General features: G+C 71.4%; 118 protein-coding genes and 1 pseudogene (1 of these 119 cut by a window edge). 28 read left to right on the top strand and 91 right to left on the bottom strand.

All coding sequences use genetic code 11. The features are described 5' to 3' along the window. Positions 1–205: 205 nt before the first annotated feature. From EWH70_RS32735 to EWH70_RS32695, 9 genes are all read right to left on the bottom strand, one after another. The gene (locus EWH70_RS32735; protein WP_130479443.1) at positions 206–1,246 is read right to left on the bottom strand and encodes an LLM class F420-dependent oxidoreductase; all 1,041 of its coding nucleotides are present in this window, start codon (positions 1,244–1,246) and stop codon (positions 206–208) included. Between the two features lie 26 nt (positions 1,247–1,272). Further along, positions 1,273–3,195 (bottom strand): peptidoglycan D,D-transpeptidase FtsI family protein, encoded by a 1,923-nt coding sequence (locus tag EWH70_RS32730; protein ID WP_130479442.1) that lies wholly within the window; start codon positions 3,193–3,195, stop codon positions 1,273–1,275. Further along, positions 3,195–3,866 (bottom strand): cell division protein FtsL, encoded by a 672-nt coding sequence (gene ftsL, locus EWH70_RS32725; RefSeq protein WP_130479441.1) that lies wholly within the window; start codon positions 3,864–3,866, stop codon positions 3,195–3,197. Before ftsL ends, EWH70_RS32730 begins: the two co-directional genes overlap by 1 nt. Beyond that, positions 3,863–4,816, bottom strand: a complete 954-nt coding sequence (gene rsmH, locus EWH70_RS32720; protein ID WP_240687346.1) for a 16S rRNA (cytosine(1402)-N(4))-methyltransferase RsmH — start codon at positions 4,814–4,816, stop codon at positions 3,863–3,865. The genes ftsL and rsmH overlap by 4 nt, the downstream gene beginning before the upstream one ends. Before the next feature lie 157 nt (positions 4,817–4,973). Next, complete coding sequence (gene mraZ / locus EWH70_RS32715) at positions 4,974–5,405, bottom strand: division/cell wall cluster transcriptional repressor MraZ (protein ID WP_130479463.1); 432 nt, start codon at positions 5,403–5,405, stop codon at positions 4,974–4,976. Between the two features lie 305 nt (positions 5,406–5,710). Beyond that, positions 5,711–6,430, bottom strand: coding sequence for an ESX secretion-associated protein EspG (locus EWH70_RS32710; RefSeq protein WP_130479439.1), 720 nt, complete (start codon positions 6,428–6,430; stop codon positions 5,711–5,713). Then, positions 6,427–7,032, bottom strand: a complete 606-nt coding sequence (locus EWH70_RS32705; protein ID WP_130479438.1) for a WXG100 family type VII secretion target — start codon at positions 7,030–7,032, stop codon at positions 6,427–6,429. The genes EWH70_RS32710 and EWH70_RS32705 overlap by 4 nt, the downstream gene beginning before the upstream one ends. An 11-nt stretch (positions 7,033–7,043) precedes the next feature. Further along, complete coding sequence (locus EWH70_RS32700; protein ID WP_130479437.1) at positions 7,044–7,577, bottom strand: DUF3558 domain-containing protein; 534 nt, start codon at positions 7,575–7,577, stop codon at positions 7,044–7,046. Further along, complete coding sequence (locus EWH70_RS32695) at positions 7,570–7,947, bottom strand: hypothetical protein (RefSeq protein WP_130479436.1); 378 nt, start codon at positions 7,945–7,947, stop codon at positions 7,570–7,572. Before EWH70_RS32695 ends, EWH70_RS32700 begins: the two co-directional genes overlap by 8 nt. Positions 7,948–8,180: 233 nt before the next feature. On the opposite strand from EWH70_RS32695, the gene EWH70_RS32690 reads away from it, so the two are divergent. Genes EWH70_RS32690 through EWH70_RS32680 form a run of 3 tightly spaced genes read left to right on the top strand, consistent with a single transcriptional unit; the run spans position 8,181 to position 13,074 of the window. Beyond that, a complete protein-coding gene (locus EWH70_RS32690; protein WP_165436519.1) occupies positions 8,181–9,242 on the top strand; it encodes an AAA family ATPase in 1,062 nt (353 codons plus the stop codon). Between the two features lie 8 nt (positions 9,243–9,250). Then, positions 9,251–10,516 carry a DUF58 domain-containing protein gene (locus EWH70_RS32685; protein ID WP_130479435.1) on the top strand — a complete coding sequence of 422 codons (1,266 nt, stop codon included), beginning with the start codon at positions 9,251–9,253 and terminating at the stop codon, positions 10,514–10,516. Then, positions 10,513–13,074, top strand: a complete 2,562-nt coding sequence (locus EWH70_RS32680; protein ID WP_240687345.1) for a transglutaminase TgpA family protein — start codon at positions 10,513–10,515, stop codon at positions 13,072–13,074. Before EWH70_RS32685 ends, EWH70_RS32680 begins: the two co-directional genes overlap by 4 nt. A 162-nt stretch (positions 13,075–13,236) precedes the next feature. Here the strand turns inward: EWH70_RS32680 and EWH70_RS32675 are convergent, their stop codons facing one another. From EWH70_RS32675 to EWH70_RS32665, 3 genes are all read right to left on the bottom strand, one after another. After that, a complete protein-coding gene (locus EWH70_RS32675; RefSeq protein ID WP_130479434.1) occupies positions 13,237–13,638 on the bottom strand; it encodes a DUF3040 domain-containing protein in 402 nt (133 codons plus the stop codon). Positions 13,639–13,834: 196 nt separating this feature from the next. Next, positions 13,835–15,082, bottom strand: coding sequence for a DNA polymerase IV (locus EWH70_RS32670; RefSeq protein ID WP_165436518.1), 1,248 nt, complete (start codon positions 15,080–15,082; stop codon positions 13,835–13,837). A gap of 9 nt (positions 15,083–15,091) precedes the next feature. Continuing rightward, entirely contained in the window at positions 15,092–15,847 is a 756-nt protein-coding gene (locus EWH70_RS32665; protein ID WP_130479433.1) for a methyltransferase domain-containing protein, read from the bottom strand. Positions 15,848–15,895: 48 nt separating this feature from the next. Between EWH70_RS32665 and EWH70_RS32660 the strand changes: the two genes are divergently transcribed. From EWH70_RS32660 to EWH70_RS32645, 4 genes are all read left to right on the top strand, one after another. Next, complete coding sequence (locus EWH70_RS32660) at positions 15,896–16,810, top strand: ParA family protein (RefSeq protein WP_130479432.1); 915 nt, start codon at positions 15,896–15,898, stop codon at positions 16,808–16,810. Beyond that, on the top strand, positions 16,810–17,607 hold the full coding sequence (locus EWH70_RS32655) for a DNA-formamidopyrimidine glycosylase family protein (protein WP_130479431.1): 798 nt from the start codon (positions 16,810–16,812) through the stop codon (positions 17,605–17,607). The genes EWH70_RS32660 and EWH70_RS32655 overlap by 1 nt, the downstream gene beginning before the upstream one ends. A 126-nt stretch (positions 17,608–17,733) precedes the next feature. Next, the gene (gene add / locus EWH70_RS32650; protein ID WP_130479430.1) at positions 17,734–18,771 is read left to right on the top strand and encodes an adenosine deaminase; all 1,038 of its coding nucleotides are present in this window, start codon (positions 17,734–17,736) and stop codon (positions 18,769–18,771) included. Positions 18,772–19,057: 286 nt separating this feature from the next. After that, complete coding sequence (locus tag EWH70_RS32645; protein WP_130479429.1) at positions 19,058–20,104, top strand: quinone-dependent dihydroorotate dehydrogenase; 1,047 nt, start codon at positions 19,058–19,060, stop codon at positions 20,102–20,104. 7 nt (positions 20,105–20,111) lie between these two features. Here EWH70_RS32645 and pspM read toward each other — a convergent pair whose 3' ends face one another. The 6 genes from pspM to rimO all read right to left on the bottom strand — a co-directional run bounded on the left by pspM (position 20,112) and on the right by rimO (position 25,396). Beyond that, on the bottom strand, positions 20,112–21,122 hold the full coding sequence (gene pspM, locus EWH70_RS32640) for a phage shock envelope stress response protein PspM (RefSeq protein ID WP_130479428.1): 1,011 nt from the start codon (positions 21,120–21,122) through the stop codon (positions 20,112–20,114). A gap of 46 nt (positions 21,123–21,168) precedes the next feature. Beyond that, on the bottom strand, positions 21,169–22,029 hold the full coding sequence (locus tag EWH70_RS32635) for a PspA/IM30 family protein (RefSeq protein ID WP_130479427.1): 861 nt from the start codon (positions 22,027–22,029) through the stop codon (positions 21,169–21,171). A 286-nt stretch (positions 22,030–22,315) separates the two neighbouring features. After that, the gene (locus EWH70_RS32630; protein WP_130479426.1) at positions 22,316–22,762 is read right to left on the bottom strand and encodes a helix-turn-helix domain-containing protein; all 447 of its coding nucleotides are present in this window, start codon (positions 22,760–22,762) and stop codon (positions 22,316–22,318) included. A 119-nt stretch (positions 22,763–22,881) separates the two neighbouring features. Beyond that, positions 22,882–23,349 (bottom strand): CinA family protein, encoded by a 468-nt coding sequence (locus EWH70_RS32625; protein ID WP_130479425.1) that lies wholly within the window; start codon positions 23,347–23,349, stop codon positions 22,882–22,884. Further along, positions 23,346–23,963, bottom strand: coding sequence for a CDP-diacylglycerol--glycerol-3-phosphate 3-phosphatidyltransferase (gene pgsA / locus EWH70_RS32620; RefSeq protein WP_130479424.1), 618 nt, complete (start codon positions 23,961–23,963; stop codon positions 23,346–23,348). The genes EWH70_RS32625 and pgsA overlap by 4 nt, the downstream gene beginning before the upstream one ends. After that, complete coding sequence (gene rimO / locus EWH70_RS32615; protein ID WP_130479423.1) at positions 23,960–25,396, bottom strand: 30S ribosomal protein S12 methylthiotransferase RimO; 1,437 nt, start codon at positions 25,394–25,396, stop codon at positions 23,960–23,962. Before rimO ends, pgsA begins: the two co-directional genes overlap by 4 nt. Before the next feature lie 74 nt (positions 25,397–25,470). Between rimO and EWH70_RS32610 the strand changes: the two genes are divergently transcribed. The 4 genes from EWH70_RS32610 to EWH70_RS32600 all read left to right on the top strand — a co-directional run bounded on the left by EWH70_RS32610 (position 25,471) and on the right by EWH70_RS32600 (position 27,352). Continuing rightward, entirely contained in the window at positions 25,471–25,965 is a 495-nt protein-coding gene (locus EWH70_RS32610) for an amino-acid N-acetyltransferase (RefSeq protein WP_240687344.1), read from the top strand. Between the two features lie 134 nt (positions 25,966–26,099). Continuing rightward, positions 26,100–26,555 (top strand): phospholipase, encoded by a 456-nt coding sequence (locus tag EWH70_RS32605; protein WP_130479421.1) that lies wholly within the window; start codon positions 26,100–26,102, stop codon positions 26,553–26,555. Between the two features lie 125 nt (positions 26,556–26,680). Further along, entirely contained in the window at positions 26,681–26,845 is a 165-nt protein-coding gene (locus EWH70_RS35710) for a hypothetical protein (protein ID WP_165436517.1), read from the top strand. A gap of 81 nt (positions 26,846–26,926) precedes the next feature. Continuing rightward, a complete protein-coding gene (locus EWH70_RS32600) occupies positions 26,927–27,352 on the top strand; it encodes a hypothetical protein (RefSeq protein ID WP_130479420.1) in 426 nt (141 codons plus the stop codon). A gap of 16 nt (positions 27,353–27,368) precedes the next feature. Here the strand turns inward: EWH70_RS32600 and EWH70_RS32595 are convergent, their stop codons facing one another. The 3 genes from EWH70_RS32595 to EWH70_RS32585 are packed head-to-tail and all read right to left on the bottom strand — an operon-like array spanning position 27,369 to position 28,947. After that, entirely contained in the window at positions 27,369–28,205 is an 837-nt protein-coding gene (locus tag EWH70_RS32595) for a helix-turn-helix domain-containing protein (RefSeq protein WP_130479419.1), read from the bottom strand. After that, positions 28,202–28,744 carry a DUF6879 family protein gene (locus tag EWH70_RS32590; protein ID WP_130479418.1) on the bottom strand — a complete coding sequence of 181 codons (543 nt, stop codon included), beginning with the start codon at positions 28,742–28,744 and terminating at the stop codon, positions 28,202–28,204. Before EWH70_RS32590 ends, EWH70_RS32595 begins: the two co-directional genes overlap by 4 nt. Further along, positions 28,741–28,947, bottom strand: a complete 207-nt coding sequence (locus EWH70_RS32585; protein WP_130479417.1) for a hypothetical protein — start codon at positions 28,945–28,947, stop codon at positions 28,741–28,743. Before EWH70_RS32585 ends, EWH70_RS32590 begins: the two co-directional genes overlap by 4 nt. A gap of 217 nt (positions 28,948–29,164) precedes the next feature. On the opposite strand from EWH70_RS32585, the gene EWH70_RS32580 reads away from it, so the two are divergent. The 6 genes from EWH70_RS32580 (at position 29,165) to EWH70_RS32555 (ending at position 31,207) form a co-directional block, all read left to right on the top strand. Then, a complete protein-coding gene (locus EWH70_RS32580) occupies positions 29,165–29,422 on the top strand; it encodes a hypothetical protein (RefSeq protein ID WP_130479416.1) in 258 nt (85 codons plus the stop codon). A 60-nt stretch (positions 29,423–29,482) separates the two neighbouring features. Further along, entirely contained in the window at positions 29,483–29,797 is a 315-nt protein-coding gene (locus tag EWH70_RS32575; protein WP_130479415.1) for a hypothetical protein, read from the top strand. Then, complete coding sequence (locus EWH70_RS32570; RefSeq protein WP_130479414.1) at positions 29,794–30,021, top strand: hypothetical protein; 228 nt, start codon at positions 29,794–29,796, stop codon at positions 30,019–30,021. The genes EWH70_RS32575 and EWH70_RS32570 overlap by 4 nt, the downstream gene beginning before the upstream one ends. Next, positions 30,018–30,413 (top strand): hypothetical protein, encoded by a 396-nt coding sequence (locus tag EWH70_RS32565; RefSeq protein WP_130479413.1) that lies wholly within the window; start codon positions 30,018–30,020, stop codon positions 30,411–30,413. The genes EWH70_RS32570 and EWH70_RS32565 overlap by 4 nt, the downstream gene beginning before the upstream one ends. A gap of 227 nt (positions 30,414–30,640) precedes the next feature. After that, positions 30,641–30,928 carry a toxin-antitoxin system HicB family antitoxin gene (locus EWH70_RS32560; RefSeq protein ID WP_240687350.1) on the top strand — a complete coding sequence of 96 codons (288 nt, stop codon included), beginning with the start codon at positions 30,641–30,643 and terminating at the stop codon, positions 30,926–30,928. Between the two features lie 84 nt (positions 30,929–31,012). Next, entirely contained in the window at positions 31,013–31,207 is a 195-nt protein-coding gene (locus EWH70_RS32555) for a hypothetical protein (RefSeq protein WP_130479411.1), read from the top strand. 180 nt (positions 31,208–31,387) lie between these two features. Here the strand turns inward: EWH70_RS32555 and EWH70_RS32550 are convergent, their stop codons facing one another. The 53 genes and pseudogenes from EWH70_RS32550 to EWH70_RS32330 all read right to left on the bottom strand — a co-directional run bounded on the left by EWH70_RS32550 (position 31,388) and on the right by EWH70_RS32330 (position 63,665). After that, positions 31,388–32,119: a phage antirepressor gene (locus EWH70_RS32550; RefSeq protein WP_165436516.1), complete on the bottom strand. Its 732-nt coding sequence runs from the start codon at positions 32,117–32,119 to the stop codon at positions 31,388–31,390. Between the two features lie 570 nt (positions 32,120–32,689). Continuing rightward, positions 32,690–32,974, bottom strand: coding sequence for a hypothetical protein (locus EWH70_RS32545; RefSeq protein WP_130479409.1), 285 nt, complete (start codon positions 32,972–32,974; stop codon positions 32,690–32,692). Between the two features lie 5 nt (positions 32,975–32,979). Further along, positions 32,980–33,156, bottom strand: a complete 177-nt coding sequence (locus EWH70_RS35705) for a hypothetical protein (RefSeq protein WP_165436515.1) — start codon at positions 33,154–33,156, stop codon at positions 32,980–32,982. Next, positions 33,153–34,157 carry a glycoside hydrolase family 25 protein gene (locus EWH70_RS36020; RefSeq protein ID WP_205669350.1) on the bottom strand — a complete coding sequence of 335 codons (1,005 nt, stop codon included), beginning with the start codon at positions 34,155–34,157 and terminating at the stop codon, positions 33,153–33,155. The genes EWH70_RS35705 and EWH70_RS36020 overlap by 4 nt, the downstream gene beginning before the upstream one ends. Before the next feature lie 4 nt (positions 34,158–34,161). Next, positions 34,162–34,479, bottom strand: coding sequence for a hypothetical protein (locus tag EWH70_RS32535; protein WP_130479408.1), 318 nt, complete (start codon positions 34,477–34,479; stop codon positions 34,162–34,164). Continuing rightward, on the bottom strand, positions 34,476–34,922 hold the full coding sequence (locus EWH70_RS32530; protein ID WP_130479407.1) for a hypothetical protein: 447 nt from the start codon (positions 34,920–34,922) through the stop codon (positions 34,476–34,478). The genes EWH70_RS32535 and EWH70_RS32530 overlap by 4 nt, the downstream gene beginning before the upstream one ends. Before the next feature lie 9 nt (positions 34,923–34,931). Then, entirely contained in the window at positions 34,932–38,330 is a 3,399-nt protein-coding gene (locus tag EWH70_RS32525) for a hypothetical protein (protein WP_130479406.1), read from the bottom strand. A 2-nt stretch (positions 38,331–38,332) separates the two neighbouring features. Next, positions 38,333–40,897 (bottom strand): hypothetical protein, encoded by a 2,565-nt coding sequence (locus EWH70_RS32520; RefSeq protein WP_130479405.1) that lies wholly within the window; start codon positions 40,895–40,897, stop codon positions 38,333–38,335. A 6-nt stretch (positions 40,898–40,903) separates the two neighbouring features. Next, positions 40,904–41,032, bottom strand: coding sequence for a hypothetical protein (locus EWH70_RS36550; RefSeq protein ID WP_276320594.1), 129 nt, complete (start codon positions 41,030–41,032; stop codon positions 40,904–40,906). A gap of 35 nt (positions 41,033–41,067) precedes the next feature. Further along, positions 41,068–41,439 (bottom strand): hypothetical protein, encoded by a 372-nt coding sequence (locus EWH70_RS32515; protein ID WP_130479404.1) that lies wholly within the window; start codon positions 41,437–41,439, stop codon positions 41,068–41,070. A gap of 12 nt (positions 41,440–41,451) precedes the next feature. Continuing rightward, positions 41,452–42,015, bottom strand: coding sequence for a hypothetical protein (locus EWH70_RS32510; RefSeq protein ID WP_130479403.1), 564 nt, complete (start codon positions 42,013–42,015; stop codon positions 41,452–41,454). Positions 42,016–42,018: 3 nt separating this feature from the next. Next, complete coding sequence (locus EWH70_RS32505; RefSeq protein WP_130479402.1) at positions 42,019–42,423, bottom strand: hypothetical protein; 405 nt, start codon at positions 42,421–42,423, stop codon at positions 42,019–42,021. A gap of 66 nt (positions 42,424–42,489) precedes the next feature. After that, the gene (locus EWH70_RS32500; RefSeq protein ID WP_130479401.1) at positions 42,490–43,221 is read right to left on the bottom strand and encodes a hypothetical protein; all 732 of its coding nucleotides are present in this window, start codon (positions 43,219–43,221) and stop codon (positions 42,490–42,492) included. Between the two features lies 1 nt (position 43,222). After that, positions 43,223–43,402, bottom strand: a complete 180-nt coding sequence (locus tag EWH70_RS32495; protein WP_130479400.1) for a hypothetical protein — start codon at positions 43,400–43,402, stop codon at positions 43,223–43,225. Between the two features lie 11 nt (positions 43,403–43,413). Continuing rightward, on the bottom strand, positions 43,414–43,833 hold the full coding sequence (locus EWH70_RS32490; RefSeq protein WP_130479399.1) for a hypothetical protein: 420 nt from the start codon (positions 43,831–43,833) through the stop codon (positions 43,414–43,416). Position 43,834: 1 nt separating this feature from the next. Next, positions 43,835–44,443 carry a head-tail connector protein gene (locus EWH70_RS32485; protein WP_130479398.1) on the bottom strand — a complete coding sequence of 203 codons (609 nt, stop codon included), beginning with the start codon at positions 44,441–44,443 and terminating at the stop codon, positions 43,835–43,837. Positions 44,444–44,460: 17 nt separating this feature from the next. Next, positions 44,461–44,727 (bottom strand): hypothetical protein, encoded by a 267-nt coding sequence (locus EWH70_RS32480; protein WP_130479397.1) that lies wholly within the window; start codon positions 44,725–44,727, stop codon positions 44,461–44,463. Positions 44,728–44,806: 79 nt separating this feature from the next. Then, complete coding sequence (locus EWH70_RS32475; protein WP_130479396.1) at positions 44,807–46,045, bottom strand: phage major capsid protein; 1,239 nt, start codon at positions 46,043–46,045, stop codon at positions 44,807–44,809. Beyond that, positions 46,042–46,842, bottom strand: coding sequence for an HK97 family phage prohead protease (locus EWH70_RS32470; protein ID WP_240687343.1), 801 nt, complete (start codon positions 46,840–46,842; stop codon positions 46,042–46,044). Before EWH70_RS32470 ends, EWH70_RS32475 begins: the two co-directional genes overlap by 4 nt. Then, the gene (locus EWH70_RS32465) at positions 46,817–48,085 is read right to left on the bottom strand and encodes a phage portal protein (protein WP_165436514.1); all 1,269 of its coding nucleotides are present in this window, start codon (positions 48,083–48,085) and stop codon (positions 46,817–46,819) included. The genes EWH70_RS32470 and EWH70_RS32465 overlap by 26 nt, the downstream gene beginning before the upstream one ends. Continuing rightward, positions 48,082–48,267 (bottom strand): hypothetical protein, encoded by a 186-nt coding sequence (locus EWH70_RS32460; protein WP_130479395.1) that lies wholly within the window; start codon positions 48,265–48,267, stop codon positions 48,082–48,084. Before EWH70_RS32460 ends, EWH70_RS32465 begins: the two co-directional genes overlap by 4 nt. Positions 48,268–48,278: 11 nt before the next feature. Continuing rightward, entirely contained in the window at positions 48,279–49,817 is a 1,539-nt protein-coding gene (locus EWH70_RS32455; protein WP_130479394.1) for a terminase, read from the bottom strand. Further along, positions 49,747–50,142: a hypothetical protein gene (locus tag EWH70_RS32450; RefSeq protein WP_130479393.1), complete on the bottom strand. Its 396-nt coding sequence runs from the start codon at positions 50,140–50,142 to the stop codon at positions 49,747–49,749. Before EWH70_RS32450 ends, EWH70_RS32455 begins: the two co-directional genes overlap by 71 nt. 281 nt (positions 50,143–50,423) lie before the next feature. After that, positions 50,424–50,717 carry an HNH endonuclease gene (locus EWH70_RS32445; RefSeq protein WP_130479392.1) on the bottom strand — a complete coding sequence of 98 codons (294 nt, stop codon included), beginning with the start codon at positions 50,715–50,717 and terminating at the stop codon, positions 50,424–50,426. A 249-nt stretch (positions 50,718–50,966) separates the two neighbouring features. Next, positions 50,967–51,143: a hypothetical protein gene (locus EWH70_RS35700; protein WP_165436513.1), complete on the bottom strand. Its 177-nt coding sequence runs from the start codon at positions 51,141–51,143 to the stop codon at positions 50,967–50,969. Between the two features lie 150 nt (positions 51,144–51,293). Further along, positions 51,294–52,169: a hypothetical protein gene (locus EWH70_RS32440; RefSeq protein WP_130479391.1), complete on the bottom strand. Its 876-nt coding sequence runs from the start codon at positions 52,167–52,169 to the stop codon at positions 51,294–51,296. Continuing rightward, on the bottom strand, positions 52,166–52,357 hold the full coding sequence (locus EWH70_RS32435) for a hypothetical protein (protein ID WP_130479390.1): 192 nt from the start codon (positions 52,355–52,357) through the stop codon (positions 52,166–52,168). The genes EWH70_RS32440 and EWH70_RS32435 overlap by 4 nt, the downstream gene beginning before the upstream one ends. Then, entirely contained in the window at positions 52,354–52,482 is a 129-nt protein-coding gene (locus EWH70_RS36545; protein ID WP_276320593.1) for a hypothetical protein, read from the bottom strand. The genes EWH70_RS32435 and EWH70_RS36545 overlap by 4 nt, the downstream gene beginning before the upstream one ends. Next, positions 52,479–52,874: a hypothetical protein gene (locus tag EWH70_RS32430; protein WP_130479389.1), complete on the bottom strand. Its 396-nt coding sequence runs from the start codon at positions 52,872–52,874 to the stop codon at positions 52,479–52,481. The genes EWH70_RS36545 and EWH70_RS32430 overlap by 4 nt, the downstream gene beginning before the upstream one ends. Next, positions 52,867–53,088 (bottom strand): zinc finger domain-containing protein, encoded by a 222-nt coding sequence (locus EWH70_RS32425; RefSeq protein WP_130479388.1) that lies wholly within the window; start codon positions 53,086–53,088, stop codon positions 52,867–52,869. Before EWH70_RS32425 ends, EWH70_RS32430 begins: the two co-directional genes overlap by 8 nt. Further along, positions 53,085–53,393: a hypothetical protein gene (locus EWH70_RS32420; protein WP_130479387.1), complete on the bottom strand. Its 309-nt coding sequence runs from the start codon at positions 53,391–53,393 to the stop codon at positions 53,085–53,087. Before EWH70_RS32420 ends, EWH70_RS32425 begins: the two co-directional genes overlap by 4 nt. Next, positions 53,390–53,698 (bottom strand): hypothetical protein, encoded by a 309-nt coding sequence (locus EWH70_RS32415; RefSeq protein WP_130479386.1) that lies wholly within the window; start codon positions 53,696–53,698, stop codon positions 53,390–53,392. The genes EWH70_RS32420 and EWH70_RS32415 overlap by 4 nt, the downstream gene beginning before the upstream one ends. 485 nt (positions 53,699–54,183) lie before the next feature. Next, positions 54,184–54,447, bottom strand: coding sequence for a type 2 periplasmic-binding domain-containing protein (locus EWH70_RS32410; RefSeq protein WP_130479385.1), 264 nt, complete (start codon positions 54,445–54,447; stop codon positions 54,184–54,186). A gap of 161 nt (positions 54,448–54,608) precedes the next feature. Continuing rightward, positions 54,609–54,818: pseudogene (locus EWH70_RS36765) on the bottom strand (response regulator transcription factor); the annotation flags it as partial. 197 nt (positions 54,819–55,015) lie between these two features. Beyond that, positions 55,016–55,186, bottom strand: a complete 171-nt coding sequence (locus EWH70_RS35695; protein WP_165436512.1) for a hypothetical protein — start codon at positions 55,184–55,186, stop codon at positions 55,016–55,018. Further along, positions 55,183–55,848 (bottom strand): molecular chaperone DnaJ, encoded by a 666-nt coding sequence (locus tag EWH70_RS32400; RefSeq protein WP_130479383.1) that lies wholly within the window; start codon positions 55,846–55,848, stop codon positions 55,183–55,185. The genes EWH70_RS35695 and EWH70_RS32400 overlap by 4 nt, the downstream gene beginning before the upstream one ends. Continuing rightward, on the bottom strand, positions 55,841–56,248 hold the full coding sequence (locus tag EWH70_RS32395; RefSeq protein ID WP_130479382.1) for a hypothetical protein: 408 nt from the start codon (positions 56,246–56,248) through the stop codon (positions 55,841–55,843). The genes EWH70_RS32400 and EWH70_RS32395 overlap by 8 nt, the downstream gene beginning before the upstream one ends. Further along, complete coding sequence (locus tag EWH70_RS32390; protein WP_130479381.1) at positions 56,245–56,874, bottom strand: hypothetical protein; 630 nt, start codon at positions 56,872–56,874, stop codon at positions 56,245–56,247. Before EWH70_RS32390 ends, EWH70_RS32395 begins: the two co-directional genes overlap by 4 nt. Next, positions 56,871–57,194, bottom strand: a complete 324-nt coding sequence (locus tag EWH70_RS32385; RefSeq protein WP_130479380.1) for a hypothetical protein — start codon at positions 57,192–57,194, stop codon at positions 56,871–56,873. The genes EWH70_RS32390 and EWH70_RS32385 overlap by 4 nt, the downstream gene beginning before the upstream one ends. Then, positions 57,191–57,352: a hypothetical protein gene (locus EWH70_RS35690; protein WP_165436511.1), complete on the bottom strand. Its 162-nt coding sequence runs from the start codon at positions 57,350–57,352 to the stop codon at positions 57,191–57,193. The genes EWH70_RS32385 and EWH70_RS35690 overlap by 4 nt, the downstream gene beginning before the upstream one ends. Positions 57,353–57,398: 46 nt before the next feature. After that, positions 57,399–58,079, bottom strand: a complete 681-nt coding sequence (locus EWH70_RS32380) for a hypothetical protein (RefSeq protein ID WP_130479379.1) — start codon at positions 58,077–58,079, stop codon at positions 57,399–57,401. A 2-nt stretch (positions 58,080–58,081) separates the two neighbouring features. Continuing rightward, complete coding sequence (locus EWH70_RS32375) at positions 58,082–58,402, bottom strand: hypothetical protein (protein ID WP_130479378.1); 321 nt, start codon at positions 58,400–58,402, stop codon at positions 58,082–58,084. Positions 58,403–58,406: 4 nt separating this feature from the next. Then, positions 58,407–58,823, bottom strand: coding sequence for a hypothetical protein (locus tag EWH70_RS32370; protein ID WP_130479377.1), 417 nt, complete (start codon positions 58,821–58,823; stop codon positions 58,407–58,409). A gap of 97 nt (positions 58,824–58,920) precedes the next feature. Next, positions 58,921–59,871, bottom strand: a complete 951-nt coding sequence (locus EWH70_RS32365) for a recombinase RecT (RefSeq protein WP_130479376.1) — start codon at positions 59,869–59,871, stop codon at positions 58,921–58,923. A gap of 13 nt (positions 59,872–59,884) precedes the next feature. Then, positions 59,885–60,892: a YqaJ viral recombinase family nuclease gene (locus tag EWH70_RS32360; RefSeq protein WP_165436510.1), complete on the bottom strand. Its 1,008-nt coding sequence runs from the start codon at positions 60,890–60,892 to the stop codon at positions 59,885–59,887. After that, on the bottom strand, positions 60,889–61,359 hold the full coding sequence (locus tag EWH70_RS32355; protein ID WP_130479374.1) for a DUF7432 family protein: 471 nt from the start codon (positions 61,357–61,359) through the stop codon (positions 60,889–60,891). The genes EWH70_RS32360 and EWH70_RS32355 overlap by 4 nt, the downstream gene beginning before the upstream one ends. Continuing rightward, positions 61,356–61,508, bottom strand: coding sequence for a hypothetical protein (locus EWH70_RS35685; protein WP_165436509.1), 153 nt, complete (start codon positions 61,506–61,508; stop codon positions 61,356–61,358). Before EWH70_RS35685 ends, EWH70_RS32355 begins: the two co-directional genes overlap by 4 nt. Continuing rightward, complete coding sequence (locus EWH70_RS35680; RefSeq protein ID WP_165436508.1) at positions 61,505–61,660, bottom strand: hypothetical protein; 156 nt, start codon at positions 61,658–61,660, stop codon at positions 61,505–61,507. The genes EWH70_RS35685 and EWH70_RS35680 overlap by 4 nt, the downstream gene beginning before the upstream one ends. Beyond that, on the bottom strand, positions 61,657–62,142 hold the full coding sequence (locus EWH70_RS32350; protein WP_130479373.1) for a hypothetical protein: 486 nt from the start codon (positions 62,140–62,142) through the stop codon (positions 61,657–61,659). The genes EWH70_RS35680 and EWH70_RS32350 overlap by 4 nt, the downstream gene beginning before the upstream one ends. After that, positions 62,139–62,510: a hypothetical protein gene (locus EWH70_RS32345; protein WP_130479372.1), complete on the bottom strand. Its 372-nt coding sequence runs from the start codon at positions 62,508–62,510 to the stop codon at positions 62,139–62,141. Before EWH70_RS32345 ends, EWH70_RS32350 begins: the two co-directional genes overlap by 4 nt. After that, entirely contained in the window at positions 62,507–62,914 is a 408-nt protein-coding gene (locus tag EWH70_RS35675; protein WP_165436507.1) for a hypothetical protein, read from the bottom strand. Before EWH70_RS35675 ends, EWH70_RS32345 begins: the two co-directional genes overlap by 4 nt. Before the next feature lie 155 nt (positions 62,915–63,069). Next, positions 63,070–63,342 carry an excisionase family DNA-binding protein gene (locus EWH70_RS32335; protein WP_130479371.1) on the bottom strand — a complete coding sequence of 91 codons (273 nt, stop codon included), beginning with the start codon at positions 63,340–63,342 and terminating at the stop codon, positions 63,070–63,072. After that, positions 63,339–63,665, bottom strand: a complete 327-nt coding sequence (locus EWH70_RS32330; RefSeq protein ID WP_130479370.1) for a hypothetical protein — start codon at positions 63,663–63,665, stop codon at positions 63,339–63,341. Before EWH70_RS32330 ends, EWH70_RS32335 begins: the two co-directional genes overlap by 4 nt. A 221-nt stretch (positions 63,666–63,886) precedes the next feature. On the opposite strand from EWH70_RS32330, the gene EWH70_RS32325 reads away from it, so the two are divergent. The 3 genes from EWH70_RS32325 to EWH70_RS32315 are packed head-to-tail and all read left to right on the top strand — an operon-like array spanning position 63,887 to position 66,400. After that, entirely contained in the window at positions 63,887–64,417 is a 531-nt protein-coding gene (locus EWH70_RS32325) for a hypothetical protein (RefSeq protein ID WP_130479369.1), read from the top strand. A gap of 60 nt (positions 64,418–64,477) precedes the next feature. Next, positions 64,478–65,143, top strand: a complete 666-nt coding sequence (locus EWH70_RS32320; RefSeq protein WP_165436506.1) for a hypothetical protein — start codon at positions 64,478–64,480, stop codon at positions 65,141–65,143. 45 nt (positions 65,144–65,188) lie between these two features. Then, positions 65,189–66,400: a tyrosine-type recombinase/integrase gene (locus EWH70_RS32315; protein ID WP_130479367.1), complete on the top strand. Its 1,212-nt coding sequence runs from the start codon at positions 65,189–65,191 to the stop codon at positions 66,398–66,400. Between the two features lie 205 nt (positions 66,401–66,605). Here EWH70_RS32315 and EWH70_RS36015 read toward each other — a convergent pair whose 3' ends face one another. The 4 genes from EWH70_RS36015 to EWH70_RS32295 form a co-directional block, all read right to left on the bottom strand. After that, positions 66,606–67,262, bottom strand: coding sequence for a DUF5684 domain-containing protein (locus EWH70_RS36015; RefSeq protein ID WP_205669349.1), 657 nt, complete (start codon positions 67,260–67,262; stop codon positions 66,606–66,608). Between the two features lie 402 nt (positions 67,263–67,664). Beyond that, on the bottom strand, positions 67,665–68,225 hold the full coding sequence (locus EWH70_RS32305; protein WP_130479366.1) for an RloB family protein: 561 nt from the start codon (positions 68,223–68,225) through the stop codon (positions 67,665–67,667). Continuing rightward, positions 68,222–69,439: an AAA family ATPase gene (locus tag EWH70_RS32300; protein WP_240687342.1), complete on the bottom strand. Its 1,218-nt coding sequence runs from the start codon at positions 69,437–69,439 to the stop codon at positions 68,222–68,224. The genes EWH70_RS32305 and EWH70_RS32300 overlap by 4 nt, the downstream gene beginning before the upstream one ends. 66 nt (positions 69,440–69,505) lie before the next feature. Next, positions 69,506–71,962, bottom strand: coding sequence for a DNA translocase FtsK (locus EWH70_RS32295; protein WP_130479365.1), 2,457 nt, complete (start codon positions 71,960–71,962; stop codon positions 69,506–69,508). Between the two features lie 135 nt (positions 71,963–72,097). On the opposite strand from EWH70_RS32295, the gene EWH70_RS32290 reads away from it, so the two are divergent. Together EWH70_RS32290 and EWH70_RS32285 are read left to right on the top strand one after the other, a co-directional pair. Further along, positions 72,098–72,931 carry a lysophospholipid acyltransferase family protein gene (locus EWH70_RS32290; RefSeq protein ID WP_130479364.1) on the top strand — a complete coding sequence of 278 codons (834 nt, stop codon included), beginning with the start codon at positions 72,098–72,100 and terminating at the stop codon, positions 72,929–72,931. Then, complete coding sequence (locus tag EWH70_RS32285) at positions 72,928–73,923, top strand: EamA family transporter (protein ID WP_130479363.1); 996 nt, start codon at positions 72,928–72,930, stop codon at positions 73,921–73,923. Before EWH70_RS32290 ends, EWH70_RS32285 begins: the two co-directional genes overlap by 4 nt. Here the strand turns inward: EWH70_RS32285 and EWH70_RS32280 are convergent. The 8 genes from EWH70_RS32280 to thyX all read right to left on the bottom strand — a co-directional run bounded on the left by EWH70_RS32280 (position 73,889) and on the right by thyX (position 83,225). Then, the gene (locus EWH70_RS32280) at positions 73,889–74,494 is read right to left on the bottom strand and encodes a DUF305 domain-containing protein (protein WP_130479362.1); all 606 of its coding nucleotides are present in this window, start codon (positions 74,492–74,494) and stop codon (positions 73,889–73,891) included. The genes EWH70_RS32285 and EWH70_RS32280 overlap by 35 nt on opposite strands. 85 nt (positions 74,495–74,579) lie before the next feature. Further along, complete coding sequence (locus EWH70_RS32275) at positions 74,580–76,211, bottom strand: substrate-binding domain-containing protein (protein ID WP_205669348.1); 1,632 nt, start codon at positions 76,209–76,211, stop codon at positions 74,580–74,582. A 279-nt stretch (positions 76,212–76,490) separates the two neighbouring features. Further along, complete coding sequence (locus EWH70_RS32270; protein ID WP_130479455.1) at positions 76,491–78,125, bottom strand: ribonuclease J; 1,635 nt, start codon at positions 78,123–78,125, stop codon at positions 76,491–76,493. An 81-nt stretch (positions 78,126–78,206) separates the two neighbouring features. Then, a complete protein-coding gene (dapA, locus tag EWH70_RS32265; RefSeq protein WP_130479454.1) occupies positions 78,207–79,220 on the bottom strand; it encodes a 4-hydroxy-tetrahydrodipicolinate synthase in 1,014 nt (337 codons plus the stop codon). A 122-nt stretch (positions 79,221–79,342) separates the two neighbouring features. After that, on the bottom strand, positions 79,343–80,812 hold the full coding sequence (locus tag EWH70_RS32260; protein ID WP_130479453.1) for a serine/threonine-protein kinase: 1,470 nt from the start codon (positions 80,810–80,812) through the stop codon (positions 79,343–79,345). A 95-nt stretch (positions 80,813–80,907) separates the two neighbouring features. After that, complete coding sequence (locus EWH70_RS32255) at positions 80,908–81,531, bottom strand: LysE family translocator (protein ID WP_130479361.1); 624 nt, start codon at positions 81,529–81,531, stop codon at positions 80,908–80,910. Positions 81,532–82,075: 544 nt separating this feature from the next. Continuing rightward, positions 82,076–82,468 carry an ACT domain-containing protein gene (locus EWH70_RS32250; protein WP_130479360.1) on the bottom strand — a complete coding sequence of 131 codons (393 nt, stop codon included), beginning with the start codon at positions 82,466–82,468 and terminating at the stop codon, positions 82,076–82,078. A 4-nt stretch (positions 82,469–82,472) separates the two neighbouring features. After that, positions 82,473–83,225, bottom strand: coding sequence for an FAD-dependent thymidylate synthase (gene thyX / locus EWH70_RS32245; RefSeq protein WP_130479359.1), 753 nt, complete (start codon positions 83,223–83,225; stop codon positions 82,473–82,475). Positions 83,226–83,360: 135 nt separating this feature from the next. Between thyX and EWH70_RS32240 the strand changes: the two genes are divergently transcribed. From EWH70_RS32240 to EWH70_RS32225, 4 genes are all read left to right on the top strand, one after another. Further along, on the top strand, positions 83,361–83,888 hold the full coding sequence (locus EWH70_RS32240) for a toxin-antitoxin system HicB family antitoxin (protein WP_130479358.1): 528 nt from the start codon (positions 83,361–83,363) through the stop codon (positions 83,886–83,888). After that, the gene (locus tag EWH70_RS32235) at positions 83,888–84,790 is read left to right on the top strand and encodes a DUF4097 family beta strand repeat-containing protein (protein WP_130479357.1); all 903 of its coding nucleotides are present in this window, start codon (positions 83,888–83,890) and stop codon (positions 84,788–84,790) included. Before EWH70_RS32240 ends, EWH70_RS32235 begins: the two co-directional genes overlap by 1 nt. 19 nt (positions 84,791–84,809) lie before the next feature. Then, a complete protein-coding gene (locus EWH70_RS36540; protein ID WP_130479356.1) occupies positions 84,810–87,662 on the top strand; it encodes a helix-turn-helix transcriptional regulator in 2,853 nt (950 codons plus the stop codon). A gap of 77 nt (positions 87,663–87,739) precedes the next feature. Next, positions 87,740–88,297 (top strand): NADPH-dependent FMN reductase, encoded by a 558-nt coding sequence (locus EWH70_RS32225; RefSeq protein WP_130479355.1) that lies wholly within the window; start codon positions 87,740–87,742, stop codon positions 88,295–88,297. A gap of 4 nt (positions 88,298–88,301) precedes the next feature. Here EWH70_RS32225 and EWH70_RS32220 read toward each other — a convergent pair whose 3' ends face one another. Continuing rightward, the gene (locus tag EWH70_RS32220; protein WP_130479354.1) at positions 88,302–89,510 is read right to left on the bottom strand and encodes a winged helix-turn-helix domain-containing protein; all 1,209 of its coding nucleotides are present in this window, start codon (positions 89,508–89,510) and stop codon (positions 88,302–88,304) included. Positions 89,511–89,570: 60 nt separating this feature from the next. Between EWH70_RS32220 and EWH70_RS32215 the strand changes: the two genes are divergently transcribed. Further along, the gene (locus tag EWH70_RS32215; protein ID WP_130479353.1) at positions 89,571–90,131 is read left to right on the top strand and encodes a GNAT family N-acetyltransferase; all 561 of its coding nucleotides are present in this window, start codon (positions 89,571–89,573) and stop codon (positions 90,129–90,131) included. On the opposite strand, the gene EWH70_RS32210 is transcribed toward EWH70_RS32215, so the two are convergent. Further along, positions 90,097–90,588, bottom strand: coding sequence for a GtrA family protein (locus EWH70_RS32210; RefSeq protein WP_240687341.1), 492 nt, complete (start codon positions 90,586–90,588; stop codon positions 90,097–90,099). The genes EWH70_RS32215 and EWH70_RS32210 overlap by 35 nt on opposite strands. 136 nt (positions 90,589–90,724) lie before the next feature. Here EWH70_RS32210 and EWH70_RS32205 point away from each other — a divergent pair, with 136 nt between their 5' ends. Beyond that, positions 90,725–91,246 carry a YqaA family protein gene (locus EWH70_RS32205; protein ID WP_130479352.1) on the top strand — a complete coding sequence of 174 codons (522 nt, stop codon included), beginning with the start codon at positions 90,725–90,727 and terminating at the stop codon, positions 91,244–91,246. Positions 91,247–91,379: 133 nt separating this feature from the next. Here the strand turns inward: EWH70_RS32205 and katG are convergent, their stop codons facing one another. The 3 genes in view from katG to EWH70_RS32190 are tightly spaced (at most 31 nt apart) and all read right to left on the bottom strand, a layout consistent with a single transcriptional unit that may run on beyond the window. Next, entirely contained in the window at positions 91,380–93,629 is a 2,250-nt protein-coding gene (gene katG / locus EWH70_RS32200; RefSeq protein WP_130479351.1) for a catalase/peroxidase HPI, read from the bottom strand. 17 nt (positions 93,630–93,646) lie between these two features. Further along, the gene (locus EWH70_RS32195) at positions 93,647–94,075 is read right to left on the bottom strand and encodes a Fur family transcriptional regulator (protein ID WP_130479350.1); all 429 of its coding nucleotides are present in this window, start codon (positions 94,073–94,075) and stop codon (positions 93,647–93,649) included. Positions 94,076–94,106: 31 nt separating this feature from the next. After that, positions 94,107–94,287 carry the 3' portion of a hypothetical protein gene (locus tag EWH70_RS32190; RefSeq protein WP_130479349.1) on the bottom strand. The gene runs 272 nt beyond the window's last position, so only the last 181 of its 453 coding nucleotides appear in the window; its start codon lies beyond the right edge, outside the window; its stop codon occupies positions 94,107–94,109.

Below are 94,287 nucleotides of genomic sequence, written 5' to 3'. Positions count from 1 at the left end.
CAACAACGGGCGTCAGTGGCTTTACGAGCCAAGCCCTCCACGATCTCCGTCCACACACATCATCACTGTGGCCTTCAGGACCTTCCCACCCCGGCGTCGCAGCCTCACCAGTCACATCCGGCCCACCAGGCCCAGCCGCCACCACGAAAGAGACCCACCAACCGCCCCGGACACAGCACCCGGACTTTGCCGGAGCCCGCGAGCCTCAGCCTGCCAGTTCGCGCAGGGACCGGATGGCGGCCAGGCGGCCTTCCCGGTCCGCGGCCAGCGGCGTCACGTGCAGCGTCGTGGCACCGGCCTCGGCGAACGCCGCCAGGCGTTCCTTGACGTAACCGGCCGGGCCGACCAGCGAGATCGACCGCAGCAGGTCGTCCGGGACCGCGGCGGCCGCCTCCTCCTTCCTGCCGTCCAGGTACAGGTCCTGGATCAGGTCGGCCTCCCGCTCGTAGCCGTAGCGGCAGGCCAGCTGGTGGTAGAAGTTCTTACCGCGCGCGCCCATCCCGCCGACGTAGAGCGCGACGTAGGGCCGGACGTACTCCAGCAGCGGCCCGGCGTCCTCGCCGATGGCCAGCGGGACGCCGACCACCACGTCCAGCTCCCCCAGCGCCGGATCGCGCTTGGCCCTGCCCCGCGCCAGCGCGTCGCCCCAGACCTCGCCGGCCCGCTCGGGGTGGAAGAACACCGGTTCCCACGCCTCGGCGATCTCCGCCGCCAGCGCGACGTTCTTCGGCCCGATCGCGGCCAGCATCACCGGGATGCGCTCGCGCACCGGCTGGTTGACCAGCTTGAGCGGCTTGCCCAGCCCGGTGCCGCGGTCGGCGGGCAGCGGGATCCGGTAGTGGCGGCCGTCGTGTTCCAGCCGTTCCCGGCGCCACACCTTCCGGCAGATCTCGACGACCTCACGGGTGCGGCCCAGCGGGGCGTCGTAGGGCACGCCGTGGAAGCCCTCGACGACCTGCGGCCCCGACGCGCCCAGGCCCAGGGTGAACCGGCCGCCGGAGACGTAGTCCAGGCCCGCGGCGGTCATCGCGATCAGCGCGGGCGTCCGGCTGTAGAACGGGATGATGCCCGAGGCGATCTCCACCCGTTCGGTCCGCGCCGCGAGGAATCCCAGCTGGCTCACCGCGTCGAAGGTGTACACCTCGGGCACGTAGACGATGTCCAGCCCGTTGCGCTCCAGCTCGACGATCTCGTCCACGCTCTCGGCGAAACCACCGGCGTAGCTGATCTGCATCCCGATCCGCATGACCGGGATACTACCCGTCGGTAACTTCAGGACAAGACCAGCGGCACGACCGGCGCCGGCTGGTCGGACAGCGGGATCTGGAACCGCTGCGCCAGGTAGGACGCCACGTCGTGGAACAGCGGCCCGGCCGAGTGCCCGTTGGGCAGCGTCGCCTCCGGTGCGTCCAGCCGGATGCCCACGACGAACCGCGGGTTGTCGGCGGGCAGCATGCCGGCGAACGTGATGTTGTACAGGCTGTCGCTGTAGCCACCGGTACGTGGGTCCACCTGCTGGCCGGTGCCGGTCTTGCCGGAGATCTGGTAGCCCTCGACCGCCGCCATCGGCGCCGTGCCGCTGTTCTGGCCCTTCCCCTTCTGCGTGACCGCCCGCAGCATGTCCTTGACGGTGTTGGCCGTCTGTGGGCTGACCACCTGCACCGCCTCCGGCGCGGGCTCGGGCACCCGGGTGCCGTCCGGGTTGACCTTGGCCTCCACGATCCGCGGCGGCACCCGCAGGCCGTTGTTGGCGATGGCCTGGTACATCCCGGCCATCTGCACGACGGTCATCGACAGACCCTGCCCGATGGGCAGGTTGCCGAACGTCGTGCCCGACCACTGGTTGCGCGGCGGCACCGAGCCGGGGCTCTCACCGGGCAGGCCGATGCCGGTGCGCTTGCCCAGGCCGAACCGGGTGAGCATCTCGGCGAAGCGTTCCTCGCCGACCTTCTGCGCCAGCAGCAGCGTCCCGACGTTGGACGACTTGGCGAAGATGCCGGTGGTGGTGAAGTTCTGCGTGCCGTGTTCCCACGCGTCGCGCACGGTATGGTCGGCGACCTTCAGCGAGCCCGGCACCGACTGCACCGCCTCCGGCGTGGTGAGACCGAACTCGACGGCCGCCGCCGCGGTGACGATCTTGTTCACCGAACCCGGCTCGAACGGCGTGGTCACCGCCCGGTTGTTCATCAGCTCGTTGGTGCGGGTGTTGATGTCGTTGGGGTCGAACGTCTTGTCGTTGGCCAGCGCGTACACCTCACCGGTGCGCGCGTCCATGATCACCGCACTGCCGCCCTTGGCCCGGGTCTTGCGCACGTAGTCGGTCAGCCGGCGCTGCAGTTCGTACTGCACGTCGGCGTCCAGCGTCAGCTCCAGGTCGGAGCCGGGGGTGGCCGGCTGCAGCTCGCGCTGCGAGCCGGGGATGACCAGCGCGTCGTTGCCCGCCGCGGTGTCCACCAGCCTGCGGCCGGGGGTACCGGCGAGGTCGTTGTCCCGCAACGACTCCAGCCCGACCCGGCCGTTCAGGTTGTGCTTGGAGACGTCCGGGTTCTCCATGTTCCAGCTGGCGAAGCCGACGACGTTGGCCGCCAGCGGGCCACCCGGGTACTCCCGCTTGGACCGGACCTCCTTGGAGATCTCCGGGAAGTTCTCCTTGCTGGTGATCTCCTCGGCGATCGACGGCTCGATGTCGTTGACCAGGAACGTGAAGTCCTGCGGCTTGTGGAACAGGTCGAGCAGCTCACGCTCGGAGGTCTTGCCGGGCAGCTTGGCCGCGATGAACCGGGCGGCCGCGGCCGCCCTGGTCTCGAAGTTCTGCCCCTTCTCCGGGTTCTTCTGGGCGAACTCCGCCCAGTCCTGGCGCATCCGCTTGAGGTTGACCGACAGCGTCCGCGTCTCCACGCTGAACGCCAGCTTGGTCCCGTTGCGGTCCACAATGGACCCGCGCTGCGCCGGGATGTCGATGGGCGTGACGCGCTGGCGTTCCGCGCTCTGCGACAGCGCCTCGGCCTCGAACGCCTGCACCACCACCAGTTTCCCGCCGGCCAGGCAGAGCAGGACGACCAGCAGGACGCGCACCACCGTGAACCGGCTGTGCGCGCCGCCGCGGCCGACCTGCCCCGCCCCCGCGCTGCGGGTGCCGGCGGAGTAGGTGCGGCGGGCGTTGTTGTGTGCCCGGCGTGGGCGAGGCGGAGCCATCAGCGCCCTCCGGCTGCCGGGGTCGTGCCGTCCGGCACCGTCGGCTGGGCGGGCGGCGCCACGTCCTCCGGCGGCGTCGGCTCCTCCTGTGCCTTCGGGTCGGTCTTCTTCGGCTCGCCGACCACCCGGACGGTGCCGTCCGGGTTGACCACGATGTGCGCGAGGTCGCCGACCGGCACCATGCCGAGCTTCTTCGCGTCCTCGGCCAGCGAGGACGAGGACTCCTTGCGGGTGACGTCACGCTCCAGCTGCTCGGCCCGCTCGGCCAGCGTCGCGTTGTCCCTGCGCAGTTCCTCCAGCCGGTAGGAGTCGGCGATGGCCTGGGTGGACAGCCACAGCGTGGTCGCCACGCCCGCGGCCAGCAGGCCCATCATGACCAGCACGAACGACGCCCGCGAGGTGGGCAGGCGCAGCAGCTTCAGCGCGCGCTTGCGCCCGGACGCCGCGGCGCCCTGCTCCTCCTCGCGCTCCGCCGCGCCCGCCCGCTGGGCGCGGCGGGCGTAGGCGCGCTCGGCCGCCGTGGTACGGCCGCCGCGCTCGGTGCGCGGCCGCCTGCCGCGGACCGGCCGGGCGGGCTCGGTGACGGTGGCGCCTGCCCTGGCCCGCCGGGGCTCCTGCTCGTCCCGTCGCGCCGACCGGGCACGGGTACGGCTTCGCGCTGGTGCCGTCATGTCGCCTCTCCGATCCGCTCCGCCGCCCGCAGCCGCACCGAGCTCGCTCGTGGGTTGTGTTCGATCTCGTCCGCCCCGGCCAGTTCCGCGCCGCGGGTGAGCAGCCGCAGCTGGGGCCCGTGGCCGGGCAGTTCCACCGGAAGTCCTTCCGGCGTACGGGACTTCGCCAGCTCGGCGAACGCCCGCTTCACCATCCGGTCCTCCAGCGAGTGATAGGCCTCGACGACGATCCGGCCGCCGACGGCCAGTGCGTCCAGCGCGGCGGGCAGCGCCCTGCGCAGGACCTCCAGCTCGCCGTTGACCTCGATCCGCAGTGCCTGGAACGTCCGCTTGGCCGGGTGTCCGCCGGTGCGCCTGCTCGCCGCGGGAACGGCGTCGTAGAGCAGCTTCACCAGCCGTTCGCTGCGTTCGAACGGCGCGCGCTCGCGCTCGGCGACCACGGCCCGGGTGATCCGCTGGGCGAACCGCTCCTCGCCGTACTCGCGCAGGACGCGGATCAGCTCCGCGGGCGGATAGGTGTTGAGCACCTCGGCGGCGGTGATGCCGGTGGTCGGGTCCATCCGCATGTCCAGCGGTGCGTCGCGGGCGTAGGCGAATCCGCGCTCGGGACGGTCCAGCTGCATCGACGACACCCCCAGGTCGAACAGCAGGGCGTCCACTGTGGACAGACCGCGCTCGGCGAGCACCTCGGGAATCCGGTCGTACACGGCGTGCGCGAACTCGACCCGGTCGCCGTGCCCGGCCAGCCGCTCCCGGGAGCGGGCCAGGGCGTCGGGGTCGCGGTCGACGGCGATCAGCCGCAGCCGGGGGAACGCGGTGAGCAGCGCGTCGGCGTGCCCGCCGAGGCCCACCGTGGCGTCGACGAGCACCGCGTCGCGGTCGGCGCAGACGGGGGTGAACAACTCGACGATGCGCCGCGCCAGCACCGGCAGGTGCGTGCTGTCGTTCACGGTCGAGTCCCCCTTCCACCTCTCCGCGATGCCCGGTGACACGGATGCCGCCAGGTCTCCGCCCGCCCGCTGCGGACCTGATGCCGGGGAAGGTGCATCAGGGCCACTGAGCGGACAGAGGCCTGGCGGCATCCGTGCCGGACATTGCGCAATGTGCTCAGAAGACGCCCGGCAGAACCTCCTCCTGAGCCTTCGCGTAGCTGTCCTCGTGTTCGTCCAGGTAGCCCTGCCACGCCTGGGCGTCCCAGATCTCCAGCCTGGTGATCGCACCGATCACCACGCACTCCTTGGTGAGCCCGGCGTAGCGCCGCAGCTCGGACGCGATGGCGATGCGTCCCTGCCCGTCAGGGCGTTGCTCGTCGGTTCCGGCGAACAGGTAGCGCTGGTAGGCGCGGACTGCCTCGTTGGTGAACGGGGCCTCGGCCACCTTGCGTGCCATCTGCTCGAACTCGGCGCGCGGGAAGACGTAGAGGCAGTGGTCCTGTCCTTTCGTGACCATCAGCCCGCCGGCCAGCGCGTCGCGGAACTTCGCGGGCAACGTGAGCCGCCCCTTGTCGTCCAGTTTCGGGGTGTGGGTGCCGAGGAACACGGCGTCCACCTCCCTCACCGAGCCCGGTCAACCACCCCGGGCCGGCCACGGGGCTCCCTTCCGCCCCACTGGCCACCACCGTACCCCACTTTTCACCACAGTCAACGCGGAAGAACCCGGCGTCCACCCCCTGGGTGACGCGTTTGCGCAGGTGAGCGTGGTGGGGCGCGAGTGGGGGGCCGTGGGGGACGCCACGCAACATCCCCCGGCCCGGGGGTGCGCGACGGTCCCCCAATGCCACATTGGGGGACTTCACGTTCCCCAATGCCACATTGGGGGAGCGTGGGTGGGGAGCTGTGGGGAACTCAGGGGGCGACGAGGTCGGCGAGCTGCTGGGTCAGGCGCGGGGCGTCGACCGGGCCTGCGGTGAGCCAGTCCTGGCCGCCCCGGCCGGCGGCGACGGTGCCGAAGTAGGCGCCGACGTCGGTGAGGAACCAGGTCAACCCGCCCCGCCGGGCGACCGTCCCGTTCTCCCGCACGCGGACGGTCAGCTGCCCGGCGCTGTACACCGGCCGCGCCTGGATGGCCAGCACCTCGCGCAGCTGACGCTGCCGGGCGGCCGAGGCGCCGTCCGGCGACGGCAGCTCCGTGGCGGGCAGGTTCACGCCGTACCCCGGGCCGGGCGGCAGCTCGGGAAGCAGGTCCACGATCGCCGGGCACAGCTCCCCCGGCCGGATGGCGGACAGGCCGACGGTCTGACTCGGCTGCACCGCCAGCACCGCGCGGGAACCGTCGCCCGCGGCGACGGCACGCAGCGGTTCGTCGGAGTCCATGTCGGCCAGCGCCTCGCACTCGACGAACACCGAGGCCGACGCCAGCGTGGTCAGCCGCGCGACCACGGCCTCGTCCAGCTCGCCGCCGGGCAGCAGGCCGCGCTCGGCGAGGTTGGCGTAGACGGCCGCGCGGATGTCGGCGCGCTCGGCGTCGGTGTGGCCGACGCTGCGTACCCGCAGCGGTTCCGGCACCCGGCCCAGTCCCAGGTCGGCCCACACCACGTCGAAGGCCGACGCGGACAGCCGGATCACACGGGCCTCGACGACCCTGGTTGCGGCGGCACCTCGGGAGCCACGGAGGTGAGCGGTGGCGGGGGCGTGAACTCGCCCTCCGGCACGGCGGCCCGCAGCCCGTCGTCGCGGGCGTTCATGACGTCGACCGCCTTCTGCCGGGCCGCCTCCGCCTCGGCCTTGCGGGCGTGCATGGCCGCCGACAGGCCGGCCAGGTTGAGCAGGTTCCCGCTGGCCGCGGCCTCGCGGATCATCCCGGCCGGGTCGTAGCGCACCGGCGGCGGCATCTCGGCGCGGGCCCGCGCGGCGATGTCGGCCTGCGCGGACACCGACCTGCCCAGTGCGTCGGACAGCTCGGCGGCGTCGGCCGACCAGCCCGCCGCCTGCCCGAGCACCCCGCGCATGGCCTCGGCCGCGGGCCCGGTCCAGGCCTCGCCGCTGCGTTCCAGCAACGCGCCCAGCGCGTCGGTGGACTCGCGCAGCCTGCCGGCCAGCTCGGCCCACTGCCCGCCGACCTCCCCGGCCGCGGCCGGGTCGTTGTCCGTGTCGACCTCCTCGCGCATGGCCTCGTGGCTGTAGGCCTCGTAGCGCCGGGCGGCGGCGGGAAGTTCCTGGTCCGGCATCGGCGACCTCCTCAGGGCAGCTTCGGTTCGACCAGCTCGGCCACCGTCCCGGCGCGGGTGCAGGCCAGGTCGGTGCCGGTGAAGTCGGTGTTGCTCACGTCGACGTGCACGCTGCCGCCGCCGGCGACCGGCACCAGCACCGCGCACATCCCGTTGTCGGCCTTGGGGTCGGCCACCCGCAGGGCGGGCCTGCCGTTGATCTCCACCTCGGTGCTGTGCTTGCGCTTGACTTTCAGCTCCTCCAGCCCGGACCGCTCGTCCAGGGTCAGCGTCACGCCGAACGCGCCCGGCTCGGTCCAGTCGCAGGCCCGGGAGGCACCGATCTTCTTCTCCTCGCCCAGCGAGGTGAGCCCGGCCGAGGACCGGTCGGTGGACGACAGCAGCTCACACGGCTTGAGCACGGCCAGTCCGCTGCCCTGCGACGAGGCCGACGTCGACGGCGGCGCGGGCGGGGGAACCGAATCCGCGGGCGCGGCCCTGGGCGCACCGCAGGCGGCGGTCACGGCGGCCACCACCAGCAGTCCCGCCGCCGCGCGGCTACCCACCGGAGCAGTCGACGCCGTCCAGCTCGGCCGCGGCGTCGTCGTCGGTCCTGCGGTAACGCCGCACGGCGGTGTCGATCTGCTCCTTGAGCTCGCCCAGCTCGCGGCCGAACCGGGTCAGCGAGTCGACGGCGGAACCGCGTCCGCCGACGCCGTACCGCGCCATGAACTCGCCGATCTCCTTGGCGTATCCGCCGCCGAGCGGCACCTGCCGCCCCAGCACGGCGGCGTGCCTGGCCATCTCTCCGACGGCGTCCTGGAGGTCACTGATCCGGCGGTAGGCCTCGGCGGCCAGCTCCGGTTCGATGGCGAACGCCCTGGCGTCGCGGACGTCGATATCCGGCGGGCGCACCGTCGTCGTCTTGTCGGCCATCAGCAGCGTACTCTCTCCGTAGCGGATCGAATCCGGACAGCAGCATACGTCAGAACCGCCCGTGACGGGACCCCGCGCACCCACCCACCGTTAGGCCGAACGGCCCAATCTCGGGCGTCGCTCTGGGTGATCACGGGGTTCTCTCACCGAACTTGCTCACGTTTGACACACTGCGTGGGAGGCTCGTCCGGTGCACGGGCGAGGAGAACCCGCGTCAGCACCCAGGAGGTCGAGTGACGTCGAGAACGCAGTCTGCGGTGCCCGGCGAGCACCACGGTGAGCAGGCGACCGCGCAGGCCGCGTACTACGGGATGTCCGGCAACGGCAGGCCCGCCTCCCTGGCAGAGCTGCACGACACGGTGAGCCGCATCGCCGGCAACGTCGAGCGCGTCCTGGTCGGCAAGCCGGACGTGGTCCGCATCGCACTGGTGACGCTACTCGCCGAGGGCCACCTCCTGGTGGAGGACGTGCCAGGGGTCGGCAAGACGTCGCTGGCCAAGGCGCTGGCCCGGTCGATCGACTGCACGGTCAGCCGCGTGCAGTTCACCCCCGACCTGCTGCCCAGCGACGTGACCGGGGTGTCGATCTACAACCGGCAGACCGGCGGGTTCGAGTTCCGCCCCGGCCCGGTGTTCGCCAACATCGTGGTGGGCGACGAGATCAACCGCGCCTCGCCGAAGACCCAGTCGGCACTGCTGGAGTGCATGGAGGAACACCAGGTCACGGTCGACACCAGCACCTACCAGCTGGACTCGCCGTTCATGGTGATCGCCACCCAGAACCCCATCGAGATGGAGGGCACCTACGCCCTGCCCGAGGCCCAGCGCGACCGGTTCACCGCGCGGGTGTCCATCGGCTACCCGGACCCGCAGGCCGAGCTGGCCATGGTCGACGAGCACTCGGGGCACAACCCGCTGGCCGACCTGCGCCCGGTGTCCGACGCCGACACGGTGCGCAGGCTGATCCACACCACCCGCATGGTGCACATGGCCCCGGAGGTGCGGCAGTACGCCGTCGAGATCGCGTCGGCGACCCGTCAGGTGCCGGAGATCCGGCTGGGCGCCTCGCCCCGGGCGACGCTGCAGCTCGTCCGGGCCGCGCGGGCACAGGCCGCGTTGTCCGGGCGCGAGTACGTGGTGCCCGACGACCTGCACTCGGTCGCCGTGCCGGTGCTGGCCCACCGGCTGGTGCTCACCACCGAGGCACACGCCGCGCGCCGCTCGGCCACCGACCTGGTGCACGCCGTGCTGCACCGCGTCCCGGTCCCGCAGGCCAACGGCCAGGCACGCCGGTAGCCACGACCATGCTGCGCTCGCTGTCCGGCCTCACCACCCGGGGCCGCTGCCTACTCGCCGCGGGCGTCGCCGCCGCGGTCTGTGCCGCGGTCCTCAACGAGCGGGACCTGCTGCGGGTGGCGATCTTCGTCGTCGCTCTCCCGCTGCTGGTGACGGTGTTCATCTCGGCGACCAAGGTCCGCATCGGCGCCTCCCGCACCCTGCTGCCCGACCGCGTCCAGGTGGGCGGCAGCGGCGAGGTGCAGCTGGACCTGTGGCGCACCGGCAGGCTGCCCGCCGGTGAGGTGCTGCTGGAGGACGGCGTTCCCTACACCCTGGGCAACCGGCCGCGGTTCGTGGTGGAACGGCTGCCGGTGCGCAGGGCCGTGGCACTGCGGTACCCGCTGCTGCCCGCGCTGCGTGGCGTGCACCAGGTGGGCCCGCTACGGGCGACCATCACCGATCCGTTCGGGCTGTGCGAGTTCGAGCGTGAGCTGATCGCGCACTCACGGCTGGTCGTGGTGCCGCGTTACGTCGCGTTGTGGGGGCACCCGCCGGGCGCCGGGATCGGCGTCGGCGACGACGGCAGCGTCCGGCTGCACGCCGGACAGGGCGAGACCGACGTGATCGTCCGCCACTACCGGCAGGGCGACGACCTGCGCAAGGTGCACTGGCGCTCCACCGCGCGCCGCGACGAGATCATGGTGCGGGTCGAGGAGCGGCCGTGGAAGGGCGGCACCACCGTGCTGCTGGACCGCAGGGCCGCCGCACACGCGGGCACCGGCGCGGGCGCCAGCCTGGAGTGGGCGGTGTCCTTCGCCGCCAGCGTCTGCCTGCACCTGCGCCGGGCCGGGCACCGCGTGCGGCTGGTCACCGAGCACGGGCAGCCGCTGGCCGACGCGCCCGGCGACGGCGGGGACTCCTACGACAACGTCATCCTGGACAGCCTGGCCGCGCTGCAGCCCGCGCACCAGCGGGACGTCACGCCGCCCGGTGACCCCGCGGAGGGACAGGAGCTGATCGCGGTGCTCGGCACCGTGAGCACAGAGTCCGTCCACGAGCTCAACCGCTTCCGCCCCCGTGGCGTGCGCAGCCTCGCGGTGCTGCTGGACACCCCGGCGTGGGCCGGGGAGTCGCAGGCGCCGTCGAAGCCGACCACCGACGCGGCCGACCTGCTGCGGGCCGCGGGCTGGGGCGTGGTCGTCGCCCTGCCCGACAGCCCCATGCCGCAGGTGTGGAGCGAGCTGTGCCGCTCGGGTAGCCGGCACGAGAGCATGCTGGGCGGTGTGCGGTGACCACTGCGCCTCCCCGGCCCGCCCCGCAGACGGCCCCGCCGCCGCCTGCCCGGCCTCCCGCGCCGTGGACCAGCTCGATCGTCGCGCCGGCCGCCGCGGGCATCGCGACGGTCTGCGCGTCGACGTCGCTGACCGGCGTCGTCGCCGGGGTCGCCTGGTTCGGCTACGTGCTGGTGGCGGTGTTGCTGATCGCGTGCACCGGCCTGGCGCTGCGCTCGCTGCGGGCGCCGACGCTGGTGGTCGGGCTGAGCCAGCTGGTGGTGCTGACGTTCCTGATCACCGGCGTGTTCACCAGCGAGGGCATCCTCGGCATCATTCCCGGGCCCGCCGCGATCGGGCAGCTGCAGGACGTCCTGATCTCCTCGGCCGAGCAGATCCGCACCGGGCTGGCCCCGGTGGAACCGACTCCGGCCATCCTGTGCCTGTCCACGATCGCCATCGGCCTGGTGGCCGTCCTCATCGACACGCTGACCGTGGCCGCCGCGGCGCCCGCCGCGACCGGCCTGGTGCTGCTGTGCGTCTACGCCGTGCCCGCGTCGCTGTCCAACGACCTGCTGCCATGGTGGACGTTCGTCGTCGGCGCCGCCGCGTTCGCCGGGCTGCTGGCGGTGGACGGCAGCCACCGGCACCGCCGCTGGCGCAACCGCACCGCGCCCGGTCTCGGGGTGTCGGCCGAGTCGACGGCCGCGCCGGTCACCGTCGTGTCGCTGGCGCTGGTGTGCGGCCTGCTGGGCGGCACGATCACCGCCGTCGGCACCGTCGGCAGCATCCCCGGCGACGGGCCGGGGTCGAACATGGCGGGCGGCACCGGCGGGCTGGGCGTCAACCCGTTCACCAACCTGCGTGGCCTGCTCAACCAGGGCGCCAACGTCGAGCTGTTCCGGGTGCGCGGGCTGCAGCCCAACGACCCGCGGCTGCTGCGGGCGTTCACCCTGGACTTCTACCAGCCCAACCAGGGCTGGAAGCTCGCCGACGCCCCGCGCATGCCCGCGGGCGACCCGGCCAACATGCCCGCGCTGCCGCTGGCGCCGGGCGACAGCGGCGAGGGCCAGAGCGTCGAACTGCAGATCGAGCCGATCAACTGGGTCGACGTCTGGCTGCCGGTGTACGGCGCGCCGAGGGCGCTGCGCGGCATTTCCGAGGGCTGGTTCTACGACCGCAAGAGCGGCGCGGTGTTCAGCGAGCGCAAGCAGCGCTCCCCCGCCTACACCGAGGTCGCCTCGCTGCGGGTGCCGACCAAGGAGGAGCTGCGGGCCGAGGGCACCGAGATCGACCGTGATCTCGACCCGGTGTACACGCGGCTGGACCAGGTCGACCCCCGGGTGCGCGGGCTGGCGCAGCAGCTGACGGCAGGGCAGGCCAGCAACTTCGACAAGTCCGTGGCGATCTGGCAGTACTTCTCGTCGCAGAACGGCTTCACCTACGACACCCAGACCGCGGCCGCGGCCGACAACGACGCGCTGGCCGACTTCCTGTTCAACGGCAAGCGCGGCTTCTGCGAACAGTACGCCTCGGCGATGGCCGTGCTGCTGCGCTCGGCGGGCATCCCGGCGCGGGTGGCCGTCGGGTTCACCCCGGGCGTCACGACGGCGGGCTACCGCACGATCACCTCGCAGGACGCCCACGCCTGGGTCGAGGTCTACTTCAACGACCAGGGCTGGGTCAGCTTCGACCCGACGCCGCTGGCCGACGGCCGCGGCTACATCCCGCCGTACCTGCGCCCGGACGACCAGCCGACCGACGGGCCTGCCACGTCCGGCAACGACACCCAGGAGATGCCGAGCACGTCGGCGCAGGCGCCCAACGACGTCCCGAGGGAGGAGACCGGTCCGCAGGAGCAGCAGCAGGCGCAGGAGACGTCGCTGACCCAGGCGCCGGACGGGTTCGGCTGGGGTGTGCTGGCGTTGCTGCTGCTGGCCGCGGCCGTCACCGCGGCGGTCGTGATGGCGATGAGCAGGCGGCTCGGCGGGCGTGGTTCCGGTGCCGCCGCGGTGCCGGGCGGCGTGCCGCCCCCCGGCGGTGGTTCGGCGACGCTGGCGCTGGCCCCGTGGTTGCCGCCGGTGATCACCGGGCTGTGGGTGCTGGTCGTCGCCGCGGCGGCGTGGCTGTGGTCGATCTGGCTGGCGCTGCCGGTGGCCGTCGTCGTGGCCGTGGTGGCCGGGCCGTGGACGATCCGGGAGGTCGTCCGGCGCAGACGGCTGCGGACCATCGCGGCCGACGGCGCGGGCGCCGCCGACGCGGCGTGGAGCGAGCTGCTCGACGAGTGCGCCGACCGGGGCGTGCCCGCCCAGACCGCCGACACGGCGCGGATGACGGCGTTCCGGGTGGCGCAGAAGCACCGGCTGGACGACGACGGTCAGGCCGGCCTGCGCACGGTGGTCGGCGTGCTGGAGCGGTCCTGGTACGCCCCGCCGGAGACGAAGGTGCCGGAGCCGGACTTCGCCCCGGCGTTCGACCGGGTGCGCGGCAGCCTGGCCCGCAACGCCCCGATGTCCTGGCGCGGCCGCCTGTTCCCCAAGTCCCTGCTGCGCCGCCGCCGCAACCGCCGCGAGTCGTAAGTTCTCGCGCGCGAGTCGTAGCTTCCCACGCGCGAGTCGTACGTTCGGAAGTGCGAACTCGCACGTGAGAACGTACGACTCGCGCGGCAGAACGTACGACTCGCGCGCACGGCGAAGCCCCCGGACCTGGCGGGCCGGGGGCTTCGGTGAGACTGGGCGGAGCTAGTGGTCCTCGAAGCGCTGGCGGAAGCGTTCCTCCATCCGCTGCGTGAACGAGCTCTTGCGGGCCTGGGCCTTGCCGGTTCCACCGGACTTGCCCTCGCCCTCGGGCTCGGCAGCGGGTTGCCGCATGGCCGTGACGGCCAGCAGGACACCGAAGAACATCACCAGGAAGCCGAGAACGCTGACCAGCGGGATCTCCGCGAGCCGCACCGGCACCACGGTGACACCGAGCACCAGTAACGCGACACCGACCACGAACAGGGCGAGGCCCTGGATGCGGCGACGCCGCGGTGGACGGTTCAACCTCTTACCCCGCACCGCTGATGCGAACTTGGGGTCCTCGGCATAGAGCTCGCGCTCGATCTGGTCGAGCAGCCTCTGCTCATGCTCGGAGAGTGGCATCTTTCCTCCTCCGGCACAGCTGTCGTTCGCGGGCGCCGGGCCGCGCACCTCGTGGACCCAACAGGCACTCCGACTCGTGTGCCCTCCCTCCAGGATACGAGTCCGGACCGCGCACGACTACCCGATCCCGCATCAAGCGGTCATCGTTTTGTCCGTCTCACATCGATCTCACCCGGATCGCCCGGTGATCGGCCGGTCACGGTTCGCGATCGGCCAGCAGGGAGGCCGGCCGGATGGCCGCCGACCCGAACTTCGATCGCGCCACGTCAGCGGCCACCTCGGCCTCCCGCCACCGTGGCTCGCCGGACTCGAACGCCAGCTGCTCACCGGCCTCGTCGTCGCTGAGCCCCTCGACCCGGACGCCGAGCAGCCGCACCGGCCCGGTATCCCCCTGCTCGGTGAGCAACGCGACGGCCGTGGCGTGGATCTGCCGCGCGACGTCGGTCGGCGAGAGCAGGGTCCGGGCCCTGGTGATCGTGCGGAAGTCGGCGAACCGCACCTTGATCGACACCGTCCGGCCGCGCCTGCCCCGCGACCGCAGCGTGGCGCCGACGCGCTCGGCCAGCCGCAGCAGTTCCCGGTCCAGCCGGGCGCGGTCGGTGACGTCGGTGTCGAACGTGTGCTCCGCGCCGATCGACTTGTCCGGGGTGTCCGGCACCACCTGCCGGTCGTCGCGGCCGTTGGCCAGCGCGTGCAGGTGCTCCCCCACCGCCGTGCCCAGCGACCGGCGCAGCGAGGCCACCGGCGTCCGGGCGACGTCGGCGATGGTGGCCAGGCCCAGCCGCCGCAGGTGCTCCTCGGTGCGCTTGCCCACACCCCACAGCGCCGACACCGGCAGCGGGTGCAGGAAGTCCAGCACCTCGGCACGCGGCACCACGACCATGCCGTCCGGCTTGGCCATCCCGGACGCCAGCTTGGCGACGAACGTCACCGGCGCCACCCCGACCGAGCAGGTGATGCCGTGCTCGGCCTGGACCCGCCCGCGCAGTTCGGCGCCCAGCCGGGCCGGTGTGGTGCCCAGCCGCCGCAGCGCGCCGCTGACGTCGAGGAACGCCTCGTCCAGGCTCAGCGGCTCCACCAGCGGGGTGAACTCGGCGAAGATCGCCATCACGCCGCGCGACACCTCGCCGTACAGGCCGCGGGTGGGCGGCAGGTACACCGCGTGCGGGCAGAGCCGTTTCGCCGCGCCGACCGGCATCGCCGAGCGCACCCCGAACACCCGGGCCGGGTAGTTGGCCGACAGCACCACCGACCGGGGCCCGGCGCCGGCGACGACCACCGGCTTGTCGGCCAGTTCCGGCCGGGTGCGCAGCTCGACGGCGGCGAAGAACGCGTCCATGTCGACGTGCAGGAAGCCGCAGCCGGTGTCGTCGGGCCAGCCCTGCTCCGGCCCGGCTACCCGAAACCGGGAGTGCCGCCCGGGCAGCCCCGAGTTTCGTCCCACGCCGTCAGGCTAACCGGCACCACCGACAGGCCGCCGGGCCAGCACGTGCAGCCTGCTGGCGACGTCACGCAACGTCGGTATCCCAGCGGCGGCCAGCTCGAAGTCGGCCAGGTCCGCCTCGGCGGCCGGGCCGCCCTCGACCGGCACCGCGTCGGCTACGACGCCGTCGCCCTGCAGCACCTCGACCTCCAGGCCGGCTGCCGCGAGCAGTGCCCGCAGGCCGCCGGTGTCGAACCGGCGCAGCAGCGTCTCCCCGTCGGTCTCCAGTACCCCGTCCGGGTCAGTCAGCAGGCGGTGGGCCTCGGCGAGCCTGCCGGACAGCGCCCGGTGCAGGACGGCGGCGTGCCGGTTGGCCGCCAGCACCGACACGGCGCCGCCGGGCGCCACGGCGGTGGCCAGCCCGGCGACCGCGGCCGCCGGGTCGTCGACGACCTCCAGCAGCCCGTGGGCCAGCACCAGGTCGGCGGACCCGGCCGGGACGTGGCGGTCCAGCGCGTCGGAGTCGTCGGCGATGACCGTGATCAGGTCCGCGACGCCTTCCTCGCCCGCCCGGCGGCGCAGCGTCGCCAGCGCGTTCGGGTTGGGTTCCACGACGGTCACCGGGCACCCGGCGGCCGCCAGCGGCACGGCCCAGCCGCCGCTGCCGCCACCGACGTCGACGACGCGGGGCTGGTCAACGCCACGTTCCCGCGCCCGGCGCAGTTCCGCCTCCAGCACCCGCCGTACCGCCGCCGATCCGCGGGCCGCCGCGGTGTCCGTTCGCATGGGGCGACAGCGTAGTGGGCGGCGCTGGGTGCCCGTAGGCTGCGGGGCGTGCACACCGTCGCGGTTCTGAGCCTCAAGGGCGGGGTCGGCAAGACCACCGTCGCTCTCGGTATTGCGTCGGCCGCGCTGCGTAGGGGAGCTCGCACGCTGGTGGCCGACCTCGACCCGCAGGGCAATGCCACCGCCTCCCTCGACCCGCCCCTGACCGACAAGACCCTGGCCGACGTGCTGGAGACGCCGCACCGGGCGGTTCTCGCCGAGGCGATCGCGCCCAGCGCATGGGACGACCAGCTGGACGTGCTGGTCGGCTCGGAGGATTTGGAGCTGCTCAACGAGCCGGGCCCGGAGGGCCGTCGCCTGGAGAACCTGTCCAGGGCACTGGACGAGCTGCACCGCGAGCCGGTCCGCGGCTCCCGCTACGAGCTGGCCATCCTGGACTGCCCGCCGTCGCTGGGCAGGCTGACCCGCTCGGCGCTGGTCGCCGCCGACAGCGCGCTGCTGGTGACCGAGCCCACCACCTACGCCGTCTCCGGCGCCGAGCGCGCGCTGGCCGCGATCGAGGACATCCGCGCCCGGCTCAACCCCGGGCTGCGGGCGGCCGGGGTTCTGGTGAACCGGCTGCGGGCGCGGTCCCACGAGCACGGGCACCGGGTGGCCGACCTGCGCGAGTCGTTCGGGCCGCTGGTGATGCCGACCGCGATCCCGGACCGGCTGGCCATCCAGCAGGCGCAAAGCGCGTGCACCCCCATCCACGCCTGGAACTCGCCGGGCGCGCAGGAGATCGCGCTGACGTTCAACATGGTGCTGGCCAAGATCCTGCGGTCGGGCCGGGCCGGGCGGCATCGCGGCGACTGGGAGCCCGAGGAGCCCGAGGAAGCCGGCCACACCGGGGATCTCGGGGCGGCGATCGAGACCACCGGGCCGATCCCGCGGATCACCTCGGGCGCGCCCGGCCCCGACTGATGCCCGAGGGCGACACCGTCTTCCTCGCCGGCAAGCGGCTGGAGCGGGCGCTGGCCGGGCGGCCGCTGCTGCGGGCCCAGCTGCGTCATCCCCGGCTGGCCACCGCGGAGCTGACCGGCCGCACCGTGGAGTCGGTCCGCACCGTGGGCAAGCACCTGTTCCTGCGGTTCTCCGGCGAGGTGAGCCTGCACAACCACCTGCGTATGGACGGCACCTGGCGGATCCTGCGGCCAGGCCAGCGCTGGCCGATGCCCGCCCACCACGCACGGGCGGTGCTGGAGAACGCCGCCGCGCACGCGATCGGGTTCCGCCTGCACGACATGGAACTGCTGCCCACGGCGCAGGAAAACCGGCGGGTCGCCCATCTCGGACCCGACCTGCTCGATCCACAGTGGACGGATGAGCACGCGCGGCGGGCCGCTGCCGCGCTCGCCGCCGAGCCGGACCGCGAACTCGGCCTGGCGTTGCTGGACCAGCGGATCATGGCCGGCGTCGGCAACCTGTACAAGGTCGAGATCTGCCACCTGCTCCGCGTCTCGCCGTGGACCCCGGTGTCCGAAGTGGACCCGGCCGAGGTGGTGACGCTGGCCCGCGAGCTGTTGCTGGCCAACGCATGGCGGCACGAGCAGAGCACCACCGGCGAGCTGGCCCGGGGCCGCCGGAACTGGGTCTACGAGCGCACCCGGCAGGGCTGCTTCCGCTGCGGCGGCCGGGTCCGGGTGGCCGACCAGGGCCACGACGTGCACCGCCGCCCGACCTGGTTCTGCCCCCATTGCCAACCGGGGCCGGTTCCGTAGACACTGGCACCATGCCGACGTTCAAGCTGCCGCTTTACGGCGCTGACACCCAGCGCGGCGATCTCGCTCCCTGAGTGCATCCGCGGATGCCGTTTTTCGTTTCCTGAAAACAAGGGAGAACCCGTCATGCCCGTTTCCGCGTCCCTGCGCGCCTTCGTCGAGGCCCTGCCCAAGGTCGAGTTGCACGTACACCTGGTCGGATCAGCCAGCGTCGACACCGTCCTGGCGCTGGCGAAACGTCACCCGGAGGCCGGTGTGCCTGCCGACCGCCAGGCGCTCGCCGAGTTCTACGAGTTCCGCGACTTCAACCACTTCCTCAAGGTCTACTGGGCCGTCCAGTCGATGCTGCGTGACCGGCACGACATCGAGACGCTCGTCGTCGGCCTGGCAGCAGACCTTGCCGCCCAGAACGCCCGCTACGCCGAGGTGACCGTCACCCCGTACAACCACCGGCTCGACGGCATGCCCGGCGACGAGCTGCTGACCGGCCTGGCCACCGGGCGGGCCCGTGCCGCCGCCGAGCACGGCGTCGAACTGGCCTGGTGCTTCGACATCCCCGGCGAGAAGGGCGTCGAGGCCGGCCGCGAGACGCTGGTGTTCGCGCTGCGCGAACGCCCCGACGGCCTGGTCAGCTTCGGCCTGGGCGGGCCGGAGGTCGGCGTCGGCCGGGCCCAGTTCGAACCGTTCTTCACCGCCGCGCGCGAGGCCGGGCTGCACAGCGTCCCGCACGCCGGTGAGACGACCGGGCCGGCGACCGTGTGGTCGGCACTGCACGACCTGGGCGCCGAGCGCATCGGCCACGGCACCAGTTCGGCGGCCGACCCGGCCCTGCTGGCTTATCTGGCCGAGCACCGTGTCCCGCTGGAGGTCTGCCCCACCTCCAACGTGCGGACCCAGCAGGTCGAGTCGCTGGCGGCGCACCCGCTGCGGCGCCTGCTCGACCACGGGGTGGCGGTGACGCTGAACACCGACGATCCGCCGATGTTCGGCGCCACCCTCAACGGCGAGTACCTGGCGGCGGCCGAGATCCTGGGGCTGCGCGGCGTGGAACTGGCCAACCTGGCCCGCACCGCGGTGGACGTGTCGTTCCTGCCCGGGCAGCGCAAGGCCGAGCTGACCGGGGAGATCGAAAACCTCGTTGCCGAGTACGGATTTCTTGCCTAACGTGGCGGTTACACGAGAAGGGAGGTGGTCCGAAGTTGGATAGCAACAGGACTCGTGAGGTGACTGTCCGCTAACGGACTTCATGGACTGCACACAGGAACTCCTTCCGACCACCTGTCGGCTCGTTTCCTGTGCAACCGTGTTTGCCTGTTAGCGAATACCAGGCAGTCACCGGCCCCCTGGCGTTCCCGAGACCCGGTCCGACTCGGGCCCGAACGGCTGACGACGTTCGGGAGTCGCGCTGGGGGTTCCCCATTTTTCCGCCCCGGTAAGGCACGATGGTGACGTGTTGTTCGAGTCCGTCGTCCGTCCCGCCCTCTACCGGCTCAGCCGCAACGACGCCGAGGTCGTGCACGAGCGCACCCTCGCCGTACTGGCCCGGGTGTCCCGCAGGCCGCTGCTGTTGCGTGCGCTGACCCGCCACTACGGCACGCCCGCGCCGTGCACGGTGTTCGGCGTGCGCTTCCCCAACCCGGTCGGGCTCGCCGCCGGCATGGACAAGGACGGGCGTGCGCTGGCCGCGTGGCCCGCGCTCGGTTTCGGCTTCGTCGAGGTGGGCACCGTCACCGGGCGGGCGCAGCCGGGCAACCCGCGGCCGCGGCTGTTCCACCTGCCCGGCAGCGACGCGGTGATCAACCGGATGGGCTTCAACAACGCCGGCGCCGCGGCACTGGCCGACCGGCTCGCCGCCGCCGGCAAGCCGCCGGTGCCGCTGGGCATCAGCATCGGCAAGTCCAAGGTCACCCCGCTGGACGAGGCGGTCGCCGACTACCAGGGCTCGCTGCGGCTGCTCTACCCCTACGCCGACTACTTCGCGGTCAACGTCAGCTCGCCGAACACCCCGGGCCTGCGCGCCCTGCAGGACCGCGAGGCGCTGGCCGAGCTGCTCGGCGCGCTGACCGCCACGGTGGCCGACCTGGCCGGAACCGACCGGCCGACGCCGCTGCTGGTGAAGGTGGCGCCGGACCTGTCCGACGACGCCCTGGGCGAGCTGCTGGAGGTCTGCCAGGACCACGGGGTGTCCGGGATCATCGCCACCAACACGACGCTGTCCAGGGACGGCCTCGCCGCGTCCGACGCCGCGCGCGCGGCCGAGTCCGGTGGCCTGTCCGGCGCTCCGCTGGCCGCGCGGGCGCTGGAGGTGGTGCGGTTCGTGCACAAGCACACCGGCGGCGCGCTGCCGGTGATCGGCGTGGGCGGCATCTCCGGTCCGGACGACGCGTGGCGGATGCGCGAGGCGGGTGCCGACCTCGTGCAGCTCTACACCGGGTTCGCCCTGTCCGGGCCCGGCCTGGTGCGCCGGGTGGCCCGCCGCCTGGCCGCGCCCGTGTGAGGGTGATTCAGGACAGTTCGCGCAGCGCCATGGCCAGGCCGGCCAGGCGGTCGGTGGCGTCGGTGAGCGCCTCCCTGGACGGGTCGAGACCGCTGCCCGCGGCCGCGACGGCCTGCCCTGCCGCCACGATCAGCCCGCCGTAGCCGTCCACGCCGTCGTCGAGCTGCTGGCGCAGCGTGGTGACCGCCGCCTCCAGCGCGGGCCGCTCCCCCGCCGGAGCGCTGTTGCGGGCCCGCTCGATGGCCTGGATCCGCCCGGACAGTCCCCGCAGCGCGGCCGAGGCCTCCTCGGCCGTGGCCCGCGCGTCGGCGACCGACACCTCGGGCACCGCACCGGCCCCGGACGCACCGGCCGCGGACAGCTGCGTCAGCAGCTCCGCCAGCGTGGCCTCCGACTCGGCGAGCCGCTGCATCGGCTCGCGGGCCGCCGACGACATCGGCGGCAACGGTGGCGGCGCCGCCGAGGCCGGGATCTCCGTGCGGTTCAGCCGGTGTAGCTTCATCCCCGACCGGATGGCGAACGTCCCCGACACCACTCCTGCGGCGACGGCCGCCATGCCGGCGAACATGGCCTCACCGGCGGCGGCGAGCCCGGTGAGGAACGCCGCGGCGGCCAGGCCGCACAGCAGCGTCACCACGATCCACAGCGTCATGAACCGGGACGTCCACCGCTTGCGCCGCTCCAGCTTGGCCGCCGGGTGGTTCCACCGGTCCCAGCGGCCCTTCACGTCGGACAGCGCCGGTGCGGCCATCGACGTCAGGTCCTGCATCGACGGCCGCGCCGGACGGGCGGGCGGAACCGGTGGCGTGGGCGGCTGCGGGACGCTCAGCTCCGGCTGCTTCGGGTTGGCCAGCCGGTAGGTCTTGGGCTCCCGCCCCTCCCCCTGCTGGCCCTCCTTCGGCGGCACGTAGCGCTGCAGCGTCTCCTGGGCCTTCTGCGCGTACTGCGGCAGGCGGTCGATGTGCTTCTCCAGCCTGGCGCTCAGGTCACTGAAGTCCCGCCGCTTACGCGAACCCACGACGCACCCACTCCTCCCCGATCACCCGAGAACGCCGCGAGCGTTCTCAGGCCTGGTTCTTCTGCCGCTCCGCCTGGACGCGGGCCTGGATCTCCTGCTGCACGCTGGCGCTGGTCTGGGCGGCCTTGGCCTGGTCGGCAGCCGCGGCGGCGGCCTTCGAGCCGTCGGTCACCTGCGCGACCGAGTCGCCCTTCATCGACGCCCGGATCTGCTCCAGCCGCGAGTGCCCGGCCAGCTGGGTGGTCGAGTGCTGGACCTCCAGCATGCGCCCCTGCACCGAGTTCTGGGCCAGCTCGGCCGAGCCCAGCGCGGTGGTGTAGCGCTTCTCGATCTTCTCCCGGATCTCCTCCAGCGACGGGGTGTTGCCCGGCGCGGCGAGCTCGGTCATGCGGTTGAGCGAGGCCGACACCTGCTCCTGCATCTTGGCCTGCTCCAGCTGCGAGAGCAGCTTGGTGCGCTCGGCCAGCTTCTGCTGCAGCATGCTGGCGTTGCGCTCGACGGCCTGCTTGGCCTGCGCGGCCGCCTGCAGCGACTGGTCGTGCAGCGTCTTGAGGTCCTCGATGCTCTGCTCGGCGGTCACCAGCTGGGCGGCGAAACCCTCGGCGGCGGTCTCGAACTCCTGCGCCTTCGCCTCGTCGCCCTTGGCCCGCGCCTCGTCGGCCAGGACCAGCGCCTGGCGGGTGGAAGCCTGCAGCTTCTCCACCTCGCTGAGCTGACGGTTGAGCTTCATCTCCAGCTGCCGCTGGTTACCGATGACCGCGGCGGCCTGCTGGGAGAGCGCCTGGTGGTTGCGCTGCGCCTCCTCGATGGCCTGCTGGATCTGTACCTTCGGGTCGGCGTGCTCGTCGATCTTCGACGAGAACGCAGCCATCAGGTACTTCCAGAACTTCACGAACGGACTGGCCATCTCCTCCGCCTGCCTTCTTGCGTCCCACTGTCCCTGGTACCGGGCTATCCGCGGCCCCCTGACCGCGTCCCGCTGGAGCGGTCGGTCTAGTCAAGCAACGTTCCGTACCCGGCGTTGGGTTCCATCGTGTCAGGTCGGCGCCTGTCCTTCCAGGCGACCCCGGGGTTTTTCAGGGTTGATCCCTACTGAGAGCAACCACCTCGCCCTGGGCGTGAACACGGCGAACGGCCCGTCGCCCGCGTTCGGTGCGGGCGACGGGCCGTTCGCGGCGTCTGTCAGGCAGCCCTCACGCCGCCACGGTCGCCGACACCGGCGGCGTGGAGATCGTGGTGCGCAGCGTCGTCGACATCCGCGGCGGACCGGAAAGCCGCAGGTCGGCGAGGTCGTTGCCGATCACGTCCGGGACCGGACGGCCTCCCTCGAACCCGCTGCCGGACGCCGTGGCGCCCTCGCTCTTCTTGCCGGCGGGCTCGTCGACCCGGCCGATGTCGACCTGGTCCAGCGCGGACACGTCGGCCGCCACCTTGTGCAGCAGCTCGCTCAGCGGCAGCTCGAGCGCGTCGCAGATCGAGGCCAGCAGCTCGCTGGATGCCTCCTTCTGGCCACGCTCCACCTCCGACAGGTAGCCCAGGCTGACCTTGGCGGCGCGGGAGATCTCGCGCAGCGTGCGACGCTGGTTGGTGCGGGCATGACGAAGCCGATCACCGATCGCTTCGCGCAACAGCACGGTCATCGCGCGCCTCCCTTCAGGGCCCGTCACTGCCATCACTGGCAGTTGGTGTACACGTTACCCAGACAGCACCGGGCAACGCAGGAGTTCACACCGTCGTACGCCAAGGGCGAACGCGTGGATCACGCGAGATGTTCCCGGAGCAGGCTCAGCGCGGCGTCGGCCGCCGCCGCGCGCACGGCCGCCCGGTCGCCGGGTAACCGCAGGTCACGAACGATTCGCAGGCCGGGACCGGCCAGTCCCAGGTACACCGTTCCCGGCGCCACGCCGTCCTGCGGGTCCGGGCCGGCCACGCCGGTCAGTCCCAGTCCCCAGTCGGCGCCGCACCGCGCAACGGCCCCTTCGGCGAGCCCGGCGGCCACCTCGGGGTCCACCGCACCCCGCGCCGCGAGCAGGTCCGGGTCGACCCCGGCCAGCTCCGCCTTGAGGTCCGTGGCGTACACCACGAGCCCGCCCCGCAGCACCGCGCTCGCCCCGGGCACCTCGGCCACCGTGGCGCAGACCAGGCCCGCGGTGAGCGACTCGGCCGCGGCCAGCGTCTGCCCCCGCCGGGTGAGCACGGTGACGACGCCGGCGGCGAGCGGGTTCACCGGCGCGGCCCCGGTGGGCGCCCCGCCGTCGCCCGCAGGCGCAGTGCCCGCACGACGTAGTCGAGGCCGGTGACGACGGTCAGCGCGACCGCCAGGCCCATCAGGCCCCAGCGCACCGCGTCGGCGGCCACCGAGTCGGGCAGCGGCAGCAGGTAGGCGGTGATCGCGGCGATCTGGGTGAGCGTCTTGGCCTTGCCGCCGCGAGTGGCCGGGATCACGCCGTAGCGGATCACCCAGAACCGCAGCAGGGTGACGCCGATCTCGCGCACCGCGATCACGATGGTGACCCACCAGCCCAGCTCGCCGAGCACGCTCAGGCCGATCAGCGCGGCGCCGGTCAGCGCCTTGTCCGCGATCGGGTCGGCGATCTTGCCGAAGTCGGTGATCAGGCCGTACCGCCGCGCCACCCAGCCGTCGACCTGGTCGGTGAACGACGCGATGGCGAACAGCGCGGTCGCCACCAGCCGCCAGAACGTCGTGTCGCCGGCGAACAACGCCACCACGAACAGCGGAACCAGAGCCAGCCGGGACAGCGTCAGCAGGTTGGCCACGTTCAGCGTGGGGACCTCGCCCCCGTCTCGAGCCTGGTGCGGGTCGCTCGGGGCCGCACTCACCGGCCCGGGTCCCCGGTCCGCCGCACGATCAGGTCCACGCCCTCGCTGTCGACCACCTCGGCCCGCACCAGCTCGCCCACGGCGGCGTCGAACGGCTCGGCGAACACGCACTCACCGTCGACCTCCGGCCCCTGGTGGGCGGCACGCCCGGTGACCTCGTCGCCGGTCTGCTCGACGATCACCTCGACGACCTCGCCGACGCGTTCCTCGGCGCGCTGCGTGGTCAGCTCCTCCACCAGCGCGGAGATGTGGCTGACCCGCTTCGCGATGGTCTCCTCATCCAGCTTGCCGTCCAGGCCCTCGGCCTCGGTGCCGTCCTCGTCGGAGTAGCCGAACACGCCCACCGCGTCCAGCCGGGCGCCGACCAGGAACCGTTCCAGCTCGGCCAGGTCGGCCTCCGTCTCGCCGGGGAAGCCGACGATGACGTTGGTACGCACGCCCGCGGCGGGCGCGTACTCGCGGATCTGGTCGAGCAGGGCGAGGAAGGAGTCGGTGGAGCCGAACCGGCGCATCCGCCGCAGCACGGTCTCGCTGGAGTGCTGGAAGGACAGGTCGAAGTAGTCGGCGACGCCCGGCGTCGTCGCGATGGCCTTGACCAGGCCGGGCCGGGTCTCGGCAGGCTGCAGGTAGGACACCCGGACGCGCTCGATGCCGTCGACTTCGGCCAGCCGGGGCAGCAGCAGTTCCAGTGCCCTGGTGCCGCCGTGGTCGCGGCCGAAGTCCTTGCCGTAGGACGTCGAGTTCTCGCTGACCAGGAACAGTTCCTTCACGCCCTGGCCGGCCAGCCAGGCGGCCTCGGCGACCAGCTCGTCGGGGTGGCGGGAGACGAACGAGCCGCGGAACGACGGGATGGCGCAGAACGAGCAGCGCCGGTCGCAGCCGGAGGCGATCTTCAGCGCGGCCACCGGGGCGTCGTCCAGCCGCGTGCGCAGCACCCGGGGGCCCCAGCCATCCTGGGCGTGGCCGGGCAGCGCGACCTCCTGGGCGACGTCCGGGCGCCGCACCGGGGTGATGGGCAGCAGGGTGCGCCGGTCGGCAGGCACGTGCGAGGCGACCGTGCCGCCCGCGACGATGTCGCCGAGCCGCTGCGCGAGGTCCGGGTAGTGGTCGAAGCCGAGCACGGCGTCGGCCTCGGGCAGGCTGTCGGCGAGCTCGGCGCCGTAGCGCTCGGCCATGCAGCCGACGGCGACCACCTTGGCGCCGGTGTCGGCGGCGGCCAGCAGCGTGTCGACGGAGTCCTTCTTGGCCGACTCGACGAAGCCGCAGGTGTTGACGACGATGACGTCGGAGTCCTCCGGCTCCTCGGACAGTTCCCAGCCACCGGCGGCCAGGCGGCCTGCCAGTTCCTCGGAGTCGACCTCGTTGCGGGCGCAGCCCAGCGTCAGCAACGAGACCCGGCGGCCAGGTGACGGTTCGGTGGCGGGAGCAGACACGACGCTCAGCGTAGCTGGACACACCGCGCGCTCCGCCGGTCACGCCCGCTCAGTAGGTTGACGGTGTGCCTCCCGTGCCCGCTCATGTCCGCCGCGCCCGCGTGACCGACGTCCGCGCGATCAAGGAACTGGTCGACGCCGACGCCGGCCGGGTCCTGCTGGAGAAGGAACTGGTCACCCTCTACGAGCACGTGCAGGAGTTCTGGGTGGCCGAGCACGACGGCCGGGTGGTCGGCGCCGGGGCGCTGCACGTGCTCTGGGAGGACCTCGGCGAGCTGCGCACGATCGTGGTGGACAAGGCCGCCCGCGGCCTCGGCATCGGCTATGCGCTGGTCGCCCGGCTCATCGAGGTGGCCGTCGAGCTGCAGTTGCGGCGGGTGTTCGTGCTGACGTTCGAAACCAGCTTCTTCTCCCGGCACGGCTTCCGGGAGATCGAGGGCGCTCCGGTGACCGAGGAGGTCTACGAGCAGATGCGGCGGTCGATCGACCCCGGTGTCGCCGAGTTCCTGGATCTGCCCTTCGTGAAGCCCAACACGCTGGGCAACACCCGCATGCTGCTCGACCTGTAACTCGAACAGACGTTCGATAACGCACGGTATCGGGCGGTGGAATTCCGAGATAGCCGTCGATCAGGGGTGGTGCGGCGGACGGCCGCGGCCGAAGCTGTTGTGGCTTCCGTCACGGACCTGCGAGGGAGAACCCGATGTCGACGTCCACCCTGCCTGCCACCCGGACCCGCCGAACGGGGCTGTTGCGCCGGATCGCCGTCACCGCCGCCGTCGCGGGCGGGCTGATGTTCGGCGCGGGTACCGCGAACGCCATCGACGTGCGGGCGGTGACCGACGACTACCTGTTCAAGAAGTCCCTGTCCGGCTTCGTCAGCGTGCGCGGCACCTACCCGAGCCAGCTCGACTGGTCCACCGACGCGTGCTCGTGGTCGCCGGACAAGCCGCTGGGCTACGACTTCACCCGCGCGTGCTGGCGGCACGACTTCGGCTACCGCAACTACAAGAAGCAGAGCCGGTTCACCGAGGCCAACCGCAAGAAGATCGACGACAAGTTCTACGCCGACATGAAGTCGGTCTGCGCGGGCCGGTGGCAGTGCGACGCCGCCGCGTGGACCTACTACCAGGCCGTACGGAAGTTCGGCGCCAGCTGAGCCCAAGTGGCTGCAGCTCAGCACTACATTCGATCACCACTCCGGATCACCGGACAAGATCAAGGTCCGTAAACGGTCCACAATCCCAGCACACCCGGAACGACTCGCACGACTGGGCGTTCCGGGTGTGGCTGGTTCTTGTCGGGGTCGGCGTCCTGGCCCTGCTACTCAGCCCCCTGCTCATGGTCGGCTCCGGCCACGTGTTCGCCGCCTTCTTCTCCTTCGGCGTCGCGCCGGCCGCGCTCCTGGCGCTGCTTTACATCGCCCGCACCCAAGGACCCGACCAGTGAAGCGGCTACGCCGCGGCGGCCGGATCCTGGCGGACTTCGTTGTCACGCTGGCGGTACACCTCGGCCTGGTCCGGTGGCCCGATGACCAGTAACGCGCACGTGATCACCACCGACTACGGGGGCAGCCGACGAAGGGACGCCGCCGTCATGTCGCCACGCCAGTTCGCAGCGCTTGTCGCCGCCGCCCTACTCATCGCCGGCATCATCGGCCTGTCGGTCACCGTCACCGCCACGACCGCGACGAACCGGAGCGTCGAGTGTGGAACAGGCTGGGCGGAGTCGAGTGCGTCGACCTTCCAGTCCGATCTCGCGGACGCGATGTTCGCCGATGCCCGCGGCACTGCCAGCCGCGGCAACGCGGAGTCGGTCTGCGAGGAGGCCACCACCGATCGTCGACTCTGGGCCTGGCCGTTGGTCGGGCTGGGCGCGATCGGGCTCTTCGGGGCACTCGTCGTCCGCCGGGAGCGCGAGGAGCCGACGGCCCGCGACACCGAGCCCACAGCGTGACTGGCTGAGTTGCTGCTCAGGCGGTGAGGTCGGCGAGCACGGTGCGGACGATCGCGCGTGCGTCCGCGCCGGTGGCTGCGAGCGGCCACAGCTGGTCGGCGATGCGGTGGTACAGCGCGACGTCGTCAGGCTGCTCGGTGGACGCTTCGGCGTGGAACACCTCGACGAGTACGAAGTCGTCGAGGATGCAGAAGCCGTGGAGCGGCGGCACCGGCAGCTCGACACCGAACGGCACGATGCCGAGCGTGACCGACGGCAAGCCGTCCAGCGCCAGGAACCGGTCGAGCTGCGCCGCCATGACCGCAGGGCCCGCGATCGGATAGCGGAGCGCGAACTCCGACGTCAGCAGCGTGATCTTCTTCGTGGAGTCGTACAGCACCCGCTGGCGCTCCATCCGGGCGCGTACCGCGGCGTCGGTGTCGCGCGGCGTGTCCCGCAGCGCGGCGAGCGCGGTGAGCACAACGTGGGCGTACTCGGCGGTCTGGAGCAGGCCAGGCACCAGAGCCATGTCGAACGCGCGGATCCTCGTGGCGCGCTGCTCGAGCGACGCCATGTCCTCCTGGGCGGCGCGGTGCCCGGCGGCCAGCTGCCGGGACCAGCGGGCTTCGTCGGCGCGGATCGCGCGCAGCTCGGCGCGGAGACGTTCCGCCTCCTCCGCCGGTGCGTCGGTGGCTGCGCACCACGTGAGGATGTCGGCGTCGGTCACGGACTGCCGACCGTTGAGGATCTTCGACACCTTGCTGGCCTGCCAGCCGACGGCAGCGGCGAACTGGCGTCCGGACAGGCCGGCGGCGGACAGCAGCACGCGCAGCTGGTCGGCGAGCGCTATCCGCCGCTGTTCGGGACTGGTCACTGATCCTTCCTGGCGGTCAGGCCGGCGAGGAACTGCCGGTGCGGGACGGCGTGGGGCCAGATCACATCACGCCACCGGCGGTGCTGGGAGATCACCTCCCCGGCAGTGGAGGTGCGGAGCCCAGCCAACAGGCCGTTGTCGCCGAACACCAGGACCGCGACCCGCGCGTCGTCGATCAGGTAGTAGTCGTACGCGGGCATCCCGAGGCGGGCGGCGGCGTGCTGCTCGACCCACCGGATGTCCTCGCCGGCGTCGACGTTCATGTAGCTGACGTCGAGCTGGCACCGCAGGTATTCGGTGATGGGGTCGGTGAGCAGGCGGACCCGCTGGAACGGGATGCCGCGCTGCACCAGGTCCTGGACGTAGTCGATCCATGGCTGGTCTGCTGCTGGGTCGCGGCCGAGGCCTGCGCGCCAGCGGCGCATCAGGTCGGCGTCGATGGCGGAGTAGTCGCCTTGGCATTCCCAGCGCCAGGAGGACAGGGTGACGTTGTCCAGCAGCTCACCGAGGGCGTCCGGGCCGTGTTCTGCCCAGGTCACCCGCGCTCCGTGAAGAACCGCAGCAGCTCCTTCGGAACCTCGACGGCGGTTTCGTGGTCGGGTAGGCCGCGCTCGCGCAGCGCGGCCAGTGCTTCGTCGTCGGTCACTCGGTAGCCCTGGACTACGAAGGTGCCTCGGTCTGTCGCCCAGGCCGTGGGGCTCGAGCCCTTGTCGGAGTCGGTGCCGAGGAAGGTCAGCTTCACGGTGTCCTCCTGTTGATCGTGGACTTCACCGTCGCATCGTGACGGCAATCTTCGCAACGACCCATCCGTCATCCGGGTGCAAGTTCCCAGGTAGGCGATCACGGAGCGTGCCTGCCCGCCGGTTCCCGAGACTCCATCTAGGGGATCTTCCGCAGTGTTGCTTGAGTGTTGCTCAAATTGCTAGAACCATGCGCGAGTAGGCATCGAAGGGCGCGTGATGATCGAGGGCGATGGGTACGACTGGTGGACTTCCTGGCTGGTCCAGAACGGGGTCCGACCCCACGACCACCAGCGGCAACCCGTCGCCGTTGGCCTGGTCGAAGTCAGCGAGCCGCCGGACCTGGTCATCGGGCTGCGTGTCGGCGGCGAAGCAGCGCTGCTCGGGGACGACGCGGCCGCAACCGTCCTGTCGTACATCCGCATGGCCATCCAGGAGAAGGCACGCGTTCAGCAGCAGCGGGGCGGCGAGCGCTGATGGAGCCGGAGCGGAACGTGTGTATCGGTGCCGACACCTGGGACCGCATCGACGAGGACGGTGACGATGGCGACGACGACAGAGTTCGAGCCGGCGACGGTGTGCTTCCACGATGCTCACTTCACCCACCGCACCTGCCCGTGTTTCGCGCCCACGGCCACGCCTGCGGCCCCGGTGCCCGATCCGCGAACACCGCCCGGACGACGCGCCCGGGAGCTGGCCGCCCACATCGTGACCAGCTACGTCGACAACGAGGAGTCGATGGGCGCGATCGCGAAGAGGCTGAAGCTCACCCGGTGGCATGTGCGCAACGTCCTCGTGGCCGCTGACGTGAAGCTGCGGCCCGTGGTCAACCAGCACACCTTGCACGCATGAGCCACCAGGACACGGCGCTGTTCCAGCTGGCCGCCCGCACCGCCCAGCTAGTCGGGCACGTGATCACCGTGGTAGCCGAGCCGCTGCCCGGCCGGCGGGCGCTGACGGTGGCCCGGATGCGGGAGCTGGCCGCGCTGATGGTGCGCCTGTCAAACCAGCTGCGCGCCTCGGCCGACCGGTGGCGCCTGGAGGCCGACACGATCGAGAACGAACCACGGACATGAACGGCCGCAACTACCACTACGACCCCATCGGCATCGGGTCGCTGCTCCTGCCCTGCGAACGCCAGGGCCTCCAGGTACGGGGACACAGCGAGCCGCCATCCGCTGAAACTGTCGCCTACCGGCTGCTGGAGGCAGCAGGGTTCGTCGGGCACCAGAGCGACTACGGCTCGCCGGGGGCGCTCCGGCTCGAACGGGTCTGGGCACGCGACTCGGCGGACTTCTTCGGGGTGGCGTCCGGCAACTGCACCGGCTACAGCATCCGCGGCGACCGGCTCGTCGACCGCCGCGACGGCGGCTGGCAGGACATCGTGGCCATCGCCGAGTGGCTGGCCGCGCAGCCGCGCCCGGACAGGTACCCGCTGTGGCAGACCACCGACTCCCCGGCCTGCTGATCTGCACCCTCCTACGGGAGGCCAGCGGGCCGGGGCGCCCCCGGGGCCCTGCGTCGCGCAACCGAAGGGAGCGCAGGACAACCCCCGGGGGCACCTGAACCCCCCGTCCGGCGCGATGACTTGCAGCCGAGCGACCGCGCCGGCCGGGTACGCGGCCCTCACCCCGCACGTCACCGGGGCGGGGGCCGTTCCAACGTCACCAGGAGGTTCGCCACGCCGTGAAGCAGATGATCACCCGGCTCGACGAGGACCTGCACGCCCGAGTACAGGGCGTGGCAGCCGAGCGCGGACTCAGCGCGAACCAGTTCGTCGTCCACCTGCTGACCACGGCGGTAACCATCGGGCAGGTCGGCGTGCTGGACCTGATGGAGATCACGGCCCTGAACGAGATGCGGCGCCAGGCCGAGGCGATCGCGCGTGATCTCGAACGGGCCATCGGCGGCGCGCAGGAACTGCTCGCCGCGCTGGAGCGGGCCAGCGGCCCGGCGCCATTCGACCGAACGAGGACCACCTGATCCCCCGACCGTTGCAACAGTCGAACGTGCGTTCTATCGTCATCGGCGCGCTTCCCCACCGCACGACAACGAAGGGGAACCGTCATGTCCAGCTACTACCCGCCACCGCCGCCACCGCCCAGGTCCGTGATCGACTGGTACAGCGACGGCATCGCCGTCCTGGAACGGGCCCGGGAACGGGCACTCGCCCGGCGGGTCCCGATCGCAGGGGGCGACCTGTTCCGCGCGATGGAGCTGGCCCAGGAGCTGGTGCGGATCGAGGACCCGCACGCACACTGACCAGGGCGGCCTTGCCCGCTGCTGACTGAACAGGCAAGGCCGCAGCGCCCGCCGGCTCAGGTGGCGGACTGCCCCATGACCTACCCGATCACTTAGCGGGCATGCACCTGACGCAGAGAACGGCCCCGCGCTCCGGTGGGAGCGCGGGGCCGTGGGCTGCCGCAAGGGGTCGGCAGCCGGTCAGGCGGCGGCGTCGCCAGGGGGCAGCTGGAGCAGCCTGCGGATGAGATCGATTCCAGATGGCCGCACGTAGGTGGTGTAGCCAGTGCGCACCGTCTCACCGATGTCGAAGTCGCGCGCCACCACCCGGAAGTGCTTGGCGTGCTGCTCATACGGGGTGTTGTGCCGCCGACCGCCGGTGATGAGAACCCGCTTGGCGCGGAGGTGGGCGAACAGGGTGTTCTGGCCGATGCCGAGCATCTTCGCCACCGTGCCGACCGCGTAGTCGCCCTCAGCGGTGAGGAACCGGTCGAACGCTTCAGCCTTCGGTTCCAGCTCCTGCACCCTTCGCGCGGCGGCCAGGCGTCCAAGTTCGGACTCACGGGCGAGGTCGATCAGCTCCAAGCGTGTCAGCTCGCGCTGCGGGCGCCGGTCGACCACGCCCTTCTCCCGCAGCTCCCGCAGGATGGCGGTCACCCGCTTGGTCAGCTCACGGGCCGCGGGGAGGTTACTGCGGAAGATCAGCCGCCAGATGCCCTCCTCGTAGACGACGGAAACCCGCTGGTCACCGCCAGGGGTACCCACAATCTGGGTACCCTTTTCCTCCTCATCGAGGAGGCGGGTCGCCTTGTCGGCGTCGCGGTGGCCGAGAGCCTTAGCGAACGGCCCGGCGACCACGTACGCACGGCCGGTGTCGGTCAGGCCGAAGTGTTCGGGGCCGAGTCCGTCGCCCATGCCGGTGAAGAGGTCCATCTCACCGTTCGGCGAGCCTTCTGGCTGGTCAGGGGTGTTACTGATACGGTTGCGCATGGCGCCAGTCCTCCTTGAACTGAGCTGGTGTCGATGCCCTTGAGCCGGGTCGTAGCCCCGGCCCTGAGGCCCTTGCAGGGGGCCGCACGCCGGAATCGTGCGGCCCCCTTCTTCATCCCCTTTCGGGAACTCTGGAGAGCTTACTCCGCACATCCGACACCAGACGCAAGCGACTCGCCGACGTCGTTTCGTAGACGTGTTCGATCATGCAGAGGTACACAGAAGTAAGCAGAAGTAAGCAGAAGTAAGAGAACCGAAGAGCAGTCACTATTCGCGACTAGCACAGCGTTGGAGCATCACTGCTGGTAGTCGCCCTATGGGCGACCGTCGTGACGACCGTTGCACGCGCGCAACAATCCACACGAAGGGACGTCCCAGGAATACGTGTATTACGTTAAAACGTGTGTACTAACACCTTGTCCGCTAATGGGCTGTAATGGGCTGTAGTGGGCTGTAATGGGCTGTAATGGGCTCTAGCGGGTACTCATCACTACGGGGTTCTTGCCGCAGTCGTCAGGGGCGATGCTCGCCGAGCCGGATACCGGCCTCGTCGCGGTAGCTGGGCGGCCGAACCGAGCCCAGCAGCACGCGGGTCAGCCAGTTCGGTAGTTGTGGTTCGAGCCACCGCAGCGCGGCGTAGACGACGGCCAGGACGACGGGGACGACCAGCTGCTCACCGAGCCCACCGAGCACGTCGACGACGGCGGCCGGCAGGCCGAGCGACACGGCCCACGCGGCCAGCGCGGCCCAGAGACCAGGCACGACGGTGCGCACCCACGAAGTGACGACGTCAGACATGGTGATCAGTCCTTTCCGGTGGCCGCGGCGACGACGCGCTCGGCCGGTTCCTTGATGCAGGCGTGGAGCTGGGTGGCGCCGGGCGGCGCGGCGACGCGAAGTGCTTCCATCAGCGGCCGCGCCACCTCGTTGAAGCCGTCCGGGGCGTCGATGTCGAACTCGACGACGATCGCGGCCTTCACGTCGGCGCGCCGGGGACCGCCAGCCGCTCGCCGAGCTTGGCCAGGACCCGGTCGGCTGTCTCGTCGGCAACCTCGTCGCCGATCTCCTCCCGCAGCACGTCGGCGAGCGGGCCCGCCAGGTCCGCCGCGAGCAGCGGCCGCAGTGCGGCGGCGATCTCGCCCGCGGTGATGTCGTTCTCCTGGGCGACCAGCTCGACCAGCTTCGCCTGCCCGGCGAGCAGGGCGTCCAGCTTGGTCGGGTCCCAGCCGGGCTTAGTGAAGTAGAGCGCCAGGTACGGGTTGATCACCGCGTCCTTGAGCGAGACGTACGAGCCGTCGGGGCGCTCGCCCACCTTGCCGTTGAGCAGGTCGTCTACGGATGGCATGTCGTCTTCCTCCTGTCCGCCGCCGAGCAGGGCGGCGAGTTGATCTCTGGTGCCTCGGAAGGCGTTCAGGTCGAGCGGGCCGTACCCGGCCACGCGGCCGGAGCTGGAGAACTGGAGCACCGCGACGTCGAGTCCGCCGTAGCCGTTCCAGTAGTGGCCGGGCACGTCGGCGTACTCGTCGAGCACGGTGCCCTGCTGGTTGTCCGGGTACCGGCTGGACCACAGCGGCGGCAGGCCGGCCAGGGTCGGTGAGCCGATTTGCTGCCAGTACCAGCGCGGCAGGTACAGCAGCGGCACCGTGTAGCCCGCGGCGCGCAGCCGGTCGACCAGTTCCCGCGTCAGGCTCACGCTGCCGGACCCGGCCTCGACGTCCGGGATGACCGGCACGTCGGTCGGCACCATGCTCCGGATCGTGTCGACCTGCGCCGCGGCTGATCCGGGGCGCTGGTAGTGGTAGGCGGCGACGAGCATGCCGACGTCGCGGGCGCGGCGCAGCGTGGCCTGGAACCGCGGGTCCCGGAACGTGCTGCCCTCGGTGGCCTTGAGGAGGATGTACTCGATCCCCTCGGCGCGGGCACGGGCCAGGTCGGGGTTGCCGCGTTGGTGGTGGCTGGTGTCGAGTCCGAACAGGACCATGGGGTCACCTCGTTGCGATGTTGAGCACGGCGAGTGCGATGGACACGGTGACGCCGAGGAGGGCCAGGGCGACGGTGACGCGCATCGACAGCGAGGCCTTGCGGTCGGCCTTGGCTTCGGTGAGGTCCGATTCGATCTCGGTCACCCGGTGTTCCAGCACGGCGATGCGCGGGCCGATGGCGGCGGTGTGGGCGCGCAGCTCGACGGCGAGGGCGACGAGGTCGGAACGGACGGCGGCCAGCTCGTCGTGCATCGTGGCCCGCAGCGTGTCGACCTGCTGGCCGAGGTAGCGCAGTGCGACGTCGCTCGGGTTCTCGGTCATACCGGGATCACCCTGGCGTGGATTTTGCTGTCGGCATGCATGGCCCAGCCATCCCCGCCGCCGCCGGCGGTTTTGGTGACGACGAGGGTGACGGTGCGGTCGGCGCCGGGTGACAGCGGTCCGGAGATGCCGCCGACGGTGTACATGCGGTCGGTGGCGTTGGCGTGGATTCCGGGCAGCAGGGAGAAGGTGGCCTGTAGCAGGGTGCCGCCGGTGCCGGGTCCGTCGCGCATGCCGAGGATGACGCCGGTGAGGGTGCCCATGCTCATCCGCACGTACCCGGTCCACTGCAGGCGGTACGTGACCCCGGGGTTGGGCACGATCAGCGTGGCGTGGTCGGTGGTCACAGTCTTGGTGCCGGTGTTGATGTTCCCCGTCTCGGCGACGGCGATCATCGCGTTGAGCATCTGAGCGGTGATCCGCTGCCCAGCACTGAATCCCACAGCAGCCTCCTACAGGGCGATGATCGCGGGTTGGGCCAGCCGAACATCGGTCCCGGCCGCGTGGCTCTTGGTGATGCCGTTGACGGCGCGGGTGACGGTGAACAGCTGCGGGTTGCGCACGACGAGGTCGTCCCAGGAGGCGACGACCGGGGCGTTGCTGGTGCCGGTGACGAGCCGGTGGTAGGTGCCGATCGCGCCGACGGCGGTCAGCTCGGTGTCGGAGGTCTCCAGCGTCCACGCCGCCGGTTCCGGCGTCGAGGCCAGCCAGATCTTGCCGCGGATCGTGGTGCCGATGACCTGCATGCGCAGCCCGAACCGCGTGCCCGCGCCGTGGGTCAGCCCCGGAACCACGACCGCGGTGAGCACCGTCTCCGAGCCTGCGACGCGCTTGATGATGTAGAGGGTGACGGTCTGGTTGGTCTCCAGCGCAGGCCGGACGAACAGGTAGTTGTCGGAGTCGAGGTGGCGGGCCAGCAGCCCGACCAGCTGCGGTGCGCCGGTGGCGAGCTTGTCGGTGGCGACGGTCGCCGCGAAGTCCACATCCGACTGGTTCACGGGAAGGACGGTGAGGCGGCCGACGTTCACCGTGCCCTGGGACACCAGCCCCTGGGTGCCGGACACCGAGAAGTCCGACGCCGAGCCACCCGACGTGGCCCAGGGCTCGCCCGTCGTGGCGGTGCCCCAGCCGTTCGCGACGGTCCGGGTGAACGTGTCGCTGGCTCCGTTGGCGACGGCGGTCACGGTCATGACCTCGCCACCTGCCCGGATGTCGAACGGCATCTCGGCCGGGTCGGTGGTCCACTGCGGCCCCTCGGTCGTCGTCACCGGGACCGTGGTCGCGCCGCTGGTCACCGCGGTGGCGATCTGCGAGCCGGCGGTGTCGGCGCGGCCCAGCTGGGTGTCGCCGACGACGCCGACGTTCCACGGCGAGCCGGGGGTGCAGTTGAACGTCAACGACCACACGTGGCTGTTGAGGCGCTCGGTGTAGCCCTGCGCGATCAGGTCCACTGTGTCCGGCGGCAGCCAGTCCGGGGTGTTGGCGACGGTGATCCGGTCGCCGACGTCGAGCGCGGTCACGGCGGGGATCAGCTCCGGGCTGCGGGCCAGGTTGATCCGCAGCTGCGGATAGCGCGCCTCGTCCACGGTGCCGAGGTGGAGCCGCCAGGCGGCCTGGTGGGTCAGCTGCGCGTCGTTGGCGACGTTGACGTCGGCGGTGTCGTCGTAGCGGCCGACGCCGTCCGGTGGCGGGAGCACCGACAGCGGCCCGGTCTCGTCGACGGCGCGCGCCGAGCTGCCGCCCTTGCGGCGGACCGTGATGTCGTTGACCGTGGCCTGGTCGTCGTCCTCCGGCTCGAACGGTGGCGCCACCTGCCTCGCCGCGTAGTCCAGCTCCAGCGCGGGACGCTGGTTGTACAGCGTGTGCCGGGTGCGGTACCACAGCGCCGGGAAATCCCGGCGCTCGCCGAACACGCCGAGGTCCGCCGCCGCGCACTCGCCCACGAGATCCAGCACGGTCGCGATGCCCTGCTGCCCCATCGGCTCGGTGGCGGCCGGGTCGCCCTCGATCACACAGGGGACGGTCTCCTCGGTGGTCAGCCGGTCGACCCGGGTCCCCGCGGTCTCGAACTGCCAGCCACTCAACGCCCGGAACAGCACCTCGCCGATGTCCTCGGTGTTGTGATCCTGTACCGCCACGTGGCCCATCGCCGTTTCGCCGAGGTTGCCACCCCAGCCGATCGCCACCCGGAGCGCGCGCCCGAACGTGCGGCCGGCCAGCGTCCCGCCGAGTGCGAAACCGCCGAGGATGTCGCCGACCTCGAACGTGAACACCTGCCACTCGACGTCCGCGCCGACCTGGCGCAGCCACAACCCGAACAGCAGGTCCCGGCCGTTGACGTTGAACCCGAGGTTGCCCGACTGGAACAGCTGGATCCCGGACTGGTCCCGCACCCGCAGGATCAGGCTGCCGTCGGTGGCTGCCTCGATCATCCACTCGCCCGTGGTGCCGGTGGTCCAGACGTTGAGCAGCTGCACCTGGGTCGGGACTCCGTTGTCCGGCACGTGCAGCAGGGAGAACGCGCGCAGCTCGCCGGTGTCGGTGCCGCCGGAGATGTAGCCCAGCAGCGACTCACCGCGCATCACCGGCAGCGGAGCCGACGACACGAACCCGCTGTAGGACGCCATCTGAAGCGGCCCCGCCAGCGAGCCGCCGAGGATGCGCATCGGAGTACCGCCGACCGCGGATGCGGCCTGGCGGGCATCGGCGCCGTCTTCGCACGGCCAGTACGCCAGCGCGGGCGGCTGCTGCTGCGGGTTGGTCATGCCGCGGAACATCGCGCTCCGCAGCGGGGACGCGCCATGGCCGAGCCGTCGCAGCACCCCGGACGCCGTGACCGGCACCCACACGTCAGCTCCGGTGGGGTCCCACCGGGACGGCCAGCTGGACACCTCCCCGGCGAACCGCACGGACCGGTCGGTGATCGCGGCATCGCCGTGCACCGACCACACCCGGCCCGCGCCGTCGGTGAACGTGAACTCCTGCTCCCCCGCGACCCGGGACGTGAACACCGGGTTGGCCACGACGGCGCCGTCGATGCCGTTGCGCAGCTCGAACGCATGCACCCGGCCGTGGAACACCTCCGTGCCAGCGAACGCCACCCCTTCGCCGGCCGCGGCGCCGATCTCGACCGCGGCGACACTGTCGAAGATCGACGTCGTGCTGGCTCCGATGACCGGACTGCCGAGCTGGGTCCACGGCCCGGCGATCGTCGGCGCGGTGTAGAACGTGGTCGTCCGGCCGCCGGAGCCGTTGTCGACGTCGAGCGTCACCCGCACCGCCAGCCGGTCAGAGTTCGCCGGTATCGACGCGGTCGAGAACGCGTTGCGGAAACCCGAGCTGGTGAGCGTGCCGTCCGACGACCACGCGAAGTCGAGCTGACCGTTCGCTCGCAGCTGCAGGATCCACGACCTGTTGTTGGAGTCGTGCCAGAACTTCGACACCAGCACCTGGTTCAGATACGGCCGCCAGGTTCGCGGGCCGATATCGATACGGATATCGATATCGCCCGTGATACCCAGCTCGGTCACGTCGGGCGTGAAACAGCCGGAGATCTCCGGCGCGCCCGGCAACGACAGCGCCGGGTCCGGCGCTCCGACCCGCACCCGCAACGGCGTGTTGCGCCCGATCTTCCCGTACAGCGGGGACATCGGGTTCCGCGGCGAGTACCGCCCGTCCGTGTTGTCGATCACCAACGTGCACTTGCCCGGGTCCGCCTTGGACGCCTCGTCACGGCGGCCCCGGCTGACAGTGATGTCGTTGCGGGACAGGCAGTGCGTGGTGATGTCGTTCCACACGCCGTCGTAGAACAGCTCGACGTTGATGTCCAACGGCTCATCCGGGAACGCCACGGTCACCCCCTGCCGAACGCGGCCTCGACCGAGCCGCCGCCGTCGACCCGCACCATCTTGCGGATCAGCCGCTTGAACTCCTCGTCCGCACCGGTCACGTCGATCACCAGCCGCGATGTCCCGCCTGCACCGCCGCCACCGCTCCCGGCCTGGAAGCCGAACGCGCCAGCGAAGTCGGCCCCGTTGTTGATCGCACGCAGCAGAGGCAGGTTCTTCGCGGTCTGTGCGGCGTTGACGACGAACTCGCCATTGCTGAGCATGGCGCGTACCTTGTCCTCACGCGGACCGCCCGGCCCGTACACCCGGCCGCCCATCGGGAACCGCCGCACCGGGCCACCGTCGGCAAACCCCGGCACCAGACCGCCGTCCGCGAAGTTGAACCGCGCGTTGATCTGTGCGGCCACGGTGATCACCTGGTTGCCGAGCCGGTTCGCGTAGTTCCGGATGCGGCTCAGCGGCCCCGTCGCCAAGTCGTTCACACTCACCGTGATCGCCTTACCGTTCGGCAGCCGGTACACCGCGTTGCCGACGTTGTCGACCGACACCGTGACGCCGTTGGCCGCCAGCTCGGCCTCGGACATCCGCGACAGCCACACCCCGAGGGACTGGGTGCCGATCCCGTAGGCGTCCGCCATCCGGATCGCTCCGTCACGGGAGAACCCCATCGCCACCGCGCCGTCGATGAACCGCTGCCGCTGCGTCTCCAGGTCGGCGTTCACCCGCTGGACCGCCTCGCCCAGTGGCACGTTCCGTTGGATCAGCTCGGTGACCGCGGCACCCGCGTTGGCGAACCCGGATTGGAGTTCGACCAGCTTGTTCTGGAGCGCGGAACCGTTGGCCGTGGTGGTGTTGATCGTGCCGTTGGCGGTGAGCATCGAGTCACCCAGCTTGCCCGCCGCCGCCGTCGTCTTGTCGAACCCCTCGCCCAACTCGCGGATACCGTCGTTGATCGCCTGCGTGGCCTCCTCATAGGACGGCGTACGGCCAGCGAGCTGGTCCAGCACGGCGATGATGGCTTTGCCGCGCTCCTCGACTGTGGCCGCCGAGTCCGCGATGACCTGGAACGCGTCGTTGAGCGCCCGGACACCCTCGTTCGCTACGCGCGACTCGAACCCGACCGCGGCCAGCGCGGCCTCTGACGGGCGGGTCGCCTGCGCCATCCGTTCGAACTCGGCGACGGCGCCGGTGACACCGCCGCGAAGCCCGTCAAGCTTGCCGGACAGGTCGAACGCGGCGTGGCCTACCTCGCTCATCTCGCCGGTTGCCTCGACTGCGTCCAGGCGCGCGATCTCGTCGAGACGGGCTCGGAACTGGTCGAGCGCGGGGCCGCCCTTGACCAGGGCGTCGATCATCTCGCCGTGGCTGATGCCGAGCTTGTCGACCAGCCCGGCGACTTCCTGGTAGGCCTCGCTATTGTAGATCTGCTTGCGGGCGTTGTCGTCGAACGCACCACCCGACTCGCGCAACGCGTCCGCCAGGGACCTCTGGTCGGCGGCGGCCTGCTGGGAGTCCCGACCGAACGACGCCAGCAGAACCGCGGCCGCGCCGATGGCGATACCCCACGGGCCACCGAGCATCGACATCACACCGCCCGTCGCGGCAGCGAGCTTGCCCACCCCGCCGGCACCGGCGGCCTTGTTCGTGGCGTTGCCGAAGTTCGTCACCGCGCCGGTGACGTTGTCCATGATCCCCTTGACGGCGGTGACGCCGCGCATCGCTGTCGACAGCGCCAGCCACACGCCGATGAGCGGTCCGAGCGCGCCGGTGAGCGGCTGCACGACCGCCAGGACACCGGACAGAACGTCGAGCGCGACACCGAGCCCGGCGGACACCACCGGCAGCGCGGACCCGGACAGGTCACCGAGCACGTCGAGCAGCCCGGTGATGACGCTGACTGCCTCGTCGCCGTGTTCGGCCCACAACCCGGTGAGGTTGGCGAGGATCGTGCCCACGGCGGGCAGGCTGTCCCGGACGAGCAGGCCGAAGTGCTCCAGCGACTTCCCGGCCTCGGCAGACTTCGACGACGTGATCTCGAAGAACTCGCTGACGCCGACCCCGGCGTCGCGGGCGAAGGTGCGCAGCCCTGCGAACACAGGGCCCGCGCGGGCCGTAGCCGTGACCAGCCCCGGCATCGCCTGCGTCGCGAAGTCGGTGACGGTGCCGACGAGGTCGTCGACGTAGCCCGCCGAGGCGGCGAACGCCTGCTGCATCTGCGGACGCAACCCGGCGTAAGCCGCGCCGATCTGGTCAGCGGCACCGACCAGGGCGTCCGCCATCGGGGCGGCGTCGGCGGCCAAGCCGTGCTTGAGCTCGTTGCCGAGCTGCTGGAACGACTGCTGAACCTGCGCGTTCTCCCGGACCGCGACCGCGCCGAGCCCGATGAACGCCGCCGGCACCGCGGCGACCGATGCGGCGACCGCGGCTCCCGCTGCCGCCGAGCTGCCCGCGACGCCGGCGAGGATCGCGGTCGCGCGGGTGCCCATGCGGTTCATTGAGTCGCCGACCTTGTCGAACACCCGGCTGGCCTTGTCGATGCCGAGCACGGTGAAGATGAGGTCGTTGGCCACGACGAGTCACCGCCTTCCGGGATGCTGCTGGGCGGCTTGTCGTTGCTCCTCGGCGCGGCGCCGGTGCTCGGCGACTAGCTCGACGCACATCGCCAGGTCGTGCAGGGTGAGGCGGCCGACGTCAGCCGGGTGCATGTTCCACAGGGACAGGAAGAACGGTTTGTGCTGCTCTACCGTTTCTTCGACCGAGCGGGTGTCTCGGTCGCTGGCGGAGGGTCCTCGGCATCACCGGCCGGCGTGTTCTCGCCCTCTGTGGACTCGGGACGTAGGTCCTGCAAGACGTCCAGCTTGAGCTTGTTCCACACGAAGTTCAGCGACGGGTCGTCGAACTTGATGTCCTCGCCAGCGCGGCACCGCGCCAGCCAGTAGAACGCCTTGATGCCCAGGGCGCCGCCCTGGGAGAAGGAACTCACCAGGCGCACCCAGATCATGCCGGTGGCCTGTTCCAGCCGGATCGCCTCATCGGCGGTGATCGTGTGGAACTCCAGTCGCCATGACTGGTCGCCGTAGTTGAACTCGTACACCAGCGCGTTGCTGCTCACGTGCTCCCCTTGCTACTTGATCTTGCGTTTGATTTCGTCGACCGCCTCTACGGCCCGGTTCCGAATCCGGCGGCCGTGACGAGACATGGGCCGGTCGAACCACTTCGGAGGGTTCGTCGTCTGCGTCACCCACACCGGCCTGCCGAACACGGGGTGCCGCCAGCGGCCGGTGTTCATGTGGGCCGGTAGCTTGCGTTGATTCGCAGGCAACAACGACTTGTTGACCTTGATCTGTACCGAGGCCGTCTGACCGCGTGCGCGGGTCTGCGTCTGGAGCGCGCGGCCGACGGTGGCGCGCAGCCCGCGGCCTTCGAACGCCCGCTGCCTGGTGCGGTTGGTCTTCTTCCGTACCCGGGACATGGCGTGCTCGCGCCGGGCCTGCCCGCCACCGCCGCGCCCGTTCGCCGCGGTGGCCAGCCCGCGTACGGACCGCTGCGCGTCGTCCACGGCTGGTTTGGCCGCGGTCCGCATCTTCTTCGCCATCTCCCGTGTCAACCGGCCGTCACCGGCTTCCTTCAGCTTCCGCGCGGTGCGGCGGAAGCTTTCGGTGCCGCGGATCTCGACGTGCGCGGGCATCGGTCAGCTGGTCGCCCGCGACACCACACCCGAGGTGTTGAAGCTGAGCGACTTCATGGCCATCTCGTTCAGGCTGCCGCCGACGGTGTGCTGGGCGATGAAGACGGTGCCGGTGTAGTTCGGGTTGGTCGCCGACACCGGGCCGGCGTCCGGGCGGACGATGAACGGCACGACGGTGCCGAAGAGCGGCCACAGCGTGGCGTCCACGTTGGACGCGGCGAAGTCGTCCAGCAGCTCGATCGTGAGCGTGCCGGACTTGAGGCCGCCGGTGGTCTCGTTCCACCCGTCGCCCATGGCGGTCGAGTCGAGCGCGGTGGCCTCCAGGGCCAGCGTGCCCTGGCGGACATGGTCGGACAGGTTGACGCCGTTGATGCTGACGAACTCGTTGAGCAGCGCGAGGGTGGCCATGTGCGTTTCTCCTTCGGGCAGGCCAAATACCCCGCCGACGGCCGACGGGGTGCAGGTGACGGGTGGTTACTGGATGGCGAGCGCGGCGGCGACGGTGAACGAACCGGTGACCGCGGTGACGTTGAGCCGGAACCAGGTGTCCGTGATCGCGGACGCGTCGATCTGCGCCATCCACGTGCCACCGACCGTGGTGACCGGGCCGATGGTGGCTCCGGCAACATCGGACGGCGTCGTGAACGCCTGCGCAGAGTCGGACTCGACCTTGACGCTGAGCGTGGTCCCGGCGGCGAACACGTGCAGCGTCGCGTACAGGAACTGTCCGGGACCGCCGGCGCCGAGGTTCACCGGCGAGCCCAACGGCCCGGCCGACGCCGCGGCGCCCATCTTCTTCGCCAGCTGCCCGCGGACCACACCGACGGAGTCGGAGCCCTGCGCCTGTACCTGGAACGGCGCCATCTCACCGAGGCTGCCGAGCAGCGAGTAGGTGTACTGCCCCGCTTTCCACAGGTAGGCGGTGCCGCCCTCTTCCTCGGCCGGGCCGAACGTGTGCACCCTGTTGCGGACGGCGAGGTTGGTGAACAGGTCGGGGTCGACCTCACCGTCACCGGCGGACCAGAACCCGGCCTGCTCAAACGTCGCGGACTTCAGGCCGCCCTGCAAGCTCGTCCAGCCGTTGTTCCGGAACGTCGTCTTGTTGAGCGCGACGGCTTCCATGTTCAGGTTCACCTGGTTGGTGTCGCCGGTGAAGTCGTGGCCGTCCACATAGGTCCAGGCGTTCAGCAGCGCGAGCGTGGCCATGTCAGCGCTCCTCCTTCTTCTCGCCAGTGGACGGGCGTGTCGTGGCGCGGATGGGCGTCAGGTGGCCGGACTCGACGAGCGCGGACACGTTCAGCGGCGTGTCGAGCGGCAGCTCGAGAACCTCGCCCGGCTCGACGCCCTCGACCGGCCGCGGGCCGACCCGGAACCGTCGTGTGGTCATGTGCTGCTCCCTCACGTTCCTGGGGCGACGACGCGCACAGCGAACTCGCCGCCGTAGAAACCGATCTGGCCGACCTCGTCGAGGCCGAGAACCCGGAAGCTCGTGATGTGGCACTCCTCGACGAGCCCGCCGAGGCGGCGGTCACCGTCGATCGCGGCCGGGACCGAGTTCGGGCCGGCGACATCGGCGTAGGACGCGAGCGCGCGTTGCCCGACCCGGTCCAGCGCGGCCGACACGAGCACGGTCACCGTGAACCGCAACTCGAACCGGCCGCGGCCCATCGTGAGCCGGTACTCCGGGACGTCCGGCACGCCGACCACGGCGGCCGGCGGGTTGATCTGGTCGGCCACGTACGCCGTGACCCGCAGCCCGGGGATGGTCTTCAGGCGGGTCTCGATCCCGTCCATGATCTGGGTCAGCGACGGCGCCACGTCAGGCCACCATCGCCGGTTCGCGCACGTACGGCGCGAGCTTCTTGACCAGCAGTGGGTTGTCCCGCACGCGCATCGGCCCGAACTCGCCGTACCCGGCGACACCGAACGGGGCGTCGGCGAGTTTCCGGGTCTCGGCGGCGAGAATGCGGCACGCCTGCTGCACAGGCTTGGGCACGGCGGACCACCCCCATCGGGCGGTGACGCGGATGGTGGCGCGCCTGCCGCGGGGAAAGTCGTGGTCGTTCACGGTACGGATGACGTTGTACGGCCAGCCGGGACGGCCGGCGTGGATGCCGTTGAGCGGCTCCAGCTGGTAGTCCGACGCGGGCCAGACCGTTTCGAAGGTGCCGTCGTCGTTCTCGTCGGTGGCGACGATCAGGCCGTCGGTGGTGTGGAAGTCGTCGACGTACACCAGGTCACACCCCCACCGCTCGTAGATCCGTGCGGACGCGACGCCGGCGTCGTTGAACTGGCGACCGGTGTGGTCCTCGATCTCCTGCGTCGCCGAAGCCAGCGCGTCCTCCAGGCGCCCGTTGTCGACGTCGTCGGTGATGCCCAGGTAGTTCTTCAGGCTTGCGAGCGTGATGTAGGGGTCGCCGAGGGGCATGGTCAGCGCTCCGTCGGTCAGCCGCGGGTCTCGGCCCGGCGGCTCCGGCCGCCGCCGCGGGACTGCCGCGCGGTCTTCTCGGTCTTGGGCTGCTCGGCCCCACCCCGGTCGGCGCCACCTTTCTCGGCCTGCGCCTCGGTGCGTGCGGGTGCGGCCGGGTCGGCGTACTCGGCGCGCACGCCGTCGGCCCACTTGCGGGCCTCGGTCTCGGGCATGTCGACCTCCTCGCCTGGCGCCCACGAGAAGTCGGCGCCGGCGACTCCCTGCAGGACGCGAATGCGCACAAGCTCCACGGTGGTGTCCTCCTCGGGGTGGGCCGCGCCGAAGCCCCTAGCGGCTGTAGGGACTCCGGCGCGGCGTCGATCAGGTGGCGGGGTGCGCGTAGGCGCGGATCGCCGCGGCGTCGTCGGGCTTGCCGTCGAGCCGGGCGAACCCGAGGAACCCGACCTGCAGGAAGTCGGCGTACCGCTCGGTCAGGCGCAGGGTCTGCACGTCCAGCACCTGCCGGATGATGTAGCCGGCGGCGATGTCGCCGAACACGATGGACTTCGCGGACGCGGCCGGGACCGGCATCTTGTTGTCGATCGTGTAGCCGTACCCGTTGATCGTCGCGGGGAACCCGGGTGCCGGAACCGGCACCCACAGCGGCCGGTTGTCGGCGTCCTTGAGCTTGCGGATCATCTTCAGGGCCGCGTCGCTCATCAGGTACCGCGCGTTGGTGCGGTACGCCGGGTCCACGGAGTGCTCCAGGTCGACCAGGTCGTCGTAGATGATGCTGGTGACCTGACCGGTGGCACCGGTTTTGCCGATGGTGACGCTGGTGGTGATGCCCTCGGGCTGGTTGGTGCCGGTGCCGCTGCAGAAGTGACCGGCTGCCGCGCGGCCGATGCGCTCGCCGAGCTTGCGCGGCAGCCACGTGTTGATGTTGAAGGCCGAGTCTTGCAGCAGCTGGTAGGACACGCGAACCAGCCGCGAGGTGTAGGTGTGCGCGGCCAGCTTGCGCTGGCCGACCGTGACGTCCAGCTCGGTCACCTGGGTGTTCTCGGCGAGGATCGCGCCCTCGTTGCCGGTGTCGTCGTTGGTCGGCCACGGAAGGTCGTTACCGGTCGTCGTGGTGATGACGTTGGCGATGCCGAGCAGCCCCCCGAACGCCTTCATCGTCTCGGTCATGACGTTGCGGAACCCTTCGGGCACCAGGTAGCCGCCGGCTGTGTCCGGAGTGGTGCCCTGGGCGCGGACCTCGGAGAAGTTCTCCATGAGCAGCTGCCGCTGCTCAGCGTCGAGCCGGTCCATGCCGCCGCGCATGTAGCGGGTGAACGCGTCGGCGTAGCGTGCGTCGACGTTCTCCTCCCGGACGGGCCCGGCCGGGGTGGTGCCGGCCTGGATGATCTGGGAACGGTCGACGGTGTCGAGCTGGGCGAAGCGCTCCAGGCGCTCGATGTCGCCGGACACCTCGGTCAGCCGGGCCTCGGCCTCGTCCCAGTTCTGCCGCTCTTCCGCGGTCAGGTCGCGGTTGTCGGCCTCGGCGGCGTCGCGGATGGCGCACATCCGCTGCCACACCTTGTTCTGCTCCTCGATGAGCCTGGTGAGCTGCACGCTCATGATGTCGGGTTGTCCTTCCTGGTCGGCAGCCCGTAGCGGGCCGCGTAGGCGTTGATCAGGTCGTTGGGGGACAACCGAGTGGACTCGCCCGGCTCGGTGCCGACGGTGCCGCGAGTGGACTCACCCGGCTCGCGGTCGACGACCTTCAGCAGGTCCAGCAGTTCCGGCTTGTACGCGGCGCGGCGCTCGATCGCACGAACGTCGCCCCGGTGCACCAGCGCGGTAGCCACGGACCTCAGTCCCGCCTCGGTCTCTTCGTAGGCGGGAAAGGTGACGGCGCTGACCTCGATCAGGCGGACCTCGCGGATGATCCGCACGTCCACCTCGATCGGCTCGTCGTAGCCGTCGACCTCGATTTCCTCGGTGTTCCAGTCGTCCTTGACGACGTAGAACCCGAAACTCATCCCGGTGATGTTGCCGTTGCGCACGTTGGCCTTCAGGTCACGCACGTAGGACAGCTCGGTGTCCAGAGCGGAGTTCACCGGCAGGCCCTTGGTGTCCTGGCCCAGGGTCAGCGAGCCGGCTGACACGCGGGACACCACGTAGTAGGAGTCGTGGTCGATCAGGAACCGGGCGTCGCCTTCGGACAGGGTCTTGGTGAATGCGCCCGACGCGATCTCCTCGTAGAAGCCCCACCGCAGCGGGTTCCCGATCGCGGTGCGGGTGTTGAACACCGCGGCGTAGCCGTGGAACCGTTCGTCACCGTTGTCGCTGTCGCCGTCGGCGCGGATGGCCACCCCGGCGGTGGACAACGGCAGACGGCGACGCTCCTCAGTCGTCGGCGCCAGAATCGTCATCATCATCTCCACTCGGTGCGGGGTTCGGTGCGGACGGACCCGGCGCGGGCGGGTTGCCGAGCGGGGCCATGTTCAGCGGCTGCAGGTAGGTGTCGCCGCCGTCGACCGGGGTCATGTTCTCCTTGGCGCGGATGTCGTTCGCGCTCATCGCGCCGACCTCACGCATCACGCGGTAGAACTCGGCACGGGCCCGCGAGTCACCGCGCAGCAGCCCTTCGACGGTGTACTCGGCGTACTCGTCCGGAGCGACCGGCCGCACCAGCTCCTTGGTGATGCGCTGCTCAGTCGGCACCAGCCACATCGGGTGCAGGTCGAACACGACGAACCCGAGCGCTTGCTGCTCCAGTCCGGTCCCCCAGCTGGTCGACCGCTCGGTCTCCATCAGCAGGAACAGCGGCACGCCGAACATGCGGGCGATCTCGACCACCTGGAACCGGCGCGACTCCAGGAACTGCGCGTCCTTGTACGGCATCGTGATCGGCTCGAACGACGCACCCGAGTCCAGGACGGCGACGTCGTAGGCGTTGTCCGAACCGGACACCTTCGCCTTCCACCGCGCCTTGAGCGCCTCGGCCTGCTCGGGCTGCAACCGCTGCTCGGTCTGCAGGATGCCCGACAGCATGGCGCCCTGCCCGAAGAACTTCGCCCCCGACTTCTCCGCGGCCAGCGCCAGCCCGACACCCTGCGACGCCGCCCGCACCGGCGATACCCCGCAGGTGCCGTCGTAGCCCAGCCCGGGGATGTGCAGGATCTCCCGCGACGTGCGCACGTGGATCCGGCCGTCGTCGTCGGTGACCTCGAACAGCTTCCCGCCCGGCACCGCGTCGCTTGAGGTGTCCCGGTAGGCACGGACGCGGTCCGGGCGGATCGGCCACAGCTCCCGCACTTCGCCGGAACGGGAACGGATCTTCTGCTGGTAGCTGTTGCCCCACAGCAGCCGGTGCACGTAGGACAGCCGCCACAGCTCGAACGGCGTCAGCTCCGGATGCGGGTCCCGCAGCAGCCGCGACTTCGTGCGCACCTTGGTGTCGTCGCGGTAGGTCGGCAGCGGCAGCGCGGCCGACACCGACGAGATCAGCGCCACCGATCGCCACACCGCCGGCATGTGCAACGCGGTCAGCTCGGTCACCGGGACGCCGGCGTCGCCTGACGGCCCGCGCATCCAGTCCAGCAGGCTCGACGAGGTGAGTGGAACGGCCGGGTTCTCGACGCTGCGCTGGAACAGCCCGAACAGCCCCGTCACCGTGCCCGCCCTTCCCCGCGCTCGGCGGCGGCTCGGCGCTGCTGCTTGGCCTCGGCGGCGGCCCGCTCACACGCCACCACCCCGGCGACCCCGCCGAGGATCAGCGCGGCCGGCACGCTCACCAGCCCCACGCCGACCAGAGCGGCCAGCACGAACAGCGCTTCGAGCGCGAGCACCACCACGGGCGTCCCCTTCACCACAGGTTCGGACCGTCGTCGGTGACGATCAGGTCGACACGGGTCGTGTACGCCCACCGGGCCACGGTCAGCGCCACCAGCGGTGCGATGTCGGTGGCACCGTCCTTGCGGGCCCAGGCGATCGCGTCGGCGGTCTGCTTCGTGCGCGCGCCGGCCACCGCCTCGTCCAGCTGGGTCTGCCCGAGGTGGCGGAACGTGCCCTGCTTGACAGCGTCGAGCACGTGCCCGCAGGCGGCGGCCATGTCCACCGCCGTGGTCACGGCCAGCTCCCCACGCTTCGGCTTCGCCGGGTCCTCCGGCACCGTCAGCCCGACCTTGTCCAGGTCGGTCTTCAGCGAGGCGTAGGTCCCGCGGCCCATGCCCACCGCCAGCGGATCCAGCGCGGCTTTCAGCTCGACCAGCCGGGCCACGATCCACCCGGTGTCGGCCCGGTAGTCGACCAGCTGCACATGTCCCAGCTCGTCGTCACGCACCCCGTACAGCGCGATCGAGGCGTAGTCCCGCGCCGGCGAGATGTCCACGCCGAGCGCCACGTCGCCCCGCCGCTTCGACATGCTGTCCGCCAGATCGACCCAGCGGGCCATGTCGATCGCGCCGCCGCCTGCGACCCGTTTCGGCCACAGCCCCAGCACCTCGCGGGCGAAACCCAGCGCCTGGTTACTGGTCATCGACCGGCGCAGCTTGCCGATGGTTTCCTCGGTCACCCGCCCGTAGCCGAGCGCGGGGTTGGCCTGCGCCCACAGCCCGCGGTCGTCGAGGTTCATCGCGGCCCGGTCGTCCAGGTGCCCGGCGATACCCCAGTCGCGGTAGCCCAGCGAGTCGTCCCCGCCGGCCTCGGCGCGGGCCTTCAGCTCGAACATGACCTCGCCGGTGTCGCCGGTCAGCGGCGGCGAGGACAGGTAGATGATCTGCGCGTTCGGCCGGGCGATCAGGGTCGGCATCAGCGCGTCCTGCTGCTCGGGCGTGTACGCGAACGCCTCGTCGATGATGTTGCAGTCGCCCGAGAAGCCGCGCCCGCTGCCTTTGGACCGGGCGACGAACTTGATCCGCTGCTCGGTGTCGAGCCGCTCGAAGCCCTCTTCGCCGTTCGTGTTGCTGATCTTGACCATGACGCCGTCGACGTCGACCAGCGTTTCGGTGAGCGGCGCACCCAGCGCGCGGATCAGGCGCCGGATCTTCCGGAACGCCTCCAGCGCGGTCTTGTACTCGTGGGCCGACCAGATGATCAGCTCCTCGCCGCGGCCGAAGAACCCGGCCAGCGCGCGGCCCTCGCCGAGGCCGCCCTTGCCGTTCTGGCGGGCAACCCACTCGGCGTACTCGTAGCACGCCCACTTGCCGTCCGGCCGGGTCGACATCATCAGGTCGACGCCGTCGCGCTGCCACGGCTCGTACGGCTTGCCCGCCGCGGCCATCAGGTCGGCGGCGAGACCGCCGTAGCTGCCGACGATGGTCGGCGGCCGCCACTCAACCCGCGGCGCCGCTGCCCCGCGCAGCAGGCTCGGCGTGCTTGGCGGCGAGAGCAACAAGGACGCCACCGCCCTTCCGCTCGGGCTGCTTCGCGGGAGCTGCCTTCACCAGGTCCGCCACCGCCATCCGGAACGCCGACTGCAGCTCCCGTGCCTCGGTCAGCACCTTGTCGACGATCACCTCGACGCGGGTGCCCTCGTCGTTGCGGGACCAGAACCGCAGCCAGTCCTCGCCGTTCAGGTGCCGGTCGAGGCGGTCGAGCCGGTCGGCCATCCGGCACGCCTCCAGCAGCATCTCCCGATGCAACGGCGATGGCGCCCAGGCCGCGGTCATCTCGTCCCACAGCCGCCGGCCCCGCTGTCCCAGCCCCTGCTCATCAGGCACAGGCGTCACGGGCTCGTCCTGCGTCACGGGTGACGTCATGGCCTCCGGAGTGATCACCAGACAGTTCCCGACCACGCAAAGTGAGTGATCGCCCTTGTCGTGCCGCCGTTTCCGATCACGGTAGACACGCGCCCGCGCGGCCGCCTTCTTGTCGACCATCACACCCCCTAGACGCCCTGCTCGGGGGGAGATTCCACGGCGAGGCCGGGGTCTCCTATGGCCTGGTCAGGGAAGTTCTTCGGGCCCCCCGGGTCCTGGTCGGCCTGGTGGTGGTGTCTGGTTGGGCTGTGTCAGAGGGTGGCGGGGTCGATCATGATCTCGTCTCGTGGTGCGTGTGTGCGGAGTCGGTTGGACTTGCGGCTGTTGCACGCACGGTGAGCGAGCCTGCAGTTGTTCCGGTCGAGGGGGTCGCCGCCTTGCCACAGTTCACGGACGTGGTCGACGGTGCGGGACATCGGGTGTGTCGGGTCGAGCAGCTGGCTCACCCACGTACCGCACAGCCAGCAGTGCGTCTCCTCGGCGTAGACCTGGGCGCAGAGCTGGCGCCAGCGGTGCCCGGTGCGGCCTGGTCCTCGGGGTGGCATGGTGTGTCACCACCCTGGCGTGACGAAGCCCCGGCCTTGTCTGTGACGGGGCCGGGGCTTCGGGCATAGCTCACCACTGTGGATCACAGTACGTTCGGTGCAGGTCAGAGCGCAAGCAGGGTGGTGGTCACCGGTGTGTCGGCGTGCGCCCCCCGTTGGGCATCACCAGCCGGGAGGTTTGCGGTGGCGGTTCTTGTCGCGCCAGCGTCGGTCACGCCAGGCGTAGGTCTCCGCCTCCAACGTGAACGATCAGTGGAAGCGGGTGACCTCGCGCCGCTTCGGCAGCATCTTGCGGATGAGGAGCAGGGGCATCCACACCATGATTCCCCAGATACCGAACGTGCAGAGGGTCATGATCAGGTGGAAGGTGTGCGCGGTTTCGCGCTTGACCTTGCGCACGGCGTAGCTGGGGTGCTGCTGGTTCATGTTGGCTCCTCGGGCGTGGTCTCCTGGAGTCGCTGGGTCAGCGACTGTCGTTACTGGGTCGCGGGCCGGTTCCGGCGCTGTTGTCGAGCGGTGACCGGATGTCGTCCGCGGCGTGACACAGGAGGTCGATCCCGGCGTTGGCCATGGTGGTCATCCTGCGTTTCCGGTGGGTGTGGTGTGGCGTCGTGCGTAGGAGGCGAGCGCGTCGGCCCGGGACACGAGGCGACGCGACCGTGTGCCGGCGGTGGCCCAGTGGTCTTCGTGGCACCAGCGGCGCAGGGTGGTGACGGGGATGTCGAGCTGGGTGGCGAGGCTGGCGTAGTCGGCCCAGTCGGTGCCGAGCTGGTGCCAGCGGTCGCGGGTCCAGACGGTGTGGCAGGCGGGGCAGCGGATCTCGGTGTCGCCGAGGCGGACGCGAAGTGTGGCGCTGCAGGGCAGGGTGATGGGGTCGGCGTCTCGGTCGACGGTCATGACGGTGATGGGGCAGGTGCCGATGCGGATGACGGGGACGGTGAGGCGGCGGGCGCGCACGAGCTGGTCGCGCACAGCGCGCATCTCGTCGGCGAACGCGTCGACCCAGTCCTGGGCCAGGATCCAGTCCCAGTGGAACCGCAGCGTGGCGAGTTCGCGGGTCATGGTGATCCGGCCGGCGGGGACGGTGGCGCGCATCTGGTCGGGTGGTGTGTCGACGCTGCGGTCTTCGCGGATCTGGCGGGCCCACTGTTCGACGACGGCGAGCGCGCCGGGTCCGCCGGTGTCGGTCTCGCCGGTGCGTACGTCGGTGTGGACGATCAGGTCGTCGACGGCGGGTGAGCGAGAGCCGTAGCCGGGTCGGCCGCGTCCGCCGCTGGTGGTGGGTAGGAGTTGTTCGGGGTCGTCGAGGACGGCGTACAGGTCGCCGATTTCGCGGAGGAGAGCGGCGAGCTGGTCGCCGCAGCGTGGGCAGGTCTGGCGGCCGGGTGCGGCGCGGTAGGGGATGCCGTCGGCGTTGGTGCAGCCGAGGAGGCAGGGCCGGACATGGTTCATGGCGTGGGCTCCTCGGGGTCGTAGGCGGCGTAGAGCGGCAGGCCGAGCCAGCGGAAGACCTGGACGAGTTCGTCGTCGGTTTCGTAGTCGTCGGGCAGGCGGGTGAGTCGGCCGCCGATGTCGGGCTGGTCGGCGAACCCGGTGGGGCGGCCGTGTGCGCGGACGAAGTCGTCCCACGGGCTGGTCATCGGTCCTGCTCGTCGTCGAGCTGCCGTAGCGCGGCGCGTGCTCTGCGCACTGACGTGGCGGTCCAGAGGAGGGCCAGGGCGCAGACGGCCAGGGCGACCAGCTGAACGGTCGTCGAGGTGGTCATGCCGGGTCCTCGGGTCGGTGGCCGGTGAGCAGGGCGACGAGGTCGTTGACGGTGCAGGTGACCCACTGGGCGCCGGGGTCGGACACGCCGTGGCGTTTGTGGACGGTGAGTCCGGCGACGGCGTCGTCGTTGCCGCGTTCGGCGGCGGTCTCGGCGGCCCACGTGCCGAGGGCGAGGCGGGTGGTGTTCTTGCACTCGATGACGACGCGGCCGTTGGCGAGGGCGGGCGATAGGCGGACGCCGCCGATGTCGCCGCGGTCGTTCGCGCCGGTCTTGACTCGGCGGTCGATGCGGTCGTCGACCCAGCGGGCGAGGTGGTCGGCGATGTCGCGTTCGAACCGGGTACCAGCCTGGCGGGCGGATCGGTGGTTACGGCGGCGGGCTTCAGGCATCGGGGTTGGCCTCTCGAACTCGGGAGTCGTGGTAGCCGTTCATGACGGTGTGGCGGCGGGTTCGCGTGCGGCACGGCTGGTGCGGCCGTGCGAGGCAGGCGGGGCAGGCGACGGTGCGCGGGCTGGTCCGGATCTCGGCGTCGGTCTGGCCGGCGAGGTCGTTCCAGAACAGGCCGTGGCGGCTGTGGCCGGTTCGCCCGGGGTGGCGGGTCACGGCGGAACAGGCGAGCTGAGCAGCTCGTCGACGAGCTGCTCGGCGAGGCCGTGGACGGTTGCGGCGTGACCGAGGCACGGGCGGCACCACGTCAGGACCGGTGTAGGCGGGCTCGTCGGTGCACGCCGCGTCCACTCGCGGGCCTGGGCAAGCGGGATGCGCTGGTGGCCGGCGCCGACGAACGCGCCGCACATCGCCATGGCCTGCGAGCACGACCGGGACTTGCGACCGGGTTGGTAGCCGGGCAGGTCGAGATGGACGATCCGCCCGGACTCGGACGGTTCGATCGCGAGGATGTCGGTCACGATGCCTCCATGGGTTGCTCGGCGCGGCAGAGGGCGCAGGGTGAGGTGCCGGTGTCGCGGCGGATCAGGCGTCCACCGTCGGTGCCGTGTGCGCATCGCATCCGGGGGTCGGCGCGGGCGGCGTCGAGTTCGGCGGCGAGCGCGGCACGCTGCTCGGCCTGGCGGGCGTCCCATGCCTCGGCCGACTCCCGGGCCTCGGCGCAGGTGCGGCACGGCGGCGGGTACTCGTCGCCAGCGTGGCGCGGGCAGCGGGCAGCGGGTCGTTGTCCCCCAGGGTTTTCGGGGGTGGAGGACTGTTCGCGCACGCGTTGCCCTACGTAACCCTCCTCCCCAAGGTGATCACTAGGGGATAGGGATAGGGATAGGGAGTCGCCGAACTTCTCCCGCATTTCGTCCGAACGTTCGCCGTTCGTTCGTAGTGTGTTCGCGCGAACATCTGGCGAACTGGCGTCTCGTTTGGACCGTCCCCGGGCCATGCGCACGCGGGCTTTCTCTCGGTCAGCGCGGATCTTCTCAGCAGGCCGTTGGATGTCGAGCCAGTCGCGGAACCGCCAGCCGTCGAGGCCGTCACGCTGCTCGGGTGTCCACAGTCCAACCTGGACCAGGACACCCGCGAGGCGCTTACCGGCGGGCCAAGTGGCGACCCAGTACGACGGCACCCAGCCATCGGTGAGCACGTCCGGGCGCATCGAGTAGGCACCGGCCATGGCCCACAAGCCAATCGCAGCCGGTCCCGCTGCCCTCATCTTCGGGTGTTCGGGCGCGGTGTCAGCGACCCGGAAATCAGGCACTATGCGGCCCCCTTCGTGATCGTGCGCGGCGCGAGCCCGAGGCGTTCCCGAACTCGCGCCACCGTGAACGTGGTCGTCTTCGTGTGCACGCCGATCTCGGCGTCCGTCCAGCCGCGTTCCCACAGCTCGGCGAACAGCCGCGACCGGTCCTTGGTGTCGAGCGCCTCGGCGGGCAACTCGCCTCGGCGTGCCAGGTCGTAGAGAAGGCGCCGCGCCGTCGCGCGGACGTCGGGGCGGATGTCGTCGTGGTCCGTGTGGTTCACCGGCGCCTCCTCTCGGGGTTGGGAACCGGGTCGGCCCGCGGCGGGAGAACACGCGGACCGACCCGGGGTCTAGTGGGTGGGCAGGTGGATGTCGGGGTGTGGCTCGGAGTCGACGTCGGCGCGCCAGGCTCCGGCGAAGGCGTCGGCGAGCTGCTGGCCGGTCATGACGTCGACGGCGCGGTGAGCAAGATGCCGCGCTGGTAGCCGAGCGCGACGGCCTGCGCCCTGTCTCGGGCGCCGAGCTTGCGGAACAGCGTGCGGGCGTGGGACTTCACGGTGTCCTCGGACAGGTGGTGGCCCTTGCCGATCTCGCCGTTGGTCTGTCCGACCGACATGCCGACGAGCACCTGTAGCTCGCGGTCGGTGAGCTTCGCTTCCTTGGCCGCAAGCCGACTCGCACCAGCGATGGCGGACTTCGGGGTCATCGCGTAGGTCGGCAGGTTCTCCTTGACCGTGGGCACCTTCACCAGCGCGATACCGCAGGACTCCAGCCAGCGAACGAGGCTGTCCCAAGTGGCCGGTTGAACGATCACGGCTTGCGGTTGCGGCCTTCTGGGCTTCTGGGTGTTCACCATCGGCTGTTCCTCCTTCGTAGGTGGGCCTCGGCCGCGGCGCGGTCGTCGGCCATCTGCCACAGGTCGGTGAGTCGGGGTAGGGCGGGTGCGGCGTTCTGTCGATTGCGGGCGGTCAGGGTGGCGATCAGGGTGCGGGCGAACTCGCGCCACTGCCGCCGGTTCACGGCACACCGCCACGCGGGTCGAGGAGCTGGCGGGCGGCGTCGAGGCGCGCCCAGTCGGCCGGGTCGCCGCCGACGTCTGGGTGCGCCTTCCGCACGGCACGGCGCAGCATCACCGGAACGGCCTCACGAACGGCGGGGTCGACGCCGTCGCGGTCGGGCATGTCGGCGAACTTGATGAGCCACTGGAGCGCGTCGTCGGCCGAGTCGAACCCGGTGGTCGCCGCGCCTTCGATGGCGCGCCAGCCGCTGTACTGCTCGCCGCTGGACGTCACGCCGTACCGGTCGACCTTGCGCAGCGCCTCCAGTGCGAGCGCGATCGCACGGACGTTGACCTGCCACGGCGAGCCTGCCGGGTCGCGGGACCAGCGGTTGGTGTAGGTCGCGCACGGGTAGGACAGCGGGCCGTGCTTCGACTGGAACGACAGGATCACGCCGCGGTGGTGCACCTTGGCGTTCGCCCGCAGCATGCCGTCCTGGCGGACGTCCGCGTCGGTGGTGACGACCCGCAGCGCGACGGCGCCCTGGACGTCGAGGTAATCCAGCTCCCGGCCGAGCAGGGCCAGCGTGTCGGACCAGGTCGCACGAAACGGCGACGGGCGCGGCGCTCCGGCAGGGTACGGCCACGACCGCATCGGTTCGATCTGGTAGCGCAAGTCAGGCATCGACGCTCACCTCCGTCGGCACGGCGTCCGGCTGGACGTACATGCGGCGGGCACGGTCCGGGCGCGGGAACAGGCCGTCCATCCCCGGCGGTTCCGGCCGGGGATGGGGCTCGCCGTCTCCCCCGCCACCGGGTCGGCGGAACTCGACACAGGTGTACTGGTCGGCCATCGAGTAGCGGCCCTGCTCGTCGCGCGGGCCATCGAGAAGTTCGGCGGGTCGGCGGCCCATCATCGTGACAAGCAGGATCGGGCAGCCGGAGCCGCGGCCCATGTTCCGGAACGGGGCGTCGCGCAGACAGCGGCAGCACCATTTCGCGGTCCACGCGTCGCCCTCGGTGCCGTTGCTGAAGGCGGGCTCGTCGATGCTGCGGGCCAGGATGTCGTCGTAGTCGACGCTCATGCTGGCCAGCCCTTCAGCTCAGCGCGGACCCGGCCGAGCAGTCCGGCCCACGGCTCCGGAGCGGCGGCCTCGGGTTCGTCGTCGGTGTCGACCGGCGGCAGCGTGCGCGGGTACGCGTGCCCACAGGCACAGGAGCCGGGAACGCCCTTCGGGTCGTCCCACGGGTAGGCGTGCCGGTGCTCCGCCTCGGCCGGGACCTCGCCGCGAACCCGCTCCAGCTCGTCCGCCACCTCGGAGGCGGCCCGCCTTGCCTCCTCGAGGAGCGTGGCGAGCCGCTGGTTCTCCGCGGCCTCGGCGTCGCGTTCCTGCCGGTACACCTCGGCGCGGGCCTGGACGTCGGCGAGCTCGTCCAGCTGGCGGCGCAGGTCGGCGAGGTCGGTGGTCGCGGTGGTGGCGCGCTGCTCGGCGTCCGCGAGCTGGCCGCGCAGCTCCTCCAGCTCGCCGTCGTCGACCGGGGCGGCGGCGCCGGCCGCGAGCGGTTCCATGATCTGGCGGCGGACGGCCTCGGCGAATTCGTCGATCGTCTCTGGGGGCAGCGGGTCGTCACCGGCGCGTGTGGCGAGCCGGTTGTCGACGCGGCGTAGCACGGTGCTCGGGTCCGGGATGCCGGGCATGGTGGTGGTCATGGCCGCCTCCGCAGCGACCACTTGCGCTTGGCGACGACGGCTTGCCCGGCCTCGACGAGCGGGCGCCCGTGGTAGGAGCCGTCGGCGTCGACCGGGGTGGCGTCGGCGTAGACCTCGCCGGTGTCGCGCAACACCACCCGGACCCGGTCACCCGGTCCGGGTGTGGACTCATGGACCTGGAGTTCAGCGTAGATCTCCGGGAACGCGGCCCGGAGCCTGGCGAACTCCGGCTCGGTCGCGGCGAACATCGCGGCCATGATCAGCCCGGGGAAGCTCAGGCCGCGGGCTTTCTGGCAGCACTCGTAGTCGTAGGCGTTCACCGGGGCCTCCTGGGGTTGTCGTCGAACCAGCGGCGGGCGGCGTGCATGGCCTCGGCGTGCGCGAGCAGGTCGCGGCCGCGGTTCGCGGTGATGGCGCGCTTCAGCTCGCCGGGGAGTCGTTGCCAGCTGGCGTAGCAGCTGTACCGGTGGTGTGGCACCGGAGTGCCGCAGCCACATGGGCACGGGTGGGGCGGACGCGACGGTCTACTCATTGGCCATCGCCGGTAGGTGCACGTCCACCATCCGAGGCGGCCGGATCGGCTCAGGCGGCCGGGTTTCCTCGGCGGGCGGCATCGGGCGGGCGGGGTTGCCGTCGTACTGGCCGATGCCCCAGACGATCGCGTGGCACGCCCACTCGAACCACCAGTAGTGCGTGCGGAAGTCGAACTCCCAGGCGTCGGGGAAGCCGAAGCCCTTGTACGAGAAGGTTTCGAGCATCTCGCGGGCGTTCGCCTCGAACGTCAGGTCGTAGTCCGCGGCGTACTCGATGAGCGCCCGGCTGGTGCCGGGTGGCACGTGGCGGTACCGGATCGACTCGACGAGATGCTCACGCACGGTCTGGACGAACTTCGTCTCGCTGTAGCGCTGGATGTTCCTGGAATCGCTGGTGACCTTCTCGGCCCAGTAGCTGAGGTTCGGTTCTCCGTCGTACCCGCCGCCCCGGAAGAACGTGAACATGTCGTCCACGCGACGAAACACGAAGCTCTCGCCGTCGCCCTGGAAGATCAACGCGCCGGGCACGGTGATCAGATCGAACCAGTAGTGCCAGCTCCGCTGCGGGTTGCGGAACTGCACGTGGCGGTAGAGGCCGTCATCGTGGGCGATGGTCATCTGGTGGTGGGCGGTGTCGCGGGCGAACCGCTGCGCCATGTCGTAATCGGCCATGGCTAGTCGTCCTCGGGCAGCTTGTCGATGGCCTTCTGCACCAGCCGGGCGGCGGCCCACAGGGTGGTGGACTCCTCCTTGGACAGTTCGGTGGTGATTGCGCGGCGGATCTCGGCCTGCGAGTCGTCGAACGCCTCCCGGGCCTCTTCCGATGTGTCGCTGTTGGCGTAGCCAGCCAACCTGTCGGCGACGTCGAGCACGGCTTGCAGTGCCCTACCCCACCGGGCGGCGTACTCCCGTACATGCGGATGGTCGCTGTCGCAGTCCTGTAGTTCGACGTGCATCACGTCACGCTGCGAGGCCAACAGTTCCCGTGCGTTCATCGGGTCACGCGCCCTTCGGCTTCTGCGGGCAGCTGGCCGGGTGGGACGCATCGGTAGTGACCGCCCGGCACCACGGGCACACAACGACGGGCGCCTCGGCGAGCCGGGCGACCGTGGACAGGTCGACCATGCCGTCCACACCGGACTCAGCCAGCCGCGCCGGGTCGACGGCCACGACCAGCGACACATCCCGACCACCGATCCGGCCCCACACGACCACCCGGCCGGCGCGGACGGCGAACACCGCGTTGGCCTGCACCGTGCGGGCCCACGCCAGGAACGCGGCGACGTTGCCGGGCGTGATGTGCAGGACGGGGATGTCGTCGAGGCCGCACACGTACGCCAGGTCCGACTGGGACAGGCGGTGCCGCTGGCGGTGCTCCTCGATGGCCACGGACGCGGCGAGACGGGTCGTTATCATGTGACACGCCCGATCAGCAGCAGCACGGCCAGGACTAGCGCCAGGAGGCCAGCGGCCGTGCGCAGACAGCCAGGGGCGGGCGGCGTGGGGATCGTGGTCACGATGTGCCGCCGCCTTCCTGCTTGTTCAGGTGGGCAGTCAGGTCCGGGTCGTCCGGCCGCAGCGGGTCGCCGTCGGCCTGGCCCTGCTCGTCGACGACCTCGCCGTCGATGGCGTCGGGCTCCGGGTGTTCGGCGTGGAGCATGGCGTCGAGGTTGTCCGGGGTGAGGTCGACGCGGACCGAGCCGTCGGCCTCGATCGCGCTGGCGAGTTCCGTCGACTTGGGCATCCACCGGGCGAGGCGCAGGAACGCGGTCTTGACGGCCATCTCGTCGAAGTTGTCCCGCCACGGACCGACTACCTCACCGGCCTTGTTGCGGGCCATGGCGAAGCGGTCGCGGTGCTCCTCGGCCTCGGCTTTGCTCAGGTGCCAGAGGTTGTAGCCGCCGCTGGTGTACTTGACGACCGCGTAGTACCCGACCGCCTCACCGCGCGGGCCGTCGAGCCGCGGCCTGTGCACGATGTTGTCGGCCAGCCCATATTCCAGGTCGAACTGGTCGTGCTCGTGCACGACCCGGCCGGTGAGTGTCGCGATCTGTCCCGTTCGCTGGGCGAGTTCGCGGTAGCCCTGGTAGCCGATGATCAGCTGGGCGCGGTGGCCCCCGCGCCTCGTACGACCATTCTCATCGGTCCACACCAAGTTCTTGTCCCAGAACGGCAGCAGCCAGGCATGGCCGAGCACACCGGGCCGCAAGCCCAGCTGCGCGCAGGTCATTAGCCCGCCGAGCACCGAGTCCGGGTCGCACATGGTGAGTTTCGGTGTGGTGCGCAGGCAGGTGAGCGCGTCGCGCACCAGCTGCGCTGCCTCGGCACCGCGTGGCATGGCCAGCTGGAATTGGTCCCGCAACGCGGTGATCCGCTGCCCGAGCGACGGCGGCGCGTCCTTCTTCTGGTCCTCGGCGGCCGGGGCGGTGTTCTCCTGCACCCGGCGGGTCAACTCGCGTCCCATGTAGACAGTCCTCTCAGTTCGTGAACCGCAGCACGCGTGTACGGCATGCGCGGTAGATGTCGGGGTGGTCGGCGGCGAGCCGGTCGACGTCGATCACGTCGGCGGTGACCGGCTCGGTGTAGGCGGCCACCAGCTCCGGGTGGTCGCGCATGAACCGGTCGGGCAGGAACCGGCCGGTGTTGGTCCACGTGGCGACAACCTGGTCGCCGCACACCAGCTGTTCCCGGTCACCGAGCAGGCCGCGCACGCGGTTGCGCACCGCGGCGTCGACGGCCTCGGCCGCCTTCAGCGCGGCAGCCGCCTTGTCGCGCTCGGCCGCCAGCTCGTCCCGGTCGCCGGCGTCGATCTCGACGACGCTGTCGATGTCGCCGACGCTGTAGCGGTCCTTCAGGTAGGTGGTGGCGGCGTCCGAGCCGCCCCACTCCGGCGGCACACCGGCCCGGACGTGGTCGTGCCAGAACCGGCGGGACACGTCGACCAGGACGCCGATCAGCTCGTCGTCCCGCTCGATCACCCGGTACTCGTTGCGCTGCCCGGCGATGAGCACGGCGACGTGCCAGCGGGACAGGCCGGTGACGGCCATGCCCCACTGCGCCTGCAGCTCGGCATGGTCGGCGGTCTGCCCGTCGGCCCACTCGTGTGCCACCCAGTGCGAACACGTCTTGCCCTCGTATCCGGCGCCGTCCGAGCACACCCCGTCCGGGTTGGCCAGCATCCACGGCCATTCCCTCGACCGGTACGTTCCGACCTGGGTGACGGCCAGGTGGTGCACGCGGGCGAACCGGTCCCGTACCACCGGTTCCAGCAGCTGGCCCATCTCGGCGGCCTCGGACGGCACGTCGTCGACCAGCGGCAGGGCGCCGGTCTTGTCGAGCCACAGTTCGTAGGGCGAGGTGTAGCGGGTCAGACCGACCAGAGTGGACACGTCCGACCCGCCGACCCCCGTACGCCGGGCGGCCAGCCACCGGGCGCGGTCAGCACCCGGCGGCAAGACCAGCTCGGCAACGGAGGCGTCGATCACCGTGACCGCCTCGGCGTGATCGTGGCAACCTGCCCGGCGACGACCTCGATGTGGTCCCCCGCGTGGCCGTAGCCCAGGGAGCACGGCGGGCCATCAGAATGGATCAGCGAGCACTCCGAGACGACGGTGCCCGGGTCGAAGTCGTCGCCGACCTTCAACACCGAACGCTGCTCGGCCTCGGCCCGTTCACGGTCGCGCCGATCCCACTCGGCCTGCGCCTGGACCAGTGCCTTCGCCTTCTCGTCCTCGTTGCGCGGCCGCTTCGCGGTCCACGTCCTCCCCGACGTGTCGAGGTCCAACTCCGGGTGCACCATGCGCAGCCGGTCCAGCAGAGTCTCCGCGGCCGCCAACACACCGCGTCCAACGTGGACCTCCAGGCTGAACACCGTCACCGGCTCGTACCGGAAGTCCGTCTGGTCGAGGTCGTCGAACGTCTCCGGACGCTTGGTGATCTTCTGCTCGGTCATGAGGTGAGTCCTTCCAGGAGGTAGCCGAGCCCGGTCGCCAGCAGCCCCAGAAGTGCGGCGCCGAGCAGGAACGCGATGGCGGTGATGAACCAGTGGGCGGCGACGTCGAGCTGGTCGCCGATGCGAGTCAGGCGCGGGTGTTTGCTCACAGCTCCCCCGTCCCGTGGCACACGCCGCAGGTGTAGTCAGTGCCCGGGCGGGTGCCGGTCTCGTTGCACGACTTGCAGCCGCGTGGGTTCTTCGCGGAGTCCTGCGCGGCCGCGACATCGGGGTCGAAGGTGTCCTTGTCTCGCCTCCTCATGCGGGCACCTCCACCAGCAAATCGGCATCCGACTCGTAGGGGCGGCGGAAAGCGGCCTCGTCGATGGCGACCGGCAGGCACGACCAGCAGGCGTGCTGCTCGTGGTCCGGGAGCGGGTTGTCCGGGTCTCCGACGACCCGGCAGCAGCTCACTGCGTCGACGGCGATGCACCACGGGCACGGCACGGGCACGATGTCGTACGCCTCGACCGGCTGGCCGCCGAGCCGCCGCACCTCGGCGGCGAGCGCGGCGCCGGGTAGGGCGACCGCGGGCAGGACGTCGGTCCGCTCGGCGTCGGTCTCGACGGGGACGGCCGGGCGGCGGGACCACCAGCGCTGCGGGCGCTCGTCGTCCGGGCGGTGCTTGTGGCGGCCGCGCGGGAAGGGTTCGCCGCCGCCGTACAGGTTCCACAGCTCGCGGACGCGGTACTCGGTCCGACCGAGGCGGTGCTGTCCGCCCATCCGGGGCACGGTGCGCGTCATCGGGCACCACCGTTGTCCGGGCCACAGTTGCGGCAGGTCACCGGCCGGTTCGTGGTCGTGTATCGGGTGTTCCGGTGCATCTGGGAACCCGTGCGGCACAGCGGCCATGGGTCCTGCAACGTTGCCCACGGCCGGTGCACAGCACCGCCTCGCACCGAGACGACGTTCGGTCGCGTCGGGGCATTCACCGTCCCCCGCGTGGCGTCCTCGGCGAGCGCGCGGGCGTGCAGCTCGTCCAGGACAGCCTGGCGGTCGTCGAGTTCGACGGGCCTGCCCTCACATACACGACGGGCCAGCTGGTCGGCGCGGTGGCCCAGTGCCGTGGTCGACATGGCCTGGTACCGGGCCGTGATCGTGGAGGTCGTCATCGGGCACCGCCCAGCACCAGCAGCACGACGGCCGCCAACACGACGACCGAGGCCGCCGCCAGCAGCGCACAACGGCCGCGCGGCTCCGACGCCCGATACCCGCCCGGCAACTCCCCCGGGTCGTCCGCCTCGGCGATCCGCGCCCCCATCACCGCCAGCACCGGCCCGCCCAGCAGGTTCCACGGCCGCACCGCCTGGTCGGCCAGCAGCGGCAGCACCAGCCCCGGCGCCTCGCGCAGCGTCACCAGCTCGGCCTGCTCACGAAGCCGCTCTTCGGCGCGCTGCTGCGCGGCCTTGTACTCGGCCGTCGCCCAGTCCTCGGTCCCGATCGCGCCCTTCTCCGGCGCGCCCTCGTTGAGCACGACCCGCTCCCGTCGGGGGCCGGTAGGCTGCTTCTTCGTCATGAGAGGTTCCTTTCGAGTTGATCTCTCGTGGCAGGCGGTCCCGTGTAGGCGCACGGGGCCGCCGTCTTACTTCCTGCTCGGGCACCCCGAGTGCGGGCATGGGAGCTGCGACACGGGCTTGCCGCACCACGTGCAGAACCAGGAGCCGGAGGCGGTCACGACGCGTCCCGGAGCTGGGCGGTGCCGCGCGTGACGGCAGCGAGGTACTTCCGCAGCTCCTCATCCGGCACGAGGTAGTAGCGGCCCGCCTTGATGTGGCCGAGCTCGCCGGAGTGGATCAGCGCCAGCACGGTGTCGTAGGGAATGCCGAGCTTCTCGGCGACCTCCGACGGGGTCCACGTGGCACGAGCCGGAGCCTGCGCGGCCTTCCGGAGTTGGCGGACCTCCTCGCGCAGGGCGTCGACCGCCTCGGCCAGCCGGGCACTCACCGCACACCGACCGTGTTACGGCGCGGACCCTTGCGGTCCTGCTCCTTGTCCTGGCGCTTGGGCGGCGACTTGGGGCGTTTCGGCTGCTCCGGCGGAAGGTCCGGCACGCCGTCGGGGTCGGCGAGGATCTCGCGGACCGTCAGCTCCAGGGCCTCGGCGAGGGTGTAGCAGCGCGGGAGGCCGAGCTCTTGCCGGCCGCCGACCGCGTTGCGCAGCGAGCCGTAGGGGATGTCGGTCGCCTCCGCGATCTTCCGGAGCGCATCCCGGCCCCGTCCGAGTTGCGCCACGCGGTGCTTCACGACCGAACCGTTCAGCATGGGCATGCTCAAATCATGCGGGACCATGCGGGACCGGTCAAGTCATGGACCGCATTAACACGAATTATTGACAGTTAGTGGACGACAGACGGGTTGTGCAGGTGCGGAACCATGCGTTAGCATGCGGGACCATGAGGCACGCTCGGGGTGAGCACCCACGCAGGCATCGAAGACGACATCGTCCGCGGAGGGTGGTGCTGTGTACGGGCATGCGGGACCATGCACGTATGGCCACGCGCAAGCTACGCACCCGCGACTACCCGCCCGCCGCCCGCGCGCGCCTCGGGGACGCCGTTGCCAAGGCGAGAGAGGCGGCCGGCTGGACCTACCGAACCGACTTCGCGCGAGCGTGCGGCGGCATCAGCGTTCGGAGCCTCGAACTACTCGAAGGCGGCGAACCCGGCGTCGGCCAGTCGATCCTCTTCGCCGTCGGCCGCACGCTGCCGGGCTGGACCGAGGACACGCCTAAGACCATTCTCGAAGGCGGCCCGATTCCCACCATCAGCGAACAGGCCGACGACCAACCGAACACCAGCGCGAAACGTGAGTCCGTCGCTGTCACTACGCCGGATATCCAGTTCTTTCCGCGCGACGAGGTCGAGTTCGAGATCTGGGGCTTCACCGACGTCAGCGTGAACTACCGACTCAGGAAGATCTTCGAACGGCGGGAGCGCCTGGAACGCGAGGAAACCGCTGGTGACGAGGACGCTACGCCGGATGAGCTTAGGGCAGGCAAACAAATGCGACAGTCGGGTTGAAAATGCAACACTTCGATGACATCCCGTCACACGGCAGCCCCGGATGTAGACGCTCCGGGCATGGCATACGTGATCGCTACGCTGACTGGAATTACCACTCTCGCACTCTCCGTAATCTGTGGGTATTTACTCCGGCGCACCCAGGAGCAGAAGCGGAAGATCGAGGCCTACGAACAGATCGACCAGCTTGCGCAGCGGCCCCGGGGGCGACGGATGTGGCTCGCCAAGATCATCGCGGTGATGATGTCCGCCGCGGCCTGGCTACGCGAACGCGTCGACAGACACCCGGCCGGGGCGGTCGCCACGACAGCCGCGGCCACCGCGATCAGCGCCGTGTCGTTCCTCGTGATGGCCAACCCGCCCAACCGCGGCACCGAGCAAGCCGGGCCGACGTCCGCACCAACCGCGCCGGCGAAGCCCCCGGTCGCCCCGCCGCCCGCGCCGCCTGCCGTGCTGCCGCCCGGCGTCAGCACGCCGCCGCTGTCGTCCCTCGCTGCACCGGGCGAGCGTCCGCCGGCAACCGTTACCCAGCTGCGCCCACGGTCCACAGGACCGGCCCCCCTGCCGCTGCCCACCACGGGCCCCACAACCACCCCCAGCCTGCCCGACGACGGGCCAGACGATGACGCCCCGCCGCCGAGCAGCGACGCCTGCGTCATCCAGCTGCATGTCGACCCGGTTGCCGAGGTGTGTGTCCGGCTGCCTCTGCTCGGCGACGTCTCCTGACCAGTCCGCGCACGGCGCTTCTCGCTCGCCGCGGTCGGTGATCTGATGGCCAGACCTCGGACTGTGATCGGCACCTACGGCAAGATCAAGGTCACCCAGCTGCGGGAGAAGTCCCCGGGACAACCAGCGGTGTTCGAAGCGCGGGCCCGGTTCCGCATGGCCAACGGTGCCATGCGCCGGCCCCGCGCCCGGGGCGCGTCAGCGACTGCGGCGCGCAACGCGCTGAAGAAGAAGATGGCCGCGCTGGAGAAGGAGGCCACGGGCGGTGTCATCGACGCGTCCACCCGGATCGCGCACGTCGCCGAACTGTGGCTGGCCGAGTTCAGGCGCAAGGTCGACCAGGGCAAGCGGTCGCCGAAGTCGCTGTACGACTACGAGGCGCTGGTCAGGACGCGCGTCAAGCCGCGGCTGGGTGAGCTGGCGTGCCGCGAAGCGTCCGTTACCGCCTTCGACAACGCGATCAAGGCCGTGTACGACGCTGACGGGGCAGGCACGGCGAAGAAGATGAAGACCGTGTGCTCCGGTATCGCCGGCTACGCGGTGCGGCATGGCGCGATGACGGTCAACCCAGTACGTGAGGTCGAACCGGTCGAGGTCCCATCCAGGGGCGAGATCGTGGTCCTGGAGCCGGCCGAGCGCGGCGACTTCCGTGCCAAGCTCGCGGCGTACTGCGCGGCGAAGGGCGACTCGAAGCTGGGCGTGCGAGCGCGCGCCTGGACCGACCTGCCCGACATCGGCGACGGGATGCTGTCGACCGGCGGCCGCATCGGCGAGGTGCTCGCGGTGATCGGTGACGACATCGACCCGACGAACCAGACGGTGGTGCTGGACCACCACCTGGTGTGGGTAAGGGGACAGGGCATGGTGCGCATGCCGCTGCGCAAGGGCCGCAAGGACGGCCTAGTGATTGTGGTCCCGTCGTGGTCGGTTCCGATGTGGCGCCGACGCAAGCTGGAGTCGGGCGGCGGGCCGGTGTTCCCGTCGTGGAACGGGCAGTGGCAGTTCATCACCAACGTCACGAAGCGGTTCCGGACAGTGTGCGACGACATCGGCTACCCGCACATCGCTTCGCACGTGTTCCGGCACACGGTCGGCACTCATCTCGATGAACAGGGCACTCCGTTGACGGCGATCGCGGACCAGCTCGGCAACACGCCGGCAGTCGTCGAGAGGCACTACCGGAGGAAGAGGAAGGCCAACGAGGCGACGGCCGGCGCCCTGGAATCGCTGTTCGACCAGGGCGAGGGGACCGGCTGAAGCCACGAATCGTGGTCCACAAATGGTCCACAAACGTCAGGGAATGAGGTGGAGCGAGATGGAGACCGACGGGGTTCCCCCGCAGGTAGATCCAATGAGAAGGACTGAGATGGAGAAGGTTCCACTACCAGGCCGTACGGAAGTTCGGCGCCAGCTGAGCCGGCGTCACCGGGCCCGTCCCGCTCGCGGGACGGGCCCGCTGCCGTCACTGGCCGTACGGTCCCGGCTGACCCGGGTAGCCGCCCGGCTGGCCCTGCGGTCCCGGCTGCCCCGGCTGACCCTGCTGGCCGGGGTACTGCTGCTGCGGGAAGCCCTGCGGGCCGGTGCCCGGCCCCGGCTGGCCGGGCTGCTGCGGGAACCCCTGGGGGCCGGTGTGCGGTCCCGGCTGGTTCGGGTGTCCCTGCGGGCCCGGGTAGCCCTGCTGCGGCTGGTAGGCGGGCTGGTACGGCTGGCCGGGGAACCCGCCGGGCTGACCGGGCTGACCGGGCATGCCGACCGCGGCGGCCGGGCCCTGGTAGCGGGCACCGCCGAAGCCGAGCATCAGCATCCCGACGAACGGGAAGATGATCAGGCCGAAGATCGCGAACACCACGCTCTTGCCGTACGACTTCGCCAGGTCGAGCATCACGATGATGGCGATGACGAAGTTGACGACCGGGATGAGCATGAGCACGAGCCACCAGCCCGGCCTGCCGACGATCTTGAGCATCACGTAGGTGTTGTAGATCGGGACGATCGCGGCCCAGCCGGGCTGGCCGGCCTTGCTGAAGACCTTCCACATCGCGGCGATCAAGACGATGATGACGGCAAGCCCGATCAGGCCGCCGACGATTCCACCGATGGCCGCAGCTTCACTGTCCACTCGGGTTGTCCTTCCTTGCTCAAGGCGTCACGCGCCCGCGGAGTATGTCAAGGTGTGACACCCGGCGTGCGTATTTCCCACAACCTCGTCGCCAAGTCGTGCCCTACGACCGCGAGTCGTACGTTCTCCCGCGCGAGTCGTACGTTCCCACGCGCGAGTTCGGCGTTCGGAGCGGCGCCGAGTCGGCGCGCTGGGGGCCGAGTGCGCAACTCGGCGGCCTTGAGCGGCCAACTCGCGGTGCACCGGCGGTGGACTCGCACGAAGCGGCGCGAGTCCACCACTCGGCCTCCGCGAGTCCACCGTTCCGGCCCCGCGAGTTGACCACTCGGGCGCGCCGGAACGTACAACTCGCGCGTACCTGCTGACGACTCGCGCGGGAGAACGTACGACTCGCGGGGGCGGCTACCGGGTGATCAGGCTGACCAGCCCGCCCACGCCCGTCGAGGGGTTCAGTCGATGATCACCACCGCGGTCCGCGGCCCGCTGGACGGCGTTGTCGACTCCGGCGGCGTAGTCGGCGAAGCTCAGCGCGCACTTGTCGTACCCGGGGACATGACGGCGCAGGCGTCGTTCCACCTGCCCGTAGGCGGGCAGCGGCGCGACGCACGCTTCGAAGTGCAGCAGCAACCAGTACTCGAAGCACGGATTGGACACGGCCAGCTCGACACCTGCCCGACGGGCCTCGACGACCGCTGGCCCAAGGTCGAACTCGTCGACGTCCGCCACACACCACACCTGGCCGAAGTCGCCCGTGTCGCGCCGCTTCGCGGCGTGCCGGACCAGCGAGAGCGGGTCCACCCCCTTGGCGAGGACCTCGACGCCGACCGCCGGATTGCGCCGGTCCCGCTTCAGCCCGCGAAAGTAGGCCGGCTCGGTGACCAGACCACCGCAGACCACCAGGACCGTCGTGCGTTCCTCGCGGAACGCCGCCCTCCGTGAACCGGAGTTGGTGCGCCGGGTCATCGGCCGAGGACGGCGTCGACGAAGTCCTGCCGGTCCAGCACCGGCACCGCGCCGTAGCTGCCCGCCAGGTAGCGCCGCTCGGTGTTCTGCTCCTTGCGGGGCTTGAAGTCGGTCAGCGGGTAGAGCGTGCTCGCGCCGTCGGCCTGCTTCTCGACGAACCAGATCTGATCCCGGTCGAGCACCTGGTCGCCGAGCATGGTGCCGAGCAGGCTGGTGTCGTGGGTGGTGAAGATCAGCTGCGCGCCGTGCGGGTTGGTCTCCGGATCCTTGAACAGGCCGATCAGCTTCGCCGTGAGAAGCGGGTGCAGGCTCCTGTCGAGTTCGTCGACGAGCGCCAGGCTGCCGGTGTCGAGCACCGGCAGCAGAACCAGCAACAGCTCCAGCCAGCTCCGCGTACCCGCTGATTCGTCGTTCAACTCGAACCGCTCGTAGTCGGCGCCGTGCCGGAACCTGACGTCGTAGTACCGCCTGCCGTTCTTCGGGTCGGTGGTCTTGATGACGTCGATACCCGTGATCCCCACATCGGCGGCCGACAGCAACGGCATCAGCAGGTCAGATCTGTCCTGGGGCCCCTCAACGAAATGGGCAAGCCGTTGAGCGAGCGAGCTGGACGGCATTGACGCCGCCTGACTCGGCAGCAGCTCCGGTACGGCCCGGAACCAGTCGTAGGCGGGCATGAGCTGATCCAGTTTCAGACTGGCGCACACACTGAGCAACAGGACGTTCGGCCTGATCAGTTCTTCGAGGACGTCGAGTTTCGCCTTCGTGTCGGCGACGGTGCTGCCGAACCTGATCGCCGCACCCGTCCGCTCGAAGACGATCCGCTTGCGCTTCTCCGGGAACGAGTACAGCCACTCCTCACGGACCTCGGTGTCGTCGAGCGTGAACCCGTAGGTATAGGGCACGTCGCCCGCGACGAACTCCGCCACGAAAACCGACGGCCTTTCCCTGGCTGCCGGATCCAGCCGGAACGGCCGGCGTGGCGCGGACTCCGAACCCCACCGGCTGAAGGAGTAACGGACCGCGCTGACCATGAACGCCAGGCCGTCGAGCAGGTTGGACTTGCCGGAGGCGTTGGCGCCGTAGATGGCCGCCACCGGAACCGCCGTCCGGTCGTCGCCCGGCAGGGCGGGCATCAGCAGCAGCTCGTGCTCGTCCCGGAACGACCGGTGGTTGCCGAGCCGGAAGCTCTTCAGCACCTGAAACACCTCCATCGAGCAGCTTGGGCTCGTTCCGTGCAAGTAAACCGCACAGAACGGCCCGAAACATCCTCCAGGAGGCTACTCCTCGTCGTCGGGGGCGGGGCCGCCCCGGATCAGGTGCAGGACCGAGTCCAGTTCCTCCGGCTTGATCAGCACGTCGCGGGCCTTCGAGCCCTCCGACGGGCCGACCACTCCCCTGCTCTCCAGCAGGTCCATCAGCCTGCCCGCCTTGGCGAAGCCGACCCGCAGCTTGCGCTGCAGCATCGACGTCGACCCGAACTGCGAGGTGACCACCAGCTCGGCGGCCTGCAGCAGGACCTCCAGGTCGTCGCCGATGTCCGGGTCGATCTCCTTCTTCTCGCCCGGCTTGGCCGCGGTGACGCCGTCGGTGTACTCCGGCTGCGCCTGCTCCTTGGTGTAGTTGACGATCGAGCTGATCTCGTCGTCACCGACGAACGCGCCCTGCACGCGGACCGGCTTGCCCGCGCCCATCGGCAGGTACAGCGCGTCGCCCATGCCGATCAGCTTCTCCGCGCCCGGCTGGTCCAGGATGACCCGCGAGTCGGTCAGCGACGACGTGGCGAACGCCAGCCGCGACGGCACGTTCGTCTTGATCAGGCCGGTCACCACGTCGACCGACGGCCGCTGCGTGGCCAGCACCAGGTGGATGCCCGCGGCCCGCGCCTTCTGCGTGATCCGGACGATGGCGTCCTCGACGTCGCGCGGCGCGGTCATCATCAGGTCGGCCAGCTCGTCGACGATCGCCATGATGTACGGGTAGGGCCGGTACTCCCGCTCGCTGCCCGGCGGCGCGGTGATCTCGCCGGAGCGGACCTTGCGGTTGAAGTCGTCGATGTGCCGGACCCGGTTGGCCTGCATGTCCTGGTAGCGCTGCTCCATCTCCTCCACCAGCCAGGCCAGCGCCGCCGCGGCCTTCTTCGGCTGGGTGATGATGGGCGTGATCAGGTGCGGGATGCCCTCGTACGGCGTCAGCTCGACCATCTTCGGGTCGATCAGGATCATCCGGCACTCCTCCGGCGTCGCCCTGGCCAGCAGCGACACCAGCATCGAGTTGACGAAGCTGGACTTACCGGAGCCGGTCGACCCGGCCACCAGCAGGTGTGGCATCTTCGTCAGGTTCGCGGTGACGAAGTGCCCCTCGATGTCCTTGCCCAGCCCGATGACCATCGGGTGGTTGTCCTTGGCCGCCTTCGGCGAGCGCAGCACGTCGCCCAGCCGCACCATCTCGCGGTCGGAGTTGGGCACCTCGATACCGACGGCGGACTTGCCGGGGATGGGCGCCAGCAGCCGGACGTTGTCGGTGGCCACCGCGTAGGCGATGTTCTTGGTCAGCGCGGTGATCTTCTCGACCTTCACCCCCGGTCCCAGCTCGACCTCGTAGCGGGTGACCGTCGGACCGCGGGTGAACCCGGTGACCTGGGCGTCCACATTGAACTGCTCCAGCACCCCGGTGATCGACTCGATCATCGCGTCGTTGGCCTTGCTGCGGGTCTTCGGCGCGTCCCCGAGGGTGAGCAGCTCGGCGGGCGGCAGCTGGTAGTCGCCCTCCACCGTGCGGGTGACCGCCAGCGCGGGCTCGGCCTTCTTCTGCTTGCGCTCGGGCACCTCGGCAGGCGCCTTCTTCGGCGGCCGGTGCGGGGTGGGCGGCTCGGCCAGCGCGGCCTCGATGTCGAGCTGCTCGGGCTCGTCGGCGTTCGCCGCCTGACGGCGCCGCGACGGCTTGCGCAACCGCGCCGACTTCGGGTCGGCCGCGGTGACGGCGGCCCGCTCCTCGGCGATGCGCTGCCGTTCCGCCTCGGCCTCGGCGACCTCGTCGGGGTCCAGCCCCCAGTCGCGCAGCCGCGACGGGATCTGCCGCACCGGCGTGCCGGTTGACACCAGCACGCCGAACCCGAGCGCGAGGAACAGCAGCGGGACGGCCACCCAGGTGGTGACACCCTTGGCGATCAGGCCGCCGGACAGGAATCCGAGGAAGCCGCCGGCGTACATGCGGTCGTCGTTGGCCTCGGGCAGGCCGTTGAACAGGTGCAGCAGGCCCAGCAGCCCGAACCCGATGAGCAGGCAGCCGATGACCAGCCGGGGCCGGGTCTCCGGCTTGGGCTCCGAGCGCATCAGCGCGACGGCGATGACGGTCAGTACCAGCGGCAACGTGACCGCGCCCGCCCCGAACACGGTCCGGGCACCGATCAGTACCCAGCCGCCGATCGGCCCCGCGGCCTGCCACCAGACGCCGACCGCGGCGATGATGGCCAGCGCCAGCAGCGCGAGCGCGACGCCGTCGCGGCGGTGCTCGGGCTCCAGCTCCCGGCCCCTGCCGACCGCCCTGGCCAGGCTTCCGACGCCCTTGGCCAGCAGGTTCCACGTGCCACGCACGGCCTTGGCGAACCCGCCGCCCCCGGACTTGCGTGCCCGGGTGGGCTTCGGAGCGGGCCGCCGGGCACGCGTGGATCCACGGGCGGGTGCCCTGCCCTTCTGGCGCCCCGCGCTCCGACCCTTCGTCGCCGACCCAGCCATGTCTCCACGGTAAACCGGAACGCCTCATTCTCCACGCGTGCCACTCGCAGCGCAGCCGAAACAATCGCCACGTCCGTCACACCCGCCCCGCCAACCGGGTGAACCGGACACGGTCGTGCATGACATGCTCTGCCCATGTTCGCCCTTCGACGCGACGGAGACGGGAACGAGGGCCGGATCGAGCGAGCCCCGGCCATCTGGCGCACGATGCTCGCCATCGACCACGGCCTGGTCAACCTGGTCGGCAGGCTGAAGATCACCGGCCGGATCCCGCCCGAGCTACTCGGCAGGCCGATGCTGATGGCAGCCAACCACATCGGCGTGTTCGACCCGTTCGTGCTGATGGCGGCCTGCCGCAGGCGCGGGATCGCACCCCGGTTCATGCTGGCGGGCGGCATCCTGGACGCCCCGGTCATCGGCCCGGCGCTGCGGGCGAGCGGTCACCTGCGGGTGGACCGCAAGAAGGCCGAGTCGGCGGTCGGCCAGTTCACCGCCGCGGTCGAGGCGCTGCGGGAGTCGACGGCGCCGATCATCGTCTACCCGGAGGGCCGGATCAGCCACGACCCCGGCCTGTGGCCCGAACGCGGCAAGACCGGCGCCGCGCGGCTGGCACTCGCGGCGGACGTCCCGGTCATCCCGATCTCGCAGTGGGGCGCGCACGAGGCCGTCTACTGGGGCACCGAGACCGTCAGCGGCCCGGCCGACCTGGTGCCGCTGGCCCGCTCCGGCCTCACCGCGCCGCTGCGGCGGCCGGTGTTCCGCGTGCACTTCGGCACCCCGGTGGACCTGTCCGACGTCGAGCCGGACCGGCCGGGCGCCGGGATGCGGGCACACCAGCGGATCATGCGGGCCATCACCGACGGGCTGGTCCCGCTGCGCCGCGACGAACCGGACGTTCCGCGGTTCCACGACCCGACCCGGCCCACCGACACCCGCAGCCCGTGGCGCCCGGAGCGTCCCGGCTCGTGACCGCCGAATCCCCCGCCAGAGCGGTCCCGTTCGTGCCGCACCGTGGCCGTGGCACGGCGCTGATCCTGCTCGCGTCGCTGTTCTTCGGCAGCTCGGGCGCCATCGGCAAACCGGCGATGCTCGCCGGGCTCGATCCCGAACAGGTCGCGGCCGCGCGGATCGGGCTGTCCGCGGTGGTGCTGCTGGTGTGCGTCGGCCTGGTGCGGCCGTCTCTGCTGCGCGTGCCGAAGGGCGGCTGGCGGCTGCTGGCCGGGTACGGCCTGCTGGGTGTGGCCGGGGTGCAGCTGCTCTACTTCGTCGCCGCCGCCCGGATTCCGGTCGGCGTGGCGATCCTGCTGGAGTTCACCTCGCCGATCCTGATCGCGCTGTGGGTGCGGTTCGTGCGCAGGGTGCGGCTGCCCGGGATGCTGTGGTTCGGCACGGCGCTCGCGCTGTGCGGGCTGGCGATGGTCGCGCAGTTCTGGGAGGGGCTGCGGCTGGACGCGCTGGGCCTGCTCGCCGGGCTCGGCGCCGCGGTCTGCTCGGCGGCCTACTTCCTGCTCGGCGAACGCGGTGTGGCCAGCCAGCATCCGCTCGGCATGGTCACCTGGGGCATGGTGATCGGTGGCGTCGCGGTGTGCGTGGTCGCGCCGCCGTGGACGCTGCCCGGGACGGTGCTCACCGCACCGGCCGAGTTCGGCCCGTGGCACCCTCCGGTGTGGACACTGCTGTTCGCGGTCGCCCTGGTGTCGACCGTGCTGGCCTACCTGGCCGGGATCAGCGCGCTGCGGCACCTGCCCGCGCCGGTGGCCAGCGTGCTCGGCCTGTGCGAGCCGCTGGTGGCCACCGCGCTGGCGTGGTTCCTGCTCGGCGAGGCACTGACCTGGTGGCAGGTGCTCGGCGCGGCGGTGCTGCTCACCGGCGCCACGATCGTGCAGCTCAACTCGCCGGAGAAGGCACCGCCCGAGCCCCTGCCCGTCACACCCCCGCCTTCAGACCCTCCATCTCGGTGATCTGACCCTGCTGCTCGGCGATGATGCGCCCGGCCAGTTCCTTGGCCTGCGGGTTCTTGCCGCCGCCCTGCTGCGCGGTGGCCGCGGCGATCGCGCCGCGGTGGTGCTGGATCATCAGGTCGAGGAACCGGCGGTCGAACTCCGCGCCGGACAGGCCGTCGAGCGTGGCGACCTCGGCGTCGGGCAGCATGCCCGGGTGCGCGGCGTGGTCGAGGCCCGGGTCCTCGGGTGCGGGCTGACCCCAGACCTCCAGCATCGACGACAGCGTGGCGATCTCGGCGTCCTGGGTGTCGCGGATCCGGGTCGCCAGGGTCTTCACCTGCGGGCTGCCCGCCTTCTGGTCGGCCAGCGCCGCCATGTCCACCGCCTGCTGGTGGTGCGGGATCATCTGAGCCGCGAACGCCACGTCGGCCTGGTTGAACTCGGCGGACACCTGGGGCGCCGCGGGCTGCTCGGGCGTGGCGGCGCCGGTGCCGCCTTCGTGCTGATCCGACCCGGAACAGCCGGCGAGCACGAGCGCCACGGCCGAACCGGCGACGGCGAAAGCCAGCCGTCGTTGGATGCCAAACATGATCTGCTCCTCGGGGAATGACACCTGGCGGTGAAGACACGCCTAGATTCCCAGAGTCACCGGCCGGGCGCGCGGCGGGGGGTGGTCAGCCGCTCATCGCGTTGAGCGCCGCGAAGAACACCTCACCGATCCGCGCCGGATCGGCGGTGGTGAACGCCTGCCCGCCGGTGGCACGGCTGATCTCGGTCAGCTCGGCGACATCGATGTCGGGCCCCAGGCCGATTCCGATGACCGGCAGCGGCCGCCGCGGATCCCGCAGGCGGGTGAGCTCGGCGAGCAGGTCCGCCCTGGCGATGCTCGCCGGGTCCTCGTTGCGGCCGTCGGTCATCACGATCACCAGATTCAGCCGTCCGGGTTCCCATTCGCGCCGGGCGACCTGGTACGCGGCGAGCACGCTGTCGTACAACCCGGTCTGCCCGTTCGGGGTGGCCTCCAGCGCGCCGAGCCGGTCGGCCGCACCGGACGCCCGGTGCTTGCCGACCGGCGCCATCGGCAGCACCTCTCGGAAGTCGCGGTCACCGTCGAGCCGGGTCGAGAACGCCAGCACCCGCAAGTCGGTGGCCGGTTTGAACAGATCCAGCGCACGCTGCGCCGCCTCCCGGGTGACCTGCATGCGGGTGCGGCCGGTGTCGCCGACGATGGCGTTCATCGAGCCGGACACGTCGATCAGCACCTGCGCCCGCGCGGTCAGGTGCACCCGTGACCACTGGTTGAGCAGGCGGTCGATCTCCTCGGCGGGTGGCAGCGCGGGCAGCGGGATCGTCTTCGACTCGGTCCGCCGGTCGCCGGAGCGGTCGCGCTGCATGCGGCCGTCCGGCGTGCGGAACCCCGCGTCGGCCAGTGCGGCGCGGCCGCGTTCGCCACGCAGGGCGTCCCGCAGGGCCGCCGCGGCCCGCGTCTCGGCCTGCCCGGCGTGGGCCAGCACGACGAGCGGGTAGTCCAGCGCGGGAATCGCCGCGGAGTACGCGGCGACCAGCGGCGCCCCGGGACTGCGGACGTTGTGCCGCAGCAAGGCGTTCTCCGAGGTGGGCACCACGGTCACGCCCTTGGCGGCCGCCTGCGCCCCGGACAGGCCGGGCAGCAGCGAGAACAGGTCCGCCGACCCGGCCACGGTGTTCGGCGACAGCGCCCGCAGCGCGGCGGTGAACTCGGCCGGGTTGCGGGCGGTGTCCCGCACGCCGAGCAGCGCCGAGACGCCCACCGGGTCGCGGGCCGGGTCGGGCAGGCCGACCGTCAGGCCGCGCCCCGGCGCGAGGACGTCCCGCCAGGCCGGAACCCGGGCGGGCCAGCCGAGCGTGCCCGCGGCGTCCTCGGTCAGTCCCAGCACGACCGGCGAGGTCGCCACCGACGGCCCGGTCTCCGGGACGCCGTCGGCGCCGGCGCCGCGGGCGCGGCGCAGCAGCAGCGTGGACTCCGGAATCCAGACGTGCGGGGCGAGGCCGCCGTCGGAGACGGCCAGTGCCTCGGCCGTCTGCACGCCCTCCCGGTTGCTCACCTCGAACCGCGCGCACGCCCCCGTGATGCCCTCGGCGACGCCGCCGACCACCGGCGCGATCTCCGGCGTGGCGGCGACCCGCACGGTCACCGGCTGCTCGCACGGGTCGCCGGCGCCGACCGTCACCACCGTCCAGGTTCCGAACGCGAGAACGGCGACCAGCCCGGTGACGACCACCGGCAACGGCACACGCCGCCGCAGCGGCGTCGAGTGTCGACCCATGCGCACTCCCCTACGGGCCGTGGCGGCGCCCCGACCCGGCGTCACCCCGGTTTCGGAGGTTAAGCCGGATCGGCCGCCACCGGTCCTGCGGATGTCCCCGGTACCGGGTCAGCCCCGCGAGCCAGGCAGCCGCGAACCCGGGAGGACGAGGTCCAGGCGCAGGTCAGGCCGCACTCGGCGGCACCGACCGAAAGGTCCGCCGCCGGCCACCGAAGAGTTTGCCCGCCCTCCGAAGGGCGTCGGCCGAACGACCGAGAGGCGGTAGGCCGGATGAACCTGTCAGACGGGGATGACCGTCGGCACGATCATCGGCCTGCGCCGGTAGGTGTCGGCGACCCAGCGGCCCACCACGCGGCGCACGGACTGCGCGATGCGGTGGGTGTCGGTGATGCCCTCGGACTCGGTCCGGGACAGCTCCATCTCGACCAGCGCGACGGCCGCGTCGAGCGCCTTCGGGTCGTCGGAGAAGCCACGGCCGGACACCTTCGGAGCGGTGACCGCGCGGCCGGTGCTGGAGTCGACGGCCACCGTGATGGCGATGAACCCGCCCTCGCCGAGCACCAGCCGGTCCGACAGGGTCGACTCGCCGACGTCGCCGACCGACAGCCCGTCGACGTAGACGTGCCCGACCTCGACCCGCCCGGTGCGGCGCGCCTGCCCGTCGACCAGGTCGACGACGACGCCGTCCTCGGCGATCACCACGTTCTGCGGCGCGACCCCGGTGCGCACGGCCAGCTCGGCGTTGGCGACCAGGTGCTTCCACTCGCCGTGTACCGGCATGACGTTGCTCGGCCGCACCGCGTTGTACAGGTACAGCAGCTCGCCCGCCGAGGCGTGCCCGGACACGTGCACCTTCGCGTTGCCCTGGTGCACGACGTTGGCGCCCAGCCGCACCAGCCCGTTGACCACACCGAACACGGCGGTCTCGTTGCCCGGGATCATCGAGCTGGCCAGCACGACGGTGTCGCCCTCGCGGATGGAGATCTGCCGGTGCTCGCCGCGGGCCATCCGCGACAGCGCCGACAGCGGCTCACCCTGTGAGCCGGTGGAGATGAACAGGACCTTGCTCTCCGGCAGGTTGGCGGCCTGGTCGAGGTCGACCAGCAGCCCGTCGGGCACGTTCAGCAGGCCCAGCTCCGCGGCGATGCCCATGTTGCGGACCATGGACCGGCCGACGAACGCGACACGGCGCCCGTGCGCGACGGCGACGTCGAGCACCTGCTGGACACGGTGCACGTGGCTGGCGAAGCAGGCGACGATGACGCGCTGGTTGACCCGCCGGATCACGTCGTCGAGCACCGGGCCGATGTCGCGCTCGGGCATGACGAACCCGGGCACCTCGGCGTTGGTGGAGTCGACGCAGAACAGGTCGACGCCCTCGTCGCCGAGCCGGGAGAACCCGGCCAGGTCGGTGAGCCTGCCGTCCAGCGGCAGCTGGTCCAGCTTGATGTCGCCGGTGTGCAGCACCACCCCGGCCGGGGTGCGGATGGCGACGGCCAGCGCGTCCGGGATGGAGTGGTTGACGGCGAAGAACTCCAGGTCGAAGGGCCCGACCTGGCGCCGCTCGGTCTCCCGGACCTCGATCAGCGTCGGCCGCTGCTTGTGTTCACGGCACTTGGCCGCCAGCAGGGCGAGGGTGAACTTGGAGCCGTAGATCGGCAGATCCGGGCGCAGGCGCAGGAGGAACGGCACGGCACCGATGTGGTCCTCGTGGCCGTGGGTGAGCACCAGCGCGGAGATGTCGTCGAGCCGGTCCTCGATGGCGCGGAAGTCGGGCAGGATCAGGTCGACGCCGGGCTGCTCGTCCTCGGGGAACAGCACGCCGCAGTCGACGATCAGCAGCCTGCCGTCGAACTCGAACACGGTCATGTTGCGGCCGACCTCGCCGATGCCTCCGAGCGCGACGACCCGCAGGCCGCCCTCCGGAAGTGGTGGTGGCGCCGCGGTCGGTCCGGGGCCGGCGGGTAGGGAACTCTGGGTCAAGAAGTACCTCGTTCAGTCGTGCAGAGTGCCCACGCTGGTGTGCGTGGTGGGGGCGACGTAGGCCGCCGCGGAGTCGGCGTGTGCCACCCGGGAACTGTGCCAGTCCGCGGCGGGTGACTCGGCCAGCGGCACGCCGGCCTGGGTGAGATCGGCCGCGATGGCCGTGATCTGCTCGTCGGTGGCCGGGACGATCGGCAGCCGGGGATCGCCGACGTCGTGCCCGCGCAGCCGCAGCGCGGCCTTGCTGAACACCACGCCGCCGACCCGGGAGAACGCCCGGTACACCGGCAGCATGCCGCGGTGATTGGTGCGCGCGGTGGACGTGTCGCCCTCCTCGTAGGCGTCCAGCATCGCGCGGATCCGGCCGGCGACGACGTGCCCGATGACACTGACGACGCCGGTGGCTCCGACGGACAGCCACGGCAGGTTGAGCCCGTCGTCACCGGAGTAGTAGGCGAGGTGGGTGTTGGCGATGACCTCGCTGCCGGCCAGCAGGTCGCCCTTGGCGTCCTTGACGGCGACGATGCGCGGGTGCTCGGCCAGCCGCCGCAGCGTGTCGACCTCGATGGGGACGATCGAGCGCGGCGGGATGTCGTAGAGCATCACCGGCAGGCCGGTGGCGTCGGCGACGGTGGTGAAGTGCGCGTGCAGCCCGGCCTGGCTGGGCCGCGAGTAGTACGGGGTGACCAGCAGTACGCCGTGCGCGCCCGCCTTCTCGGCCTGGCCGGCCAGCTCGACGCTGTGCGCGGTGTCGTAGGTGCCCGCCCCGGCGACGATGGTGGCCCGGTCGCCGACCGCCTCCACCACGGCACGGACCAGGTCGGCCTTCTCGGCGTCGCTGGTGGTGGGGCTCTCCCCGGTGGTGCCGTTGACGACCAGGCCGTCGTTGCCCAGGTCGACCAGGTGCTCGGCGAGCTCCTGCGCCCGCTTCAGGTCCACTGCCCCTTCGCCGTCGAACGGGGTGACCATGGCGGTGAGCACGCGGCCGAACGGTCTACCCGGCGCCGCGGTCGGTGGAGTGGACATGCCCCGACGGTACCCCGTCCCGGTGACGTTCTCGCTGCCGACCTGCCAGAACGTCATGATCCACACCCTGGCGGGGGAACCGGGGAAGAATCCCCGGCGCCGTCGGGGCGGGACCGCAACTTCTACTTCACCTTGCCGGTGACCGGCCGCTGCATCTCGCCGCCGTCCTGCCGGGCCACCAGGCAGTACGCGCTGCGGACCGGGCTGCCGGAGCCCGCCGGGGTGGCGTTCCACTCCTGCTCGGTGGGCACCAGCACGTACAGCTTCAGTGGCCCCTCGGCGGTCTTGTCGATCTTGTTCGATTCGAAGGTGAGCTGACACCGCGCCTGCGCCCAGGCGGTCAGCCGGGGCATGCCCGGGTAGGCCGCCAGCGGCGGGTTCTCGTCGTAGCTCACGCTGTCGCCCAGGATCGCGGCCTCGGCGATCGCCTCGGTCCGGTGCGGCTTGTCGCAGTCGACGCGCTGGTCGCTGGACATGGAGTAGCCGGTCCGCGGAAGTTCGGTGTAGCAGTACTCGGAGCTGGGGTCGGAGAACGACTGGATGTCGCCCGCCCGGCCGTAGGTCATCACCTGGCCTGCCGTGGCGGGATCGGGCGCCGCGGCCGCCGACCCCCACCAGCGGCCGAGGAACACCGCACCGGCGAGCAGCCCGACCACCACGACCACCCCGGCCACCACCAGCGGCGTGCGACGGCGTGGCCCGGTCGGCGCCCCGGGGGTGACCATGGTCGGTGGCGGTCCGGTGTGGACGGCCGTGTAGGCGCCGCCGGGCGGGGTCTGCTGGCCCACCCCCGCCGACGCGGCCCGCAGCAGCCCCCTGGTCTGCTCGGCACCCAGCCTGCCCTCCGGCGCTGCGGCCAGCAGGCCCATGATCGCCGAGGCGAGCGGGCCGCGGGTGTGGGTCAGGTAGGGCACCTCGTTGACGATGGCGTGCAACGTGGCCGCGGTGCTGGACTTCTCGAAAGCGACGATGCCCTCGGCGGCGAAGAACAGCGTGGCGCCCAGCGACCACAGGTCCGATGCCGGTGTCGCCTCGTGGCCGGACACCCGTTCCGGCGCCATGAACGCGGGTGAGCCGACGAGCATGCCGCTGGTGGTCAGCCGCGGGTCGTCGACGGCCTGCGCGATGCCGAAGTCGGTGAGCTTCACCCTGCCGTTGGCGGCGACCATGATGTTGCCCGGCTTGACGTCGCGATGCACGATCCCGGCGTCGTGTGCGGCCTTCAGCGCCGACAGGACCTGCTCGCCGATCACCGCGACCTGCTGCGCGGGCAGCGGTCCGCGCTCGCGGACCAGGTCGGACAGGGTCGGCGCCTCGACCAGTTCCATGACGATGAACGTGGTACCCGCCTCGCTGAGCACGTCGAACACGGTCACGACGGCCGGGTCGTTGAGCCTGCCGCCGGTGCGGACCTCACGCAGCACCCGCTCGGCGAACACGCCCGCGTCGGCCGCGCCCTCGGGCAGCCGCAGTTCCTTGATCGCCACGTGCCTGCCGATCACCCGGTCCTCGGCACGCCACACCACGCCCATGCCGCCGCGGCCCAGCTCGCCGAGCAGGACGTACCGGTCGGCCAGCACACGCGGTCCCATGGACGGCTGAGTGGGCTGGGTGATGTTCTCTGTCACAGTCGGGCGCTCCCCTCTCGCAGTCCTGCGGGATGGTAGTCCGACCGGCAGAACTGCCGTCAGGTTCCAGGAAGAACGTCGCGAACGAGCAGTACTGCCGCGAGGACGACGAACAACACGGCCGACACCCCGGTGAACGCGGCCTGTCCCCTGGCGCCGATCCGGCGGCCGGAGCGCGCGACGATCCAGGCGATGACGGCCTCGGCCGCCGAGGCGACGGTGAACCAGGTGACGGTGAACAGCGCCAGTCCCGCCCAGCCGCCGACCTCCAGCGCGCGCAGCATCGACGGTGTGCCGGTGGCCAGCCAGAACGTCCAGCTGAGCGGGTTGGCCAGGTTGCTGACCACGCCCTTGGTGAAGGCCCAGCCGGTCACCGCGTCCGGGACGTCGCCCTGCCACAGGCGGCGGCTGTCGCGCACGGCCTGGGCAGCCAGCACCAGGAAGAAGACCGCACCGGCCAGGCCGACCCACCGGCTCGCCGCGGCGACCGCGGTGATCAGGCCGGCGAACGCGAGCGCGGGCAGCAGCAGGATCAGGTCGGCGGTGGCCGAGCCGAGGATCACCCGCAGGCCGGCGCCGAACCCGCGGGTGGCCGACTCCTGCAGGATGGTCACGAAAATCGGGCCGACGGCCAGCGCCGCGCCGCCGCCGAGCAGCACGCCCAGCCAGAGGATCTCCCCCATCAACGCCCTTCCTCGACGGCCTCCGGCGCGGTGCGGGTGACGATGCGGGTGACGCCGGGCAGCGCCCGCATCCGCCGGAGCACCCCGCGAACGGTAAGCGGGCGATGTTTCGCCGGCGTTTCCGCGGACGACCGTGCGGTAAACCGGCTGCCGCCCCAACGGCTCAAGGCACGTGAAGGCCACCTTCACCACGTCACACGTAAGGGCTCCGGCACAGTCCGGAGTCGTGGGCGATTGCCGTGAGGGCCCCCTTCACGGCATCAGACGCCACCACATCCGCCCTCACTCCGGCACACCCGCCCCACCAGCCACCACGAACGAGACAACCCACCAAGCACCAAAGCACGTGAAGGCCACCATCACCACGTCACACGTAATGAAGGTGGCCTTCATGAGCTTGACGACCGGCGCCACGGGAGAACCTGGTCCACATCGTGAGTTCTGCGCCCACGCACGCGAGTTCTACGTTCCGGTACGCGAGTTCCACGCTCGAGACCAGCCACCTCACCTGTCCGCGACCGGACTTTGCCGTGAGCCCGCGGGCTCAGTCGCGCACGTCGTGACCGGCGGCGCGCAGGGCGCCGGCGGCGCGGGTGAGGTCGTCGCCCTTCACCAGGATGTGGTCGGTGTCGAAAGTGGACAGCGTGAACAACGCCACCCCGGCCGCGGCCAGCTCACTGGACAGCGCGGCGATGATGCCGGTCAGGGTGAACGCGAGCGGCCCGCGCACGGTCAGCCTGCGCCAGCCGGCCTCCACCTCGGCGTCCGCCGGCGCCAGGTCGGCCGGGCAGATGACCGACACCTCGCCGGGCGCGCTGGTGACCGAGACCAGCGCGTCCCCGGCGGCGGCGAACAACCCGACCGGCACGTCGGCGCCGTCGTTCAGCTTGCAGACGGCGTACTCACCCGGCGCGACGTCGATGACGAGCTTGCGCACCCGCTCAGCCCTCGAGCACCTTCGGGCTGGACGCCACCTCGGTGCCGTCGGGCAGCGTCGAGATGGTGAAGTCGGCGAACACGTTGCCCGCCGCCTTCTGCAGCTGCCGCAGGCATTCCACGGCCAGCTCCCGGATCTCGACGTCGGCGTGCTCGGTGGCCCGCATGGCGACGAAGTGCCGCCAGGCGCGGTAGTTGCCGGTGACGACGATGCGGGTCTCGGTGGCGTTGGGCAGCACCGACCGGGCCGCCTGCCGGGCCTGCTTGCGGCGCAGCGTGGCGCTGGGCGCGTCGGCGAACTTCTCCTCCAGCCCGGCCAGCAGCTCGCTGTAGGCGTCGACGCTGGCCTGCGCCGCGGCGAGGAACTTCTCGTGCAGCACCGGGTCGTTCTTGATCACGTCCGGCTCGACGAACGCGGCGTTGCGCTCGGGGACGTAGCGCTGCGACAGCTGCGAGTAGGAGAAGTGCCGGTGCCGGATCAGCTCGTGGGTCAGCGACCGCGAGATGCCGGTGATGTAGAAGCTCACCGAGCCGTGCTCCAGCACCGACAGGTGCCCGACCTCGATGATGTGGTCGAGGTAGCCGGCGTTGGTGGCCGTCTTCGGGTTCGGCTTCTTCCACGACTGGTAGCAGGCCCGCCCGGCGAACTCGGCCAGCGCCTGGCCGCCGTCGGCGTCGGTGGACCACGGCACGTCCTCCGGCGGGAAGAACTCCGTCTTCGCGATCAACTGAACCTTCGGTGTCACCGTCTCGGCCACGTCCCACTCCCTGCTCGCCGTCCGCAACACCGGCAGCGTAACCGCCGCCCCGGCACACCCGTTCGAGCGCCATGCGACGTCATCGTGACACCACGGTTCGTTGCGTGATGTCACGGATGACGTCATAGTGGTGTCATGGACCTGACGCCGTACATCAACAGCCTCCGTGACGACCTCACCGCCACCGCCTCGGCAGGCGACGAGCAGACCCGGCGCGCTGCCGGCGTGCTGTCCGCCGCGCTCGAGCCGTCCGTGCGCCTCGCGCTGATGAACGCGCTGGCCGACCTCGCCGCCGAGGTCACCGCGAGCCTGCCCGACCACGTGGTCGACGTGCGCCTGGACGGCCGCGACGTCCGCGTGGTGGTCACCCCCACCGGCAACGGCGAGCAGCGCCGCCCGGAGCCCGAGGAGGAGCCGTCGCCGCCACCGCGCCAGACGCCGCCGTTCGACGGCGGTGACATCAGCCGCATCACCCTGCGCCTGTTCGAGAACATCAAGGGCCAGGCCGAGCAGGCCGCCGCCGCGCAGGGCATGTCGCTGAACTCGTTCGTGACCCAGGCCGTGCAGGGCGCGCTGCAGGGCAAGCAGCCGTGGAGCTGGGACAAGCCGCGCCGCTCCGGTGGTGACAACCACATGCACGGCTGGGTGCGGGGCGACGAGTGATGTCCACCCCCGGCAGCGAGGAATCCCTGGTACGCACCCAGAACTTCCCCACCGACGGGCCGGTCGAGGTCGACGTCAGCGTCACCACCGGCACGGTCGAGATCCAGCTCACCGAGGAGCTGACCGACTCGGTCGTGCAGTTGCGCCACGACTCGTCGGCCCAGCCGCCGTGGATGGAGGGCGTGACCAACCTGCTGTCCTGGGTGGGCGAGCAGTTCGGTGGCCCGCTCGGTGAGTCCGCGGCGCCAGCCGAGGCGGTCCGGCAGGCCCGGGTCGAGCAGGTGGGCAACCGGCTCGTCGCGCACGCGCCGACCGGGCTGCCGCTGCGGCACGTCCCGCTCGCGGTGACCGTGCAGGTGCCCGCGGGCTCGTCGGTCGAGGTCTCCGCCGGGGCCGCCGACGTCACGCTCACCGGTTCGGCGGGCCGTGTCGACCTGTCCACCGGCACCGGCGACGTCCGGCTGGAGACGGCGACCGGATCGGTGGCCGTGCGCACCGGGTCGGGTGCGGTGCAGCTGGGCGACTCGCAGTCGGGCGCGAAGCTGCGCACCGGCAGTGGCCAGATCCGGGCGGCGTCGCTGAGCGGGTCGGCCACGCTGGTCACCGGCACCGGGGACGTGTGGCTGGGCACCGTGTCCGGCGACGTCCTGGTGCGCACCGGCAGCGGCGACCTGTCGATCGCGCGGGCCGAGGGCGGCTCGCTGGAACTGGTCAGCGGGTCCGGGCAGATCCGGGTCGGCATCGGCCCCGGCGTCGTCGCGGAGGTCGAGCTGTCCTCGGGCTCCGGCAAGGTGTCCAGCGAGCTGGCGGTGTCCGGCACGGCTCCCGAGGGCGAGGTGCCGCTGACCGTGCGAGCCCGCACCGGAAGCGGCGACGCGGTGGTGACCAACTCCACCCGCTGACCGATAACCTGGGACGACCATGGGAATCCAGGTCGTGAGCCCGGTCTTCGTCGGCCGGGACGAGGAAGCACGCACCCTCGCCGCCGCGGCGGCCGACGTCGCCGCCGGGCGGCCCGCGGCCGTGCTCGTCGGCGGTGAAGCCGGGGTGGGCAAGTCCCGGCTGGTGGCGGAGTTCACCGCCACCCTCGACGCCCGGGTGCTGACCGGCGGCTGCGTCGAGCACGGCGCGGACGGCCTGCCGTTCAGCCCGTTCGTCGCCGCCCTGCGCGGCCTCGGTGACGACGACCTGGACCCGGCGGGCAGGGAGGCGCTGGCGCCGCTGCTGCCCGCGTCGGCCCGGGGCCCGGTGGCGGGCGGCGACGAGGCCCGGCCCCGGCTGTTCGAGGGCGTGCTGAGGCTGCTGGCCCGGATGGCCGAGCACAGGCCGGTGGCGCTGGTCGTCGAGGACGCCCACTGGGCCGACCGCTCCAGCCTGGACCTGCTGGAGTTCCTGGTGCGCAACCAGCAGTCCGTCCCGTCGGTGCTGATCGTGGTCACCCACCGCTCGGTGGAACTGGACCGGGCGCATCCGCTGCGCAGGCTGGCCGCCGAACTGTCCAGGGTGCCCTGGGTGCGGCGGATCTCGCTTGCCAGGCTCAGCCGCCAGGAAGTGCTCGGCCAGATGCGGCACATCCTGGACCGCGAGCCCGATCCGGCGCTGGTGACCTCGGTGTACGAGCGCAGCGGCGGCAACCCGCTGTTCGTCGAGGCGCTGCTGAACTCCGGAGAGCCCGGCGGCGTTCCCGCCTCGCTGCAGGACCTGTTGCTGGCCGGGGTGGAACGGCTGCCCGGCGACGCCGTGCACATCGCGCAGGTGGTGGCGGTCAGCACCGTCTCCGTCTGCGACCCGCTGCTGACCGCCGTCACCGACCTGAGCGGGCGGCCGCTGGCCGACGCGATCCGCGCCGCCGTCGACGCGGCGGTGCTGGCCGTGGAGGGCGACGGCTACCGCTTCCGGCACGCGCTGATGGGCGACGCCGTCGCGGCGGGCCTGCTGCCGGGCGAGCGCCGCGACCTGCACCGGCGCTACGCCGAGGCACTCAAGTCCGACCCGGCGCTGTCCGCGGGCGCGCCGTCGTTCACCGAGCTGGCCCGGCACCTGTTCGAGGCGGGTGACACCGCGGGCGCGCTGTGCGCGGCCTGGAACGCCGCCGCCGACGCGGGCAGGAGTCTGGCCTACGCCGAACAACTGCAGATGCACGAGCAGGTGCTCGCCGCGTGGGACCGGGTTCCGGACGCGGCCGGGCGCATCGGCGCCGACCGGCTCGCCGTGCTGGAGAAAGCCGTCGAGGCGGCCTACCGGGCCGGTGAGCACGTCCGCGGCGAGCAGCTGGCGACCGAGGCACTGGACCTCGTCGACGCCGGCCGGGAACGGGTGCGGGCGGCACTGCTGCTCAGCCAGCGCGGGCGGCTGCGTGCCGAGCTGGGGATGGACGAGTCGCTGGACGACCACCGCGCGGCCGTCCGGCTCGCCCCGGACGACCACCCGGCACGCGGGTTCCTGCTGAACGCGCTGGCGTCGCGGCTGCTGGACGTCCCGCTGCCGGACGAGGCCAGGGCCGCGGCCGAGCAGGCCCGCGACGCCGCCCGGGCGTCCGGCGACGACCCGACCGAGGCGTCGGCGCTGATCACGCTGGCCACGCTGGACGCGCGTTCCGGCGACCTGGACACGCAGCTGCCGAAACTGGCCAGGGCCCGCTCGATCGCGGAGAACATCGGCGCGCACCGGGTGACGCTGCGGGCACTGCACTGCGAGACGGCGCTGCACCTGACGTTCGGCAGGCTGGACGAGGCGGAACGGCTGAGCCGCCACGCACTCGACGTCGCCTACGCCGCCGGGCTGTGCCGGTCGACCGGCACCGGGCACGCCGCCGGGCTGGTGGGCACGCTGATCGCGGCGGGCAGGTGGGACGACGCGCTCGAGTCGGCGGCCCACGCGCTCGAACTGGCACCGCCACCGGCCACTCACGCACACCTGGTGGCGCTCAAGGGTTTCGTCGCGCTGCACCGCGGTGACCCGGCTGCCGCGGAGCGGGCCGTCGGCACCTGCCGGGACCTGCTCGGCGATCACCTCCGGCTGCCCGACGACCCGCTGCTGCTGCCCGGTCTCGACGCGGCACGGCTGCTGGCGCAGGACAGGCTCGACGCGGCGTGCGCGGTGGTGGAGAAGGCACTGGAGGAGCCGCAGCTGGCGGCGACGACCTACTCGTCGTGGCCGCTGCTGCTGACCGGGACGCGGGTGGCGTGCGCCGTCGCGGACACCGGGCGGGGCGCGACCCTGCTCGACCGGCTGCGGGAGACGGCGGCGGCCCTGCCCGTGGCCGGCCCGGTGCAGGCGGCCGACGCGCTCGCGGTCACCGCCGAGGCGGCGGGCCCGGCCGATCGCGCGGCCGCCGACGCCGCGACCGCCGCGTGCGCCTCGCTGGGCCAGCCACTGCGGCACGCCTACGCGTTGCTGGGCAGTGCCCGCGCCGCGCTGGCCGAGGGCGACCGGGACGCCGCGGCGGACGCGCTGCGCACGGCCACGGCACTCGCCGGGAAGCTGGGCGCCACGCCGCTCGCCGGCGCCGCGGCCGACCTGGCGCGGCGGGCCAGGCTCGCCGTCGGCGGTGAGCGGCCGGACGCGCCGCGGTTCGGGCTCACGGCGCGGGAGACCGAGATCCTGGGCCTGGTCGCGCAGGGCCGCAGCAACCGGGAGATCGCCGAGGCGCTGTTCATCTCGGCGAAGACTGCCAGCGTGCACGTGTCGAACATCCTGGGCAAGCTCGGCGTCGCCAACCGGGTGGAGGCGGCGGCGCAGGCGCATAAGCACGGTCTCGGGGTGGCGATCTAAGGCTGCCGCCTCATGTGCGGCCCGGGGCCTTAGCGGGAGTCTCGTACCCACAGCAACCACACGGGAGGTACGAGGACATGACCAGGATCGTCGGAATCGCCGGAAGCCTGCGGGCCGCGTCGTTCAACGCCAAGCTGCTCACCGCCGCGAGCTACGTGCTGCCGCGCGGCGCGTCGCTGACCCGCTGGGGCGGCCTGGGCGCGGTGGAACCGTTCGACGAGGACGGCGAGGCGGGCCCGGAGCCGGCCGGTGTGGCGAGCCTGCGGCGGGCCATCGCCGAGGCGGACGCACTGCTGATCGCCACCCCGGAGTACAACGGCTCGATCCCCGGCCAGCTGAAGAACGCGCTGGACTGGGCGTCGCGGCCGTACGGCGAGGGTGTGCTGACCGGTAAGCCGGTCGCGGTGATCGGCGCGAGCCCCAGCGCCTACGGCGCGGCCTGGGCGCAGGCCGACCTGCGCAAGGTGCTGGAAGCCATCGGCGCGAACGTAGTCGACGGGGACCTGGCGGTGCCCGAGGTGGCGCGCCAGTTCGACGAGGACGACCGGCTGATCGACCCGCTGCTGCGGTCCGGCCTGACCGACCTGCTGGGCAGGCTGCACCACCACGCCCGCGGCACCCTGTGCCCGGCCTGACCGGTCAGGTCAGGCGGCGCAGCGCCGGGGCCAGGTCGCCGCGCTCGCCGACGGCGACGCCGGACAGGCCCAGCCACCCCGCCATCAGGCGCAGTTCCCCCGCCAGCTCGGCGGCGACACGGGCTTGGTCGGCGCCGTCCTCGGCGAAGGCGCCGTGCACCCGCAGCAGCCCGGCGGCGCGGTCGGACTTCAGGTCGACCCTGGCCACCAGCTCGCCGTCGAGCAGGAACGGGAACACGTAGTAGCCGTGTACCCGCTTCGGTTCGGGGACGTAGATCTCGATGCGGTAGTGGAACCCGAACAGCCGCTCGGTGCGGGCCCGTTCCCAGATCAGCGGGTCGAACGGGCAGAGCAGCGCCCGTCCGGTCACGGTGCGCGGGGTGCGGGCCTCGGCGTGCCGGTAGGCAGGCGGCTTCCAGCCGTGCACCCGCACCGGTTCCAGGACACCGGCGTCGACCAGGTCGGCGACCGCGCGGCGGGTGACGTCCGGGCCCAGCCGGTAGCAGTCGCGCAGGTCGGTCTCGGTGGCCACGCCCAGCGCGGTGGCCGACTGGGCGATCAGCGTGCGGGCGGCTTCCTCGGCGTCGACGCGGGTGGCCAGCACGTCCGGCGGCACGACCCGCTCGGTGAGGTCGTAGAGGCGTTCGAACGACCGGCGGGTGCCGGTGGTCAGCTGGCCGGTGCCGAACAGGTACTCGCAGATCTTCTTGACCTCCGAGCGGTCCCACCACGCGCCCTGCTTGCGGCGCTGCCCGCCGGCCAGCTCGCGCTCGATGGTGCCAGCGCCGACCGGGCCCAGTTCCTTCACCACGGCGAGCACGTCGTCGACCAGTCCGGGCTCGCTGTCGGCCAGCGGCCGGTAGTGACGCCACCAGCCCTCGCGTTTGGCGCCGGAGTGCAGCAGCGGCCAGTCGGCGACCGGCACCAGGCTGGCTTCGTGTGCCCAGTACTCGACCAGCAGCCGGGGGCGCCGGGCGCTGTGTGACCAGGCGGCGTCGTCGACCAGTGCCGGGTCGTAGGCGCCGAGGCGGGCGAACAGCGGCGCGTAGTGTGCGCGGACCGCCACGTTCACCGAGTCCAGCTGGATGAGCCGGACGCGGGACAGCACCCGCCGCAGGTGCCGCCGGGTCGGCTCACCGTCCGGGCGGGGATCGGCGAAACCCTGTGCCGCCAGGGCCGTCCGCCGCGCCACGTCCAGGCTCATCGTCCGCATGGCGGCATCCTCGCACGAACCACCGACAGTCCTACGGTGGTTGCTCGCTAGGGTGCTGGCATGAGCAAGGCCGAGACCCGTCCGGCGACGGACGCCGACGTCGCGGAGATCGTCCGCATCCAGCGCGACACCTGGCACGCGGCCTACGCCGACATCCTCGGGCAGGCGGCGCTGGCCGCGCTGGACTCCGCCGACGCGCACGCCAGCTGGGCGGCCGCCGTCGCCGATCCGGCCACCGACGTGCGGGTGGCCACCGAGGGGTCGTTCACGGTCGGGTTCTGCGTGTCCGGCCTGGCGCCGGAGTCCGAGGTCGCCGACGCCGCGGGGACGCTGCCCGAGGACGCGGAGCGGACCGGCCTGGTGGCCACCGTGCTGGTCGAGCCGCGGTGGGGACGGCGCGGCCACGGCGGCAGGCTGCTCGCCGCCGCGGCTGCGGACCTGCGGGCCCGGGGTGCGCTGCGCGGGATCGGCTGGCTGGCTCAGGCGGACTCGGCGTCGCTGGGGCTGTTCCGCAAGGCTGGCTGGAATCCCGACGGGACCGTCCGCACGCTGGACACCGGCGAGCGGACCGTCCGCGAGATCCGGGTCACCGGCTCGCTCGACCTGACGACGGTTCCCTGAACACGACCCAGCGCATCATGGCGTACATGTAGACGGCCTCGCAGGCGCCGGCTGCCAGCCGGGCCAGGTGGTACTGCACGCCCAGCTCGGTCAGGCCAGCGCCGACGCCGAGGATGAACGCCAGGTAGTTGATCACCACGACGATCACGTACTTCACCATCTGCCCGCCGACCGGGGCGTGCGAGCGGAAGTTGAACGCCCGGTTGAGCACGAAGGCGAGGCCGAACGCCAGCGCGTAGGCCAGGCTCACCGCCACCGGCGACGGCCAGTCCCACCAGCCGTGGAACACCGTGAGCAGCACCAGGTCCACACCGAAGGTGAAGCTGTTGATGACGGCGAAGCCGAGGAAGGTCGGCGGCACGATGCGGTTCAGCCCGAACGGCAGCTTGCTCGCCACCAGCTCACAGAGGCCGGCGAACCGGTCGGTCAGCGGCACGGTGGTGGTTTGCCCGGTCACGACGCCCACCCTGGCAGCGGCAGGTGTCCGGAATCCGTCGCGCAGGTGATGGTTTGGTGGGGTGCGCACCAGGGTGTCCCGGGCTGCCTGGCTGCTAGCTTGGGGCGCGGGGATTCTCCACGGGAAGCGGGACATCATGGTGGGCTGGCTGTGCGCGGCGCTGGGCGTCGCGTTCGGATCGGCCATCATCCCGCTGATCAACGTCGAGCTGTTCATCCTGGGGCTGGTGGCCAGCGACCCGGACATCCCGTGGCTGGCGCTGGGCATCGTCGTCGCCGCCGGGCAGCTCGCCGGCAAACTGCTGTACTACCTGGCCGCTCGCGGGTCGATCCACCTGCCGAAGTTCCTGCACGACCGGCTGCACCGGCAACGCCCGCCGACGCCGCGCCGCGAGCGGTGGCGGGCCAGGACGAAGCGGATCCGGTCCTGGCTGGACGCCCTGCGGGAACGCTGCCAGCGCCACCCGGCCTGGATGACCGGCACCTACGGGCTGAGCGCGATCACCGGCATCCCGCCGTACATGGCGACGACGGTGCTGGCCGGGCTGGTGCACATGCCGATGTCGGTGTTCCTCGGCGTCGGGTTCGCCGGCCGCGCGATCCGCTTCTGCGCCCTGGCCGCCTCCCCGGCCCTGTTCTCCGAGTGGCTGCGCCTGTAGCGCCCCGCGGTCTCCCGCCGGCGTGACGCCGCGCATGCCACCACGAACGAGACAACCCACCACGCACCAGAGCACGTGAAGGCCACCTTCACCACGTCGCACGTAATGAAGGTGGCCTTCACGAGCCGGGAACTCAGACCAGGTCGTAGCGGTCGGCCTGCATGACCTTGTCCCACGCGGCGACGAAGTCACGCACGAACTTCTCCCGCGCGTCGTCGCTGGCGTAGACCTCGGCGACGGCCCGCAGCTCGGAGTTCGAGCCGAAGACCAGGTCGACGCGGCTGCCGGTCCACCGGACCTCGCCGGTGGCGCGGTCGCGGCCCTCGAACAGCTCCGCGACACCCGCGACGTCGGAGCCCTCGACCGGCTTCCACTCCGTGCCCATGTCGAGCAGGTTCACGAAGAAGTCGTTGGTCAGCACCCCCGGCGTCGAGGTGAACACGCCGTGCGCGGACTGCTGGTGGTTGGCCCCCAGCACCCGCAGGCCGCCGACCAGCACGGTCATCTCCGGCGCGGACAGGTTCAGCAGGTTCGCCCGGTCGACCAGCAGGTACTCCGACGGCAGGCGGTTGCCCTTGCCGCGGTAGTTGCGGAAGCCGTCGGCGGACGGCTCCAGCGGCGCGAACGAGTCCGCGTCGGTCTGTTCCTGCGAGGCGTCGGTACGGCCCGGGGTGAACGGCACCTCGACCTGGACACCGGCGTCGGCGGCGGCCTTCTCGACGGCGGCCACCCCGCCGAGGACGATCAGGTCGGCCAGCGAGACCTTCTTGCCACCGGTGGCGGTGCTGTTGAACGACTCCTGGATGCCCTCCAGGACCCGCAGCACCTGGCCCAGGTTGTCCGGCTCGTTGACCGCCCAGCCGCGCTGCGGCTCCAGGCGGATGCGCGCGCCGTTGGCGCCACCGCGCTTGTCGCTGGCGCGGAACGTCGAGGCCGACGCCCACGCGACCGAGACCAGCTGGGCCACCGACAGCCCGGACTCCAGGATCTTCGCCTTCAGCGACGCGATGTCGGCCGCGTCGACCAGCTCGTGGTCCACCGCCGGGACACGGTCCTGCCAGATCAGTTCCTCGGCCGGGACCAGCGGCCCGAGGTAGCGCTGGATCGGGCCCATGTCGCGGTGGGTCAGCTTGAACCAGGCACGGGCGAACGCGTCGGCGAACTCGTCCGGGTTCTCGTAGAACCGCCGCGAGATCTGCTCGTAGACCGGGTCGAACCGCAGCGCCAGGTCGGTGGTCAGCATCGTCGGCTGCCGGACGAGGTCACCGGTCTCCGGGTCCGGGACGGTGTTCGCGGCGGCGTTGTTCTTCGGCTTCCACTGGTGGGCACCCGCGGGGCTCTTGGTCAGCTCCCACTCGTAGGTGAACAGGTTGTGGAAGAACCAGTTGCTCCACTTGGTCGGCGTCGGAGTCCAGGTGACCTCCAGGCCACTGGTGATCGCGTCGCGGCCCTTGCCGGTGCCGAAGCTGTTCTTCCAGCCAAGGCCCTGCTCCTCCAGCGGAGCACCCTCGGGCTCGGCACCGACATGGGCGTCCGGGTCGGCCGCGCCGTGGGTCTTGCCGAACGTGTGCCCGCCCGCGATGAGCGCGACGGTCTCCTCGTCGTTCATCGCCATCCGGCCGAACGTCTCGCGGATGTCGCGCGCCGCGGCCAGCGGGTCCGGGTTGCCGTTGGGGCCCTCCGGGTTGACGTAGATCAGTCCCATCTGGACGGCGGCCAGCGGGCCCTCCAGCTGACGGTCGCCGGTGTAGCGCTCGTCGCCGAGCCAGGTGCGCTCCGGGCCCCAGTAGACGTCCTCGTCCGGCTCCCACACGTCGGCGCGGCCACCGGCGAAGCCGAACGTCTTGAAGCCCATGGTCTCCAGCGCGCGGTTGCCGGTGAAGATCATCAGGTCGGCCCACGAGATCTTCTTGCCGTACTTCTTCTTGACCGGCCACAGCAGACGGCGGGCCTTGTCCAGGTTTCCGTTGTCCGGCCAGCTGTTCAGCGGCGCGAACCGCTGCATGCCCGCGCCCGCGCCACCGCGGCCGTCCTCGACGCGGTAGGTACCCGCACTGTGCCAGGCCATCCGGATCATCAGCGGCCCGTAGTGGCCGAAGTCCGCCGGCCACCAGTCCTGCGACGTGGTCAGCACCTCGTCGACGTCGCGGGCCAGCGCGTCCAGGTCCAGGCTGTTGAACTCGGCGGCGTAGTCGAAGTCGGCCTCCATCGGGTTGGCGGCCGCACTGTGCTTGCGCAGGATCTTCAGGTTGAGCTGGTTGGGCCACCACTCGTTGTTGCTGCCACCCTCGGTGGGGTGCTTGAACCGTCCGGCCGCGACCGGGCAACCACCGGCACTCTCCTCGTTCAGCTCGCTGATCACTGCGTCGTGGTTCTCAGACACGGACGTCCTTTCTCCGTTCAGTGGTGGTTCCTGGCACAGACGGGGCACAGCCCCCAGTAGATGACCTCGGCCTCGTCGATGACGAAGCCGTGATCATCGGAGGCAGTCAAACAGGGCGCGGGACCGACGGCGCAGTCGACGTCGGCGATCGCGCCACAGGAGCGGCAGATGACGTGGTGGTGGTTGTCCCCCACCCTCGCCTCGTACCGGGCGACCGAGCCCGGGGGCTCGATCCGGCGCACCAGGCCCGTGCCGGTGAGCGCACGCAGCACGTCGTACACGGCCTGGTGGGACACGGCGCCGATGTTCTCGCGTACGGCGCCGATGATCGTGTCGGTGTCGGCGTGCGGATGTTCGTGCACCGCGGCCAGCACCGCCAGCCGCGGACGCGTCACGCGCAGGGAAGCCCCGTGCAGCATGCTCTCGAAGTCCGAAACCGTTGGCACGCGGCGAGTCTGCCTGCTTTTCTGGAATGAGTCAAGTTTTCGGGTGACCGGCTTCCAGTTCGATGGCGCGGCGCATGGTCTCGCGGGCCCGGCGGCGGTCACCGGCGATGTCGTAGGCGTGGGCCAGCCGGTACCACTGGCGCCAGTCGTCCGGGTCGGCCTCGACCTCGGCGCGGCGCTGCTCGAACCAGGCGTCGGCGGCGGCGCGGTCC

Origin of the sequence: Amycolatopsis suaedae (assembly GCF_004214935.1) — a bacterium.
Lineage (GTDB): Bacteria > Actinomycetota > Actinomycetes > Mycobacteriales > Pseudonocardiaceae > Amycolatopsis > Amycolatopsis suaedae.
Note: the sequence above shows the minus strand (reverse complement) of the source record. Positions and strands in the feature narration are given on the sequence as shown.

Excerpts from the sequence above, each read along its gene's own strand:
- EWH70_RS32400 (WP_130479383.1), bottom strand. The coding sequence starts at position 55,848 with ATGCCTGACTTGCGCTACCAGATCGAACCGATGCGGTCGTGGCCGTAC.
- EWH70_RS32260 (WP_130479453.1), bottom strand. The coding sequence starts at position 80,812 with ATGGGACCGCGTGTGCTGGCCGACCGGTACGTCCTGCTCGGCGAGCTG.
- EWH70_RS32255 (WP_130479361.1), bottom strand. The coding sequence starts at position 81,531 with ATGGGGGAGATCCTCTGGCTGGGCGTGCTGCTCGGCGGCGGCGCGGCG.
- EWH70_RS32470 (WP_240687343.1), bottom strand. The coding sequence starts at position 46,842 with ATGACGATTCTGGCGCCGACGACTGAGGAGCGTCGCCGTCTGCCGTTG.
- EWH70_RS32635 (WP_130479427.1), bottom strand. The coding sequence starts at position 22,029 with ATGGCCAGTCCGTTCGTGAAGTTCTGGAAGTACCTGATGGCTGCGTTC.
- EWH70_RS35675 (WP_165436507.1), bottom strand. The coding sequence starts at position 62,914 with ATGACGAAGAAGCAGCCTACCGGCCCCCGACGGGAGCGGGTCGTGCTC.
- EWH70_RS32695 (WP_130479436.1), bottom strand. The coding sequence starts at position 7,947 with ATGGCCGACAAGACGACGACGGTGCGCCCGCCGGATATCGACGTCCGC.
- EWH70_RS32555 (WP_130479411.1), top strand. The coding sequence starts at position 31,013 with ATGTCCAGCTACTACCCGCCACCGCCGCCACCGCCCAGGTCCGTGATC.
- EWH70_RS32675 (WP_130479434.1), bottom strand. The coding sequence starts at position 13,638 with ATGCCACTCTCCGAGCATGAGCAGAGGCTGCTCGACCAGATCGAGCGC.
- EWH70_RS32730 (WP_130479442.1), bottom strand. The coding sequence starts at position 3,195 with ATGGCTCCGCCTCGCCCACGCCGGGCACACAACAACGCCCGCCGCACC.
- EWH70_RS32345 (WP_130479372.1), bottom strand. The coding sequence starts at position 62,510 with ATGACGACCTCCACGATCACGGCCCGGTACCAGGCCATGTCGACCACG.
- EWH70_RS32330 (WP_130479370.1), bottom strand. The coding sequence starts at position 63,665 with ATGCCCATGCTGAACGGTTCGGTCGTGAAGCACCGCGTGGCGCAACTC.
- EWH70_RS32205 (WP_130479352.1), top strand. The coding sequence starts at position 90,725 with ATGGTGGGCTGGCTGTGCGCGGCGCTGGGCGTCGCGTTCGGATCGGCC.
- EWH70_RS32300 (WP_240687342.1), bottom strand. The coding sequence starts at position 69,439 with ATGGAGGTGTTTCAGGTGCTGAAGAGCTTCCGGCTCGGCAACCACCGG.
- EWH70_RS36545 (WP_276320593.1), bottom strand. The coding sequence starts at position 52,482 with ATGACCACCTCGACGACCGTTCAGCTGGTCGCCCTGGCCGTCTGCGCC.
- EWH70_RS32235 (WP_130479357.1), top strand. The coding sequence starts at position 83,888 with ATGTCCACCCCCGGCAGCGAGGAATCCCTGGTACGCACCCAGAACTTC.
- EWH70_RS32370 (WP_130479377.1), bottom strand. The coding sequence starts at position 58,823 with ATGATAACGACCCGTCTCGCCGCGTCCGTGGCCATCGAGGAGCACCGC.
- EWH70_RS32510 (WP_130479403.1), bottom strand. The coding sequence starts at position 42,015 with ATGCCCGCGCACGTCGAGATCCGCGGCACCGAAAGCTTCCGCCGCACC.
- EWH70_RS32600 (WP_130479420.1), top strand. The coding sequence starts at position 26,927 with ATGACCAGTAACGCGCACGTGATCACCACCGACTACGGGGGCAGCCGA.
- EWH70_RS32295 (WP_130479365.1), bottom strand. The coding sequence starts at position 71,962 with ATGGCTGGGTCGGCGACGAAGGGTCGGAGCGCGGGGCGCCAGAAGGGC.
- EWH70_RS32685 (WP_130479435.1), top strand. The coding sequence starts at position 9,251 with ATGCTGCGCTCGCTGTCCGGCCTCACCACCCGGGGCCGCTGCCTACTC.
- EWH70_RS35680 (WP_165436508.1), bottom strand. The coding sequence starts at position 61,660 with ATGAGGAGGCGAGACAAGGACACCTTCGACCCCGATGTCGCGGCCGCG.
- EWH70_RS32290 (WP_130479364.1), top strand. The coding sequence starts at position 72,098 with ATGTTCGCCCTTCGACGCGACGGAGACGGGAACGAGGGCCGGATCGAG.
- EWH70_RS32305 (WP_130479366.1), bottom strand. The coding sequence starts at position 68,225 with ATGACCCGGCGCACCAACTCCGGTTCACGGAGGGCGGCGTTCCGCGAG.
- EWH70_RS32220 (WP_130479354.1), bottom strand. The coding sequence starts at position 89,510 with ATGCGGACGATGAGCCTGGACGTGGCGCGGCGGACGGCCCTGGCGGCA.
- EWH70_RS32560 (WP_240687350.1), top strand. The coding sequence starts at position 30,641 with ATGATCACCCGGCTCGACGAGGACCTGCACGCCCGAGTACAGGGCGTG.
- EWH70_RS36020 (WP_205669350.1), bottom strand. The coding sequence starts at position 34,157 with ATGGTCCTGTTCGGACTCGACACCAGCCACCACCAACGCGGCAACCCC.
- EWH70_RS32355 (WP_130479374.1), bottom strand. The coding sequence starts at position 61,359 with ATGACCGAGCAGAAGATCACCAAGCGTCCGGAGACGTTCGACGACCTC.
- EWH70_RS32350 (WP_130479373.1), bottom strand. The coding sequence starts at position 62,142 with ATGACGCGCACCGTGCCCCGGATGGGCGGACAGCACCGCCTCGGTCGG.
- EWH70_RS32580 (WP_130479416.1), top strand. The coding sequence starts at position 29,165 with ATGATCGAGGGCGATGGGTACGACTGGTGGACTTCCTGGCTGGTCCAG.
- EWH70_RS32375 (WP_130479378.1), bottom strand. The coding sequence starts at position 58,402 with ATGAACGCACGGGAACTGTTGGCCTCGCAGCGTGACGTGATGCACGTC.
- dapA (WP_130479454.1), bottom strand. The coding sequence starts at position 79,220 with ATGTCCACTCCACCGACCGCGGCGCCGGGTAGACCGTTCGGCCGCGTG.
- EWH70_RS32665 (WP_130479433.1), bottom strand. The coding sequence starts at position 15,847 with ATGCGAACGGACACCGCGGCGGCCCGCGGATCGGCGGCGGTACGGCGG.
- EWH70_RS36540 (WP_130479356.1), top strand. The coding sequence starts at position 84,810 with ATGGGAATCCAGGTCGTGAGCCCGGTCTTCGTCGGCCGGGACGAGGAA.
- EWH70_RS32390 (WP_130479381.1), bottom strand. The coding sequence starts at position 56,874 with ATGACCACCACCATGCCCGGCATCCCGGACCCGAGCACCGTGCTACGC.
- EWH70_RS32365 (WP_130479376.1), bottom strand. The coding sequence starts at position 59,871 with ATGGGACGCGAGTTGACCCGCCGGGTGCAGGAGAACACCGCCCCGGCC.
- EWH70_RS32535 (WP_130479408.1), bottom strand. The coding sequence starts at position 34,479 with ATGACCGAGAACCCGAGCGACGTCGCACTGCGCTACCTCGGCCAGCAG.
- EWH70_RS32545 (WP_130479409.1), bottom strand. The coding sequence starts at position 32,974 with ATGTCTGACGTCGTCACTTCGTGGGTGCGCACCGTCGTGCCTGGTCTC.
- EWH70_RS32705 (WP_130479438.1), bottom strand. The coding sequence starts at position 7,032 with ATGCCGGACCAGGAACTTCCCGCCGCCGCCCGGCGCTACGAGGCCTAC.
- EWH70_RS32315 (WP_130479367.1), top strand. The coding sequence starts at position 65,189 with ATGGCCAGACCTCGGACTGTGATCGGCACCTACGGCAAGATCAAGGTC.
- EWH70_RS32550 (WP_165436516.1), bottom strand. The coding sequence starts at position 32,119 with ATGGACCTCTTCACCGGCATGGGCGACGGACTCGGCCCCGAACACTTC.
- EWH70_RS32325 (WP_130479369.1), top strand. The coding sequence starts at position 63,887 with ATGGCCACGCGCAAGCTACGCACCCGCGACTACCCGCCCGCCGCCCGC.
- EWH70_RS32280 (WP_130479362.1), bottom strand. The coding sequence starts at position 74,494 with ATGTTTGGCATCCAACGACGGCTGGCTTTCGCCGTCGCCGGTTCGGCC.
- EWH70_RS32630 (WP_130479426.1), bottom strand. The coding sequence starts at position 22,762 with ATGACCGTGCTGTTGCGCGAAGCGATCGGTGATCGGCTTCGTCATGCC.
- EWH70_RS32500 (WP_130479401.1), bottom strand. The coding sequence starts at position 43,221 with ATGGCCACGCTCGCGCTGCTGAACGCCTGGACCTATGTGGACGGCCAC.
- EWH70_RS36550 (WP_276320594.1), bottom strand. The coding sequence starts at position 41,032 with ATGCACCCGGCTGACGTCGGCCGCCTCACCCTGCACGACCTGGCGATG.
- EWH70_RS32505 (WP_130479402.1), bottom strand. The coding sequence starts at position 42,423 with ATGGCCACCCTCGCGCTGCTCAACGAGTTCGTCAGCATCAACGGCGTC.
- EWH70_RS32275 (WP_205669348.1), bottom strand. The coding sequence starts at position 76,211 with ATGGGTCGACACTCGACGCCGCTGCGGCGGCGTGTGCCGTTGCCGGTG.
- EWH70_RS32445 (WP_130479392.1), bottom strand. The coding sequence starts at position 50,717 with ATGCCACCCCGAGGACCAGGCCGCACCGGGCACCGCTGGCGCCAGCTC.
- ftsL (WP_130479441.1), bottom strand. The coding sequence starts at position 3,866 with ATGACGGCACCAGCGCGAAGCCGTACCCGTGCCCGGTCGGCGCGACGG.
- EWH70_RS32655 (WP_130479431.1), top strand. The coding sequence starts at position 16,810 with ATGCCCGAGGGCGACACCGTCTTCCTCGCCGGCAAGCGGCTGGAGCGG.
- EWH70_RS32225 (WP_130479355.1), top strand. The coding sequence starts at position 87,740 with ATGACCAGGATCGTCGGAATCGCCGGAAGCCTGCGGGCCGCGTCGTTC.
- EWH70_RS32475 (WP_130479396.1), bottom strand. The coding sequence starts at position 46,045 with ATGAGCGTGCAGCTCACCAGGCTCATCGAGGAGCAGAACAAGGTGTGG.
- EWH70_RS32485 (WP_130479398.1), bottom strand. The coding sequence starts at position 44,443 with ATGCCCCTCGGCGACCCCTACATCACGCTCGCAAGCCTGAAGAACTAC.
- EWH70_RS32320 (WP_165436506.1), top strand. The coding sequence starts at position 64,478 with ATGGCATACGTGATCGCTACGCTGACTGGAATTACCACTCTCGCACTC.
- EWH70_RS32215 (WP_130479353.1), top strand. The coding sequence starts at position 89,571 with ATGAGCAAGGCCGAGACCCGTCCGGCGACGGACGCCGACGTCGCGGAG.
- EWH70_RS32605 (WP_130479421.1), top strand. The coding sequence starts at position 26,100 with ATGTCGACGTCCACCCTGCCTGCCACCCGGACCCGCCGAACGGGGCTG.
- EWH70_RS32240 (WP_130479358.1), top strand. The coding sequence starts at position 83,361 with ATGGACCTGACGCCGTACATCAACAGCCTCCGTGACGACCTCACCGCC.
- EWH70_RS32395 (WP_130479382.1), bottom strand. The coding sequence starts at position 56,248 with ATGAGCGTCGACTACGACGACATCCTGGCCCGCAGCATCGACGAGCCC.
- EWH70_RS32735 (WP_130479443.1), bottom strand. The coding sequence starts at position 1,246 with ATGCGGATCGGGATGCAGATCAGCTACGCCGGTGGTTTCGCCGAGAGC.
- EWH70_RS32495 (WP_130479400.1), bottom strand. The coding sequence starts at position 43,402 with ATGACCACACGACGGTTCCGGGTCGGCCCGCGGCCGGTCGAGGGCGTC.
- EWH70_RS32430 (WP_130479389.1), bottom strand. The coding sequence starts at position 52,874 with ATGCCTGAAGCCCGCCGCCGTAACCACCGATCCGCCCGCCAGGCTGGT.
- add (WP_130479430.1), top strand. The coding sequence starts at position 17,734 with ATGCCCGTTTCCGCGTCCCTGCGCGCCTTCGTCGAGGCCCTGCCCAAG.
- EWH70_RS32435 (WP_130479390.1), bottom strand. The coding sequence starts at position 52,357 with ATGACCAGCCCGTGGGACGACTTCGTCCGCGCACACGGCCGCCCCACC.
- EWH70_RS32570 (WP_130479414.1), top strand. The coding sequence starts at position 29,794 with ATGAGCCACCAGGACACGGCGCTGTTCCAGCTGGCCGCCCGCACCGCC.
- EWH70_RS32380 (WP_130479379.1), bottom strand. The coding sequence starts at position 58,079 with ATGGCCGATTACGACATGGCGCAGCGGTTCGCCCGCGACACCGCCCAC.
- EWH70_RS32440 (WP_130479391.1), bottom strand. The coding sequence starts at position 52,169 with ATGAACCATGTCCGGCCCTGCCTCCTCGGCTGCACCAACGCCGACGGC.
- EWH70_RS32565 (WP_130479413.1), top strand. The coding sequence starts at position 30,018 with ATGAACGGCCGCAACTACCACTACGACCCCATCGGCATCGGGTCGCTG.
- EWH70_RS35700 (WP_165436513.1), bottom strand. The coding sequence starts at position 51,143 with ATGAACCAGCAGCACCCCAGCTACGCCGTGCGCAAGGTCAAGCGCGAA.